The sequence below is a fragment of the Ruegeria sp. SCP11 genome (assembly GCF_040329455.1).
Taxonomy (GTDB): Bacteria; Pseudomonadota; Alphaproteobacteria; order Rhodobacterales; family Rhodobacteraceae; genus Ruegeria; species Ruegeria atlantica_E.
In genome coordinates this window covers 115,343-230,685 of sequence record NZ_JBDZYG010000003.1, presented here as the reverse complement: position 1 = coordinate 230,685, position 115,343 = coordinate 115,343, and the positions used below count along the sequence as shown (strand labels likewise).

The 115,343-nt window shown below is 55.2% G+C and carries 91 protein-coding genes (2 of these 91 running past the window's edge); 46 read left to right on the top strand and 45 right to left on the bottom strand.

Annotation, left to right across the window (positions count from 1 at the left end; all coding sequences use genetic code 11):
• A protein-coding gene (locus tag ABLN94_RS06550; RefSeq protein ID WP_170494538.1) for a TRAP transporter substrate-binding protein crosses the window boundary here: on the bottom strand, nucleotides 1-138 show its start. It extends 912 nt beyond the left edge of the window; 138 of the gene's 1,050 nt are visible here — the first part of the coding sequence; its start codon is at nucleotides 136-138; its stop codon lies off the left edge, out of view.
• Nucleotides 139-474: 336 nt separating this feature from the next.
• Here ABLN94_RS06550 and ABLN94_RS06545 point away from each other — a divergent pair, with 336 nt between their 5' ends.
• Nucleotides 475-1,251, top strand: coding sequence for a FadR/GntR family transcriptional regulator (locus ABLN94_RS06545; RefSeq protein WP_352990637.1), 777 nt, complete (start codon nucleotides 475-477; stop codon nucleotides 1,249-1,251).
• 290 nt (nucleotides 1,252-1,541) lie between these two features.
• Here the strand turns inward: ABLN94_RS06545 and ABLN94_RS06540 are convergent, their stop codons facing one another.
• From ABLN94_RS06540 to ABLN94_RS06515, 6 genes are all read right to left on the bottom strand, one after another.
• Nucleotides 1,542-3,890 (bottom strand): alginate lyase family protein, encoded by a 2,349-nt coding sequence (locus ABLN94_RS06540; RefSeq protein ID WP_352990634.1) that lies wholly within the window; start codon nucleotides 3,888-3,890, stop codon nucleotides 1,542-1,544.
• A gap of 501 nt (nucleotides 3,891-4,391) precedes the next feature.
• A complete protein-coding gene (locus tag ABLN94_RS06535; RefSeq protein WP_352990632.1) occupies nucleotides 4,392-5,264 on the bottom strand; it encodes a glycosyltransferase family 2 protein in 873 nt (290 codons plus the stop codon).
• A 116-nt stretch (nucleotides 5,265-5,380) separates the two neighbouring features.
• Nucleotides 5,381-7,168 carry an ABC transporter ATP-binding protein gene (locus tag ABLN94_RS06530; RefSeq protein ID WP_352990629.1) on the bottom strand — a complete coding sequence of 596 codons (1,788 nt, stop codon included), beginning with the start codon at nucleotides 7,166-7,168 and terminating at the stop codon, nucleotides 5,381-5,383.
• Between the two features lie 424 nt (nucleotides 7,169-7,592).
• On the bottom strand, nucleotides 7,593-8,576 hold the full coding sequence (locus ABLN94_RS06525; protein ID WP_352990626.1) for a glycosyltransferase family A protein: 984 nt from the start codon (nucleotides 8,574-8,576) through the stop codon (nucleotides 7,593-7,595).
• A 509-nt stretch (nucleotides 8,577-9,085) separates the two neighbouring features.
• Nucleotides 9,086-10,171 (bottom strand): ParB/RepB/Spo0J family partition protein, encoded by a 1,086-nt coding sequence (locus ABLN94_RS06520; protein WP_352990623.1) that lies wholly within the window; start codon nucleotides 10,169-10,171, stop codon nucleotides 9,086-9,088.
• The gene (locus ABLN94_RS06515; protein WP_170492609.1) at nucleotides 10,164-11,549 is read right to left on the bottom strand and encodes an AAA family ATPase; all 1,386 of its coding nucleotides are present in this window, start codon (nucleotides 11,547-11,549) and stop codon (nucleotides 10,164-10,166) included. Before ABLN94_RS06515 ends, ABLN94_RS06520 begins: the two co-directional genes overlap by 8 nt.
• Nucleotides 11,550-12,129: 580 nt before the next feature.
• Here ABLN94_RS06515 and ABLN94_RS06510 point away from each other — a divergent pair.
• Complete coding sequence (locus tag ABLN94_RS06510) at nucleotides 12,130-13,389, top strand: replication initiation protein (RefSeq protein WP_352990619.1); 1,260 nt, start codon at nucleotides 12,130-12,132, stop codon at nucleotides 13,387-13,389.
• A 37-nt stretch (nucleotides 13,390-13,426) separates the two neighbouring features.
• Here the strand turns inward: ABLN94_RS06510 and ABLN94_RS06505 are convergent, their stop codons facing one another.
• The 3 genes from ABLN94_RS06505 to ABLN94_RS06495 all read right to left on the bottom strand — a co-directional run bounded on the left by ABLN94_RS06505 (nucleotide 13,427) and on the right by ABLN94_RS06495 (nucleotide 17,850).
• A complete protein-coding gene (locus tag ABLN94_RS06505; protein WP_352990616.1) occupies nucleotides 13,427-15,733 on the bottom strand; it encodes a Tex family protein in 2,307 nt (768 codons plus the stop codon).
• 64 nt (nucleotides 15,734-15,797) lie between these two features.
• Nucleotides 15,798-16,829, bottom strand: coding sequence for an Ldh family oxidoreductase (locus tag ABLN94_RS06500; protein ID WP_352990613.1), 1,032 nt, complete (start codon nucleotides 16,827-16,829; stop codon nucleotides 15,798-15,800).
• A gap of 85 nt (nucleotides 16,830-16,914) precedes the next feature.
• Entirely contained in the window at nucleotides 16,915-17,850 is a 936-nt protein-coding gene (locus tag ABLN94_RS06495; protein WP_352990611.1) for a cytochrome c family protein, read from the bottom strand.
• A gap of 48 nt (nucleotides 17,851-17,898) precedes the next feature.
• On the opposite strand from ABLN94_RS06495, the gene ABLN94_RS06490 reads away from it, so the two are divergent.
• From ABLN94_RS06490 to ABLN94_RS06480, 3 genes are all read left to right on the top strand, one after another.
• Complete coding sequence (locus ABLN94_RS06490; RefSeq protein WP_352990608.1) at nucleotides 17,899-18,471, top strand: RNA polymerase sigma factor; 573 nt, start codon at nucleotides 17,899-17,901, stop codon at nucleotides 18,469-18,471.
• A complete protein-coding gene (locus ABLN94_RS06485) occupies nucleotides 18,468-19,208 on the top strand; it encodes a hypothetical protein (RefSeq protein WP_352990605.1) in 741 nt (246 codons plus the stop codon). The genes ABLN94_RS06490 and ABLN94_RS06485 overlap by 4 nt, the downstream gene beginning before the upstream one ends.
• A 61-nt stretch (nucleotides 19,209-19,269) precedes the next feature.
• Nucleotides 19,270-20,349: a helix-turn-helix domain-containing protein gene (locus tag ABLN94_RS06480; protein WP_352990602.1), complete on the top strand. Its 1,080-nt coding sequence runs from the start codon at nucleotides 19,270-19,272 to the stop codon at nucleotides 20,347-20,349.
• A 52-nt stretch (nucleotides 20,350-20,401) separates the two neighbouring features.
• Here ABLN94_RS06480 and ABLN94_RS06475 read toward each other — a convergent pair whose 3' ends face one another.
• The 7 genes from ABLN94_RS06475 to ABLN94_RS06445 all read right to left on the bottom strand — a co-directional run bounded on the left by ABLN94_RS06475 (nucleotide 20,402) and on the right by ABLN94_RS06445 (nucleotide 29,870).
• On the bottom strand, nucleotides 20,402-21,478 hold the full coding sequence (locus ABLN94_RS06475; RefSeq protein WP_352990599.1) for a DUF2793 domain-containing protein: 1,077 nt from the start codon (nucleotides 21,476-21,478) through the stop codon (nucleotides 20,402-20,404).
• Between the two features lie 199 nt (nucleotides 21,479-21,677).
• Nucleotides 21,678-22,571 carry a UTP--glucose-1-phosphate uridylyltransferase GalU gene (galU, locus tag ABLN94_RS06470; RefSeq protein ID WP_352990596.1) on the bottom strand — a complete coding sequence of 298 codons (894 nt, stop codon included), beginning with the start codon at nucleotides 22,569-22,571 and terminating at the stop codon, nucleotides 21,678-21,680.
• 295 nt (nucleotides 22,572-22,866) lie between these two features.
• Complete coding sequence (locus ABLN94_RS06465) at nucleotides 22,867-24,672, bottom strand: ABC transporter ATP-binding protein (protein ID WP_352990593.1); 1,806 nt, start codon at nucleotides 24,670-24,672, stop codon at nucleotides 22,867-22,869.
• Between the two features lies 1 nt (nucleotide 24,673).
• Complete coding sequence (locus tag ABLN94_RS06460) at nucleotides 24,674-25,603, bottom strand: ABC transporter permease subunit (RefSeq protein ID WP_170492631.1); 930 nt, start codon at nucleotides 25,601-25,603, stop codon at nucleotides 24,674-24,676.
• Nucleotides 25,604-25,613: 10 nt separating this feature from the next.
• A complete protein-coding gene (oppB, locus tag ABLN94_RS06455; protein WP_170492636.1) occupies nucleotides 25,614-26,537 on the bottom strand; it encodes an oligopeptide ABC transporter permease OppB in 924 nt (307 codons plus the stop codon).
• Between the two features lie 66 nt (nucleotides 26,538-26,603).
• Nucleotides 26,604-28,232 carry a peptide ABC transporter substrate-binding protein gene (locus ABLN94_RS06450; RefSeq protein ID WP_352990590.1) on the bottom strand — a complete coding sequence of 543 codons (1,629 nt, stop codon included), beginning with the start codon at nucleotides 28,230-28,232 and terminating at the stop codon, nucleotides 26,604-26,606.
• A 402-nt stretch (nucleotides 28,233-28,634) separates the two neighbouring features.
• Nucleotides 28,635-29,870, bottom strand: coding sequence for a lytic murein transglycosylase (locus tag ABLN94_RS06445; RefSeq protein WP_352990962.1), 1,236 nt, complete (start codon nucleotides 29,868-29,870; stop codon nucleotides 28,635-28,637).
• A gap of 187 nt (nucleotides 29,871-30,057) precedes the next feature.
• Here ABLN94_RS06445 and ABLN94_RS06440 point away from each other — a divergent pair, with 187 nt between their 5' ends.
• From ABLN94_RS06440 to ABLN94_RS06415, 6 genes are read left to right on the top strand one after another with little or no spacing between them, the layout of a single operon-like run.
• Nucleotides 30,058-31,020 (top strand): cytochrome ubiquinol oxidase subunit II, encoded by a 963-nt coding sequence (locus tag ABLN94_RS06440; RefSeq protein ID WP_352990587.1) that lies wholly within the window; start codon nucleotides 30,058-30,060, stop codon nucleotides 31,018-31,020.
• On the top strand, nucleotides 31,017-33,101 hold the full coding sequence (locus ABLN94_RS06435) for a cbb3-type cytochrome c oxidase subunit I (RefSeq protein WP_352990584.1): 2,085 nt from the start codon (nucleotides 31,017-31,019) through the stop codon (nucleotides 33,099-33,101). The genes ABLN94_RS06440 and ABLN94_RS06435 overlap by 4 nt, the downstream gene beginning before the upstream one ends.
• On the top strand, nucleotides 33,098-33,730 hold the full coding sequence (locus ABLN94_RS06430) for a cytochrome c oxidase subunit 3 (protein ID WP_352990581.1): 633 nt from the start codon (nucleotides 33,098-33,100) through the stop codon (nucleotides 33,728-33,730). The genes ABLN94_RS06435 and ABLN94_RS06430 overlap by 4 nt, the downstream gene beginning before the upstream one ends.
• On the top strand, nucleotides 33,723-34,049 hold the full coding sequence (locus tag ABLN94_RS06425) for a cytochrome o ubiquinol oxidase subunit IV (protein ID WP_352990578.1): 327 nt from the start codon (nucleotides 33,723-33,725) through the stop codon (nucleotides 34,047-34,049). Before ABLN94_RS06430 ends, ABLN94_RS06425 begins: the two co-directional genes overlap by 8 nt.
• Nucleotides 34,050-34,071: 22 nt before the next feature.
• On the top strand, nucleotides 34,072-35,055 hold the full coding sequence (locus ABLN94_RS06420; RefSeq protein ID WP_352990575.1) for an HlyD family secretion protein: 984 nt from the start codon (nucleotides 34,072-34,074) through the stop codon (nucleotides 35,053-35,055).
• Entirely contained in the window at nucleotides 35,052-36,575 is a 1,524-nt protein-coding gene (locus tag ABLN94_RS06415; protein ID WP_352990573.1) for a DHA2 family efflux MFS transporter permease subunit, read from the top strand. The genes ABLN94_RS06420 and ABLN94_RS06415 overlap by 4 nt, the downstream gene beginning before the upstream one ends.
• Here the strand turns inward: ABLN94_RS06415 and ABLN94_RS06410 are convergent.
• Nucleotides 36,572-36,934: a fluoride efflux transporter FluC gene (locus tag ABLN94_RS06410; RefSeq protein ID WP_352990571.1), complete on the bottom strand. Its 363-nt coding sequence runs from the start codon at nucleotides 36,932-36,934 to the stop codon at nucleotides 36,572-36,574. The genes ABLN94_RS06415 and ABLN94_RS06410 overlap by 4 nt on opposite strands.
• Nucleotides 36,931-37,326: a FluC/FEX family fluoride channel gene (locus ABLN94_RS06405; RefSeq protein ID WP_352990568.1), complete on the bottom strand. Its 396-nt coding sequence runs from the start codon at nucleotides 37,324-37,326 to the stop codon at nucleotides 36,931-36,933. Before ABLN94_RS06405 ends, ABLN94_RS06410 begins: the two co-directional genes overlap by 4 nt.
• A 218-nt stretch (nucleotides 37,327-37,544) precedes the next feature.
• Between ABLN94_RS06405 and ABLN94_RS06400 the strand changes: the two genes are divergently transcribed.
• The 3 genes from ABLN94_RS06400 to ABLN94_RS06390 are packed head-to-tail and all read left to right on the top strand — an operon-like array spanning nucleotide 37,545 to nucleotide 41,713.
• Nucleotides 37,545-39,125, top strand: coding sequence for an FMN-binding glutamate synthase family protein (locus tag ABLN94_RS06400; protein WP_352990565.1), 1,581 nt, complete (start codon nucleotides 37,545-37,547; stop codon nucleotides 39,123-39,125).
• A gap of 60 nt (nucleotides 39,126-39,185) precedes the next feature.
• A complete protein-coding gene (locus ABLN94_RS06395) occupies nucleotides 39,186-39,725 on the top strand; it encodes an RNA polymerase sigma factor (protein ID WP_352990563.1) in 540 nt (179 codons plus the stop codon).
• Entirely contained in the window at nucleotides 39,722-41,713 is a 1,992-nt protein-coding gene (locus ABLN94_RS06390; RefSeq protein ID WP_352990560.1) for a vWA domain-containing protein, read from the top strand. Before ABLN94_RS06395 ends, ABLN94_RS06390 begins: the two co-directional genes overlap by 4 nt.
• Nucleotides 41,714-41,752: 39 nt before the next feature.
• On the opposite strand, the gene ABLN94_RS06385 is transcribed toward ABLN94_RS06390, so the two are convergent.
• The 4 genes from ABLN94_RS06385 to ABLN94_RS06370 are packed head-to-tail and all read right to left on the bottom strand — an operon-like array spanning nucleotide 41,753 to nucleotide 45,651.
• A complete protein-coding gene (locus ABLN94_RS06385) occupies nucleotides 41,753-42,403 on the bottom strand; it encodes an ABC-type transport auxiliary lipoprotein family protein (protein WP_352990557.1) in 651 nt (216 codons plus the stop codon).
• The gene (locus ABLN94_RS06380; protein WP_352990555.1) at nucleotides 42,400-43,716 is read right to left on the bottom strand and encodes an MlaD family protein; all 1,317 of its coding nucleotides are present in this window, start codon (nucleotides 43,714-43,716) and stop codon (nucleotides 42,400-42,402) included. The genes ABLN94_RS06385 and ABLN94_RS06380 overlap by 4 nt, the downstream gene beginning before the upstream one ends.
• Nucleotides 43,717-43,721: 5 nt before the next feature.
• Nucleotides 43,722-44,537, bottom strand: coding sequence for an ABC transporter ATP-binding protein (locus ABLN94_RS06375; protein ID WP_352990552.1), 816 nt, complete (start codon nucleotides 44,535-44,537; stop codon nucleotides 43,722-43,724).
• Nucleotide 44,538: 1 nt separating this feature from the next.
• Nucleotides 44,539-45,651: an ABC transporter permease gene (locus tag ABLN94_RS06370; RefSeq protein ID WP_352990549.1), complete on the bottom strand. Its 1,113-nt coding sequence runs from the start codon at nucleotides 45,649-45,651 to the stop codon at nucleotides 44,539-44,541.
• A gap of 274 nt (nucleotides 45,652-45,925) precedes the next feature.
• On the opposite strand from ABLN94_RS06370, the gene ABLN94_RS06365 reads away from it, so the two are divergent.
• From ABLN94_RS06365 to ABLN94_RS06350, 4 genes are all read left to right on the top strand, one after another.
• Complete coding sequence (locus tag ABLN94_RS06365; RefSeq protein WP_352990546.1) at nucleotides 45,926-47,458, top strand: sulfatase-like hydrolase/transferase; 1,533 nt, start codon at nucleotides 45,926-45,928, stop codon at nucleotides 47,456-47,458.
• Nucleotides 47,459-47,534: 76 nt separating this feature from the next.
• Nucleotides 47,535-49,430: a hybrid sensor histidine kinase/response regulator gene (locus ABLN94_RS06360; protein WP_352990543.1), complete on the top strand. Its 1,896-nt coding sequence runs from the start codon at nucleotides 47,535-47,537 to the stop codon at nucleotides 49,428-49,430.
• Nucleotides 49,430-50,131 (top strand): response regulator transcription factor, encoded by a 702-nt coding sequence (locus tag ABLN94_RS06355; protein WP_352990540.1) that lies wholly within the window; start codon nucleotides 49,430-49,432, stop codon nucleotides 50,129-50,131. Before ABLN94_RS06360 ends, ABLN94_RS06355 begins: the two co-directional genes overlap by 1 nt.
• Nucleotides 50,132-50,324: 193 nt before the next feature.
• Nucleotides 50,325-50,567 carry a hypothetical protein gene (locus ABLN94_RS06350; protein WP_352990538.1) on the top strand — a complete coding sequence of 81 codons (243 nt, stop codon included), beginning with the start codon at nucleotides 50,325-50,327 and terminating at the stop codon, nucleotides 50,565-50,567.
• Nucleotides 50,568-50,905: 338 nt separating this feature from the next.
• Here the strand turns inward: ABLN94_RS06350 and ABLN94_RS06345 are convergent, their stop codons facing one another.
• From ABLN94_RS06345 to ABLN94_RS06325, 5 genes are all read right to left on the bottom strand, one after another.
• Nucleotides 50,906-52,216: an HlyD family type I secretion periplasmic adaptor subunit gene (locus tag ABLN94_RS06345; RefSeq protein ID WP_352990536.1), complete on the bottom strand. Its 1,311-nt coding sequence runs from the start codon at nucleotides 52,214-52,216 to the stop codon at nucleotides 50,906-50,908.
• Entirely contained in the window at nucleotides 52,200-54,347 is a 2,148-nt protein-coding gene (locus ABLN94_RS06340) for a type I secretion system permease/ATPase (RefSeq protein ID WP_352990532.1), read from the bottom strand. The genes ABLN94_RS06345 and ABLN94_RS06340 overlap by 17 nt, the downstream gene beginning before the upstream one ends.
• Complete coding sequence (locus tag ABLN94_RS06335; RefSeq protein ID WP_352990530.1) at nucleotides 54,344-55,588, bottom strand: TolC family protein; 1,245 nt, start codon at nucleotides 55,586-55,588, stop codon at nucleotides 54,344-54,346. The genes ABLN94_RS06340 and ABLN94_RS06335 overlap by 4 nt, the downstream gene beginning before the upstream one ends.
• 106 nt (nucleotides 55,589-55,694) lie before the next feature.
• Complete coding sequence (locus tag ABLN94_RS06330; protein ID WP_352990527.1) at nucleotides 55,695-56,513, bottom strand: SapC family protein; 819 nt, start codon at nucleotides 56,511-56,513, stop codon at nucleotides 55,695-55,697.
• Nucleotides 56,514-56,573: 60 nt separating this feature from the next.
• Entirely contained in the window at nucleotides 56,574-60,437 is a 3,864-nt protein-coding gene (locus ABLN94_RS06325) for an Ig-like domain-containing protein (RefSeq protein ID WP_352990525.1), read from the bottom strand.
• A gap of 156 nt (nucleotides 60,438-60,593) precedes the next feature.
• Here ABLN94_RS06325 and ABLN94_RS06320 point away from each other — a divergent pair, with 156 nt between their 5' ends.
• Nucleotides 60,594-62,633, top strand: coding sequence for a hcalcium-binding protein (locus ABLN94_RS06320; protein WP_352990522.1), 2,040 nt, complete (start codon nucleotides 60,594-60,596; stop codon nucleotides 62,631-62,633).
• A gap of 14 nt (nucleotides 62,634-62,647) precedes the next feature.
• Here ABLN94_RS06320 and ABLN94_RS06315 read toward each other — a convergent pair whose 3' ends face one another.
• The 3 genes from ABLN94_RS06315 to ABLN94_RS06305 form a co-directional block, all read right to left on the bottom strand.
• Nucleotides 62,648-63,964, bottom strand: a complete 1,317-nt coding sequence (locus tag ABLN94_RS06315) for an HlyD family type I secretion periplasmic adaptor subunit (RefSeq protein ID WP_352990519.1) — start codon at nucleotides 63,962-63,964, stop codon at nucleotides 62,648-62,650.
• Nucleotides 63,954-65,681 carry a type I secretion system permease/ATPase gene (locus ABLN94_RS06310; RefSeq protein WP_417750507.1) on the bottom strand — a complete coding sequence of 576 codons (1,728 nt, stop codon included), beginning with the start codon at nucleotides 65,679-65,681 and terminating at the stop codon, nucleotides 63,954-63,956. Before ABLN94_RS06310 ends, ABLN94_RS06315 begins: the two co-directional genes overlap by 11 nt.
• Nucleotides 65,682-66,609: 928 nt before the next feature.
• Nucleotides 66,610-67,377: a helix-turn-helix domain-containing protein gene (locus tag ABLN94_RS06305; RefSeq protein WP_352990516.1), complete on the bottom strand. Its 768-nt coding sequence runs from the start codon at nucleotides 67,375-67,377 to the stop codon at nucleotides 66,610-66,612.
• Between the two features lie 121 nt (nucleotides 67,378-67,498).
• Here ABLN94_RS06305 and ABLN94_RS06300 point away from each other — a divergent pair, with 121 nt between their 5' ends.
• Together ABLN94_RS06300 and ABLN94_RS06295 are read left to right on the top strand one after the other, a co-directional pair.
• Nucleotides 67,499-69,100: an ABC transporter substrate-binding protein gene (locus ABLN94_RS06300; RefSeq protein ID WP_352990513.1), complete on the top strand. Its 1,602-nt coding sequence runs from the start codon at nucleotides 67,499-67,501 to the stop codon at nucleotides 69,098-69,100.
• A gap of 81 nt (nucleotides 69,101-69,181) precedes the next feature.
• The gene (locus tag ABLN94_RS06295; protein WP_352990510.1) at nucleotides 69,182-70,657 is read left to right on the top strand and encodes a M81 family metallopeptidase; all 1,476 of its coding nucleotides are present in this window, start codon (nucleotides 69,182-69,184) and stop codon (nucleotides 70,655-70,657) included.
• A 5-nt stretch (nucleotides 70,658-70,662) separates the two neighbouring features.
• On the opposite strand, the gene ABLN94_RS06290 is transcribed toward ABLN94_RS06295, so the two are convergent.
• A complete protein-coding gene (locus tag ABLN94_RS06290) occupies nucleotides 70,663-71,571 on the bottom strand; it encodes a LysR substrate-binding domain-containing protein (RefSeq protein WP_352990507.1) in 909 nt (302 codons plus the stop codon).
• Between the two features lie 91 nt (nucleotides 71,572-71,662).
• On the opposite strand from ABLN94_RS06290, the gene ABLN94_RS06285 reads away from it, so the two are divergent.
• The 3 genes from ABLN94_RS06285 to ABLN94_RS06275 are packed head-to-tail and all read left to right on the top strand — an operon-like array spanning nucleotide 71,663 to nucleotide 76,826.
• A complete protein-coding gene (locus tag ABLN94_RS06285) occupies nucleotides 71,663-73,183 on the top strand; it encodes a trimethylamine methyltransferase family protein (protein WP_352990504.1) in 1,521 nt (506 codons plus the stop codon).
• On the top strand, nucleotides 73,170-74,345 hold the full coding sequence (locus ABLN94_RS06280; protein WP_352990501.1) for a mandelate racemase/muconate lactonizing enzyme family protein: 1,176 nt from the start codon (nucleotides 73,170-73,172) through the stop codon (nucleotides 74,343-74,345). The genes ABLN94_RS06285 and ABLN94_RS06280 overlap by 14 nt, the downstream gene beginning before the upstream one ends.
• 12 nt (nucleotides 74,346-74,357) lie before the next feature.
• Nucleotides 74,358-76,826 (top strand): GcvT family protein, encoded by a 2,469-nt coding sequence (locus ABLN94_RS06275; protein WP_352990498.1) that lies wholly within the window; start codon nucleotides 74,358-74,360, stop codon nucleotides 76,824-76,826.
• Between the two features lie 292 nt (nucleotides 76,827-77,118).
• Here the strand turns inward: ABLN94_RS06275 and ABLN94_RS06270 are convergent, their stop codons facing one another.
• Nucleotides 77,119-77,337, bottom strand: a complete 219-nt coding sequence (locus tag ABLN94_RS06270; RefSeq protein WP_417750506.1) for a DDE-type integrase/transposase/recombinase — start codon at nucleotides 77,335-77,337, stop codon at nucleotides 77,119-77,121.
• A 599-nt stretch (nucleotides 77,338-77,936) separates the two neighbouring features.
• Between ABLN94_RS06270 and ABLN94_RS06265 the strand changes: the two genes are divergently transcribed.
• Nucleotides 77,937-78,377, top strand: coding sequence for a hypothetical protein (locus ABLN94_RS06265; RefSeq protein WP_352990495.1), 441 nt, complete (start codon nucleotides 77,937-77,939; stop codon nucleotides 78,375-78,377).
• Between the two features lie 92 nt (nucleotides 78,378-78,469).
• Here ABLN94_RS06265 and ABLN94_RS06260 read toward each other — a convergent pair whose 3' ends face one another.
• Both ABLN94_RS06260 and ABLN94_RS06255 read right to left on the bottom strand, forming a co-directional pair.
• The gene (locus ABLN94_RS06260; protein ID WP_352990492.1) at nucleotides 78,470-80,842 is read right to left on the bottom strand and encodes a 1-deoxy-D-xylulose-5-phosphate synthase N-terminal domain-containing protein; all 2,373 of its coding nucleotides are present in this window, start codon (nucleotides 80,840-80,842) and stop codon (nucleotides 78,470-78,472) included.
• 14 nt (nucleotides 80,843-80,856) lie between these two features.
• Complete coding sequence (locus tag ABLN94_RS06255) at nucleotides 80,857-82,056, bottom strand: methionine gamma-lyase (RefSeq protein WP_352990489.1); 1,200 nt, start codon at nucleotides 82,054-82,056, stop codon at nucleotides 80,857-80,859.
• 115 nt (nucleotides 82,057-82,171) lie between these two features.
• On the opposite strand from ABLN94_RS06255, the gene ABLN94_RS06250 reads away from it, so the two are divergent.
• Both ABLN94_RS06250 and ABLN94_RS06245 read left to right on the top strand, forming a co-directional pair.
• Complete coding sequence (locus ABLN94_RS06250; protein ID WP_352990487.1) at nucleotides 82,172-82,627, top strand: Lrp/AsnC family transcriptional regulator; 456 nt, start codon at nucleotides 82,172-82,174, stop codon at nucleotides 82,625-82,627.
• 140 nt (nucleotides 82,628-82,767) lie between these two features.
• Nucleotides 82,768-83,169 (top strand): helix-turn-helix domain-containing protein, encoded by a 402-nt coding sequence (locus ABLN94_RS06245; protein WP_352990484.1) that lies wholly within the window; start codon nucleotides 82,768-82,770, stop codon nucleotides 83,167-83,169.
• 948 nt (nucleotides 83,170-84,117) lie between these two features.
• Here the strand turns inward: ABLN94_RS06245 and ABLN94_RS06240 are convergent.
• The 8 genes from ABLN94_RS06240 to ABLN94_RS06205 all read right to left on the bottom strand — a co-directional run bounded on the left by ABLN94_RS06240 (nucleotide 84,118) and on the right by ABLN94_RS06205 (nucleotide 91,296).
• Nucleotides 84,118-84,315 carry a hypothetical protein gene (locus ABLN94_RS06240; protein WP_352990481.1) on the bottom strand — a complete coding sequence of 66 codons (198 nt, stop codon included), beginning with the start codon at nucleotides 84,313-84,315 and terminating at the stop codon, nucleotides 84,118-84,120.
• A 974-nt stretch (nucleotides 84,316-85,289) separates the two neighbouring features.
• Nucleotides 85,290-85,634: a RidA family protein gene (locus tag ABLN94_RS06235; protein ID WP_352990478.1), complete on the bottom strand. Its 345-nt coding sequence runs from the start codon at nucleotides 85,632-85,634 to the stop codon at nucleotides 85,290-85,292.
• A gap of 13 nt (nucleotides 85,635-85,647) precedes the next feature.
• A complete protein-coding gene (locus ABLN94_RS06230) occupies nucleotides 85,648-87,042 on the bottom strand; it encodes an NAD(P)/FAD-dependent oxidoreductase (RefSeq protein ID WP_352990475.1) in 1,395 nt (464 codons plus the stop codon).
• Nucleotides 87,029-87,343 carry a (2Fe-2S)-binding protein gene (locus tag ABLN94_RS06225; protein ID WP_170496442.1) on the bottom strand — a complete coding sequence of 105 codons (315 nt, stop codon included), beginning with the start codon at nucleotides 87,341-87,343 and terminating at the stop codon, nucleotides 87,029-87,031. Before ABLN94_RS06225 ends, ABLN94_RS06230 begins: the two co-directional genes overlap by 14 nt.
• Entirely contained in the window at nucleotides 87,318-88,418 is a 1,101-nt protein-coding gene (locus tag ABLN94_RS06220) for an NAD(P)/FAD-dependent oxidoreductase (RefSeq protein ID WP_170496444.1), read from the bottom strand. Before ABLN94_RS06220 ends, ABLN94_RS06225 begins: the two co-directional genes overlap by 26 nt.
• Nucleotides 88,419-88,500: 82 nt before the next feature.
• On the bottom strand, nucleotides 88,501-89,490 hold the full coding sequence (gene dctP, locus ABLN94_RS06215; RefSeq protein ID WP_352990472.1) for a TRAP transporter substrate-binding protein DctP: 990 nt from the start codon (nucleotides 89,488-89,490) through the stop codon (nucleotides 88,501-88,503).
• Between the two features lie 35 nt (nucleotides 89,491-89,525).
• Nucleotides 89,526-90,824 (bottom strand): TRAP transporter large permease, encoded by a 1,299-nt coding sequence (locus ABLN94_RS06210; RefSeq protein ID WP_170496448.1) that lies wholly within the window; start codon nucleotides 90,822-90,824, stop codon nucleotides 89,526-89,528.
• Entirely contained in the window at nucleotides 90,817-91,296 is a 480-nt protein-coding gene (locus tag ABLN94_RS06205; protein WP_352990470.1) for a TRAP transporter small permease, read from the bottom strand. The genes ABLN94_RS06210 and ABLN94_RS06205 overlap by 8 nt, the downstream gene beginning before the upstream one ends.
• Nucleotides 91,297-91,419: 123 nt before the next feature.
• On the opposite strand from ABLN94_RS06205, the gene ABLN94_RS06200 reads away from it, so the two are divergent.
• The 16 genes from ABLN94_RS06200 (at nucleotide 91,420) to ABLN94_RS06125 (ending at nucleotide 109,907) form a co-directional block, all read left to right on the top strand.
• Complete coding sequence (locus ABLN94_RS06200; protein ID WP_352990468.1) at nucleotides 91,420-92,340, top strand: LysR substrate-binding domain-containing protein; 921 nt, start codon at nucleotides 91,420-91,422, stop codon at nucleotides 92,338-92,340.
• Nucleotides 92,341-92,786: 446 nt separating this feature from the next.
• Nucleotides 92,787-94,259, top strand: a complete 1,473-nt coding sequence (gene nhaC, locus ABLN94_RS06195) for a Na+/H+ antiporter NhaC (RefSeq protein ID WP_352990466.1) — start codon at nucleotides 92,787-92,789, stop codon at nucleotides 94,257-94,259.
• Between the two features lie 72 nt (nucleotides 94,260-94,331).
• Nucleotides 94,332-95,348 carry a GlxA family transcriptional regulator gene (locus ABLN94_RS06190; protein ID WP_352990463.1) on the top strand — a complete coding sequence of 339 codons (1,017 nt, stop codon included), beginning with the start codon at nucleotides 94,332-94,334 and terminating at the stop codon, nucleotides 95,346-95,348.
• Nucleotides 95,349-95,731: 383 nt separating this feature from the next.
• Nucleotides 95,732-96,319 (top strand): LysE family translocator, encoded by a 588-nt coding sequence (locus ABLN94_RS06185; protein ID WP_352990460.1) that lies wholly within the window; start codon nucleotides 95,732-95,734, stop codon nucleotides 96,317-96,319.
• Between the two features lie 347 nt (nucleotides 96,320-96,666).
• Nucleotides 96,667-98,448 carry an adenylate/guanylate cyclase domain-containing protein gene (locus ABLN94_RS06180; RefSeq protein WP_352990457.1) on the top strand — a complete coding sequence of 594 codons (1,782 nt, stop codon included), beginning with the start codon at nucleotides 96,667-96,669 and terminating at the stop codon, nucleotides 98,446-98,448.
• A gap of 767 nt (nucleotides 98,449-99,215) precedes the next feature.
• Nucleotides 99,216-99,413: a hypothetical protein gene (locus ABLN94_RS06175; RefSeq protein ID WP_352990454.1), complete on the top strand. Its 198-nt coding sequence runs from the start codon at nucleotides 99,216-99,218 to the stop codon at nucleotides 99,411-99,413.
• Between the two features lie 56 nt (nucleotides 99,414-99,469).
• Nucleotides 99,470-99,673, top strand: coding sequence for a hypothetical protein (locus ABLN94_RS06170; RefSeq protein WP_352990451.1), 204 nt, complete (start codon nucleotides 99,470-99,472; stop codon nucleotides 99,671-99,673).
• Nucleotides 99,674-99,697: 24 nt separating this feature from the next.
• Nucleotides 99,698-100,579 carry a thiopeptide-type bacteriocin biosynthesis protein gene (locus tag ABLN94_RS06165; protein WP_352990448.1) on the top strand — a complete coding sequence of 294 codons (882 nt, stop codon included), beginning with the start codon at nucleotides 99,698-99,700 and terminating at the stop codon, nucleotides 100,577-100,579.
• Entirely contained in the window at nucleotides 100,572-101,876 is a 1,305-nt protein-coding gene (locus ABLN94_RS06160; RefSeq protein WP_352990445.1) for a YcaO-like family protein, read from the top strand. The genes ABLN94_RS06165 and ABLN94_RS06160 overlap by 8 nt, the downstream gene beginning before the upstream one ends.
• A complete protein-coding gene (locus ABLN94_RS06155; RefSeq protein ID WP_352990443.1) occupies nucleotides 101,873-102,511 on the top strand; it encodes a TOMM precursor leader peptide-binding protein in 639 nt (212 codons plus the stop codon). The genes ABLN94_RS06160 and ABLN94_RS06155 overlap by 4 nt, the downstream gene beginning before the upstream one ends.
• Complete coding sequence (locus tag ABLN94_RS06150) at nucleotides 102,457-104,871, top strand: nitroreductase family protein (RefSeq protein ID WP_352990440.1); 2,415 nt, start codon at nucleotides 102,457-102,459, stop codon at nucleotides 104,869-104,871. Before ABLN94_RS06155 ends, ABLN94_RS06150 begins: the two co-directional genes overlap by 55 nt.
• Nucleotides 104,872-105,227: 356 nt before the next feature.
• A complete protein-coding gene (locus tag ABLN94_RS06145; protein WP_352990437.1) occupies nucleotides 105,228-107,237 on the top strand; it encodes a hypothetical protein in 2,010 nt (669 codons plus the stop codon).
• A gap of 62 nt (nucleotides 107,238-107,299) precedes the next feature.
• The gene (locus tag ABLN94_RS06140; protein WP_352990435.1) at nucleotides 107,300-107,863 is read left to right on the top strand and encodes a hypothetical protein; all 564 of its coding nucleotides are present in this window, start codon (nucleotides 107,300-107,302) and stop codon (nucleotides 107,861-107,863) included.
• Nucleotides 107,860-109,107: a phospholipase D-like domain-containing protein gene (locus tag ABLN94_RS06135; protein ID WP_352990432.1), complete on the top strand. Its 1,248-nt coding sequence runs from the start codon at nucleotides 107,860-107,862 to the stop codon at nucleotides 109,105-109,107. Before ABLN94_RS06140 ends, ABLN94_RS06135 begins: the two co-directional genes overlap by 4 nt.
• A 256-nt stretch (nucleotides 109,108-109,363) precedes the next feature.
• On the top strand, nucleotides 109,364-109,663 hold the full coding sequence (locus tag ABLN94_RS06130; protein WP_352990429.1) for a hypothetical protein: 300 nt from the start codon (nucleotides 109,364-109,366) through the stop codon (nucleotides 109,661-109,663).
• A gap of 61 nt (nucleotides 109,664-109,724) precedes the next feature.
• Nucleotides 109,725-109,907, top strand: coding sequence for a type II toxin-antitoxin system RelE/ParE family toxin (locus ABLN94_RS06125; RefSeq protein WP_352990426.1), 183 nt, complete (start codon nucleotides 109,725-109,727; stop codon nucleotides 109,905-109,907).
• 158 nt (nucleotides 109,908-110,065) lie between these two features.
• Here the strand turns inward: ABLN94_RS06125 and ABLN94_RS06120 are convergent, their stop codons facing one another.
• Nucleotides 110,066-111,232 (bottom strand): 4Fe-4S double cluster binding domain-containing protein, encoded by a 1,167-nt coding sequence (locus ABLN94_RS06120; RefSeq protein WP_352990423.1) that lies wholly within the window; start codon nucleotides 111,230-111,232, stop codon nucleotides 110,066-110,068.
• Nucleotides 111,233-111,506: 274 nt separating this feature from the next.
• A complete protein-coding gene (locus ABLN94_RS06115) occupies nucleotides 111,507-112,175 on the bottom strand; it encodes a hypothetical protein (protein WP_352990420.1) in 669 nt (222 codons plus the stop codon).
• A gap of 576 nt (nucleotides 112,176-112,751) precedes the next feature.
• Between ABLN94_RS06115 and ABLN94_RS06110 the strand changes: the two genes are divergently transcribed.
• The 3 genes from ABLN94_RS06110 to ABLN94_RS06100 all read left to right on the top strand — a co-directional run.
• Nucleotides 112,752-113,699 (top strand): response regulator, encoded by a 948-nt coding sequence (locus tag ABLN94_RS06110; protein WP_352990417.1) that lies wholly within the window; start codon nucleotides 112,752-112,754, stop codon nucleotides 113,697-113,699.
• A 27-nt stretch (nucleotides 113,700-113,726) separates the two neighbouring features.
• Complete coding sequence (locus tag ABLN94_RS06105) at nucleotides 113,727-114,065, top strand: Hpt domain-containing protein (protein ID WP_352990415.1); 339 nt, start codon at nucleotides 113,727-113,729, stop codon at nucleotides 114,063-114,065.
• A 204-nt stretch (nucleotides 114,066-114,269) separates the two neighbouring features.
• Nucleotides 114,270-115,343, top strand: partial view of an ATP-binding protein gene (locus tag ABLN94_RS06100; protein WP_352990412.1) — the 5' portion only. Its footprint extends 882 nt past the window's final position; only the first 1,074 of its 1,956 coding nucleotides appear in the window; its start codon is at nucleotides 114,270-114,272; its stop codon lies off the right edge, out of view.

Genomic DNA, 115,343 nt, shown 5'->3' with positions numbered 1-115,343 from the left:
GCGCGGGATCGGCGAGCCGAGGCCCGGCAGTTCGGTCGAGAACGCAATCGGGGTTTTCAGCAACAGCTTGTCAGCGGCAACCGCAGGTGCGGCCATCAGGCTGGCGGCCACGGCGAGGCTCGTCAGGGTCTTTTTCATGAATTCTCCTCCAGGGTTGGTCAGGGCATCTACCCCAATCAGCGGCGCAGGCTCTTCCAGCACCTCTCCGGTGGTAAATTAACTTTACCAATGCAAACCAGTCAACAATTTTATTTACCACTGGTCAGGACGACTGGTCCCACCGCTACGGGAAGCCAGAGCTTCAGTAAGATAAGGCAAAAGCCCATGACTCATGCTGCCTGCCTGTTTTTCTTGAAAAATCATTAGGCTGCGCTTCAAACACCCGCCCGACACGCTCGCTTGAATTTTTCACGAAAATGGTTATGTTTATTTACCAGTAATCCCAGGTCCCGCAGCTAGCAGAGGCAAGGCAACATGAGCCCCACGGCGATTTTTGAACCGGTTGGACACGAATCGCTGGCCGATGCCGTGGTGGCCCAGATTGAGGATCTGATCGCGTCGGGCATTCTGAAACAGGGTCGCAAACTCCCCTCCGAACGCGATCTGGCCGAGATGCTACGCGTGTCACGACCGAAACTGCGAGAAGCCCTCGCGGTTCTGGAAGAACGCGGGCTGGTGACCACCCAACATGGCGAAGGCACCTTCGTTGCCGCGCTAACCGGACAGGCAATGATGCCCGCGCTGCTGGCGCTGTATGAACGACACGAACCCGCCTTTTTTGACTATCTGGAGTACCGGCGCGAGCAGGAACGTTTTGCCGCCCGCCTCGCTGCACGGCGGGCGACCAAGGCCGACAAAGAGCGGATCGCCGAAATTCTGGCCGAAAATGAGCGCGCCTGGCGTGACAACGATACCAAGGCCTCGCAGGAGGCCGATTTTGCTCTGCATTCCGCAATCGTGGATGCAAGTCAAAATGCGACCCTGATACATATCATGGCCTCAATTTACGAACTCACCCGAAAGGGCGTGTTCTACAACCGCGATTTCCTGAAAACGATAGACGGAACGGGGCGGCAGCTGTTGGCTCAGCACTTGGAGCTGGGCCAAGCGGTAATCGAAGGAGATGAGGAACGCGCCGCCAAAGCCGCCGTTGACCATATCGACTTTGTCGAGGAGTCCTTCAGATTGGGAATCGAACGCAACCGCCGCGAAGCCATGGCAGAAAAACGCAGGCTGCTGTCTGAACGGTAGTTGGGAGAACCGGGGACGCCTTATAAGTGAGACCCCTACCACAATCTCAACTTACCAAAGCTCGGTATCTATTACGATTTGCTTTTGTTCTTCTTCTCGCCCAAATATGCACGCTCGGCATGATTAGGCCCGCCATAGGCGCTTCGTTCCGCCAAAATCTGGGTCACTCGTGAAGTAAGATCATAGGTCTAAATCAATAAGTCCGAGGCCTAAGACCAGCAAATCCTGCGACAGAGCTTGCAGGAATACCAGACACTTTCAGCATCCAATTGGCCGTCCTCCGCAAGAATTTATTGGGCAATCCTGTATCCGCTGGCTTGGCGCCAGAAAGGCGCAACCCCATCATGAGGGTAATAACAACAGGGTGCATCCTCTGTTTTCCATATTCCTGTTCCGGTCCGCTCACGCAATGCACAGTCAATCGGAACCAGGCGCGCCATATTGAACGGCTCAATCTGTGGGTGACTCCACCCTTCGCCGGACTCTGAAAGAAGATGTTTCATTGCTGATATCAATCTCTCTCCGGCGGCGCTGCTCCAAGGACGAAGCCCCACACTTTCCAGCAAATTAAACAGGTTTATCCAGGATTGCACATTGAACGTACAGTAGTGCTGAGTCAGCGTGCGTTCCATCTCATGCGGTTGCTCGCCACTCGGTGTGATAGTGCCGAGTATCCGTGCTTGGGCTCTCAAATTGATTTCTTGCAGCGTCTGGACGTCATTCAGAAAGGCTGCGATGGACGCCGTCTGCAGATCAAAACAGGTACCGTGGTTGTTCACGGCTCGGCATTCATCGGCACCTTGCTCACTGGTTGTCAGCCACCCCAAAAATTCCGAACACCAGGTTTTCAGTCCCTCAATAAGCACTTCATTTTCCAAAAATTGAGCCGCGTCGAGGAAGAAGTAGAAGTCCTTTGTTTCGATCACGCCGTGGTGTAGCCCCTTGTCATCCTGATGCCCCCTGCGCACCTGAGCGAAATTCAGATTGGGGTTCATCCTCGTTTCTGCGTTGATGAACCATGTTTGAATCAGGCTTTCGGCCTTGTCCGAGTATTTTTTTTCTCCGGTCGCGCGCGCCGCGAGGACAAGCACAGTTGTATCGTCGAAAAGCCTTTGCAATCGGGTTCTATCATATCGGTCGCTATCGGCCTCATAGAGCCGTGTTCCTGGTACCCGCTTGCCGTCCTGACGAATATAGGGCAGCCCATCTTTTTTCTTGGGATTGGGCCACCAGTAGGGCGCAGGGTGAAAATAATCGTTCAAGTCACCACTTGGCGCTGGCTCTGGCTTATCTGTCACAGAATACAGCCCACGGGTCAGTGCCTCATCCGCGGCAGAAAGGAGCGCGATGTAATCTGGGTCACTGAAATTGGCCGAAAGTACGTCAAGTCGATCGGGGTCGTAGAAGAAATGGCCATGACCCCGCAATTTCTCTGTCACCTTGCTCGCTTCCAGCATGTCCAGAGTCGCGCGGATAGCTTCATTTCTTGCCAACCCCCGATTCTTTAAGCTTTTTGTACCTTCTTTTTCCAAGCCCGATTGGCCGGAAAACAGTCGAGCTACCCAGCCCGCCTGTGCAACTCTGTGGCCTTCCGGACTGACTTTTCGCGGCGGGCTGTCAAAGAAATCCACTAGCCAATACTGCCACGGGCCCTCTATACCCAAATGAACAAACAGTTCGACCTTTGGTCTACGACCGTAGGGGTGGGTCTCATCAAACCGCAGGGGGGCGTCGCACCGGAACGCCATCTGTGGCTCTTCAGTCGCATTAAACGTGGCGTCGTCATCAAGAAGGTCCGCATTGTCCTGCATCCGAGCCATTGGGACTGTGAAATAACGTTTGTCCCTATTGGCCACAACGTCATCGCGAAATGAGCCCCAGGCATTTTTGGTAAAATAGCAATTGCCATCAAACGGCAGCGCCCATTTTGCATGATGCAAGCACAGTTTAAGTGCTGCATTTCGCGCGCCGTTATTGTTCATGACATAGTTGTTCTTAGCTCGGTAGGCCTGAGTTACCATTCTGGCTCGAGTTTCCGCTTCCACCGAATCGAGCGTGCCATCAGAAAAGACCAACGGGTTTTCGAATGTTTCAAAGTCATAGCCCGTCGTTTGCAATTCATCGGCATCGAAGGGGATTCTTTCATACGTCTGTTGATGCTCATCCAGTAGTGAAAGCAATTTTGCTTCGTTATCAGGATCAAAAATCCGGTTGAGAATCCAAAGCTTGGTGCAGTTTTCAAGTTCAGGTTCGTTTTCCAGAATGAACTTTAAGTTCGCCAAAGACTGACCAGCGGCATGCCGGGGGATCAGATCGTTCCCAATGATGCGGCAAAGTGCAAACGTATCGGGCAAAGAATTGACTCGTTCTTCTTCCCCTTCGTCCCTCACCGCAGGCGCAACGGACGCAAGCGATCCGGCGATTTCACCCATGCGGCCTTTGGGGCGCTGTAATCCCGCCACGCGCATTTTTCTCTTTCGATTGCGCATCACCAGGTAGATTGGCAACAACACGGGAGATAACAGAACAAGTACAGGCGACAGTAGGATGAGTATGAGATTGCGCCGTTTCTTACGGCGAATTCGTTCCTCCAGAGAGCGGGTGGGTTTTCTCGCCTCTGTTCCCAACTTCATGATCATTGATTCAACCTGTTCTTGCGTAAAGTGAAGCGGTGCAAGTGCTTCAGAATTCACTGACGCTGAAAATACTTATTCTCAATCTCACTAACGCTCACGAAGTGCAAGCTCGGGCTTCTACCACGTTGTCGCCACCCATGAGCCTCCTCAACCGAACTGGTTCACCACCATGTTTAGGAGACAAAGGGCCAAGAATGACGAACAAGCGATTAAAGCCCGAAGGGTATTTCGAAGTTACGACAGGTCGAGACGCTGAAGTGGCAAGGTATGTCGAGTTTCAATGCGATCAGGCGGATTAGTCTTTGCAAACCTATTACCGTTGGATAAAGGACAGTGCGAGAGCTTCAACGGGCGAAAGCTCATCGGGGAGGGCTTTTTCGGCCTCCGCGAGGCTCAAATTCTGCCCCAGAAACCATCATACCCATGGAACAGAGGCTGCTCAGTAACCACTGCCAAATGATAACACTCTAAACAAAGCCGTGGCGCACAACTATTGACCTAATGCTATTTTCGAATATCCGACTGTCGAAACCAAAGAAGCCGAAATGTTTCTGAGATCATAACTAGACGCAGGACGTATTGTACCCTCCAAATAGCCAAAACCTGCCGTAAATTGAGGTCCGGCTTTTTCCGCAGGGTTTTGAACGTTCGGAATGAGGGGATCAGTTTTTGGATCGGTGGGACATAGTTTAAGGCACCGCGTCCGGCGTTTCGGCGCAACCTCGCCCCTTCGATACGACGTACTTTTGTTGCGAATTCGCGCAAAGTGGACCGGGCGGGATGGCGGACGATTGCGTCGGCGGCAAAAAAAATCGGCTCACCTGCCGCAGTCGCCCGATCATTCCACTCCATATCGCCCCCTGATAACACCTCGCTGTTGAACAAACCGACGCGGTCAAACATGTCGCGGCGCACGATGAGGTTGGCCGTGACGGCGCGGCCGCGTTCCACCCATTTCCTTTGCTCAAGACCGAGGTGGTAATCGTACAACTCAACAGCTGTCCATTCGGAGCCATTGGGAACAAGCACTACATCACCCCCAAAACGGCCAAATTCTGGGTGCTCCTGTGCGATACGTAGTCCGCTTTCGACATATTCGGGCACCGGCAAACAATCAGAGTCGGTGAAAAACAGCAGATCGGTGCTCGCGGCGGCAATCCCCCTGTTTCGGGCAGCGTAAGACCCCGGTTTGCCTTCCGTGAGTATCTGCGCATTTGTCGGAAGCCGGAAGTCTTCAGGAGTGGAATCCAAGGGGTCATTGTTTACCACAATGATCTCGAATTTTTGTGGCTCAACAGTCTGAGACGCAAGGCAATCCAGGCACGACTGCAGCTTGTCCCAGCTATGGTAAGTCGGAATTATAACTGATGCATCCATGTCATTTCTTACCGTATTAGGCCATCGCGGATTTCTATTGACGTCAGAAGTTTGCGAATGGGTGGCGTCGCCGGCGAGAAATTACACTGGACTGGCAACGCTTTGTCTAGATTCACCTATAATTGGTCAGCATGAACAACATTCGCATATTGATGATCATACAAAGCCCGAAATGGGCCGTTATTTTTAAGCAGCTCTTTGGCGTTTCCTTTTTCAACAACTTGACCGGCCTCAATCACCACGATTTGGTCAGCATGAAGAATAGTGGAAAGACGGTGGGCGACGATAATGGTTGTGCGCCCGGAAGTCAGCCGCTGCAAGGCCTCCTGCACTAGGTGTTCGGACTTCGAGTCGAGTGCGCTTGTCGGCTCGTCAAGCAGCAAAATTGGGCTGTCCCGCAACAAGGCGCGGGCGATCGCCAACCGCTGCTTTTGACCACCAGACAGGAAAGCGCCATTTTCGCCTACAAGAGTGTCGAAACCGTCTTCGAGGTCTGTGATAAAATCGTAGGCGTTTGCGGCTTTTGCGGCTTCGATCACATCCTGCCGCGACGCCCCTTCTCGGCCCAGCCGAATATTGTCGGCAATAGATGCCGAGAACAAAAAGGTTTCCTGTCCGACAAACGACATGTTCGCTCGTAGGCTTGCAAACGAAGCATGCTTAACGTCCTGCCCATCAATCGCGACCACGCCAGATTGCGGGTCGTAAAGGCGGAGCGCGAGGTTAAGGATCGTCGATTTTCCTCCGCCGGACAAACCAACAAGCGCGGTGGTTTTTCCAGCGTCAAAAGTTAGGGAAAAGTCTTTGAGTATTGGTTCGATGGTGCGATAGCCGAAGGTGACATCCTCAAACTTTATCTCTCTGGGGCCGGAAGGCAGGGCTTGGGGATCCTTTCCCTCAGCCAAGGTTTCAGGTTGATCCAGTAGATTAAACAGCATTTTTACACGCCGCAAACCGATCTCAAGCTTGACGCGAACGCGTGACAGCCTTTTGGCTGGTTCGTATGCCATCATCAATGCAGTCACGAATGACATCAACTCTCCGGGCGTGGATTTCCCAGACCCGAATATGTTGGCCGCACTCAAACCAATGACTGACGCAATGGCAAAGCCCGCAAGGACATCCATCAAAGGGCTAGTAGCAGCTTGTAGACGTGCTAGTTTATTTCGGCGTTTCTCGACACTTTTGACGGACTCGTACATGCGATCGGCCATCCGCTTTTCCAGCCCGAACGACTTTATGACCCGGATACCACCAGACGTTTCCTGGATCACTTGCATGATCCCCCCAAGAGATTGCATTTCCATATCTGCGATCTCTCGCACTCTTCGCAAAAGAGTTCTGACGCCCCAGATCGCAAGAGGACCAATTACCAAAGTGAAAAGCGACAACAGAGGTTGCTGGTAGAACATAACCGCCAACAATCCAATCAAGCTCAGCGTGTCGCGAACGGCCGTGGTAACGATCGTCTCGATGACTTGGCGCGCTGCCTGAGCAGATTGGGTAACCCTCATCAGCAGATTAGAGCTTTCCGTAAGATTGAAGAAAGACACGCCCTGACGCAGCAACTTATCATAGAGTTTTATCTGCTGAAGCGAAACAATTCGGTTACCAGCACGCGTCAAGGCTACAACCTGTACGTAGGTTGCAACCCCTTTGACCAGAAAAATTACAAATACTGCGATGGAGACACTCAAGACCTGCGAGGCATTATCTGCCTCGAACAGCGAGTCCACGACATCTCTCATAATGAAAGCGATGGCAGCGGTGGTAGCTGCAACAAACACCATTGCAAGTATGGCAATAATGTATGGGACCCTCTGAGATTTCAGGTTTTCCCGTAACAAGCGCCATAAGATCGAATTGTTCAGCGTTTCTGCAATATTCAGTTTTGTTTTCTGCAATGCAAAATTCCAACGTATCCGAGTTGCATTTGTTCCTGATCGAATTCGGGCCGTTATGCAACCCCACCTACTTGGTCATGAATTCGTCAGGTCGCAATAGTAGACACCGATCGTACGTAGGAGGAGACCACGCTCAAACCTGCATCCTTGGGAAAATAGCAGCCTTTCAAGGGCTCGCTTTAAAGCCGTCAGAGAACCAGTTGTTTTGAACATACGTTTGGAATTGGTATGCCCGTCAATCCAAACCTAAAGTTTATGGTACACCCAAAGCATCAAATTCGTAACGCCACGACCTCGGGCTTTCTGGTACATACTGAGATCGCAGGAGAAATGTGACGGGCATGTTGTCGTCTCTGATCGTTTTAAGAGGATTCAACATAACCCCAAATCCGGCCTTCGGTTGAAGCGGCTGGTTCGAAGTTTGTCAGTGACCGGTGACTTTCTTGTAAAGTGCAGATTTATAGCCGAATGGGATGCTCAGAACGCCGACGAGCCAACCTGCGGTGCGCGCGATATCGATAAGTCTTTTTTTTGGTTGGAATGGCAGCAACACGATCAACCCCGCCAATGCGACTATTCGAAATGGCGCGGTGGCAATCTGCATCACCGCGTTGACTGGTCTACGTTCTAGCCTTCTTCGCATATAAGCGTTGGATTGATCGCGACCGCGTGCAGCCTGATACCAAAAAGACAGACGTTCGGGAGGTATCCTTTCATAAACAAACGCATTGTCGACCCAACCGACAGGCAAACCTGCAGCAACAGTTTCAGCGTAAAACTTGGCGTCAGTACCGCCTGTCATCCGCATGGTTTCGTCGAACCAGATATTGTGGTCGGTAAATAGCCGGGTCTCCCCCAGCCAGTTATTGGTCACGATTGTCACTCCACCGGTATCTTCAAGCGTGGCCCGCTTGGAGGCTTTCCTTTCCTTTGTCAGATACCGATTTTCAATATTGCTTAGCATGAGCCGCTGTATTGCGGTCTCGGCTCCTGAGGGTGGTGCAGCCCGCAGAGGGGCTCCTAACAGAACGGCCGAACTGGTTCTGTATCCGGTCACCAAACGGTCTAACCAATCTTGGGCAACGGTTTCGTCGTCATCCATAAAACACAGCAAATCAGATCCATGCGCGATCGCATGGCGGGCGGCGCAATTGCGACCGAATGGTATGCCCGGTTCCGTCTCAAGTGCATAAAGAAGAGGCATGCCATTTGGCAGGGTTTCGCCATATGCTCGAACCACTGCTTCACTGTGGGGAACCGTGTCATTTTCGACCACGAGGCACTGGACTGAACAGTTTTCTGGAACAGTCATCCCTCCCCAGCTTTCGAGCAATGCCGACAGCATTTCCGGGCGCTGCCTGGTCAGGGCTGAGACGGTGATCTTTAAATGTGTTAAATGACGATCCATAGAAATTCCATAAAGCTAACATTTGGATTTGGTAAGCCTGTTTTTAGTCCCGAAAAACAGCCTTTAGACAGATATCTTCTAGCTTGGTCAGCGCTCAAGCCGGTAACCACCCAGTGCGGGCGCATGCGGTGATCAACAGCCGCACGCTCACTCACGATGGAATCGAAGTTATGAATTTGATCCGCAAGGACAGGCTCACAATTGGATTCAACGCATTTCTTCAATTCTTGAAACTGGGTGCATTGCCCGCGGGTCCCGGACGTTCTCTTCAGTCAGTCAGAAACTTTGCCACAAATCCCGTTGCGATCCCCATTTTTTCGCGCAGTGGTCACTTACCAATTCTTTGTATTTTGCATCTTCGGTATTGTAGTGCGCAAAATGATAATCTTTTGCGCACTAGGTAAGCACCAGAATTTTATAACCTACGGACCCAGTCACACAATGCTCGGGCAAGTTTCAATCTTTGAAACAGCCAAGCCCCTAAAAGCCAACTGATAGATTATTGCAGTTCAGTTTTTGGCGCGAAGCTCACCCAGATAAGAGGCGAGTTGCTCAACAATATCCAGCGCGCCTTCGTCCGTGACGCTCTGGCCACGTATACGGATGCGCAATTCTCCTGCGGACACCTCGGCCAAGATCTCCCCTCCATCCGAAAGTGAAACAGGAGCCAATCGCTGTACCTGCTGCGGGCGCCCACCCCGCGCTTTGTCTTTTGCGGAAGCAGGTGCCCCTTTCAGAGCTGCTTCGATGAGTGCCCATTCAGACTTGGGGTCCAACTCTCCCGCCTCAGCCAATGCCTGACGCAACCTGACCTGTGCACCGTCTCTTAGAGCGGACGCCAACCTCAGCCCGGACTTCTCGGTCAGAGAAACGGGGTGCTGCAACAGATCTCCAAGTGATTCATGGACCATGGCAAAACTACGGACCTTTGATCTTTTGGCCTTGGAAGACGCAGCAAACAGCACGTCAACAGCAGCTTCAGTCGAGGGAAAGACCCCCTGCCCCGCTGCCAATACCGCGATACGCCCTCGTTCATAGGGGCTGAGATTGGCCCGGAGTTCGTTTTCTTCGACCATGGACACATAGGCGCCCTGCCCCGATCCGGCTTCTCGGATGAACGCAGGGATTTCGCGAAAACGTGGTTCAGTTTCCGCGAGATGTAGAAAGGCTTTCAGTCGCCGAAAACCCGAGATCAGTCCAAAGCCATCACCATCGCGCGTTACTTCAATTGGGGTACGCAAACCGTGAACGCGCAGAGATTCCAAGAGTTCGGCCATCGCTTCTTCGTCCTCGACCATGCGGTCCCGGCGAATGAAATCGGCGTTGATCTGATCCAGCGGCAGCATCTCTGCAACCAACCCGGCGCCCTGAGCATCCCGCCATTTGGTCGCGTCACCCTGGTCCTGTGCCAAGGCGACTCGATCCGTGACTGCCGTCAGACTATTCAACGCAGCCGCTTCCGCTGCGACCTGAGCTATAGGAGGCGTTGACGACTTCGACTCGAATGGACTGATCGAGGGTTTCGCCACGAAACCTGCCTCAAGCTGCTCAAGCTCTGCAGTATCCGGAGCACTCAATCTTCTGCGTTTAGCCATTTGCTTCTTCTCCCATCTGCGCGTCGCGCCACCAGCAACCAATCAACACCTGCTTGAATTCAGCATAGGTACGATCAAAGGTCTCTCGCCCGCGAACATAGGTATCCCGGTTGAAGTCCCTGTAGTCTGCCTCGTAAATACCGTTGACCTGTTCGCCCGCCTGCCCGACTAAAGCGGTGTAGTCCTGCCGGTAAGCGTTCATGAAATCGCCAAAATAGGCCTGAATGACATTTGCCATATCGGTCTGTTGACTAGCATCAAATCGGGTGATGATTGCCCTCACCACATCCCATTCGAACTTAAGCTCGGGCAAACCAGCCGCCCTTTGAGCGGCGTTTTCTCCATCTTCGATACTGGCGAAAGTGGTGTAGAGCATGTCAAAGAACCGACCGGTCGAGTCAAATTCCAGAAAAGAAGCCCCCAGCGGAACCAATAGAATATCCGCAGCAGCCAGCGCATTAATCGTTAGGTACCCAAGTGCAGGAGGCGTATCCAAGAAAACGATGTCGTAATCATTCAAAACACCTTCATCATGCAGGAAGTTGGTTAAGCCATCCCAAAGCGGCCAACTCCTCAGCCCCATACGCCAAACTGGAATTTGGAATTCCGCCCAGTACAAGTTCAGCTGCGCTCCAATCAGATCGATGTTGGGCCAGTGCGTCTTCTGGATCACGTCACGGGGCAGGGTGTTGAGCGCCTCCTGCAAGGTCTCATCCAACGGGATATCAGGGTGCCCGGCTGCGGCGCGAACCCGGTTTTCTTCCTGCACTGCACGCGCGTAGTCTTTGGCAATCAACGGAAAAACAGTTTGCCATTCATCTGCAACGTTTCCACCGAGGATGGAGGTCATCGACCCCTGGCTATCTAGATCGATGACCAGAACCTTATACCCGTCTAATGCCGCTGACATAGCCAGATGCGCAGCTGTTGACGTTTTACCGACACCACCCTTGAAATTAGCAACGGCGACGACTTTTGCAGGAAGTCCATCAGGTCGGTAGGGCAGGTATTCCTTAGTGCTCACACCTTCGGCAGCAAAATGCTTGCGAAGCATGAGTACTTCTTCGAGTGTAAACCACTTAGATCCTGCCTCACCTTCGCCTTGTGGCAAATCCGGGTTGGCCTTGAGGACTCGCCGTAGATGCGCCGGGGCGACTGGGATTAGATACTTTGTTATCTCCCAAATAGAAAAGCGTCTTAGTCTTTTCTCACCATCGGGGGCATATCCACGACGGGCAAGGTCTTCACGTCCTTTGGCGCAAAACGTCGCTGCTTTTGCGAATCGCGATGTGCCAATAGGATCAGGTAGCTTCTTTGCTGCAAGCTCCGGGTCAAGATTCAGATATGGCGGCAAGGGAGGTTGGTTAGGTTTATTCACTGTCGATGCCTCAGATAATGTTCGCCTTAGCGGCGTATATTGCGCAACATAGCGAACATTTTCCTGCGAAGCTATCCTTTGAATGCGGGTTTTCCACAGAATAGGTGCTGAAAGCCTGGTTTCGTGGCGAAACCGAATAAAATAGAAGAACACACGGCTAACAAAAGTTTATTATTTTTATATTGTTTAGAATCTTTAGAACAGAAATAGTTAAATAAAACAATAACTAAGACCTATTTAGGTACCTGTATACGGTTCTAAAGGTGCCTGCATTCAGGATCAAAGGTGCCCGTACACGGGATGAAAGGTTCTGTTTTTCAGTAAGAAGGGTTCCGATTCGCAGGACTTTGAATTTGCAGACAGTTTAGGCCCTAATTAGCGGAGTTTTGTCTTGTCTTCCTCAACAACGGACTCGCGAAGAGGCTGCCAAATTGAGCATTGCTGTGGATAACTCAGGGGTGCGCAACGCTAGGTACCCGGATACGGGATGCGGCGTCTCCTGTATTTGGGTACCTAAATTAAATTGATCCCTAGGTACTTTTCGTGCCAGAAATATAAAAACGAGCAGCCAGGCAGAATCATGCCGGATACACAAATAAATATGGACCAGCTTGCCGGACCTTTGCGCCGGGAAACGGTTAAGAAGAACGTTGCCGCAATCCACATCAGCGGTAAGCTTACGTTGTTGCAGCGTAAGCTTTCGAATGTATTGCTTTTGAATGCATACGATGCGCTGACCTCCGCCCAGACACACACGATCGATGCCCGTACATTGGCGATGATGGTTGGCTATAACTCGAATGATTTCGATACACTCCGAGCCAGTCTGCGCGCTTTGGCCGAAACCGTTGCAGAGTGGGATATGCTGGATGAGCAGGGCCGGCAGGAATGGGGTGTGTCTTCATTGTTAAGCTTTGCCAAACTGAAAAACGGTGTTTGCGAATATGCCTACTCTCCGGCATTGGCGCAGAAACTGTACGATCCAAAAATCTATGCTTTGATCAATGTTCAGATTCAACGCAACTTTAGCTCTGGTCACGGTCTCGCGCTCTATGAAAATTGCTATAGGTTTGTTCGAACTGGCTCGACCGGTTGGTGGTCCTTGGATGTTTTCCGCAAGCTCATGGGGGTGGACGGTAGCGACTATTACAGCAGTTTCAAGCATCTCAATGCGAAGATCATCAAGCCTGCTGTTGCTGAGGTCAACAAAAGCTCTGACATTCTGATTGAACCAGAGTTCCAGAAGAAAGGGCGTTCCGTTACTGATATCCGCTTTTTGATCAAGGGCAATCCTCAGAAAGCGATGTTTGAGATCGATGACAGTGACGGAGTGCGAAATCTGCAGGTGTACAAGACGCTGCGCAATCAGGGTGTCTCGGACCGGTTGGCGCGTCAGTGGATTGCCGAGCATGGTGAAGACTATGTGCAGCAAAAACTGGATTATGTCAGAGGGCAGGGTGATGTGAAGTCGACGGTAGGGTATTTGTCCGCGGCTTTACGGGACGATTACCAACCGGTTGAAGCGGCCTCTCCGAAAGAACCAAGTCCCGAAGCCGTCGAAGCCGCGAGACTTCGAGAGGTTAAAAAGGCCCAAGAAGATCAGGCCTATGCGGCGCGAGCCGCGGACCGTGCCGAGCGGTCTCGCAAGCTGACCATTGTTGAAGATCTGGTTTCGCGGCGAAACCCGACACAACGCGATGCTGACAAGCGTCTGTTTTTGGCCGGGCTCGACAACGATTTAGACCGAGAGCACTTCCGTGCTCATGGCTGGCGTTCCGGATTAAACGCCAATGCAATCTTCGAATTCTGGGAAGAACTGGAGCCTGACGCATTCGCGTAAGGCCCCAAGTTTGGAGCCTTAATAGCTCCCTATCGGTTCAGCGGTTTTTCATAGCAGATTTGAGTGCATCTGCAAAAGCGCTGTTCTGTGCATTATCGCCGGATTTTGCGTGTTGAGGGCCTTTGGGTCCAGAGGAGCTTAGGTTCTTTCTTGGTCCGCGACTCACTCGATCTTCGCGGGCTGAGGCTCCGCCATCCTTTCGCATGGTAAGGCCGATCCGTTTCCGTGACACATCAACCTCCACCACGGTAACCTTGACCACCTGCCCGGCTTTGACCACTTCATGCGGGTCTTTTACGAACCGATCAGCCAACTGGCTGACATGAACCAAGCCGTCCTGGTGAACGCCGATGTCAACGAAAGCACCAAAGGCTGCGACGTTGGTCACTGTTCCCTCAAGCACCATTCCGGGTTTCAAATCGGTAATGTCTTCGACACCATCGGTGAAGGACGCAGTGACAAAGCTGGGTCGCGGGTCGCGGCCTGGTTTTTCCAACTCTGTAAAAATATCCCGCACAGTCGGCAGTCCAAACGTGTCATTGACAAACTGTTCCGCCCGCAATCCCTTGAGTGCCCCGTCGCTCCCCATGATCTGACGGATATCGCGCCCGCAGGCCGAGACGATCTGGCGCGCCACGCCGTATGCCTCGGGGTGGACCGAAGACGCGTCCAATGGTTCTACGCCTTCTCTGATGCGCAAAAAACCTGCGCATTGTTCATACGCACGAGGGCCGAGCCGGGAAACACTCAGCAGTTCCTTGCGTGACGTAAACGCGCCATTCAAGTCGCGATGCATCACGATCGCTTCGGCCAATCCAGGCCCCAAACCCGATACGTGAGAGAGTAGGGGCGCGGACGCCGTGTTCAGGTCTACGCCCACCGCATTCACCACGTCTTCGATCACTGAAGCCAGCGATTGCGATAGCCGGTGCTGGTCGACGTCATGCTGATACTGGCCGACCCCAATGGATTTGGGTTCGATCTTCACCAATTCAGCCAGAGGGTCTTGCAGGCGACGGGCAATCGAAACTGCCCCGCGCAGTGATACATCAAGATCCGGAAACTCGCGCGCGGCCAGTTCCGATGCAGAGTAAACCGAAGCACCGGCTTCCGACACGACGACCTTGGTCGGGGTGGTGACGGTCTTGGGCAGAAGTTTCAGCGTATCGGCCACCATCTTCTCAGTCTCGCGGCTGGCCGTGCCATTGCCGATGGCGATCAGTTCGATTTTGTGAGAGGCGATCAGGTTCAGAATGGTTGCCTGCGCTCCTCGCAGATTATTCTTTGGCTGAAAAGGATAGAGAGTATCGGTCGCAACCACCTTGCCGGTCGCATCTACGACTGCGGCTTTGACGCCCGTGCGAATTCCAGGGTCCAGACCCAGTGTTGCCCGTGCGCCGGCCGGAGCGGCAAATAGCAGGTCTTTCAGGTTTCGAGAAAAAACCTGAATAGCCTCCTCTTGTGCGCGACTGCGCAAATCAGCCATCAGCTCAACCATCATCGACAGGGATAGTTTCACTCGCCAGGTCCACCCCGCCACCTTGCGTAGCCATTTGTCGGCAGGACCGTCGCTGCGCGTGTGCAAATGGGCAGCGACAATTGCCTCGGCTCTTGCCGCACCGGTTTCGGGGTCAGGCGCGACATCCAGGGTTACGATCCCCTCTTTCGAGGCGCGCAGCATCGCAAGTGCACGGTGCGAGGGAGTTTTGGCCCACAGCTCCGAATGGTTGAAATAGTCGCTGAATTTCGCGCCTTCCTGCTCTTTGCCGTCGATTACTTTCGAGGTCAGCAGAGCTTCGCGCTGCATGAAGCTCCGCAACTCACCCAGTAGGGCGGCGTTTTCGGTTAGACGTTCGGTGATGATATCTCGCGCACCGTTTAGGGCGTCTTTGGTGGTCGGCACCGCCTCAGTCATGTAGCCGTGCGCCAGGATCTCGGGGTCGGCCGAGCGGTCGGACAGAATGGCATCCGCCAGCGGTTCCAGCCCGTTTTCGCGCGCGATCTTTGCCTTGGTGCGGCGCTTAGGTTTGTAGGGCAGGTAAATATCTTCCAACTGCGCCTTGGTGTCTGCCTGCGCGATGGATTTGGCCAATTCGTCGGTCAGTTTGCCCTGATCCTTGATCGACCCTAGGATCGTTTCGCGCCGCGCTTCCAACTCGCGTAGATAGGACAGGCGGTCTGACAGGGTGCGTAGCTGAGTGTCGTCCAGCCCACCCGTCACCTCTTTGCGATAGCGGGCGACAAAGGGCACGGTGGCTCCTTCGTCCAGCAGTTTTACCGCGGCGCCGACCTGTTCGGGCCGGGCGTTGATCTCGGTGGCGATGGTGCGGGCGATGCGGTCCAAGGGGGCCTCCTGAATATGTCTGGAGGGACTTCTTAGCCAGCCGCATTACCAAGGGAAAGGGGCTTTACGTTGCCTGCACTTCTTCGGCCAATGTCTGCAGATCGTCATACAGGGTTTTGGCGACTTCAATATATCCTCGCTCGGTGTTCCGCGCCCTAGCAGCGAAGCGCCGTTGAGAGGGCAGGCGGGCACCTTGGTCGGCAATGTCGGTGAACAGGCGCTCGGCACGATCGTCATTCTCAGTAACCCGACCACCGCTGAACTGGGCCGGATCGAAGGCCAGCAGGATTTCTCCGTGATAGGGCGCGCCGCCTGCGCCTTCAGCGAATTCCATGCTTTCCAGGCTGGTCAGGTCGTCGATCAACGGGCCGGCCAGCAATTCGATCATGATCGAGAGGGCCGAGCCTTTGTAGCTGCCAAAGGTCAGCATGGCACCGTCCATAGCGGCCTGGGGATCAGTTGTCGGGTTGCCGTCTTTGTCGATGGCGACACCCTCGGGTAGGGGTTTGCCTGCGCGGCGATAGAGTTCGATCTCACCCCGGGCAAAAGCGCTGGTGGCGAAGTCAAAGGTGAACGGGTCTTTGCCCGGACGCGGCCAGCTAAAGGCCAGCGGGTTGGTGCCAAGGCTGCCTCTTGTGCCACCCGCCGGGGCAACCCAGGCATGGCTGGGTACCATAGCCATCGCAGCCAGACCGACCGAGGACAGGCGTTCTACCTCGGGCCAGAGCGCTGAGAAGTGGAAGCAACGGTTAATCGCCATTGCGGCAATGCCGTGGGTGCGGGTTTTCTCGATCAGCACCGGCAGAGCCTTTTCAAAGGCTAGCAGAGACATGCCACCCTGCGCGTCCACACGGACGACGGCATTGTCCGAAGGTTCAAGTGTCGGCTCCACATGCCCGTCAATTTGCCCGGCCTTTATCGTGTCGGCGCACATGAACAGGCGGAACAGTCCGTGGGACTGGCAATCGTCGATCTGGCAAGTGGTCAGCATGTTGGCGATGGCTGCTGCGTGATCCGGTCCGAAGCCAGATTTGGTGAGGATTGACAGGCTGAGGCTCCGGATCTCATCCAATGTCAGTTTGACCGTTTCGCTCATGATCTGCGCCTCCCTCATATGTGCTGCGACAAGGGATAACGTGGCTGAGCGGCTAAAGGGAACCCGGTTTCAGCCGGGTTCGGGATTAGCCTTGTGTCTCAGCCTGCAGGTAAGCAATCAGGTTGGCGATATCCCCGTCCTTTTTAAGGCCGGGAAACTGCATTTTGTTGCCGGGGATGGTACCGCGCGGGTCGGACAGGAACGCGGTCAGGGTTTCGGTGGTCCAGACGACGCCTGACTTTTGCAACGGCGCGGAGTAGCGGAACCCGTCGGACTGCCCGGCCGTGGCACCGATGATGCCATGCAGGGATGGGCCGACTGTGTGGTGGTCTTCATCCAGCTTGTGGCAGGCGCTGCACTTGCGGAACACTTTCTTACCCGCTTTGACGTCCCCTGTAACGGCGGCCACAGCGATCGGGGCAGGAGCAACCGGGGCCTGTTCCTCATCCCTGTTGAAGATCAGTCGCGCGGTCACCGGCACAGTCCGGGTGATGCCCGGCAGGCTGGCGAGTTCCATCAGCTTGTCGACGCCGGCATTCACGCCTGCATCCTCGGTGCTTAGGAACACCATGTCATTGGTCGACACCTTGACTTGGGTCTCGGTCAGACGCGCCATGAACATCTCAGCGTCAAATGTCACGTCTGTCCCCGACAGAGACAATACGGCTTGGGCATCGACAGTGGTGGTTTCGCCGACGCTCAGGCCTGAAACCTCAGCCATATCAAACTTGGTCGTCAGAGATGCGGTCCCGGCCTTGCTGAACACATGTTCGATCATCCGTTTGTTGCGAATGTCGATATTGGTTTCGACCGAGGACAGGTCGATCTCAACCTCTGCCTTGCCGCCCGGGGTGACATGGCCGCGGAGGCCGGTGAACGAATTGACCTCGCCCACAGTGTCTTTCTTGATTGAACCGTAGGCCAGATGCGAGCCTGCGGGAGCCAAGGTCCAGCTTTCCGCCAGAGCTGGGGCTGCAACAATTGCCGACGCAATCGTGACTGCCTTCAACAGAAGTTTCATTTCATTCCTCCTCGGATTATGTCAGTCCTGACCCCGCGGGCCCGGTCCGTGGAAAGCAAACACACACAGGTCGCGATTTATTCGATGGGCGGTGAGATTAGTTCAGAACAGGCCGTACGCGGTGCGATCCAGACCCATTCGAAACGAGTTTGGCGGTTCGGGCTGGCGTTATCCGGCGCGTCGGACGTGGCCGACGATCTGCTGCAGTCCACATGTTTACGCGCGTTAGAGCGTCACCATCAGGTCACCTCCTATGACAGGCTGGACAGTTGGTTGATGACGATCTGCCGTTCGATCTGGTTGAATGAAGTGCGTGCGCGCTCGGTTCGTAAGGCTCAGGCACTATCCGTCACGCCCGAAGCGGAATTAATTTCGCATGAGGCGGACTCAGAAACGAATATTTTCGCTGCTGAAGTGTTTACACAAGTGATGCAGCTGCCAGAAGCGCAGCGGGAAACGGTAACGCTTGTTTTCGTAGAGGGTTACAGCTACCGCGAAGCCGCTGCGTTGCTGGAGGTGCCGATAGGGACTATCATGAGCCGGTTGTCAAGCGCCCGGCAGAAACTGAAAACCGTGATGCAGCATGAGGCGGCAGACGCCGTTCGACGGAGTGGCAAATGAAGTTTTCCGATGAGACGCTGCTGGCGTATCTGGAAGGCAATCTGGATGAAGCCGAAGCCCGTTCGGTCGAAAGTGCGGTGGAGGAGAATCCCGAACTTGAGCAACGCCTGATGGCGCTGGATCCATTTGCACCTGTGGTTCAGGCTGTGTTCGAGCGTTTACCAGCCGAAGATCCGAAGATTGATCTGCCAGAACCCGAGCCCCATACCCAACCCGCTGTTGGGGGACTTCGATTGCTGGCCGTTGCGGCCTCGGTAGCGGTTGTGGCCGCGTCGGCAACTTTCTGGGCTACACGCCCCCAGCCGATGGGCTGGGCCGAGCAGGCCGCTATTTACCAGTCACTTTACGTGCCGGATACGATTGCGGCGCTGGACACTTCGTCCGAGGCTTTGGCCGCACAATTTGCGCAGGCTGAGGAACAGCTGGGTCGTTCGCTCAACCGAGAGGCGCTAGAGGCGCTGCCGGGGGTGGAGTTGAAACGTGCGCAGGTCCTGTCCTTCAAGGGCAAGCCGCTGATTCAGATCGTCTTTGCCGACGCGCAGGGCCGACCCTTTGCCTTCTGTGTGATCCGGCAGGGGGACGGTGCGCCGAGAAAGGACGTCAAACAGGCAGTGCTGAGTGGGTTGGCTACGGCCACATGGGCGCAGGATGGTTATGGGTACATGCTGATCGGCAGCAGCGAGCAGAGTGATCTGAGCGGGCAGTTGGATTTTCTAACTGAAAATTTTGCCAGTTAAACGCGTAATGCGCAAAAAAAACGTCTTGTGAACTGGGGAAAATCCTCGAAGTATACCGGGCATGACAAGAAAGCCCGTCATGCCTGATCTGGATGAGGACGCCGACGCGGTTGGTCCTTCCAGTATCTATGACGTGGACCCGCCCGAAGACGATGACTTGTGGTTTCTGCCTCCCGAGGATGAAGAGGCTGTAGATGACTTCCTGATCCCGGGTCCAAAAGCTGATCGGCGGTTGCTTTTCGATCCGCGGGACTGGCGCGCGGCTCAAGCTGAGCTTTCTTATGAGTTGGCGGATCTGGCTGCCATCTTCGGCGCTTTGGACGAACGCCTTCGTGCCGGACCAAAAGGCTGGACCCATCGACTGGCCCTGATGGACGTGTCTGATCTGGGGTGGTGGACGGGAGATCGGATCAGTGTCGACCGGCTCGCCCTTTGGACCGGACTGCGGATCGGTGCGACCGGAGACGACGTGCAAGCTCTGTTCCGGGCTGGCTGGGCTGTGCGGCGGTTGACGTCAGGTCCGGGCCCCTCCGAAGGGGGGTGGGAGACAGGTCTAACCGCATTTCTGGACCGTATGGCCCAAGGGTTTGATGAGATCCCAGAGGCCGTGGCCGACTTGGCTGAGGTTATGCGAAATTCCGAAGGCCTGCATCCGGTGACGCAGGCTGCAATTGGGTTTCACGCCTGGCGTGCCTTGTCACCGGGGATCGGGCAGGATACCGAAGCCGCGATTATCGCAGGTCGTCACGCGGCAACGATGGGACGGGGGGGGGCGATGTTCATGCCCTTGGCTCTGTCGGGACCCGGGGCATTGCGCGGGGCTGGGGGCGTGGACGACAAGCTTTCGGCCTGGGTCAACGGGGCAGGGCAGGCGGCTCTGGCGGCGCTGATGCATCTGGACCGGGTCAGCGCGTGGGAACAGCGCGCCCGAGAGGCAACCAGCGGGCTGAGCGGACGGACTCCACCTTTGTTGATCGACGTACTGACTGCTTGGCCGATGGTCTCGGCGCCGTTGGCCGAAGAGATAACAAAGGCATCACGGGCGGCAGTACAGCGTAACATCGACCGTTTTACAAGACGTGGGCTGATCCGCGAAGTGACAGGGCAGGGGCGTTACCGGGTCTGGACTGCAGCGCTTTAGCCCAGCAAGCAGCCACAGAACGCCCGAGCCGAAGCTCGGGCAACCTGACGACTTAGAACCAGCGGCCAACCGCAATGGCCGTTGGGATCAACATCGTCGTATCGTTTGCCGTGGCCAGCACCTTGAACCCCACCTCAGTCTCTGTTGGTGCGTCGAACGCGATGAACCGATTGCTTGCACCCCCGCTGCCGCTAACGGCGACTGTTACTCCGGTGGCAAAGGCCACCGGGAAATCCCAGACCGCCACATTGCTTGCGAACAAGGCACCGTCATCGCTGGTACAGCCTGTGGCGGGTAGTGAAACGAAGCAAATTTGTGTACCGTCTGCATGGCGCACGAATTCGCCATTGGACGTGGAGCCACGTTCGATCACAGCTCCGGTCGGCGTACCGCCACTTTCCGACACGATCCCCAATAGGTTGCCCGGACCATAGCCGAAATCCGCTCGCATCAGCCGGCCGGTGGTCGTATCGTCAGCGCTTGCCTGAACCGCCGCGCCACTGGCTGTGCCTGTCGATGGGTTTAAGCTCAGGGCGTCAGTCCAACTGCCGCCGTCTGGAGATAGTTTGATAGCAAACCCGTTATTTCCCGACAGACCCATCTCGGCGTGCCCTGTCCAGTTGGACTGAAACAGCAATGACGCGGTGTCGCTGGCGCTGGCTTTGTTGATTTTCAACTGATGTCCGGTGCCATCATGGCTGAGCAGTGTTGCCGGTGAGCGCACCGACAGGCGGTTGGTGCTGTCATAGCCCGTGGCAATACCCACACCGTCCAGGTTTTGCGTCGCTATCGGAGGGTCAATCCAGGCGCTGCCGTCCCAGACCAGCATTTGCCCGGCGCTTTCGTCCCATGCGCGCCACCCCGCACGGGGGGATACAAAGTGCCAGGCGTTGTCCAGCCAGACGGCAAGCGAACCAGCCTGCCCCGACCATTCCCCTGTCGGGGCATTGCCCAATGCATGAATTTCTCCCTGATCCGGCGCGGCGGGCGGGATCGTGGCATTGGTCGAAATCACTGTGAGTTGAGTAACTATGTCAAGCTGCCGCAATGCTTCATTGTGGGTTACGTGTTTCTGAGCCTGTGATGGTTGCAAAAAAGGCAGGTTCAAACGGGGTGAATTTTGTGACACGGGCGTCCTCCTGAGGCTGTCGGTTCGACATTTGATTTGCGCACCACATTGCCGTCCCGTGGATGAATCCCTGCTGACCGGGGCGAACGCCGGGAAAATACTTTGCTAACTTTTAAACGCCCGAAATAAAACTGGGCCGAGGCACAGTACGCCTCGGCCCAGAAAAGGTTGTCAAATCGCCAAAGGCTTAAACAGTGCGTTACTGCGCCGCTTGGCCTGTTGCCACGATGTCGTGCAAGTACTGGTTTAGATCTTCACGCAGGTCGTCCCGAGCCAACGCGAACGCCACAGTGGCCTGCAAGAAACCAGACTTAGAGCCGCAGTCAAACCGCTGACCATCGAACTTGTAGCCAAATACCGGCACGCCATTGCCAATATCCTCGGCGATAGCATCGGTTAGCTGAATCTCACCGCCGCTGCCTTTTTTCTTTTGGTTCAGATTGTACAGCACTGACGGACCCAGCACATAGCGTCCGATTACAGCCAGATTGGAAGGTGCCTCTTCGGGTTTTGGTTTCTCCACCATGCCGCGTGCGCGCACGACCGTGCCGATATTGTCGCCTACGTCCAGCACACCGTAGGAGCTGGTCTTGTCAGAAGGTACTTCCATAGCTGCAACCATGTTCCCGCCGGTTTCTTCGTAGGCTTCAACCATCTGCTGTAGACAGGGTTTTTCGGCAGCAATCACGTCATCGGGCAGCATGACCGCAAACGGCTCATCCCCAATCAGGCGGCGGGCGCACCAGACGGCGTGTCCCAGACCAAGCGCTTTATGCTGGCGGATATAGGCGATCGCTCCGCTTTCCATGTTGGTTGCGTTCAGCGTTTCCAGAAGCTGGTCCTTGCCCTTGGTTTTGAGCTCCTGCTCAAGAACCAAGTTGTGGTCGAAATAATCTTCAAGGGCAGACTTACCGCGCGACGTGACAAAAATGAATTCAGTAATTCCAGCGGCACGCGCCTCGTCGATGGCGTACTGCACCAACGGGCGATCAACCAGTGTCATGATCTCTTTTGGTACTGACTTTGTGGCTGGCAAAAACCGGGTGCCGAGCCCTGCAACGGGGAAGATCGCCTTCGTGACCTTGCGTGCCATATAACCTCTCAAGTTACTAAAACAATGACTGTTAGATTTGAACTACGAGGACCTATTAGGCCCTGTGGCTCTAACAATCAACGCCAACAAACAGTCTGTATGTCTTTTTCAAAGATGGTGCCATCTGAGGGTTAATAAGTCAAAACGATCAGCTTAATTTTGCTTAGTCACAGCGGTTCATTGCCCTGATGTGCGACAATATCGGGCAGTGATTTTGCCAGAGTACAGGCAGCAGAAACGCGCCTGTAAACGCGAACAGGCCCCGAAGCCGATTACCGACTTCGGGGCAGGTAGGTTAGGTCCCATTCATTATGGCATCCAGTGGGTCATGTTCGGCCACAAAGTGGTTGGGCTTCACCTCACTCAGTTGCGGTACATAGTCAGCCTGTCCTGCGGCTAACCGGCTGGGTAGAAACCGCAATGCCGCTTTTGGGTCCATCGGCGAAGGCAGTTCACCGGGCAGCTTCAATCTCTGACGGCTGCGTTCGACATCCGGGTCTGGAATCGGTACGGCAGAAATCAGGGATTTGGTGTAGGGGTGGATTGGGTCTGAGCAGATCACCTCGCCATCCCCCAGTTCTACAATCCGGCCCAGATACAGCACCATGATCCGGTTCGAGACCGCCCGCACGACCGACAAGTCGTGGCTGATGAAGATCATTGAAAGGCCAAACTCTTGTTGCAGTTCCCGCAACAATTCGACGATTTGGGCCTGAATGGACACGTCCAGAGCGGAAACGGCCTCATCGCAGATGATCAGCTTGGGTTTATTGATCATTGCCCGCGCAATGCCGACTCGCTGGTTTTGCCCACCGGACAATTCATGCGGATAGCGGTTGATCATGTTGGCGTTCAAGCCAACGCGCTCCATCATCTCAGAGACCATCGTCTTGCGCTCGCGTTCGGTCAGATCCGGGCGATAGGTCTTCAGCGGTTCGGCAATCGAGGCCGAAATCGTCATCCGTGGATCAAGGCTGGCCAGCGGATCCTGGAATACGATCTGAAGGTCCTTGCGGTACTTGTTCAACTCGGCCCGTCTGAGACCGACAATTGGATGACCCAGCCAACTGACACTGCCACCGCTGGGTTCGATGAGTTGAAGAACAGCGCGGGCCAGCGTGGACTTGCCGCAGCCCGATTCACCCACAACACCCAGCGTTTCCCCCTTGCGGATATCAAAGCTGACACCGTCGACTGCTTTCAAAGGCACTTTGCGTCCGAACAACCCACCTGAAACATGGATTGGGAAATGTACCTTGACGTCGTCGACCTTGAGCAGCGGCTCGTCGACCTTGTCCAGCGCTTTGGGCGCGTCCCCGGCATCAATACGCGGCATCGCATCCAGCAATGAGCGGGTGTATTCGTGCTGCGGCGCACGAAAGATTTCGCGCGTGTCTCCGGCTTCGACGAATTGACCCAGGCGCATGACCTGGATGCGGTCGCACATGCGGGCGACAACACCCATATCGTGGGTGATCAGGGCAATTGCGGTGCCTTCGTCCTTTTGCAGGCGCACCATCAGGTCCAGAATGTCCGCCTGAACGGTGACGTCCAGGGCAGTGGTCGGCTCGTCTGCGATCAGCAGTTTGGGGTTGCACAGCATAGACATGGCGATCATCACGCGCTGGCGCATTCCGCCCGACAACTCGTGCGGGTATTGATCCAGCCGTCGCTTTGCCTCGGGGATACGCACGCGGTCCAGCCATTCCAGGCATCGGGCCCGTGCAACCGAACCTTGCAACCCTTCGTGCACCTGCAAAACTTCGCGCATCTGTTGGCCGATCCGAAGGTGCGGGGTCAGGGCGGTCAGCGGGTCCTGAAAAATCATGCCGACATCGTCGCCACGGATCTTGTTCAGCTTGTTGATGGGCAGGTTCAGGATTTCCTTGCCATTCAGCGTGGCAGACCCCAAGGCCCGTCCGGCCGGCGGCAGCAGCCCCATCGCGGCCATGAAGGTCTGACTTTTGCCTGACCCGCTTTCGCCCACAATGCCCAGGCATTCACCGGGATTGATGTCAAAGCTGATGCCTTTGACAGCCTCGACAACGCCATCAGGAGTGTCGAACTGGACGCTCAGGTCTTTTATGGAAAACAGGCTCATATCAGCGATCCTTTGGGTCCAGAGCGTCGCGCAAACCATCGCCGATGAAGAACATCGAGATGATGATGGCGACATAGATTGTCAGAGGGAACATCAACTGCCACAGCGTGCCGTAAGCCATCGTTCCTGCGCCTTCGGCAATCAAACGACCCAGGGACGTGTAGGGCTCTGAAATGCCCAGCCCAAGGAACGAAATGAAGCTTTCCATCAGGATCATTTCCGGCACCAACAGCGAGGCATAGACAATCACCACACCCAGCAGGTTGGGCAGAATATGGCGATACATAATAGTGAATTCGCTGACACCGGCGGCCCGTGCGGCTTCGATGAACTCGCGGTTCTTCAAGGTCAGGGTTTGCCCACGCACGATCCGCGCCATAGTCAGCCAACCCACCGCGCCAAGCGCGATGAACAACATGAAGAACGACCGCCCTGCGACGACCAGCAGCAAGATGACGATCAACGTTGCCGGGATCGCCAGCAAGATGTCGACGAAACGCATCATGACGCTGTCGGTGCGCCCGCCGATATATCCGGCGGCGATACCGTAGCAAGTACCAACGATCAGCGCGGTCGCCGCCCCGATCAGCCCCACCAGCAGCGAGGTCGTCGTTGCCTGAATGACGCGGCTGTAAAGGTCACGCCCGAGATCGTCGACGCCGAAAAAGTGCCCCGTTTCGATCGAGGGCATCCCCATACCGCGCACGTCACCCATGACGTTCCAGTCGATTTCTTCGTTGTTCCAGACGGCGAAATATGGACCGATGATTGTGAACAGAACGATGAGGCCCAGAATGAACACGCTGGCCATAGCAGCCTTGTTGCGAACAAACCGCATCCGCGCATCTTGCCAGAGCGACCGCCCCTGAATGACCGTGTAGTCGGTGACGTCTTCGGCCAGCTGGGCGGCTTTTTGTGATTTACCAAGCATTGCCAGCCCCTCAGTAACGGATTTTCGGATCGAACCAGGCGTAGGCCAGGTCGGTCAGCAGGTTCACGACAACGGTCAGTGCGCCATAGAGGATCGTGACCCCCAGCAGCACGGCATAGTCCCGCGACAGGGCTGAACCCACATAGGCCTGTCCCAGACCGCCGGTCGAGAAGTAGATGTCGACGAACACCGAACCGGTCAGCACGTAGACAAAGACCGGTCCCAAATACGAAACGACAGGCAAAAGCGTCGGCTTCAGCGCATGACGCCAGATCACGGTTCTGGTCGGCAGGCCTTTGGCGCGGGCGGTGCGAATGAAGTTCGAGTTCAGAACTTCCAGCATCGACGATCGCGTTATCCGCGCGATTGATCCCATGTACGAAGTCGCAAGCGCAATTACCGGCATGACCAGATATTGCCATTGCCCGCCGTTCCAGCCACCGCCAGGCAGCCATCCCAGCCACAAGGTGAATGTCAGGATCAGGATCGGGCCCATGATGAAGTTCGGCAGCGCCTGCGCTGCGATGCCCAGACCCACGGCGAAATAGTCGATCCAGCTGTTATGCTTGATCGCCGCAGCAATCCCGAGACCGACACCGATGGTCGTCGCGACCAGGAACGACAGCGAGCCATAGGTCAACGAGATCGGGAAGCCCTGTGCGATGATGTCATTCACGTCCCGGTCCTTGAACTTGAAGGACGGTCCGAAATCAAAATGCACGACGATGTTGTAGAGATAGTCCCAAAGCTGTTTCCAAAGCGGTTGGTCCAACCCGTACCGTGCCTCGATGTTGGCCAGAACTGCCGGCGGCAAAGGCCGCTCTGACGTGAAAGGCCCGCCGGGCGCGAAGTGCATCAGAAAGAAACAGGCGACGATCAGCAACAGGATCGTCGGAATGGCGACCAGCAGTCGCCGAAGACTATAGGCAAGCATTTCATGCCCCCATGTTTATTGGCCCTGCCCCGGGCGGTCCCGGGACAGGGCGCGGTTCAAAGACGATTATTCGGCGACCTTGTAGAGGTTTTTCGAGTACCAGTTCTGCTCGACGTTATTGATCGGCCAGTTCCCGACATCGGTGTCCATCATGTAGACACCCGCATAGTGATAGATCGGGATCACAGGGGTTTCCTGTGCGATGATACGCTCAACCTCGGTATATAAGGGGGCAGGGTCGTCGGCAGTTTTGGCTTGTGCCAGCAACTCGTCCACGCGGGCGTTGGCATATTTGCCGTCGTTGTAGCCCGACTGCGATTGCAGCAGGTCGAGGAAGGTGGACGCTTCGTTATAGTCGCCACACCACGCGCCACGGGCCAGATCAAAGTTCTGGTTGCCGCGCTCTTCCAGGAACACTTTCCATTCCATGTTGGCCAGTTCGACATTCACGCCCAGCTTTTGCTTCCACATCTGGCTCAGCGCCACGGCGACCTTCTTGTGGTCTTCGTTGGTGTTGTAGACCATCTCAAAGCTCAGCGGATTGTCGGGGCCATACCCGGCACCGGCCAGCAGTTCCTTGGCCAACTCGTCGCGCTCGGGCTGAGTCATCGAGGCCATTTCAACCTCGGGGACGGTGAAGCCTGCAGTGGCTTCGGGTGCGAAGGTGTAGGCCTGCGGCTGTCCACCAGCCATGACTTTTTCAGTGATGATTGCCCGATCCACTGCCAGCGACAGCGCCTGACGCACGTTGGGGTCCTTGAACGCTTCGGGGCCGTCTTCGGTCAGGTTGAAGGTGTAGTAATAGTTGCACAGGCGCGGGAAGCTGATCGCTTCGTCCGGGTGTTCCTGGCTGAGGCGGGGGAACTGGCCTGCGGGCACTTCGGTGCGGTCCAGTTCACCAGCCAGATAGCGGGTCAGGGCAACGTTCTCGTCATTGATGATTAGGGCGACCACCTTGTCGAGAATGGTGTTCTCGTTGTCCCAATACATTTCGTTGCGTTCACGAACCGAACGTTCCTGCGGCACGTGCTCGGTCAGGATATAGGCGCCGTTCGAAACGATATTTTCGGGGCGTGTCCAAGCGTCGCCATGTTCCTCGATTACCTTTTGCGGTGCCGGAAATGTGGTCGAATGCGTGGTCATCTGCGGGAAATACGGCAGAGGTGCGCTGAGGGTGACTTCCAGAGTGTGATCGTCGATGGCTTTGACGCCCAGTTCGTCAATCGGCTTTTCGCCTGCAATAATCTCGGCGGCGTTCTCGATCGACATCAACTCCATGAACCAAGCATAGGGCGAGGACAGGGCGGGATCGACGGCACGTTTCCATGCGTAGACAAAGTCGCCTGCGGTCACCGGGTCGCCGTTCGACCACTTGGCGTTGTCGCGCAGAGTAAAAGTGTAGACGTCCTTGGTTTCGTTGGTGGTGTAGTCAGTGGCGACACCCGGAACCAGATTTCCGTCTTCGTCTTGGTTCATCAGCCCTTCGAACAGGTCGCGGGTGATTTCGGCGCCATAGGTATCTTCGACAACCTGCGGGTCGACCGAGCTGTGTTCATCTCCGAGGCGATAGATAAAGGTCTGGTCGTCAGCTAGCGCTTCACCGGTTGTCGGATGGGTGCCAGCAGCGAAGGCTGCACCGGTGATCATGGTCGAGGTCAATAACCCCGCCAGAGATGTCCGAATGTACTTGTTCATGTTGTTCTACTCCCATTTTTTTAGGGGCATGGCACCCGCATCCTTTCAGGATGGCTGCCAACCATCATGTTTGTCCGACCCTGAGAGACCGGGACTGGTTCAATTTTTGCTTTTTCAGATCGCAATGAACACCGCGTCGCAGTCTTTCGGTTTGCAGTCGGGAACGTTTTTGCAAAAGTCGCCTTTCACTGGCGCTGAAGGTGACACTATTTCTAAAAAGGATAAAGATGCTGCCTTAAAAATAAGCAACTGGAGGTGGATCGTGAATGAAACAGGCGTAGGCTCGGAAATTAAATAATGAAACCTCATCCGTTCTTGACATTTTTGTGAAGGGTACCACTCGCGCTTGACCCTTGGGCAACAAGGAGAGGCGCCAATCGGCGAGGTTCCACGCGCGAATCGCTACCGCACGAGAGCGCCCTTCATGGCGGTTTCTGGGAAGCAAGTGGGCGTCCTGCCCGTCGCCTTTTGCCAGCGCCCGATTGAGCGGCGCGTTTTAAAACCGGGCAATCCGTCCGCGCCACCCACATCGTGACCTTGCTGTTCCAATGCCCGTTGCATAGCCGCGATATCCGACCGGTAGAGTTGTCCTAATTTGCCCCAGCGCCCCTTAAAGTCGCCTACGCCGTATTGAATGCGATCCCCCACATGGCCCACGAACAAGGCATACAGGTCGCTTTTGTTGTAGTCCTTCAGCACATAGAAATTCGGTGTCACGATAAAAGCAGGGCCATTACGTCCAGCGGGCATCATAAGAAAGCCTTCGCCTTGCAACTCATGCTCTGGGAACGGTCTGCCCGACACCCGGGTGACGCCCATTGCTACCCAGTCCTGAATGGGCTTGCCCTGATCCGGCCCCTCTAAAGCACAAGAAACTGAGGCCGGAACGTTCACTTCAAAGCCCCAATCGCGGCCGGTGACCCAACCATGTTGGGACAAAAAACTCCCGATTGATGCGATTGTATCGTCTGGTGAACCCCAGATATCTGATCGACCGTCACCGTTGCCATCGGCCGCATAGATTAGAAAGTTTGACGGCATGAATTGTGGTTGACCCAACGCCCCAGCCCAGCTGCTTTTCAAGGTGCCCGGTGGCGCGTGACCGGCCTCCGCTATCTGCAGCGCGGCAATCAGCTCTTTGGTGAAATAGTCAGAACGGGTGCTCATGAAGCCTTTCGTACTTAGAACCTGAAAGGCGTTGTGTCGGATTGGCACTTGGCCATACCCGCTCTCGCGGCCCCAAATAGCCAGGATGATGCGTCCGGGCACGCCTGTTTCCGCCTCAACGCGTGCCAAAGTCGTTGAATGGCGACGCGCCATTTGTCGCCCTGTGGCTGTGGCCCCCTGAACAGAGCCATTGTTGAAGTAGCGTCCTGGTGATCCGAATTCGGCCTGTTTTTGTCGCTTGGGCACTTGCGCTTGGCTGCCCGGCGGCACCAAATCCGGTAGCTTCCAGTTGAGTGTGACTCCCTCGAAAGCCTGGCGCATTGTGCGGCGCGAGACGCCGCTGGTCTTGGCCTGTGGCCATACGGTATCTTGCAGCCATGCTTGAAACTGACGTTCAACCGCCGCGCGATCCTGCGCGTATGCGCTGGTTGCAAGACACCAAAGACAAAGGGCGAGAATAATTGGACGCATCACCAAAATGTCTCGCGCGCCTCCGATGTTAAGTCAACCGCGGCATTGGCGGTGATTTGCGCAATCGTAATGCTACGGTTGTTCAGGCGGTGTGTCGGGTAATCGATGATTATGGAAAATTCCTTGAGAAAATTCCTGACTCTGCCGATAGTTGGCCGAAAGCGACGACGTAAGAGGAAGATCAGGCGTGGCCTTTCCCAGACCCTTACCTGTGTCACGGGCAATGCCGTTGGCGGCAATTGTAGTCGCCGCGACAGCGCAGATGGCAGGGGCGAGCGACAGTTTCATGGACCCTCAGGGCCCAATTGCGGCGGTCCAGAAGGTTCATCTGCTGCGGGCAACGGTTCTGATCCTCATTGCCGTGGTCCCCGTTCTGGTTCTGGTGCCGCTGATTGCGTTGCGATACCGGCGTCGTAAGGACAGCGCTGCTACGTACCGGCCGAAATGGGATTTCTCCCCGCCGCTGGAATTCGCCATGTGGGGCGTGCCTGTTGTCATTGTTGCTCTGTTGTCCTTTTACCTGTGGAAAGCAACGCACCGGCTTGACCCTTACGCAGCCAGGTTCGGTGAAACCCCCGCACTTAATGTTCAGGTCGTTGGGCTGGATTGGAAATGGCTGTTCATTTACCCCGATCTGGGTATTGCCAGTGTCGGAGAGCTGGGCATCCCGGTTAAGCAACAAGTTGCAATGACGCTGACCACTGACACGGTCATGCAATCTTTTATGATCCCGGCTTTGGCCGGGCAGATTTACGCCATGCCCGGAATGACGACGCAACTGCATTTGGTGGCCGATACGCCCAAGACGATGCAGGGCGAGAACACGCAATACAACGGCCGCGGCTTTACCAAGCAGAAATTCAAAACGCTCGCTATGCAATCAGAGGATTTCAGTTCTTGGGTCGAGGCTGTTCGCGCCAATGGCATTCCACTGGACCCTCAGACCTACCGCACTTTGGCCATGCGCACTGACCGGGATGAGGTTCAGGCCGCGCTGGGAACCGCCCAGATGCCAGATGACGCTCTGTATTTCACGCTGGTAGAGGGTGATTTGTTCCAGTCTATTCTGCATCGCTATCACGGTGGGAAACCGCTGCCTGTGGATCAGCAGCCGGGAAGCTTTGAATACGGGCAGGAGGGCACGCAATGACCGACACCGGTTTCTTTGGCCGCCTAAGCTGGGATTCCTTCCCGATTGCCGGTCTGATCCAGACACCCAACGCGAATGAAATCGTAGCTAATGCAGCCGCCGCTGTTGTGGTCGTCGGTGTTGTCGTTGTCGTTGGATTGCTGACATGGTTCCGCCTGTGGGGGCCGCTGTGGCGCGACTGGCTGACCAGCGCCGATCATAAAAAGATCGGTATCATGTATATCGTCTTTGCCATCGTCATGTTGGCAAGAGGCGTGTTGGAGGGCGTGGTCATGCGCGCCCAGCAGGCGGCTGGGCCGGGCGATGGGTTTCTAGAAGCCGAGCATTTCGCCGAGCTGTTCAGCACCCATGGCACAATCATGGTGTTCTTTGTCGCTGTGCCATTTGTGTTCGGATTGGCAAACTTTTTGATCCCACTGATGATCGGTGCGCGGGATGTGGCCTTTCCGGTGATGAACCAGATCAGCCTGGGTCTGACCGTTTCGGCCGGCATGATGTTGATGGTGTCACTGGTTGTCGGTAACTTCTCTACCGGCGGTTGGACGGCCTATCCGCCGTATACGGGGGCCGCCTTCAACCCCGGCGTAGGACCAGATTACTGGATATGGGCCATCGTCGTTTCGGGCATCGGTACCACATTGACGGGCATCAACTTTGCGGTGACGATCTACAAGCTGCGGGCGCCGGGAATGAAGTTCATGCGGTTGCCGATGTATTGCTGGACCATCATCAGCAGCTCAATCCTGATTATCTTTGCAATGCCGCCACTCGGGGTGGCGGCGCTGATGTTGGCGGCGGACCGCTATCTGGGCTTTCACTTTTTTACCAATGACCTTGGCGGCAACATGATGAACTACGCCAACCTGTTTTGGCTGTTCGGCCACCCAGAGGTCTATCTGTTGGTCCTGCCTGCCTATGGCATCTATTCCGAGATCTTTGCGACGTTCTCGGCCAAACGCCTTTATGGTTACAACTCACTGGTGATCGCCACGATGTGTATCGCGGTGCTGTCTTTCACCGTTTGGCTGCACCATTTCTTCACAATGGGCCAAAGTGCTCTGATCAATGCGGTGTTCGGGATCGCCACCATGCTGATCGCGATCCCGACAGGTGTGAAAGTCTATGACTGGATGGCAACCCTTTATCGCGGCCGCATCCGGTTTTCTGTGCCGATGCTCTACGGCTTGGCGTTTCTGATGCTGTTTGTGATTGGCGGGTTGTCTGGCGTGATCCTCGCCAATCCCACGGTCGACTATCAAGTGCATAACACCCTGTTTCTGGTCGCGCATTTCCACAACGTCCTGCTGCCGGGCGTATTGTTCGGTCTGCTGGCCGGGTACAACTACTGGTTCCCCAAAGCCTTTGGTTTCCGCTTGAACGAATACTGGGGCCGGATCACAGTCGTACTTTGGACGGTCGGATTCATGTTGACCTTCTTACCGCTCTATTTCGTTGGCCTCATGGGAATGCCGCGCCGGTCGTTCAGCTGGGAAGACCCCAGCTTTCACCCCTATATGATCATCGCTGTTATGGGCGCGTTGGTGATCCTCTCAGCCTTGCTGTCGGTGGTTTTTCAACTGTGGGTCAGCATCCGCGACCGGGAAAAAACCCGTGTGCCAGTCGGTGATCCTTGGGACGCACGGACGCTGGAATGGTCAATCCCGGCACCGCCGCCGCCTTACAACTTTGCAATCATCCCACAGGTCACAGACAGGGACAATTTCGCGGCCGCCAAGGAACGAGGTAACGCCTATCCGACACCTGACGCCTATGAAGACATAACAATGCCGCGCAACACCGCCATCGGGTTCATCCTGTGCGTGCTTAGTGGTGTCTGGATGTTCGCATTGGTCTGGTGGATCTGGTGGCTGGCTGCATTGATGACGGGCTTGATGTTGCTGTCCTTCATTCTCTGGACCTTCAGACTGAATATCGAAGAGGTCATCCCCGCCGAAGAAGTGCGCAAACAACATGAGGCTTGGCTGGATCTGGTCCATAGTTCAATGGCCGTGGACCGTGACCATGAAACCGCTCCGGAAAACCGCGGTCTTGCCCGCCCTGATCTGGAGGCGGTGACATGAAGCGCGCACCGACCCACAGCTATCCAGGTCTAAATCTCGGGCGAAGGCACGCTAGCGCCGACAAGGCCAGCGAGGTCGTAACCTTTGGCTTTTGGGTCTTCCTGATGAGCGATCTGGTCTATTTCGGCCTGATGTTCGCCATTTACATCACAATGATTGACGCCCAGGCCGGAGGGCCAGGTCCGCATGAGCTTTTCGACCTGAGAAGCATCTTTGCCCAAACCATGATCCTGCTCACCAGTAGCCTGACCGTCGGGCTGGCGATGTTGGCCTTGAAATACAATCTGCCCCGGTCACGGATCGTTTTCTGGTTTTGTGTGACACTTGTTTTGGGGCTCTGCTTTTTGGTTCTGGAGGTCCGCGATTTCATCTCAATGGCCGAAAAAGGCGGCATTCCCCAACGCAGCGGGTTCTTGTCGGCGTTTTACGGATTGGTTCCGCTGCACGGGCTGCATGTGGCGGCGGGGTGTCTGTGGTTGGTTGTTCTGGGCATCCAGTTACGGTTGTTTGGCCTGACCGATCTGTTGATGTCGCGTGTGGTGCGGTTGGCCTTGTTCTGGCACTTCCTCGACCTAATCTGGATCGGCATCATCACCATCGTATATTTCGGAGGGCTGGCCTATGGATAAGCGCAGCGAAATGCACCGGCGCGAGCGCCGTAGGTATGTGATTGGCTATGGCGGTTCGTTGTTGCTGACATTCGCCGTGTTCACAATCGCCTACACATACGGCATTGAAACTAAGGGGGTCTACCTGTCGATTGCGTTGCTAGGGTTAGCGCAGTTGATCGTGCAGCTGGTTTACTTCCTCCATATCGACCGCCGTCGCAGCAGCCGTGAAGATCTGGACTTAGTTCTTTTTTCAACACTTGTTTTGCTGATTATCATCCTCGGAACTGTCTGGATTATGGGCAATCTAGCGGTGCGGATGCACACCTATCCAATGTAACGCCTTGTAAGAGAACGGATTTATGAAGCTTTTTAAAGCCGTAGCCGCAGCAGTCATGCTGATCGCAATTGCCGCCGGCCTGTTTCTCTATTGGCGCCATGAAGAACGCTACCCCTCGACCAAGGATGCGTACGTTGGTGCAAATATTATCAAAGTTGCTGCAAGAGTAACCGGTCAAGTTGCAGAGGTACCAATCACGGACAATCAGCCGGTAAAGGCAGGCGATCTTCTGTTCACGATTGATGAAACGCAGTTCAAAGCTTCTGTCGACCAGGCTCAGGCCAATCTGGATAGCGCCATGCAGCAGGCGCAATCGTACTCTACCCAGATCACGGCGGCTGAAGCGGCTGTCGAGTCCACGCAATCAGCCTATGACACAGCCAAGAACAATTTCGAACGCGCCAAGGCTCTGTTCTCGGACGGCGATCTGGCGCAGGCCTCACTGGACCAAGCGACAACAACCTTTGCCGAGGCCTCGGCCCGGTTGACCGCGAGCCAGTCCACCCTTTTGGCACTCCAAAGTGGACTGTCTGCAAAGCAGGACGATGTTCTGTCGTCGCGTGCGCAGCTTGAGATTGCACAGGCCGACTTGAACTGGACCAGGGTCTACGCCACGTCGGATGGGTGGATTGCCAACCTGACTCTGCGACCAGGTTCGGCGGTGTCAGCCAATGCACCGCAGTTTTCGATTGTTGAATCGTCGGATTGGTGGGTCGACGCGAATTTCAAGGAAACTTCGCTACCGCGCATACGTCCGGGTCAGCCGGTCACGGTAAAGGTCGACATGCTGCCGGGCGTGACTTTGAAGGGCAAAGTTGCCTCAATTGGGCGGGGATCAGGGGATACGTTTTCGTTGTTGCCGTCTGAGAATTCCAGCGGCAATTGGGTTAAGGTCACCCGGCGGTTTCCAGTACGTGTCGAATTAAATCCGACTGATGCGCCGCTGCGCGTCGGTGGCAGCAGTAAGGTGATCGTAGATACCACAGTGGATCAGGTCGAAAAATGACGGGTTCGGCGGCCGGCCGCGTCAATCCGGTAATCGTCATCGCCGTTGTACTCAGCGCCATTCTCGAGGTGTTGGACAGCACGATCGTCAATGTCGCTCTCCCTCACATTCAGGCGGCGTTTGGCGCTACAACTGATCAAGCGACGTGGATTCTAACCAGTTATATCGTCTCTGCGGTTGTGGTGATGCCGCTAACCGGTTTTGTCGCGCGCCGGGTTGGACGGCGCAGGCTGATCCTGACCGCCATTGCTGGCTTTACCACCATGTCCGTCATGTGTGGCCTGTCTTGGAGTCTTGAGACTATTGTCTTTTTTCGCTTGGCGCAGGGGATGTTCGGCGCGTTTTTGATTCCACTGTCACAATCTATCCTGTTTGATGCCTTTCCTCGCGCAAAACGCGGACAGGCGATGGCGCTATTTGGGTTGGGTGTCGTGGTGGCCCCGGTCCTCGGGCCGACAGTTGGAGCGATCCTGACGGAATATTTCTCGTGGCGGATGGTGTTCTTCGTTAATTTGCCGGTTGCCGCCCTGGCATTGTTGCTGCTGACAGGAGAATTGCCCGAAGACAAGACCGAAGAGGTTCGGATCGACTGGACCGGTCTTGCCATGCTGGCCATCGGCATCGGCTGTCTGCAGTTCATCCTGGACCAGGGCGAGAGCAAGGATTGGCTGTCGTCCCGCGTTATTCAGGTGGCGGTGATCGCCTCGGTCTTGGGTGCGCTAGGGTTCATTATTCACGCGCTTACCACCAGGCGCCCGGTCGTCGATCTGCGCCTGTTTGCGGATCGTAACTTTGCCCTGTGCAATCTGGTTATTGCCGGATTTGCGGTTTCTTTGTTCGGAGGTATCGCGATCCTGCCAACTTTTGTGCAGAACTTGCTGGACTACCCGGTAATTGCCTCAGGCCACCTCTTCATTCCGCGCGGTATAACGGCGGGCTTGTCCATGGTTGTGACGGGCGCAGTTTTGGTGTCACGCTTCGATCCACGGTTGCTGGCCGGCATTGGGATGATGCTGACTGCCGTGAGTAATTTCATGATGGGCGCGCTCAACATGAATGCGGGGTTCTGGGAATTGGCTTGGCCGGGAGCTGTCAGTGGGTTAGGCATGGGGCTGGTCTTTGTACCGATGTCGATTTTGGCGTTCGAAAGCATCTCGAAGGATCGACAGGACGAAGCCTCGGGCCTGTTCAACGTGACCCGACAGTTGGGTTCATCGGTTGGAATCTCGCTTGTGGGCACTTGGGTGGTACGCGGTTTGCAGACGAATACGGCGGTGCTCAGCCAGAACGTGACGCCCTATAACCCGGCGGCACAGGCTTATCTGGAACCACTTGGGCTGACGCCAGACAGTGCCGAAGGCGCCGCTATTCTGGGGCAGGAAATCTATAGCCAAGCCGAGATGATTTCCTACCTGACCGTTTTCAACAACCTAGGCTTGCTAGCCTTGGCGACGATCCCATTGCTGTTTTTCTGTAAAGCGCCGAGTCCTGGCACGCAGGCGGTGGCGCCAGCCCATTAACGTATCAGGAAAAGGCCTAGCCACAGGGCGAACCAGCACAAGGCCAGGCTCAGCAGTATATTTCCTGCAGCCAGAGCAATCGTGCGTTCGCGTCGCAACTCTAGCGACTGATAGGCAAAGCTGGAAAAGGTTGTGAAGCCGCCACAAAACCCGAAGACCAGCCTTCTTTCTTCTTCGCCCATTTCGACAGGGCCACCCAGATACCCAATCCACAGGCCCAGCAGCAGGCTACCCAGAACGTTCACGATCAGGGTCGCAAAGGGAAGGTCGTGCTGGACCCGCAGTGCGATCCAATGGCGCAACACTGCCCCCAGACCACCACCAAGTCCGAACATGGCGTGCAGGTAGAGCTCGCTCATCCCGCCGACCCCGGCCTGTGAAATCGCCGTCCGATGGCCTCACCCAAAATGGCGGCCGCGATGCCGATAGCGATTTCCAACCCCGCAGCTGAGATTGCACCCCATATATTCAATGTGGCCATGCGCTCTAGCTCAGCAACAAACGACGAGAAGGTCGATAACCCGCCGCAGAACCCAACTGCGCCAAGGTGCAGAACATGCGCGTGTACACGGTGCCTCACCGCATAGAGCCAGCCGAGTATGAAACAGGCGAAAATGTTAATGCCAAACGTCGCCGTCAAAATAGGAGCGCCGGGGATTTGGACTGCGAACACCTCTCGCAGCAGCGACCCGGCAGCACCACCCACAAAAACGGCGATGAACATCAGGGCTGCGGGTCGGGTCTGTGTCACGGCCAATCTTTCTGCCCAATTTCACCTTTGTTTTGGCATACATATTGCCGTCGCAAGGATCAACTGTGCGCCGACCGCGAGTTCATTTCACAAGCCGTAATTGTCCTGTTAGGGCTGGCATAAACGCTTGCAACCAAAAGCCGATTTGTTCCACGGTTAGCCTTATGATCGCCACGCGCGAACAGACTGGATCAGGCATCAAGCTGGGAGAGCACGAAATGATTGTACGCAGACTCTATTACTTCCTGAGCTATGTGTGCCTGCCTTTGACTTTGCTATTGGGGTTTTTCTGGCCTCCGGTCCATTGGTTGTTGGTCATCCTAATTCCCTATGCGGTTGTCGGGCTGTATGACCTACTGACTACCAAGCATAACGTGCTGAACAATTACCCGGTTCTGGGGCATTTCCGATACATGCTGGAGTTCGTCAGCCCGGAAATCCGCCAGTATTTTGTGGAAACCAACGAAAGCGGCCGCCCGTACAACCGGATCATTCGCAGCCTGGTCTATTCCCGCGCTAAGGGGCAGGTGGATACGCAAGCTTTTGGCACCCAATTCGACATTCAGACTGTGGGGTACCACAGGGCCAATCACTCTCTTGCGCCCAAGCACGTGGACGAAAGCGAAGAGCGGGTGATGCTGGGAGGGCCGCAATGCAGCAAGCCATACCTCGCCTCACGCCTCAACGTTTCTGCCATGAGTTTCGGGGCCCTCAGTGCCAATGCGATCCGGGCGTTGAACGGTGGGGCCAAAGATGGTGATTTTGCCCATAACACGGGTGAAGGCGGTCTCTCTCCTCACCATTTGGCCGAGGGCGGAGATATCATTTGGCAGATCGGTACCGGGTATTTTGGCTGCCGCACGCCGGACGGTGGGTTCGATAAGGATTTGTTCGCTGAAAAGGCTAAGAAGGACGTCGTCAAAGCGATCGAAATCAAGTTGTCACAAGGTGCAAAACCCTCCCACGGTGGGGTTTTACCTGCGGCCAAGGTGGACAAGGAAATTGCCGAAATTCGGGGTGTACCAGAGCATCAGGATGTTATTTCTCCTCCCATCCACTCGGCTTTCGAAGGTCCGACGGGGTTGATGCACTTTGTACAGCACCTGCGCGAAATGTCGGATGGCAAGCCCATCGGCTTCAAGCTGTGTATTGGGCGACCGTCCGAGTTCATGGCGATCTGCAAAGCGATGCTTGAAACCGGAATTCTGCCGGACTTTATCACCATTGATGGTGCAGAAGGGGGCACCGGAGCAGCTCCGGTGGAATTCACCAACCGTTTGGGCATGCCGCTGAATGAGGCGCTGATCTTCGTCAACAACTGTTTGCGCGGGGTGGGGTTGCGTGACAAGATCCGGATCATTTGCTCGGGTAAGGTGGCCACGGGTTATGATATGGTCGAGAAATTCGCGCTTGGCGCCGATATGTGTAACGCCGCGAGGGCCATGATGTTTGCGGTCGGTTGTATTCAGGCGTTGCATTGCAATACGAACCGTTGCCCTTCAGGAGTGGCAACACAGGATCCGATCCGGGGGCAAGCAGTGCACGTGCCTCGAAAACGCAAGCGGGTGCATCGCTTTCACGATGCTACGTTGGAAAGTTTCCGCGAACTTTTGGGGGCAATGGGCAAGGAAAAGGTTTCGGATCTGCGCCCAAGCGATATTCGTCGGCGTCTGGCGGATGAGCGGGAAAGGTCATATGCGGACCTCTATACCTTTCTCGATGAGGGTGTTTTGCTGACGGACGCGGTGCCGGACGAATTTGCTGCGGACTGGAAATTGGCCACTGCGGAAAACTTCTAATTTTTTTCAACACCCACCAAGGATTGACCTCACTGATCCGTCATACCCATCGTTATGCGCATGACAACATCGGATGAGAATCTGGCCAAGGCTGCCGCGAAAGGGGATGCAGACGCGTTCGCGACCCTTTTGGCACGGCACTACGATCGGATGTTTCGTCTGGCTTTCCGCCTGACGGGGCGGGCGGATCAGGCCGAAGACCTAGCGCAGGATATCTGCGCGGCGTTGCCCGCTAAAATTGCTGGATTTCGGGCTGAGGCAAAGTTCACGACGTGGCTGTACCGGGTTGTGGTTAACGCAGCCGAAGATGCACGCCGCCGTCAGGCCAGCCACAGCCGCGCCGCAGCAGGATGGGGAGACGTGGAACAAATGCGTCGTGCCGAAGCGGTGGAAACTGCTGAAGCGGTTGATTGGTTGCAGCGGGCCATGCGGTCCTTGCCGCAAGAGTTGCAGGACACACTGGCCCTGACGTTGGAAGATGAGATGACTCATGCCCAGGCGGCCGAGGTTCTGGGCGTGTCCGAGGGCACCGTGTCTTGGCGCATGTCGGACATTCGCAAGCGCCTGCGTGCTCTGCGGCAAGAGGAGTTGGCAGAATGACAGACGATCTTGAAGACCTCAAAACGCTGATGGATGCCGCAACCCCCGCTCCGGATGTGCGGCGTCGGGCCGAGAATCTGGAACAGGCTCAGAAAAATTTTCTACGCGCCCAAGGATTGCTCGGTGCCATGCGTCCGACTGTCAAGCGAGGCCTGATGCCCCGCCTGACAGAAGGAGCGAAATCGATGCTGAACGTCCTCTCTCATCGCGGTGCACTGACCGCGACAACCGCAATCGCTGCCGTGGCCATGGTGATGATCCTACCGCAGACTTGGGAATTTGCGAAAAGCCCGACTACTCTGCCGACCAATAAACGTGTCGAACCACAGGTCCAAACGGCTGAAGTTGATCAGGAAGACGAACTTGCTCACGGAGTTCCCCAGAACTCTTTGCCTGAACCCGTTATTGAAGCGCCGGTGATCGTCGAAGAACTCGCCGCTGAGTCGTCAGTGGTTTCGCAGCCGAAAATGCGCTCATTTAGTTCGGAGGCAGATAGCAGCACTGGGTTAGGAATAGCCTCTGGTGCGCTACTTGGCACGCCACCATCAACCGCCCCAGCCCCGGTTCAATCGGACCTAAGCATTGCTCCAGAAACAGATACCGAAGCTTTTGCCAACGCTGATACCAATCCTTTGAAGGTCACGACCGAAGACCCGGCGTCGACCTTCTCGATTGACGTCGATACGGCCTCTTATTCGATTATCCGATCCTCACTGATGCGTGGGCAATTACCACCGAAAGACGCGGTGCGGGTCGAAGAAATGGTAAATTACTTCCCTTACAGCTATCCCGCACCCGAGGGAGCCACGCCATTCCGCCCTACGATTAAGGTGACTCCGACGCCGTGGAACGATGGCACACAACTGGTCCATATCGGTATTCAGGGCGCTCTGCCTGAGATCGAAGACCGCCCGCCGCTGAACCTTGTCTTTCTGATCGATACATCTGGGTCGATGCAGAATGCGAATAAGCTGCCGCTGCTCAAGCAATCCTTCCGCCTGTTATTATCTGAACTGCGGCCCGAGGATCAGGTCTCAATCGTCACTTATGCGGGTAGCGCCGGGCAGGTGCTGGAACCGACCGCTACGTCAGAGCGGACCAAAATCCTGGCCGCGTTGGATCAGTTGGAGGCTGGTGGCTCTACCGCTGGGCAGGCCGGGTTGCAGCAAGCCTACCAGGTTGCAGAAAGCATGGCTTCGGAGGGCGAAGTCACCCGCGTGATCCTTGCCACTGACGGCGATTTCAATGTTGGCCTGTCAGACCCTGACGCCCTGAAGGATTTCATCGCCAAGAAACGCGACAGTGGCACGTTCCTGAGCGTTCTGGGCTTTGGCCGGGGCAATCTGGATGATGCCACAATGCAGGCGCTGGCGCAGAATGGAAACGGGCAGGCGGCCTATATCGACACGCTGGGCGAAGCGCGCAAGGTTCTGGTCGATCAACTGACCGGGGCGCTGTTCCCGATTGCCAACGACGTCAAGATACAAGTTGAATTCAACCCGGCCCAGATCGCCGAATACCGTCTGATTGGGTATGAAACCCGTTCTCTTCGACGCGAGGATTTCGCAAATGACAAGGTGGATGCAGGAGATATCGGAGCGGGTCACACAGTGACGGCGATCTACGAAGTCACTCCGGTCGGTTCGGACTCAATCCGCAATGGCCCGCTGCGCTACGCCGAACACGTAGAGGCAGAAGACACGGACGAGATCGGTTATTTCAAGTTGCGCTACAAACAGCCGGGCGCGACTGAGAGCCGGCTGATCGAGGAACCAATCTTTCTCGGTCAGGGGACGGCGTCCGAGGATGTTCAATTCTCCTACGCGATCGCCGGGTTCGGGCAGTTACTGCGCGGCGGGGACTACCTGGGGTCATGGTCCTATGATGACGCCATTGCGCTGGCCAATTCAGCGAAAGGGCAGGACACGTTCGGGTATCGTGCCGAAGCCGTCACACTGATGCGATTGGCTGAAACACTAGCTCAGTGAGGTGGGGCGCTGTCGCGCGACAGCGCCCGTTTTCTGAGCTTAATACTGTCTGGGATTGTTGGCGGCGTGGGTGTTGATCTTTCGAACACTCCATTCCACCGCATCCCGCATGGTTTTCCCCAAGGCGTCATCGAACGCCTTGACCAGATCAGGAGTCTGGTCGCTGGCAGCGACCACGTATTCGCGGAAGGAATCCGAGGCGATGATTTTGTCCTCGAACTCATCGATGATCTTGATGTTTATGCGTACTTCAACCCGGATGGTCTGAGACCCATCCGGATTGGTGATCGCCAGTCCTTGAAATTCCCGCAAATCGGGCACTATGACATAGTCTGCCCGCAAGCCTACCGTTGAGCGACCAACGGCTGCGACTTTGCCGCTGTTTTCATAACTTTCAACCAGCAGCGCCTGTACGATCAGAGGTGCGCGATCCACCCAACGTGCGCGAGGCAGATACTGGACCTGCAATGGTGTGGGCTGGATCGCGATCTGATCGGTGTTGACCGTCGCCGTAGCTGTGGGTTCCTGCACCACGATCTGTTTTTGTACGCGTGGAAGTGATGCCGAAAACGTGCTTTTTGGGGTCAGCAGGTACAAGTCATTCGGCTTAGATGCCTGTCGCAGTGTTCCCAAGCCCGTGCAGCCACCAAGCGACACGAGTGTAAGCGCCAAAAGAAAAAACCGGATCATTGGCGAAACTCCGATGCTTGGGTTCCAAGTAGGAAGCGTGCGGGGTCACGTTCGACTTTGTCCACCAATCGGTCAAGACTGACGACCAACCGTTGAGATTCTTCGACAAAGCGTGTGAATTGAGGCAGGCCGACCCGCAGGAAATCCGAAAGCTGGCGCCGGTTTTGCTGCACGATACCGTCGATCGTACTCAACAGTTCCGAGGCGGACTGCGACGCGCTGAGGATATCGGCCGAGATTTTGTCTAACCGTTCAGTGACGTTCTTCACCGTGGACGCGACCTCGTTCGCGGCGGTGCTGATGTCTTCCATCACTGCGCCGACATCATTGTTTATAACCTCATTTGCGGAATCAAAGGCACGCTCTGCTGAAGTCAGAGCGCCTTTTGCCGTTTCCATCGTTCCGGTGATCGACCCAAGCGTTTCATTCGCGTTCACGAACGTTTCTGAAATCGTCGCCAGAGAGATTTCGGCTTCATCCGTCAGCCCGTTCAGATTCTCGGCCAGGGTGGAGGCGCGGTCGATGAACGGTTTCACATCGTCCTGAATTACGCGGTCCGCGTTTTCAATGGCAGTTTTTGCACTGTCCAGCGTGGCGGTTGCGGACTCCGAAGCCGTCTTCACGCTCTTCAACGTATCTGTTCCGGTCGTAAGAGTTGTTTCGGCCGTATCGACCAGCGTGTCCAGATCATCAGTGAAATCGGCGATTTTCTTGGCCGCACCGCCCAGATCAGAGGACAGGGTTTCGAAATCCGATAGTGTCTTCTCAAGTTTGCCCGATGCGGATGCAAGGTTGTCGAGAATGTCGCTGACGTATTCGCGGTTTTTATCGTCGACCACTGCGTTGAGGTTTTCCAGAAGAGTGACCGCCTCATCCAGCACTTTTGGGGCACCTTCAAATAGCGATTGGATCGCACTGCGCTTGCTTTTGATCACGCTGTTTTGTGGTAGCTTTCTGCCGCTGGCTGATCCGCCCGTGAGTTCTACGTAGCTCACACCCGTTACGCCAAGGGACTGCAATTGCGCAATCGTATCCTCTGTTACGGGAATCTCTGCATCGACCTCTAGCTTAACGCGCACCTTCGACGGATCGTCATCGTCCAGCTTCAGCGAAATCACTTGCCCGACGGGCAAACCGTTAAAGCTGACACCTCCAGCCGCTGAAAGACCCGAAACATTGTCGAACAGTACGTCATAATACGCGTATTGCCGGGACACCTCGAATTTCGCCAGCCACAAGAAAAAGCCGAACGCGCCAAGTATACCAGCAAGGGTGAACGCGCCGATCAGGATATAGTTCGCTCGGGTTTCCATGGCCTCTACCTGTCCTGCCCCTTCTCTTGCGCCGCGCGCGCCCGGGGGCCGGTGAAGTATTCCTGCACCCAAGGATGATCGACTTTGGTCATTTCTTCAATCGGTCCTTCAACCAGTACGCGTTTTTCTGCAAGCACTGCGACGCGGTCGCAAATGGCATAGAGGCTGTCCAGGTCATGCGTGACCATGAAAACAGTTAATCCGAGGGCATGCTGCAACTCACCGATCAATTCGTCATAGGCGGCTGCACCGATAGGGTCCAAACCAGCAGTCGGTTCGTCCAGAAACACGATTTCGGGGTCCAGCGCCAGGGCGCGGGCTAGCGCGGCCCTTTTCCGCATACCTCCGGAGAGTTCGGCCGGGAATTTACCACAGCTCAACTGTGGCAGACCTACGAGACTGATTTTCAAGCTGCCGAGCGCCTGCATCAGTTTTTCACTGATCCCCGTGTGTTCGCGCAGTGGAGCCATCACGTTCTGCAAAACGGTCAGCGAGGAGAACAGTGCGCCGTCCTGAAACGCAACTCCCCAGCGCTTTTCGATGCGTCTGCGTTCCTGTTCGGGGCCGTTCAATACGTCGACGCCCAAAACCTCGATACTGCCCGAAGCGGGTTTGTTTAGTCCGACAATCGTGCGCAAAAGCACAGACTTACCTGTACCCGAACCGCCTACTATGCCCAGCACCTCACCACGCCAGACATCAAGGTTAAGATTCTGATGGACCACCTGCGGCCCGAACTGGTTGGTCAGGTTGCGCACACGGATTACCGCTTCGCGCTGCGCGCCGGTGTCTGCTGTCTGTTCAAGCACGGTCCCGTCCATGTCAGATATCCAACACCGAGAAAAAGATCGAGAACAGCGCGTCCAATGCGATCACCATAAAGATCGACTGTACTACCGAAGCCGTTGTCCTTTGGCCGACGCTCTGAGCCGAGCCTTTGACCTGCATCGCCTGCCAACATGCGATTACCCCGATGACGACAGCGAAGAAAGGCGCTTTGATCATACCAATGACAAAGTGCCAAATTCCCGTGCCTTCCTTCAAACGGGTCACGAACATGCCGGGGCTGATGTCAAGGTCGATCCAGCTCATCAACCCGCCGCCGAATAGGGCGGCCATATCGGCGATGAATCCAAGAATCGGCAGCATGATCAGCAAGGCCACAACGCGCGGGATCACCAGCACCTCGGTTGGGTCCAGACCCAGCGTGCGCATGGCGTCGATCTCTTCCTGCACTTTCATTGACCCGATTGACGCGGTAAAGGCCGAACCGGATCGGCCTGCAACAATGATAGCCGTCAGCAAAATCCCCAACTCGCGCAGAACCGAGATCGAGATCAGCTCGACCACGAAAATCTCTGCCCCGAACTGTTTCAGCTGCGTGGCGCCTTGGAAGGCCAGCACAACGCCGATCAGAAAACCCATCAAAGCAACGATTGGGATGGCCTTAAAACCCACTTCCTCCATTTGGGATACCAGGGCCGCCTTGCGCAATCGCCACGGCATCACGATGGTACGGGCGAGGCGATGCAGCGTTAATCCCAGAAATCCCAGCATCGAAAGCGTGTCTTTCCAGGCTCCGACAGTGCGTGCGCCGACCTTTGCGACCCAATCGACAAAACTGCGCTGTTCGGTTGCCGTGCCCGGCTCGTCCGGTATGTTTTGCGCAACTGTGTTGAGCAACGCAGAATGGGCCGGGCTTAGCCCTTCATACGTGACTTGAGCTCCCACGGCGCGGGCTCGCCGTGCCATATCAGCAATCATCCAGGCTCCGCCGGTATCCAAAGCTTCGATCCCGGAGAGATCAAAGGTGATATTGTCACCTTGCGGCTTGATCGCGCTAAAGGCCTGTTCCACGGAGTCCAGAGATTGGGTCAGCATTTCGCCCGAAATCCGTAGGCAGACGCCGTCGGCGTCATGGTCCGAATGTATCATGGGCTGCGTCATGGCCGTATGTGATGTGAAACCGTATTGACCTGCAACGGAATTTTGCACGCGCAAGACAATTGCCGCTGCATCATAGCAAGCGTGTGACAATTTCAAGGTGGTGGACAGTCGCTGTGCCCATAATTGGTTAACAAGCTCATTTATTATTTGGATTTAACCATTAAGCCTGAACAAGCATCCGCGTAAGGAAGCGCTTGCCGGGAACACGGAACCGCTACAGAGTTCGCTTTTGATACGCCTCGGTGGAATCAAGGTAAGTAAAATGAAGCGTGCCGGAAATATTCTGTTCATCATCATTGACCAATTGCGAGCGGATTGCCTGAGTGGCGCCCTTGCTGCCCATGTCGATCTACCGAACTTGCGGGCTTTCAGGGATGATGCAGTCAGTTTTGATAGGCATTTCTCGGTCACCAATCCATGTGGCCCATCGCGCGCTTCGATCCTGACAGGGCAATATGCGATGAACCACAGGTCGGTGCGCAACGGCACACCGCTGCGGCATGACGTTCCGAATTTAGCGACCGAGATGCGTAAGGCCGGTTATCTACCTATGCTGTTTGGATATACCGACACTGCCGCCGATCCTCGTGTACACGATCCAGGCGATCCGCTTCTGAAATCCTATGAGAATCCAATGGTCGGGTTTCACGAAGTCATCGAGATGCGGCTTGAGGAATCCTATCCCTGGCGCGCGCACCTGATGCAGAAAGGGTATGTGTTCGACGAGTATTGGGATTTGTACAAACCGGTTTCCGAAACCGGCGGTGAACCGCGCCTCAACGATCCGGCGCGGTACCGTGCCGAGCACAGTGATACCGCATTTCTGACAGATGCGTTCCTGTCCAATATTGCGCCTTTCACGGGTCAGAACTGGTTCGCCCACCTGACCTATATCCGACCACATCCGCCGTTGGTGGCCCCAGCGCCATATAACGACATGTACGACCCATCCACGCTGCCCCTGCCAGCTGGGTTTGACGAGGCATCGGTAGAGCGGGCGCTGCATCCGTTCTTTGGCCCTACATTGGACAGTCAGTCAGTCGCGGATTTTGTCGAGGGTTTTGGCACTGTCGAGTCAACACCTGAGAACATTCAGGCCCTGCGCGCAGTTTATCTGGGGTTGGCCACCGAAGTGGATCACCACATTGGCCGTGTCATCCAGTTCCTCAAGGATAGTAATCAGTATGAAGATACCCTTCTGGTGATTACAGCTGATCACGGAGAGATGCTGGGTGATCGTCACAGCTGGGGCAAGATGACAGTCTATGATGCCGCGTATCACACGCCGCTGATGATCCGGTTGCCGGGCAATCAGGCTCGGGCTGGAAAGGTGGTATCTGCACCGACCGAGTCCATCGACATCACTCCGACGATCTTGGAATGGGCCGGGCAAGCGGTTCCGAACGCGATGGACGGGCGGTCCCTGATGCCCTTGTTGCAGGGGCAGGAGCCAGAGGATTGGCGCTGCTATTCGTTCAGCGAACTGGATTTCTCTGAGCCCGAGAACCCGACGCCGTGGCAACGGCAACTGGGCACTGGCAATAGTGACTCGTGCCTGTGTATTCTGCGGGAGGAACGATTTACTCTGGTAGAGTTTGCTGCCGACTTGCCACCGATCCTGTTCGACCATCACGGTAGAGGAGAGTTGGAAAACGTCGCTAAAAATACCGAAAATACGGCTGATTTGGCGCGTTTGGGGCGACAGATGTTGCGACATCGGATGCGCAACACAGATCACACTTTATCCCTGTATTCGCTTACGCCCGAGGGTGCCAAATCCAAACCTCGCTACTAAGCCCAATCTGTCGCGTTCATGCCCCCTACACCTGTGAGTTATCCGGTGTTACGCATGGATCACGGGGAGGGTGAATTTGGACATTACTGAACAGCAGATAAAGGCGATGACAACAGCGGGTCTGAACCTGATAGGTCAGGCTCTGTCAATCTACGACAGTCAGTTGCGGCTGGTGGTCAGCAATCGCCGCTTTCAGGATATGTTCGATCTGCCGGAAGAATTGGTACAGCCCGGAGCATTGTTTAGCGATACGATCCGCTATCTTGCCAATCATGGCGAATATGGCGATGACGTCGATGTTGAGGATGCCGTCAACCAGCGGGTTCAGCAGGCGCTGACATTTGAACCACACTACATTGAGCGCGTTCGCGCCGACGGGAGTGTGATTTCGGTCGAAGGTGCTCCCCTGCCAAAAGGGGGCTGGGTCTCGGTCTATACGGATATCACCAATACCAAACAGGCCGAAGCTCTGCTGCGCGCTCGGTCCAAGGAGTTGTCCGGCCAATTGCTGGACCGTGCCGAGGAGCTGTCTGGAGCCAATCGCAAACTTGCCGCCACCAACACTGCCTTGGAAGAGGCCAAGCGTCAGTTGACCGAGATAGAAGCCCGCACGCGCATGACCACCGAGATGATGCCGGCTCATATCGCCCATCTGGATCGTGATAAGAGGTACGATTATTCGAACCACAGACTTAGTTCTGTAATGCCCGGCCGCCCATCCGAAATTCTGGGAATGCATATTTCCGAAGCACTAGGTGCCACGGCCTTCACACGCGTCGAGCCTCATTTGCAGAAAGCCTATGACGGTGAAACCTCGGTATTCGAGTTCACCGAGGATCAGGATTCTCGCCGTATTCGTGTCTCGTTTTCACCGGATGGAGAAGGTGGCGTTTACGTAATGTCGGTGGATATCACCGAGGAAACTCAGGCGCGTGTTGCGCTGCAACAAACACGACGCCGTGAGATGGCAGCGCAGATGACCAGTGGGCTAGCGCATGATTTCTCGAACCTGCTGACGATTATTTTGGGTATGCAGTCCCGGTTGGAAAAAATGGACTTGCCCGAGGACGCACGTGAGCTTGTGGCAGCGACCCAGCAAACCGCGCGCCGGGGTGGGCAATTGCTGAACCGGATCGCGGATATGACGGGTAACCGGACGCTTCAGCCTAAAGCAACTGATATGCGTGGTCTGTTGGAGGACTTGCGCGTTCTGGCTTCGCCATCTCTGCCACGCGGCGTCGGACTATCCGTCGTGAATACGCTGCCGGACGACGCGCTGATGTTGGATCCGGGTATGATTCAAGATGCCTTGTTGAACCTGGTTCTGAACGCACGCGACGCCAGCGGTGGGTTCGGACAGATCACGATCAGCGCACACAAAATCGGTGACATTTGGATTGAGATAGCAGTTTCTGACACTGGTCCAGGTTTTTCCAAGGAAGGGTTGGAGAACGCATTGAACCCATTCTTTACCACCAAGGGCAGCAAAGGATCGGGGTTGGGGCTGCCAATGGTCTATGACACCGTGAAGCTTGCTGGCGGGGATCTGAATTTGCGCAACACTCCTTCGGGTGCGACGGTGGCCATGCGGCTGCCTTACCGACCTGCGCCACCCGTACAAGAAGGGTTGGTGCTGCTGGTCGAAGACAATGACGACCTGCGCGGACAGTTTCGTGACATGCTCGTGGAACTCGGGTGTTCGGTGATCGAGGCAACTTCGGTCGATGAGGCCTTGGCCCTGACTGAGGAAATTGACGAAATCGCGTTTGTTTTGTCGGACATTCGTCTCGAAGGGCAGGGCACGGGGCTTGACCTTCTGGCAAAACTCAAGCTGGGGTTGCCTTGTGCGTTAATGACCTCTCTGCCCTATTCAGACCCTTTGCACCGGCAAGCGCTGACTCTTGCACCGGTGCTAAGCAAACCATTTACGAGAGCGCAACTGTCTGCCCTAATCCGAAACGAGGCCACCTGATGACTCTACCGTTGGTCACAATTGTCGACGACGAGCCCGAAATCCGACGTGTTTTGACTGATGCGCTTGAAGAAGCTGGGTTCCGCACCCAAAGTTTTGCGCGAGCTCGGGAATTTGAAGCCGCGCTGAAAAGGGTTACTCCGGATGTGTGTCTGGTCGACTTGTCATTGCCAGACACTGACGGGTTGGCTCTCGTCCACCGGTTGGCGCTGGAACAGGGTGCAGCGGTGATCATCATTTCCGGTCGCGCGCAGGTGCAGGATCGCGTTACGGGGCTAGAACTTGGGGCGGATGACTATATCACCAAGCCGTTTGATCCGGCCGAAGTGGTGGCCCGTATTCGTGCCAGGCTACGGCCGCCACGGGCGCAGGTCGCACAGTCAGAAGTGGCGCGGTTCAACGGTTGGACCGCATATTTTGATCGCTATGTTCTCGTGGACGACAGCGGTGCGGAACTCCCGTTCAGTCACGCGGAAGGTGAGGTTCTGCGTCTGTTCCTCGAGAGCCCAAAGCGCCTGATCAGCCGCGCTCAGATGCAAGAAACCCTAGGCGGTGCAGCTGGAGACAGTTTCGATCGTGCCATGGACGTGCGTATCTCGCGCTTGCGGACGAAATTGGGGGAAGATCCTAAAAACCCGCGCCTGATCAAAACCATTTATGGCGCCGGATACATTTTTCTCGGGGATGTTGAGTGGCAGTAAACGCAGGTCAATATCGGAAAAGAGGAAGCTGAACTCTGCCGGATCTGCAAAACAGTCATATATTACAGTATATTATAATCGTAGTTGATGTGATTTTTGATTTTAATGTCGGCTGGGACACATGGTTTCCAATATTGGCACTCAGCCTGCGGATTGTTGGTGAAGCCGCGCAAAACTAACAGCATCCCACCTGATGATGCGTGTGACGCAAAGTACCAGGCAGGTGGTCGGTGTAATCGTCACCAGCTTCGTTTGCGATCTGTCGACACTGATCAGTCTTTCAATTGATGTGATTAATCAGGAGCAGTTTGGTACCATCCTGTCCCTCGTTGTTGGGTTGATTGCGTTGAAAAGCATACGCTTTTTCTCAAAGCACTTGCAGTCGAACATGCGGCCTGAGTTGAAATCAAAGCCCGAAATTATCAAGTGTCTGTAGGAAAGGTCCGGCGGCATCAGAGCATCAAAGTTTGTGCTTTTGATTGTTGCATGAATTGTACGATCAGATCCGTTGAGAGACGCGTAAACTCGATTTCCTAATCGAGTTGATAACTAGTCCTCTGATAGATTGCCCGGCCGGTCTGGCCCTTTCGTGCAATTTGCTGATCAACACAATGGGATCGCCGGTTAAGAGCCGACTTCGGCAGGACAACTGATATCTTGATGTGCCGCTCAGTTGAAGGCCTATGAACCGGAAAGGCGAAGTCATCTAGGTAGGCATACGTGAAACCTAGGTTAACAAGAGTCTGCCCCAGCGTGGAGCCAATGAGCACAAGCCTATTCGCGCAGTGCCCTTTCTTTGATTTTCACAACCGGTTGCAGGAGGTATTCTAGTACCGTCTTGTGCCCGGATAGAATGTCGACTTCAGCTAACATGCCCGGTATGATTTCGACGGCGATGCCGTTGGCATCCAGCATTGAATTGCTGGTTTCGATTTCAACAACGAATACCTCTTCGTCATTGCGTTCGGACCGTGTGATCGTGTCTGCGCCAATCCGCGTAATCTGACCGTTCAACGATCCGTAGCGAGCGAAATCATAAGCTGTGATTTTGACCTTTACAGGTTGACCAGCATGTAAGAACGCAATGTCCTCCGGACGCACATAGGCTTCGACAAGCAGTGTGTCGTTTAATGGAACGATCTCTATCAGTTCCTCACCGCTGCGTGCTAGCCCTCCGATCGTACTGCGATGCAATCGATTCACGATACCCCGAACCGGGGATCGCACCTGCGCTCGCTCCGCCCGGTCGCGCAGGGCTGGTAACACCGGTCGCAGTGCTGCAAGTTCAGTAGTTGCCAGAGCCAGATCATTCAGCGCGGCGGTACGGAAGCGGCTGCGTGTCGCGCGAATACGATCGTCTATTTCATCTAATCCGGTCTTTAATCGGTTGGTCGCGGCGATTGCCCGGGTTCGGTAACCCTCCCATTCGGCTTCTCCTCGCCGCAGCGTCAATAGCGTCGTAGCCGGTTCCATCCGTTTTGTCACAAGAGGCTCCATCATAGCACGCTCTTCGGCTAACAGTCTGAGTGTTTGATCGGCAGTCACGCGATCGACCAACCCTTCTTCATATTCTTGCTGTTTTTGTTGTCGCTGCCTTTCAAGGATCGTAATTTCCGCTCGTAATTCAGACCGCCGCCCTTGGTATAGCGCAGTTTCCGACCGCACGACTTCGGGCGCTCCTTCGATCAAATCCGGTGAAAAAAATAGTTCTGTATCGTCAATTTCCGCCTGCAAACGCCGGGCGCGCGCCATCAGGCCGAAGGCACGTTGTTGTTCTTGACTCAATTGACTATCGATTTGTGTCGTCTCGAACTCCATTAACAGTGTACCTTTTTCGACGACCTGCCCTTCACGGATTAGCAGTGATTGCAGGACGCCGGGTTCGGTGGCCTCAATCACCTGAATGTCGCCAGATGGCACGATCCGCCCGTCAACGCGTGTCACATCGTCCAATTCGGTAAGATGTGCCCACAATCCCAATGCGATCAGGCAAGAGGCAATTGCGAACAACAGCAATGATCCCCGTATTGGCGAGCGCCCGCGCATTTCTCGGGCGAGGGTGGCGAGATCAGGATGCCGCGACATTCAGATGCCTCCTTGCTTTGCGCGCGTGTTGGGTGAGCAAGCTCTTGGGCCCGTCTGCGGCCACTCGCCCGTTTTCAATGACGATGACGCGGTCCACCAATTCCAACAGGCTGGTTCGATGTGTGACGATAACCACTGTGGTGTCTTGTGTAGCCTGTTTTAGGCGGCGGATAACCTCGGCCTCGGTTTTCACATCCATCGCGCTTGTCGGCTCATCCAAAAGCAACACAGGAGGCCGTCCGATCAGTGCTCGTGCCAAAGCAATGGCCTGACGCTGACCGCCAGACAACCCTTCTCCCCGCTCGGCAAGTTTCAAATCATATCCGTTAGGTGTCCGGGCCACAAAATCTTCGACGCCAGCCACCTGTCCAGCATCGATCAGATCCTGATCCCGCGGTCTGACAGCTCCACTTATTATGTTTTCGCGAACCGTCCCCGAAAACAACCAGATGTCCTGCAGTACAGATCCGACATTGCGGCGCAAGTCACCAGGGTCAATCTGGCGGATGTCGACTCCATCCAATGTGACCGAGCCAGAGCGCGGTTCATAAAGCCCAAGTAGCAAGCGTGTAATTGTACTTTTCCCAGACCCGATCGGCCCCAAGATCGCTACTTTTTCGCCGAGTTCAATTGAGAAGGATACCCCTGCCAAAGTTTCGTCAGTCTGATCGGGGTATGCAAAATGCACGTCCTTGAAATTAATGCAGCCAGCAAAGTCGCGCCGACTGATCCAGCCTCTTCCCAGCGGCCGTTCGCTATCAGCTTGCATCAATGTGTTCAGACTACGGTAGGCACTGCGCGCTTGATTTACGCGAGTCAGTGTCTGTGCAAGTTGGCTCAATGGCGCCAAAGCCCGACCGGTCAGCATCACCGAAGCAACAAGTGCGCCCATACTGGCCTGACCATCAGTGATCAGGAAGACGCCGTAGAAAACAATAAGAACTTGCGCTGCTTGTTGCGTGAATCCGGTTATATTCAAGGCGAACTGCGTCACTGCCCGACTACTCGCGCCGTGTGAGGATTGTCGTTCTAATGCGGCCTCCCAGCGGGCGCGCATTTGCCTGGCGGCAGCGGTGGTCTTAATGGTCTCAAGTCCTGAAACTGTCTCGATCAGAACAGATTGCTTGGACTGACCATCTGCAAAGTTCCTTTCTGCCAGACGAGACAGCACCGGCTGAACGGCGCCCCCAGCCAATAAAACTATTGGAACCGCTAGGGCAGGGATAAGCGCCAAAGGTCCACCCACCAGATGGATGACAAAGATGAAGAGTGCGATAAATGGCAGATCAACCAGCGCGACTAGTGTTGCCGAAGTAAAGAATTCGCGCAGGGTTTCGAACTCACGAATTGTACTTGCCATGGCGCCGGTGGAGCCGGTGCGCGCCTTCATGCGTATGTTAAGCACCTGATCGAAGATGCGGCGCCCCATTAGCATGTCAGCTTGTTTCCCGGCGCGATCAATGAAGCCTGCGCGCAGTAATTTCAAAATGAAATCAAACCCTAGGGCGATACCGACACCCGCCGTCAGAGCAATGAGGGATTCGGTCGCCTCGTTCGGAAGTACCCGGTCGTAAACGACCATAATGAAGATGGAAGTAGACAGCCCTAATAGATTGGCGAGTGCCGCAGCAAGGATTACCTGGGTATACGACCATCGGTTTGCTGCTAATGCCGACCAGAACCAGTGTCCAGCGACAGGTGTCACACCTGCTGAAATCTCTTCCTCGTGGTTGCGGCGAAACAGAATGGCGTATCCAGTATAAACCCGGTGCAGTTTGTCTTCTGAAACTTCACCAATCCCGTGTCCGAGATCTGGGTCAAAAATCAAAAGTTGCCCATTGCGCGTACGACCATGGAAAACAACCGCTTTGTCATTGTCCAAAAGCAATAGGGCGGGTGTTAGGTTTGCGTCGAAGTCGCAAAGTCGATGTTTGCCGTATCCCGTTTGCAATCCGGCCTTTTGCGAAGCTTCGAGGGCGTCGCGAACGGTCAAATCACCCGTTGGCCCCGATTGAGCGGCATACAAGGCCGCCAAAGTCATCGGGCGATTTAATTGGGCGGCGACATGCAAAATGCAGGCCTCAAGGGATGACAGAGTAGATTCCCGAGAAACTGGTAAGGGCTGCGTCACAAGCTATCCTCCCATTTGGTTGTTGAAATCCCCAAAAGATCAAGAATGTCCCCGGTGAGGCTCAACGCGGCGTAGTTTGTCAAAAAGAAGTTCCGTTCCGCCAGGATCAGCCTTTCCTGTGCATTCACGTAGTCTCGCTGCGAATCCAGAATTTCGATCAAGCTGCGTCTACCGATAGTGAACTGTTCTCGGGCCGCAGCGACACTGTCGGCATTCGCGTCAACTGCGGTTCGGGCTGCTTGCAGTCTGACAGCACCTGCTTGCTGGTCTGATCTGACAAACCCCAACTCTCGACGGATATCCCGGATGACAGCATAGCGCGTGAATTCGGCTTCTTCGACTTGTGCCTCCGCTGCAGCGATAGCAGCCCGGCGTTGCCCTGTGCTGTCGATTTCGTAGTTGAATGAAAGATCAACGCCAAAATTAGCGTCGTTGCTGTCGTCCCGATCAGCAAATGCAGCAATTTGGACCCCGGGTTGGCGCCTTGCAAGGGCTGCTGCGTATTCGGCTTTTGCGGCCAGCAACACGGCATCAGATCGTCTGACCTGTGGGCTATCCATCACGATTTTCTCATCGGTTCGCGAGAGTTTAGGCGCCGCGATTGGGGAAGGCAGGACTCCGGGTGCCACGCCAAAGAATTCGCGGAATTGCGCATTGGCGCGATCCAGTTGTGCCCTGGCATCGGCCAGCCGCGTCCGCGCATCCGCTATGCGAGAGCGCGCCGTCAGGACATCCGCATTCGACCCAACGCCCTGATCGGTGCGCTCAGTGATCTGGTACACCAACTCTTCATGAACGGTTACATTTTGGGCCGCTATTTCCAGAAGCTTCCTTCTGTCCAGTACCACAACGTAGGCTTCAATCGTGGAGAGAGCGATAGCCGACGCTGTTTGTAGTTGGTCGCCCCGACCTTGCAGTACGCGTGCTCTCGCAGCCGCCAGATCGTTTGATGCGGCACCGCCGTCATAAACCAACTGCGAAATACGAAGATACGGAGTGACATCGGCAATGTCAGAATCAACGCGTTCGGATCGAGCATTAATACCGACAGAGAGTTGTGGTAAAAAAGCTCCCTTTGCAGCGACTTCATTGGCTGTGGCGATTTCAAGCCGAGTTGCGCTTTGCGCCAGATCCGGGCTGGCTTCGACAGCGGATCGGATTCGCTGACCAAAAGAACTTTGGGCAAGTTGCGGCGCAGGCATGCTGGCACCAACTCCAATCGAGCCGCGGGACAGTGACACGTTAACCCCTGTAAGATCGGGTGGAGCCGTGCAGGCCGAAGTCAGCGCGGCAAGAAAGAGTAAACATACAATTTTGAGTCTACGACTGCTTATTGGCATAGGTGTTTCACACCCCACTTATTCCGAGAATTTCATCATTCCGCGCATTGGCCATTGCACAGAGAAAACCGGAAACATCTGAATTTTTGGTGTATTTCTCCAGGTAATTGGCTTGAACAATCTGTTGCTGCACTCGATTCAGCCATTCGCAATGTGAAAGCGAGATGTGATGCGCGTGAACCAAAAAAAAACTACCGGACTCGAGCAGTTTTAGTTTCTCGGATACGGGCAAGTTTTTTGTTCGAAGCGTGGAAACGCCAAGCGTTCCCTGCGGCAGAGCGATCCCATTATGAGAACTCATTGGTTCAAACAGGCCCAATGCTTCGATTTGTCGACAAAGTTCCAGCGTTGCTTGCTTGGACGCTTCGCGGGCTTGCAAAAAGCTCCTCACGTCATCCAGTGCAGATGAAAGCGTTCCATTGTGGCTAAAAAACGCCTCGTCCCTGGGATTGTTGCTTATTAACCCAGATGCTTCATCCACACTCAGCCGAAAAAGTGGGGTCTGATCTGCGGTTTCATTGCTGATGAATTCAGCTTGAAAAGGGTAACATCGCAGATCCGAAGGTACATAAGATGCCAACCACAGGCCGTCTGGCGAGACGAAAGGAGTGCTCGAACTGTCCGAAAGGGATAGAATTGCCCGTGGTTCAATGCCCTGGTTTGTATTCTTGAATACGATCGGAAAAGCTGCAGCGGCTTGTGGGAGTTCTTGTAGAACAACTGCACAGTCAGTGCGAGTGGCTGCGAAACTATAAGAGGTGAAACGTTTCCAAAACCTGTGCCCATGCCGAGCAACAGTAACTGGAACAAGGCCGTTCTGCGCCATTGGTGCCCCAATAAATTGTAGTGGGCTGTCGACTCCTGAGGCCGACAGCCAATTTGGTTATCAGGCTGATGCCCCGGTGGGATCGGTATGCAAGAAGTTGTCTGCGCTCAGATTACTCAGGTCATCCAATCCGTTGAATCGAGCAATTGTTTCGACGGCAGCAGAACTAGGAGCTGAATACCCGACTTTGACCAGAACGCTGTCTGACCCATCCGTTGCCATTACATAGATCTCGTCGCCGGTCTGAAGTCCGGTAAAGCTTTCGACGGCGGTTTCGATCGTGTTTTCGTTCAGATCGTTCAAAACCGTTGTCAGACCAACGACACCAATGTCTGCTCCAGCCGTTTCGCCAACCTCCAGAGTTTCGAAATCCGTTCCATCTCCGCGCAGGGTTCCAATACTCAGACCGCTGAACATCAGAGCATCGGCAATATCGACCGAAGATCCGAGAGTGAAACCCGTCACCGTATCTACACCATTCGCGGCTGGGTCGGCCTCAAAAACGATGATGTCGCGCCCAGCATTCGAAACATCAATCGCGTCATCGCCGTCTTGGCCGCGAATGACATTATCCACCTCGGTTGCAACAAGTGTATCGTCACCGTTGGTACCGATCTGGAAGACCGATGGCCCGCCGTCAGAAGTCGTGATCGACAACTCAATGGGTTTACTTGGGTCGATGACGGTCATGTCGAACGTCAACATTGGTTGGCTTGCATCAGCGAGAGGCGGTCCGAAACTTCCTATGCGGACCAACGAAGCGCTGATTGGGTTGGCTAGCAGAGTAGAGATTCCGCTTTGGGCAGTGTCGAAAGACACAACGGACGGGTTAAATCCCAGATCCATTTGCACAGAAACTCCGCCCGAGAAATCCCGGTCCGCGTTAGCGTAGACTTCAAAGGTTACGGTGTTCCCACTGATGCCAGCTTGCGTGATGACATAGGCAGCAGGTTCGTGCGCTGTGTTGTCGTCAACTGCGTTCAGGGGGTCCGGCCCGCCCGAAACTGTCGCACCTGCCGAAAAATTCAGATCATCGCCGGCATCAAAACCCGAGAAGTCCGAAGCAGGAACGGTGAGCGACCAGGAGCCATCGGCGCCGACCGATGCTGAGCCGACCGACACACTGTTCAATGTAACATCTACAGACTGACCAGCACTCAGCCCGACTGATGATCCAGAAACGGTCACTCCGGAGTTTTGCGCGTCGGTCAGCGAAACTGCGCCATTGGAACCAACCGGGTCAATGGTCAGAATAGGTCGCAAATCCGTGGTCAAGGTAGTCGTTGACGGAGTGGCGGCGTTTCCTGCCTGATCCGCTACGCTTGCAGTGATGGGGTAGCCTGTGCTGTCCGAGAGGGCCGCCAAGTCGGCCGTGGGAACCGTTGCGGACCAAATACCGCTGGAAACCATGCCGTTGTATGTTTGACCGTTCAGCGTAACAGAGACGCTCTGACCATCTTCGGCGCTGCTGGTCCCCGATATGATAAGGTCGCTGCCCTGTTCAGTCACGTCCAGTTCATTCCCAACCGGAAGGGGATCAAGTGTAACAGTCGGAGCGGTGAAGTCCGTTGCAAAGTTTTTGGTATCGCCCGAGGTGTTGCCTGCTGCATCGGCGACGGATGCGTCCACATCATACGAGATGCCGTCCTGCAAAGAGCTCAAATCTGAGGCTGAGGCCGTATAGCTCCAACTGCCGCTGTTTACTGTTGCGGTGCCGCTGACATCGACCGTCCCGTCTGGACGGGAGACTACAACCGTGACAATTGCGCCGTCGGCAGCGTCGGAGGTACCTGTTACCGTCAAGTCTGTACCTTGTTCCATGGCGTTCATAATCGCGCCATCCGAGAGGCTGCTTATGTTTACAGTAGGTGCCGTGAAATCCGTGGCGAAACTAGCGTTGGCTTGAATGGCCGGGTTGCCAGCTGCGTCGAGCACATCCGCGGTGACTGGTACGGTGGTGCCATCGAAAAGAGCCGCTAGGTCTGCCGCAGGAACGGTAACAGACCATGTACCGCCTGAGGCTGCCCCGGTATAATTCAGACCATTCAATGTAACATTCACCATCTGCCCGTCTTCGGCGGAAGTCGCGCCGGTGATTGTCAGATTTGTTCCCCTTTCGGCTGCGTTCAGAATTGACCCATCCGAGAATGAGTCGATTGACAAAGTTGGCGCGGTTGCATCTTTAGCTAAAGCCACGCTTGCCTGCGGTGCGACCAACCCATTGAGGTCCGTAACATCTGCGGTGATCGTAAAACTCCCGCCATCGGCAAGGGTCCCCAGGTCGACCGCAGGAACTGTCACGCTCCAACCACCGCCGGAGACTGTGCCCGTATAGGTTTGGCCGTTCAAGGAAATCGTGACCTGCTGGCCATCCTCGACATTGCTGGTCGTGCCAGAGATCGTCAGATCCGATCCTGCTTCTGCAGCATTCAATACTGCACCTACGGATAACGGAGAGATGGCAACGGAGGGGCCGGTCAAGTCGACAGACACTGATGCCGAGGCAGGAACTGAGACGTTGCCCGCTGCATCGCTGACCGTGGCAGTGACGGCGATGGGAACTCCTGTTGACAGTCCACCAAGATCGGCGACTGGAACTGTCACGCTCCAAACCCCACCAGACGCCGTGCCCGCATAGGTTTGACCGGCAAAAGTAACTGTAATCGGCTGACCATCTGCTGCTGAAGTTGACCCTGTAAGAGTGAGGTCAGTGGCCACGTCGATCAATTCAATAGAGCCACCGGCGACCGGGGCCAGCGAGATTGTTGGGGCGGTAAAATCCGTTTCAAAGCTGGAATCCGCTTGCGATGCCGGGTTGCCTGCCCGATCGGTGACGTCAGCAGTGACTGCTATAGTCGTGCCATCCGGCAAGGCGGCTAGGTCCTCGGCAGGGACCGAGACACTCCATTGTCCGCCTGCAACGGTCCCAGTATAGTTTTGCCCGTTGAGTGCGACGGTGACCGTTTGGCCGTTTTCTGCATTGGTTGTCCCGGTAACGGTCAGATCGGTCGCCTGTTCGGACACGTTCATAACCGCACCGTCCGAGAACCCAGATATCGCTAGGGTAGGCGGGATCGTGTCCACATCAAATGTGACTGTCTCGGTCGACAATTCCATCCCATCACTGTCGAGGTTTTGGAACGTTACTCTCTGAACTCCTTGCGGAATCGCCGCGGCCTCGGCTGGGGTAAGCGATACGACCCAACTCCCGTCGGCTGCGGGCGTCACGGTTTTGGTGAGTGAGCCGATGGAAACTTCGACCGTGTCCGTACCGTCTGGTGCGGTCAGGTTCAGGCGGTTGCTGCCAAGTGCGTCGGACTGTGTACCTGCCAGATTGAGTACGGTGTGGCTGGGCGTGAGCGCGGGTGCTGGTTCGTCATCCCCACCACCACCACCACCGCCGCCGCCTGCCGCTGCTGCAGCCCCAGCCAGACCAAGCCCCCCCAAAGCGGCCGTGGTTCCACTGAGGCCTCCAGCGACGGCGGCACCGCCTACTTCAGCTAGGCTGAACTGAGCGATTTCGGAAACGACTCCTTCGGCGATCATGATGGCGCCGCTATCCAGCACTTGCACATTTTCAGCTGCGACAATCATTTTGCGGCCGTCAGCCAGTTTCAAAAGAACATCGCCATTGTCCAACAGTTTGACAGATCGGACGCCGGGGATCGTTTCCGCAAACTGAAACGCATAGAGTTCTTCAATGGTGGCCTGCGCCAAAGCTGGCAAAGCTAGAATAGTTGACCCGAGCCCACCGGCGAGGCCGCGTCCGACCCAGCGGCGCATTTTGCTGTCAATCCACTGGCGGATGTTTTGCTTACGTTCGAAATCAAGCTGGTTATCAACAGGATTGATTTTGGATTCTTTGGTCATCTTGCCCTCACATGTGGTTTCCGCATCAGCCTGAAGGATCCAGTTTGGGTTCATCTTTCTTTCCCTTCGGTGGCTCCTGCGGTCGGACCAGAAAAATTTGAGTTAAACTGGAGCCGAACTCCTCGGTTTCTTCACATTCCCGCTTTGGTTTCAGACTGGGCATCGGATCATCCTTTAGTCGGTGCCAGATGTGGCGTGGGGTGATTGGATATGGTGCTTCAGTTCGAAGGTGTGGTTGCAACGGGGAGCGCAGCGCTCGATTCAGGTATCGGCGATACGGCTTTAAAAACGTTTAATGGCGTCACGTATCTGTACAGCGTGACCGGTCCTGCTGGTGGAATTGCGGTTTGGGAGTTGGTCGATGGTGCTCTGCCGCAGTTGCAGGACACCGAGTATTTTGGCGGAACGATCACGCATCAGGTCGGTCGCAGCGGTACGCCGGTCTCGCTGGCCGGGGAAGATTTGCTTGTTCTCGACGTTCGTTTGGCAACGGAGCTGGTTGGGTACGCCTTGAATCCAAACGGAACCTTGGGCCCTCTGCAGGAAACCGGAACTCTGGTTGGCGGAGGTGATATCTCTGCTCTTGTTCAAATCGGTGATGTGCTCACTATCGCGCATGAAGGTACCGGGCAAATCATCAGCTATACCTTGAATGGCGACGGAACATTAAGCGCGTCGACCTCGGTCACAGCAGAGGCTGATTCGATGCAGGTGGTTCAATCCGGGTCGCATCACTATGTTATCGCCGTGAATGCAGCGAGTGGGGTTATAAACACTTACACTGTCAATGAATCTACTGGTGCGCTGGGTGTCGTGGATAACTCCGAGGCGCTTGCAACCCTGGGGATCGCGACGCCTTCTGCGGTTGAAGCCGTTCAAGCCTATGGACAGTCATGGTTTATTGTGGCCGGGGCCGGTAGCAACTCGTTAAGCGTGATGGAGCTGGTGGCTGACGGGCGTTTGATACCGACCGACCACGTTTTGGATTCTCTGCATACTCGGTTTGAAACGGTGCAGGATCTTTCCGTGGTCGAGGCCGACGGGCATGTGTTTGTCGTGGCCGGGGGCGGGGATGACGGTGTAACCCTGTTCAAGTTGACCCCAGGTGGTCAGCTTGTGCATTTGGACAGTTTCGAAGACACACTACCGAGCGGACTGCGGAATGTCGAAACGCTGAGCGTGGCGCGTATTGCTGATGAATTGCAGATTCTGGTCGCCTCGCAACAGGACGCGGGGCTGACCCAACTGACGGTTTCGATTGAAAACTTGGGCGTTGTGCGAGACGGATTCGGTACAGTCAATGGAACTGCAGAGGATGATATCCTCAGCGGAAATGTGCTGGAATCTACGCTTGTGGGCGGTGCCGGTGACGACATTCTGATCGCCGGTATTGGTGCAACTACGATGCACGGCGGGGCCGGAGCGGATATCTTTGTCATGAAGTACGGCGGTGACACGACGACAATAAATGGGTTTGTCGCCGGGACTGACAGGTTGGACTTGTTCGACTATCCACTGTTGCGTTGGCCGGAACAACTGACATTTATCGGCACGTCGCAAGGGGCACAGATTGAATACCGTGATGAGGTAATTGTCATCAATTCCGAGAACGGTGGGCCGTTGACCAGTGAAGATGTGTTCGGAGCAGGTTTCGGCGGACCCGATCACATCCCCGTCGACTTTGAGGATTTCGGAGTGCTGGAGCCAACCAGTTCAGACGGGGTTCAGGGCGACATCATGGTCAACTCAGAGACTGCCAATCCCGGATTGTCCGACGCAGAAATTCGGTTCACGCCGGATGGAGGTGGCACCATCAGTGCGCGCGCAGATGATGAAGGGCGGTTCGATCTGGGCTTGCCGTCGGGGTCGTTTACGGGCGAATTGGACATCGTCAAAACATATTCCACGGCCAGCTCGGAAATCACTGCGCTGGATGCGTTGCAGGTTCTTCGTATCTCGGTCGGATTGGACCCAACCTGGGGACCAGCGGCACCCGAAAATCTGATTGCGGCAGATATTACACAGGACGGAACCGTCACTGCGTTTGACGCGTTGGTGATTCTACAAGTGGCCGTCGGGTTGCCCTCGGCGCATGATGCGGAATGGGTTTTCCTGGACGATGACGCCGACCTGTCAGGCATCACCAGTGCAAACGTCAATTATGAGACTGGCGTTGACGTCACGGCGCTGGACAACGTCATCACCACTGACATGACGTCGATCCTGCTTGGCAATTTGGAGCCGGTCTAGAACGGGCGCTCTGGCTATTCGCGGAAGGCCCTGTTGAAGTAATCGGTCAACGGCTTCACCAGATAAGACAACGGAGTTCTTTCGTCAGTCTTGATCATGGTTTCCACGGGCATGCCCGGCAAAAGGGGCTGTCCGTTCAGCCGTTCGATCTGGTTTTCTTCAGGTATAACCTCGGCACGATAGAATGTTTGCCCGCTGGCCTCGTCAGTGAAGGTATCCGCCGAGACAGTGATGACCCGGCCTTCAATTTCGGGCGTTTCCCGTTGGTTGAAAGCGGGGAAGCGCAAGGAAACGGGCTGTCCGATATGCAACTGATCCACGTGGATCGCGTCCACGCGTGCCGCTACCAACAGGGGTGTGTCCTGAGGCACGATATACATCATCGGTTCTGCTGGCTGAATTACTGATTGCAGCGCGAAGACCTGACTGCCGTAAATCGTTCCGGCTACGGGCGCGCGAATATCCAGTCGCGAAAGCCGTACATCCAGCGACAAGCGACGTTCGGCCAGTTCTGAAATTTGTGTCTGCACATCCCGCAATTCGGTGATTGCCTGCTCGCGCCGTGTGGCGGCAAGCTCGACAATTTCGATTTCAGTGGCGGCAATCTGGCCGGTTAGGCGCGCAACAGTGGACTCTAACTGTCCGATCTGGCCGGTCAAGTCGGCCTCTTCCCGTTGCAGGGCAGAAACGCGGCTGGCCGCGGCGAGGCCTCGGTCAAACAGGCTTTGCTGATCTTTCAACTCATCCTGAATCAGATCGACCTGACGGCGATAAGATACCAGCTGGGCATCGGTGCCTTTAATTTCGCTCTCAATCTGGTTGCGTTGTTTTCCCAACTGTTCAATTTTCTGGTTCAAGGTCTCCAGGCGTGCTTCAAACAGGCGTTGTTGGCCCGCGATCAGCTCGGGATCGACGTTTTCCTGCTCTCGAAGCGCGGCCAATTGGGGTGCCAACGTTTCCACATCAGCGCCGTCACGCTCGGCCTCAAGTCGGATCTTGCGGGCCATCAATTCAAAAAGCTGAGATTCAACGATGGTCTTTTCCGACGACAGGAAGGTATCGTCCAGACGCACGAGCAAGTCCCCATCAGATACGGCATCGCCGTCGCGGACGAAAATCTCACCAACGACACCACCATCGGGGTGTTCGATCACTTGCCGATTGCTTTGGACCTCGATGTTACCTTGCGAGATTATGGCTCCGGCCAATCGCGTCTGAACTGCCCAAACACCCAGCCCGCCGACCAGTATTGCCAGCGCCAGAAAGCCTACGAATGCCGGTATCGTGATGTGCCATACCGGGCGTGTGTTTTTATCCGCTTTATCCTGCATCTTTTTTCACCTGACTGAGGCCACGTTTGATTGCACTGGCGTTCTGAACCATTGCGCCCAACACCTCATCTCGGCTTCCGGTTTTCACCACCTGTCCTTTTTCGACCACGGCCAGATCGTCACATTCCGAGATCGCTTGCGGGCGATGCGTCATGATGATGGCCGCTTTGCCAGCCATCTTCAGCCCGCGAACAGCCGCGTTCAGCGCTTCGGTCCCCTCGGCATCCAGAGCCGAGTTTGGTTCGTCAAGAATCAGCAGAACCGGGTCGCCATAAAGCGCGCGAGCCAAGGCAATACGTTGCTTTTGGCCGCCAGACAGCTGGCTGTCATTGCCTTCCAGAAACGTGTCGTAGCCTTTGCTCAGTGATAGGATCAACTCATGCGCATTGGCTTTTTTTGCCGCCGCTACAACGGCCGCAGGGTCGGGATGTTCTGACATACGGGCAATGTTTTCAGCCACTGTCCCATTGAACAGGGTGACCTCTTGCGGCAGGTAGCCGATATGTTGGCCCAAGTCGGTCGGATCATATTGATCCAGTGTTGCGCCGGCCAGCCGGATTTCTCCGGCTGCTGGTTGCCACAAACCCAACAGCGCTTTGGCCAGTGTCGATTTTCCCGATCCACTCTTACCGATGACACCAAGGGCCTTGCCCGGCTCAAGGCGCAATGTCACGTTGCGCAGCGTTGGTTTGTCTGCGCCCGGCGGAATAACGGTCAGCCCCTTGGCCGTCAGCTGCGCTTTGGGCACAGGCAGTTTAGTGCGCGGGTTTTCGGGTGGCGTAGCGTCCAGAAATTGGTTCAGCGATGTCCACGCCGTTCGGGCGCGTTGGACCATTCCCCATTGGCCAACAGCCTGTTCAACCGGCGCAAGCGCCCGACCCAGCAAGATTGACCCGGCAATCATCGCCCCAGGGGTCAACTCGTTACGAAGCACCAGCCATGCGCCGAGAGCCAGCATCGCCGATTGCAGGAACAACCGCAGCGACTTGGTCAATGAAGTAAAGCTGCCGGTCCAATCACTGGCGGCAATTGTCTCGCTCAGAGCATTAGTCCGTTGCTTTTGCCAGCGATGGGTGATGTCTTCTTGCATTCCTTGGGAACGCACAACTTCCGCAGCTTGTCTGGCGTGTTCAGAAAAAGCATTGGCTTGGGCTGATGCCCGTTGCGCTGATGCGACCTTGCGATGCGTCAAGCTTTGGTTCAGCAGAGCGATCAGGATCAGCAGGGCTCCACCCGCGACTGCCAGCCAGCCAAGCATGGGGTGGAACAGAAAAATCGCTGCCAGAAACACCGGTGTCCACGGAATGTCCATGACGGCCAGTAAGACCGGTGAGGAACACAAATTTTGTATTGCTTCCAAGTCGCGCAAACCAGTTGCTGGTGCGGACCGAGCCTGCGGGAACAGGGACCGCCGCAGTGTTGCGTCAAACACGCGCTCGTCCAATTGCGACTGGAAACGGGCACCAAACCGAGCCACGATGCGCCCACGGGCATAGTCCAGCATCGCCATCAATGCGTAAAGTAGCGTGACCAGCAAAAACAGGGCGGTCAGGGTTTCAACTGCCCGCGAACTCAGCACTCGGTCATAGACTTGCAGCATGAATAATGGCCCGGTCAGCATCAACAAGTTGACGAAGACACTGAACAGGAACGCAAGGGCCAGAAATGTCATTCCTTGATTGCGCACCTTACGCAGTTCATGGCGGGGCGGCATCATGCGGTTTACAGTGTTCACGAGCAGGGCCTTTGGTAACTGTTGATAGCGAGGCTACTTTGCTCTTTCCGGGCGATCGTTCTCAGTCTATGCCGCAATGCCAAAAAAAGCGAGAACTGGTGGATTAAAGAAATGTATTGGGTCGTCAATCAACGACCCAAAAGCTGAAGGGTATGCGCCGATTCATGCCGAACTCGAACTGAAATCCGCCGAAAAGCTCGAAAATGAACGTGCCAATTCGGAATTCAAGCGGTCGTGTAGGCATGGCAGATGGTTCCTCGTCTGCCTGCTGGAACCGGTGAATGGAGCTTTGTGCAAATTTGAACAGGTGATTGGTTTGAGACTGGTTGAGGAGGTCGGCGCTTCGGCCCGTTTGATCTGGTCCACGTGCTGCCTGCGACTGTTTGAACGCGTGTTGTCGGCCTTAAGGCCTACCAAACAGTCGAAGCATCGCTTGGGATTTTGCACCTGATGTCGAATTCAGTATTCGTGCGGAACGATACATAGGCTTACGGCTCTGTCGCAGACATTCGCCCCCTCTGTCTGAGGTGAAGTCCTCATACTAGTGCCGTAATAAATATCAACAGTGGCAGATTTTGACACTACCAAACACGGGAGTGCACCGCCGGTTGTCGACAAGGCGCATCACCTGAAGTGAAGTTGCGATCGAGTTCTTTGCGCGTGCATTTGAGCTAAACCGGCTGCCCGGTTTCCACAGATATCGTCAGGCGAATATTCCCAACAAGTTTCCGTGAGCAAGATCATCGTTTAAACAAACGGAGAATCCGATTGATGCTGGGTTGCAAATCTATTGCATCCGCATCCGTAACATAGGACGGGCTTGAAGTTGCACAGATGATCCGAAAGGGTCACATCGGGGCGACAGAGCCATTTTAGTGCGATTTTGCATTCCACCCGACGTTAAACGCGCTCATTCGAGCGCTCGTAGGAGGTGCTGGCGGATCTTCTGATCTACTCTGGTACCTTGCAGATCGACGATACCGCTTTTCGAGAATAGCTCTCGAACAGAGCGGTAATTCTCAGCTCTTTTCCAAACGACAGGAGAAGAGGTTGGTGCTCGCCCAGACAATGAAGCCAGATAAGACATAGTGCCGAACAATAGCTTGGATTTGTCGCGATGAGGCTTGTTTAAAATGTACAGGCTTAGGGGCGCGTCAGGGCCGCGCTCGGAATCGACGACAAAGACCTGCCCTGCGCGGAATGCGGCTTTGCCATCACATCTTGTCCAACGGCGTGCCGATGACTTCCCTTCGCTCAGCGCTTCGACGACCCTACTGTAGACCGTCCCGTTCCGCTCATCCAAAAAGGCGACGTTGATGATGGCTTTGGTCGGATCGTTCGGGGCGCGAAAGAACACCTGATAAGATCCCAGAAAAGGTCGCAGCCGTTGCAGATCCCCTGGGAACACATCGATCAGGGGGTCACGCCGTCGGTCCGCCTCGGTTTTCGCTAACTGAGTGGTGTGGCGACGCAACTCTGCGGGGTCTCCCAGCAAGATATGCTCGGCCACATCGAAGAACCGGCTGATACGACGCAAGTTGTTGGGCGAGGGCATGTTGCGGCCGTTGAGGTATTTGGCGAATTGCTGGTGGTTGATGCCAATCTCTCTGCAAACGGCGGCCACCGACGGGTAATCGGCACAAAGGTGGCGCAGGTTTGCAGCTAAATCCTGGTGCATAAGCGGTTAAGCCTTTGGTCGCATAAACTCGCTAAAGAAAGCATAATGTGGCGTTATTGTTAAGCCTGAAATGGTGCGTGATCTTGCGGGCAACAGAAGGACACCCAGGGGAGGTCAGACAATGGACAAGTTTCAATACGTGCGGCGGATGGAACAGCGCCTGCAATTGCGTCAGGTGGATCGCCGTCAATTCATGCGTGGTGTTCTGGCCACCGGCATGACCGTCAGTGCAGCGACGCTTTTGGCGGACCGGGCGACCGCGGCGACGCCCAAAAAGGGCGGCAGCATGATTGCCGGGATCGGTCATGGCGGAACAACCGAGCAACTCAATCCGGGGCAGATTTCAGCGGGTTTCCTGATTCCGCTGAGCCTGGGCATGAACGGTTTCCTGACCGCGATTGACGCGGACAGCAACGTGCAGCCATCGCTTGCGAAGTCCTGGGAAGCGTCGCCGGATGCATCGGTCTGGACCTTCGAGTTGCGCGACGGGGTCGAGTTTCACAATGGCCGCACGGTGACGGCCGAGGACGTGATTGCCTCGATCAATTTTCACCGCGGCGAAGGGTCAACCTCGACCGGGGCGCCTTTGCTGGCCGGCGTAAAAGAACTGCGTGCAGACGGGCCACAAACCATTGTTTTTGAGCTTGAGGGCGGCAATGCGGATTTCCCGGCAATTCTCAGCGATTACCGTTTTGGCATTCTCCCGGCAGAGGGTGACAGCATTGACTGGCAATCCGGTATAGGCTGCGGGGCCTATCAGCTGAAGGATTTCCAGCCGGGCATCTCGGCGGATCTGATACGTCACGTAAATCACTGGAATCCTGATGTCGCGCATGTCGACGAGTGGAAGCTTCTGGTGCTGCTGGATACAACGGCACGTATGGCAGCGCTGTCGGCGGGTTCGGTCGACATTGCGGACAAGGTAGATCCCAAGACGGCCAAATTTGTCTCGCGTGACCCCAACGTCACGCTGCATTCGGTTACAGGTACTCAGCACTATTCCTTCCCGATGCTGACCAATGTCGCGCCGTTTGACGACAACAATATTCGTCAGGCAATCAAATGGGGTATCGATCGACAGGAGCTGGTCGACAAGATTCTGCTGGGCTACGGCGAGGTCGGAAATGACCATCCAATCGGGTCCGGTCAGAAGTATTTCAATGCCGAGTTGGAACAAAAGACTTTCGATCCGGACAAGGCCAGGTACTTCCTGAAACAGGCTGGGTTGGACTCGCTGGATGTCGAACTCTCGTCATCTGACGCCGCCTTCCCCGGCGCAGTGGACGCGGCGACGCTGATATCGAACTCGGCTGCGAAATGTGGAATCAACGTTTCTGTCAAACGTGAGCCAAATGATGGCTATTGGTCCGAGGTCTGGACGAAAAAGCCTTGGTGCGCCAGCTATTGGGCCGGACGACCGGTCGAGGATCTTATGTTCTCACTGGCGTTCCAATCCGGTGTCGCCTGGAACGAATCTCTCTGGTCGCACGAGAAGTTCGATAAGATTCTGGTTGAGGCCCGGGCTGAACTGGATACCGACAAGCGTCGCCAGATGTATGGTGAGATGCAGGATATCGTGGCCAATCAGGGCGGTGTCGCGATCCCGATGTTTGCGTCTTATGTTTTCGCCACGCGCCCAACTGTCGGCACGCCCGAGAAATTCGGCTCGAATCTCGATCTGGATGGAAGCAGCTTTATGGAACGTTGGTGGAAAGCGGAATAGCTGCTTTAATATGTTAGCATCGCAGAAGAAAGGAGGATGGCTCTTGCAGTCATCCTCTAACGTGTCGGGGATGGGACTTCTATGAAACTCTTCATTGCAACTTTGTCGACTGAGACGAATACCTTTTGCACCATGCCGACCGCAATGTCGGGTTTTGAGGAATACTTCCTGCGCCATGGCACAGCGACCCAAGATCCGCCGAACCTCATGACCGAGGCGCTGCACGTCTGGCGCGAAAAAGCCAACGTATTGGGTTGGCAGGTCATCGAAAGCCTAACCGCTATTGCCGAACCCGCAGGGCCAACCACGCGCAGTTGTTACGATGCGCTGAGCGACGAGATTCTTTCTGATCTGGCAGAATGTGGCGGTGCGGATATCATTCTGCTGCAACTTCACGGCGCGATGGTGGCCGAGCAAATCGAGGATTGCGAGGGCGACATTCTGGCCCGCGCGCGCGCCCTGTGCCCGGACGCAACGATTGGCGTTTCGCTGGACCTGCATTCTCACCTGACGGAGAAGATGCTGGAGGCCAGCGATCTGATCGTGCATTTCAGGGAATACCCGCATGACGATGCAACAGCCTGTGCGGTCGAGCTGTTCGAGCTGGCACGGCGTTCACATGCGGGTGAGATCACTCCACAAATGGCATTTTATGACACCCGTATGGTGAACCTCTACCTGACCAAAGCCGGAGTGATGAAGGAGTTTGTGTCCGAGATGGCCGCAGTTCAGAACAGACCGGGCGTGCTGTCGGTTTCATTGAGTCATGGTTTCCCCTGGGCAGATGTCGAAGATGTTGGAGCGCGAATGCTGGTTATTACGGATGACCAACCACAACTGGCCGTACAACTGGCTGAGGAGTTGGGTCGGCGTTTCTTTGAGTTGCGTGAAAAGGTAACCACCCGATATCTCCCTATCCCTGAAGCGCTTGATCATGTCGGCACGCGGTCCGGCCTGTGTGTCCTTGCCGATATGGGTGACAACTCCGGCGGTGGTGCCCCTGGCGACGCCACCCATTTACTACAAGCCATGCTGGCTCACGGAATGACGAACTTTGCCAGCGGCCTGTTCTGGGATCCCGGGGTGGTGCGCATTTGTCAGGATGCGGGCATCGGCAGCAGGTTGGCGCTTCGGCTTGGTGGAAAAACGGGGGTGGTTTCGGGGGACCCAATCGACTTGACCGCACGGGTCATGAATATCGAAACGGGCTTGGGTCAGCATCTCGGTACCGGTCTTGAACCCATGGGTACCGTTGTCTGGTTGCGCCTGGAAGGCGAGATAGACCTTCTGGTCAACGATCTGCGTGTTCAGGTTTACCACCCTGAAGCCTTCGAACAGATCGGTATCCGGCTGGCCGGAAAATCGGTGGTGGCGGTGAAATCCCTGTTCCATTTCTATGGCCCGTTCAGCCAAATCTCGGATCACATTCTTCAGGTTGCCAGCCCCGGCGGAACCCAGCCGGCGTTTGGCGACCTCGCACTGACCAAACGAAAACTACCGTTCTGGCCCGCGGTTGCGCAGCCATTTGCGGATGAGTGCCTTGCGGATGCCGGATAGCAGTTTCACTCGACGATCCGAGCGGAGAGAATCCAATCGCGAACAATCTCGGCCTCTGGTGTCAGAGGGCGAGTTTTAGACCAGACCAGATAGAATCCCTTTCCGGTTCTCCAAGTCCATTCGGGCCGCGCGGCCAGCAAACCCTGCTGAATCAACGGATCGACAATGTGGTGCCAGCCGAAGGCAAAGCCCTCACCCGCCATTGCCGCCTGCAGAACCAAGGCATAATCGTTTAGGCGCAGACCACTGCGGGGCGTGACTTCGGTGATGCCGAACTCGCGGAACCATTGATCCCACGAAGGGCGCTCGCGGATGGGTTCTTCCAGATGAATAAGACGTTGGTTCAGCAGGCCCGGCACACTGCGCAGGTTCACTGCCGCAGCCATGACGCGGGGTGCAGCGACGGGATAAATCACCTCGTCAGAAATCAACTTTGCCTCGCAATCGGACCAGTTACCATCGCCGAGCCGTACCGCAAGGCTGATGGTTTCAACAGTCAGGTCCGGTTCGCGGTCGCTGGACTGCAGGCGCAGGTCAATATCAGGGTGATTTTGCTGAAAAGACGCGATGCGGGGCATCAGCCAGTAATTGTTGAACGCCGAAGAGGCGCTCAGCGTGACGTGATCATTGCTGGCAAACTGCCGGATCGAGGCGGCGGAATGTGACAGCATCTCAAATGCGCGGGTAACGTCGGCAAACAGACGGTTTCCCGCATTTGTCAAAGTGATGCGGCGATGGCTGCGCCGAAAGAGAACCACGCCAAGCGATGTTTCCAGTTGCTTGATCGAAGCACTAACCGCCGGTTGCTGTACGTTGAGCTCCTGTGCCGCTCGCGTAAAGGACTGTAGGCGCGCCGCGGCTTCGAAGACGACCAGATGACGGGGTGAGCCCAGTTGTTTCCAAAGATCTTGCATAACCTGTGTTTATGCTAAGCATTCAATTTTTCAAGCGTCACAACGCTTTTTCATAGGGCTAGTATCACGCGAAATATTGGAGTGACTCAAAATGGCTCGGCGCACACGTCAATCTCGTTCCCGCAGTCCCGAAAAGGGTTCGGTTCCGGCATCCCCTTATATCCAGCGCAGCTTGGCCTATTTTGATGTTCTGAACGAAGAGGATTTGACCCGCCTCGAGGCGCAGGTCGACTGGATTTTCGAGGATGTAGGGATCGCCTTCCGTGACGACCCCGAAGCACTGGACTTGTGGCGCCGTGAAGGCGCTCGAGTTGAAGGCGACATTGTTCGCGCTGATGCTAATTGGATACGCGATTTGTGTTCGAAGGCACCCAAAAGCTTCAAACAGGTCGCGCGCAACCCTGATCGTTCGGTGGTGATCGGGGATGGCAATCAGGTCTTTGCCCCGGTCTACGGCGCGCCTTTTGTGCGCGACCTGGAAGGCGGGCGACGCTATGGCGACATCGAGTCATTCGAGAAACTGGTCAAGCTGACTTATATGCATCCGAACCTGCATCATGGCGGCTTTGTCACCTGCGAACCCTGTGACGTTCCGGTCAGCAAACGCCATCTGGACATGATGTTCGCGCATATGACCCTTAGCGATAAACCGCATCTGGGCGCGATTACCGAGATGAGCCGCGCGCAGGACAGCGTCGAGATGGCCGAGATCGTCTTTGGTGCGGATTTCATGAACGACAATTGCGTGATCATGGGCAACGTGAACACGAACTCGCCACTGCTGGTGGACCGGGTGGTCACCGAGTCGGCACGCGTCTATTCGGCACGCGGGCAGGGCCTGATCGTGGTGCCATTCATCCTGTCCGGTGCCATGGGTCCGGTCAGCACCGCAGCCAGTGTCGCCCAAGCCATGGCCGAGGCGATGATGGTCTGTGCCTACGTTCAACTGCTGCGCCCCGGTGCGCCGTTCGTTCTGGGTAACTTCCTGTCTTCGATGTCGCTGAAATCCGGTGCGCCGACCTTTGGCATGCCCGAACCGGTCATGTCGAACTATGCCATCGGTCAGCTTGCCCGCCGTGCCGGTTTGCCGTTGCGTTGCGGTGGTTCGCTGACCGCGTCCAAGATCGAAGACGCGCAGGCGGCTTATGAATCCGCGGATTCAATGCATTCAACCATGCTTGCGGGGGCGAATTTTGTGCTGCATTCAGCCGGTTGGCTCGAAGGTGGCCTCTGCACCGGCTTTGAAAAGCTGATCATGGATGCCGATCGTCTGGGATCCTACCAAAAGGTTCTGAGCCAGGGTCTAGACACTAGCGAAGAGGCCTTAGCCCGCGACGCCTACGGAGAGGTTGAGGCCGGTGGCCACTTCTTGGGCAGCGCCCACACCATGCGCAATTATCAAACTGCATTCTATGAGCCGAAACTCAGCGACAGCGAGAACGTCGAAAGCTGGGAAGAGGGTGGGTCCAAGGACATGCGCCGCCGTGCTTATGAGCGCTGGAACCAGATGTTGAACGAATATCAACCGCCCGCGATGGATGAAGCCAAGAAGGAAGAGCTGGCCGCCTATGTCGCCCGCCGCAAGGAGGAGATTCCCGATGCCTGGTATTAAGATCACCGGTCTTCGGGCAACCCCGGTCAATATCCCGCTGGAAAAGCCGATGTGGTGGACCGGTGGGCATTACCCGGGCACCTCGAAAACCATTATCGAGATCGAGACCGATCAAGGACTTGTCGGGCTGGGTGAGGCGCCGTCGGTTGATGTTGTGGACTCGATCCGCGCGATGGGTGAGCGTTTAATTGGTGCTGATCCGCTGGATGTTGCGGGCTGTGAGAGCTTGTGCGTCCCGCCGTGGCAGATTGTTCAGAACACCGACGACAGTTCGGTGGTTAAAGCCTTTGGTGCGATCGAGATTGCCCTGTGGGACCTGCGCGGCAAGGTTGCGAATGAACCTCTGTACCGTCTGCTGGGTGGTGCGGTGCGCAAGGAAATCCCATTCACCGAATATTTCGGGTTCCGCGAAGGCGGCGAGATGAGCCCCGAGGCCGTGGCCGAATACTGTATCCGCATGCGCGAAGAGCATGGAAGCACTATGTTCGAAGGCAAGCTGATCCTTGGCAACCCCGAGCTTGAGATCGATACTGTCAAAGCTCTGCGCGAAGGTCTGGGGCGTGAGGCGATGATCCGTCTGGACAGCAACATGCAGTGGAGCTTGCCTACCGCTATGCGCGTCTTCCGCGAGATCGAGCCTTATAACATCCGAAACTACGAAGACCCGGTTGCCACGTACGAAGAGATGGCCGAACTGCGGCGACATTTCACCATCCCGATCTCGACCCATGTGCCGGATATTCGCAAGGCAGTCGCCTTGGGTGCGCCCGATTATATCGTGACCAACTTTGCCGTGCTGGGCGGGATTGCCCGCGCCGTGCGCTTTATTGGCGCGTGTGAGGCGATGGGCGTGGGCTTCTGGTGCTATTCCGGCGATGCCGGGATCGCGACGGCAGGATACCTGCACATGTCTGCGGCCATGCCGTGGATTTCCGAGCCATCGCAATCGCTGTTTCGCTGGCAGATCGGCGACGTCATCGAAGGCGGGCCCTTCCGTCAGAAAAACAACGTGATCTCTGTTCCCGAAGGCCCTGGCCTCGGCGTGACGCTGGATCGCGACGCCCTTGCGTATTGGCACAACCATCTGGTCCAAAACGGACCGTTGGACCATTTCCATGACCCTGCACTGCCCGGCCGCTTCCGCCGGTTGCCCCTGAACTAAGAAGGACACCCCATGCCTGAGATTCAAAAAGACGAAAGCACGTCTGGCAAAAAGCTCCCGTCCCACGCCAAGGTTGTTGTCATCGGTGGCGGCGTTGTTGGCTGTTCGATCCTGTTTCACCTGGCCAAGTTTGGCTGGAAAGACGTTGTGCTGCTTGAGCGTGATGAACTGACTTCGGGTTCAAGCTGGCACGCCGCCGGTCAGATCCACACGATCAGCTCGGACCCCAACATCTCGCGCCTGCAGAGCTATACCATTGATCTGTACAAAGAGATCGAAGAGACCTCGGGTCACTCGGTCGGCCTGCACATCACCGGCGGTTTCTATGCGGCCTCGACCAAAGAATGGTACGATTACCTCAAGCGTGAACGCTCGAAAGCCCGCTACATGGGTCTGCATCAAGAGTTCATCAGCCCCAAGGAACTGGCCGAGCGTCACCCGCTGATCGACCCGAAGCATTATTACGCAGCCCTCTGGGACGAGCAGGACGGCGACCTCGATCCCTCGGGCGCGACCTATGCGTTTGCCAAGTCGGCCCGCGTGCATGGCGCGCAATACTTCACCCATTGCGGCGTGACCGACATGAAGCAGCGCCCTGACGGCAGCTGGGATCTGACCACGCCCAAAGGCGTGATCAACGCCGAGCAGGTGGTGAACTGCGGCGGCCTGTGGGCACGTGAAGTTGGCCACATGTCCGGCATCCACCTGCCGGTACAACCGATGGAGCACCACTATCTGATCACCGAAAAAATCCCGCTGATTGCTGAACGTATGGAGAGCATGGGCGAAGCGGGTCGCCTGCCTGCCGGAATCGACTATGAGGCCAACATTTATTTCCGTCAGGAGCGTCAGGGCATGCTGCTGGGCACCTATGAGCCCAAGTCGACCCCGTGGAAAGTGGACGGCACGCCTTGGGATTTCGGGCATGAGTTGCTGCAACCCGATCTCGACCGCATCGCTGACCGTCTGGAAATGTCGTTCGAGCGTATCCCGACAATTGGTGAGGCAGGGATCAAAGATATGATCAACGGGCCGTTCACCTTTGGCCCCGATGGAAACCCGATGATCGGTCCGGTTCCGGGCATGAAAAACTACTGGGTCGCCGTGGGTGTCATGGCGGGCTTCTGCCAGGGCGGCGGAGTAGGCCTGACCATGGCCGAATGGATGATCGACGGAGAGCCCTCGATCGACGTCTGGGCGATGGACGTGGCGCGGTTTGGAGAGTTCGCGACGCCGGACTGGGGCACTATCAAGTCCTCGGAAAACTACGAGCGTCGCTTCGTAATGACTTTCCCGAACGAAACCCTGCCCAAGGGCCGGATGCAGAAAACCACAGCGCTTTATGATCGTCTGGTCGAAATGGGTGCGCTGATGGGGCAGGGTTTTGGGCTGGAAAACGCTCTATGGTTCGCCGACAACGCCGAAGACGCGCATGAAACGCCGACCTTCGAGCGCAACCGCTCACACGACTACGTGGCCCGAGAGGTCAAGGCCGTGCAAGAGGCGGTCGGTGGCATCGAGATCGCCAACTTTGCCAAGCACGAATTCAAAGGTGCGGGCGCGCGTGAATACCTCAACAAGACGCTGGCCGGATACGTCCCGAAACCTGGCCGTCTGGCGCTGACGCCGATGCTGACCGAAAAGGGCCGCCTCTATGGTGACCTGACCGTTGCGTGCTTAGGCGATGACCACTTCATGCTGTTCGGCTCGGGCGCGATGCAGGATGCGCACCGCCGCTGGTTCGAAAAGGACCTGCCTGCGGATGTGACTTATGCCAACGTCTCAGACGACTGGCATGGCATCGCCCTTTCGGGGCCGAAATCGCGTGAGCTGCTGGCCCGCATCACCCGCGACGATGTCAGCGCCGATGCGCTGAAGTTCCGCGATCTGCGCCAGTCCTTCGTCGGCGGCGTGCCGGTGATCCTAAACCGCATCTCGTTCTCAGGCGAGTTGGGCTTTGAGATTTACTGCCGCCCGCAATACTTGCTGCGTCTGGCCGAGGCGATCGAAGAGGCCGGGGCCGATCTGGGCTATCGCTGGTACGGCGCGCGTGCACTGATGTCACTGCGCCTTGAAAAAGGCTGGGGTGTCTGGACCACCGATTTCCGCCCAGACTTCAATGCAGTCGAATCCGGGATGGATGTCTTCATCAACTGGAAGAAGGACTTTGTGGGCAAGGAAGCCACGCTGAAATTCAAGGAAGAAGGTGTCGCCCGCAAGCTGGTCACCATGACCATCGACGTGGACGGCATTGACGTTTCCAACGACGAGGCGATCCTGAAAGACGGCGAAGCCGTTGGCTACGTCTCCTCGGGCGGCTACGGCCACCGCGTCGGCAAGTCGATGGCGATGGGCTATGTCGCCACCGAATGCGCCGCGCCGGAAACAAAACTACAGGTGGAAATCCTGGGTGAGTTCTACGAGGCCGAAGTGTTGGGTGGTCCTCTTTATGACGCCAATGGAGCGAACATGCGGGGCTAGACGGGGATGTTTGTCTACATCCCTGAGTTGGTCTCGCCCGACCACTTCAATTTGCACGGTTGCGTGACACTATGAAGTTAACCAAGCGACCAGAATCCTGGGCCCGTATTCCATGTACACGTTGCTCTCAGTCGAGCGTTATTGCGTCACGTGTCCATGGCGGCGGTACGGCGCTCACGAAATTATACGGGCGTAATCTCGTGGTCAGGCAGGTGAAACAGGTGTGCAGTCAACGGATGTTTAGCAAACTTCTTGCGGGAGAATCCGTCATCGTTCTTGTGACGAATTCATCTCACGAGGTGCGAGAACTGCTTATCTCGGCCACCTCTGTGCAGGGGAACTGATGCTTCCTGTTCATGTTGGCGACTTCGATGCCATCCTGTGCTGCCGCCGCAGATCGGAACGCCTTGAAGCCGCGCATGTGCGTCACGCGTCGCTTAAAAAACCTGTGATCCTGTTTCGCGAGGTTTTTAGGTATTTTGACCTGACAGTTTGTGCTTTGACAAGACAAGCAAGCAGCTTCAGGATCTTGTATAAAGCCCGAAAGAGGCACATCTATTTGCTGCGAACTCAAACGTATGTTTCGTCCATCCGCCAAGACTTCAGTGTCTGGTGTTTTCTGGCTTGGGCGCGGTCAAAAACAAAAGGCGAATAATTTGTTACCCAACGGTTCAAAGCGGCGTGATCAACCCGCACTCTCGTCTATTCGGAACCAAATGTGTGCAACACATCCCAAGGAGACTCTGGAGAAGATGGAGGCGTAGCAAGTGGATGCCTCTTCTGCCGAGTCAAAGGTTTTTGAAGACGCATGATCTTTCCCCGGCCCTATTTAGTCTGGGAATCACTCAAAATAAGTATCGTCGCAGGAGTTTTGAAAGGCATCCATTCCTGTCTGCTTTCCAAGACAAAACAGCTTCTAATTTTCAAACCGGTCCCGTTCGCCGGAGCCAGCTTGACGGATTGCTCATCTCAAAGGTGCCTGCAGGAAACGTTTTCATTTAGCTGCCGCTCTTCTCGCCCTGCTTTTCTTCTGAGTCGTTCCGGTCGTTAGGGTGAACTATTGCCTAACATTTGACCGTTGAAATGCCGCAGGGCTAACAAACCGCTAGTGTGGTTCAGCGCGAGCGCTATTCCTACTCGCCTATCTCCAGCGATGCTGGCGGTGGCCACTATTGGGATACTACAGGCGAAGCCCTTGTACTTAGTTTGGGAGAGGATCGTTATTTTTTCGAGTTGATCTCAGAGACCATCGCCGTACGTAATACCTATGACACCGGCCGATTGGCGAACTGGCGCAACAGTATATTCGGATTCTTCCACGCCTTTCTGGGTTTGAAGGTTTTCAAAAAGGGAGGTGTGCCAATAGGCAAAATATCTCTGCGTTTGATACTTGATTTTATTCGTCGGAGTGAGAGGATTCGAACCTCCGACCCCTGCCTCCCGAAGACCGGTGCAGAGAGCCAAGTCATTGATTTTTCGTCAAAGGAGCCCTGTTTCTTTGGCGTCATCTCCAATCAAACCAGCCAAGTTCAGGTTCGGCAGGTTCATTGAACCTCAGAGCACTGTCTACATGGTCCGCTAGTTATCGTGGTCTATGTTCAGTGCTAGTTTGTTCTCTACATTATTGCCCAGATCCAACCCACTTATGCACGGTGAAGAGCTTTGCCATGAGTCAGGCCATTCACTTTCTCTAGGATAGCGTCTGCGTCAATGCTGTGGTGGCGATATAGATCGCCGATTGTTCCGGTCTGACCAAAATGCTCGACACCCATTGGGATAGTCTGATGTCCAAGCACTGCCCCGAGCCAGGATAGAGTTGCAGGATGACCATCGATAACGGTGACGAGCTTGCAGTGTGACGGAAGGTCGGACATCAGGGTTTCGATGTGAGAGCGTGCCGCTCGATTGCCGCGCGAACGCGCTCGTTGAGCGGCGGTCCATCCAGCATTCAGGCGATCTGCGGATGTCACGGCCAATACACCTATGTCGCGACGGCCTTCACCAATCATACCGGCAGCCTTGATTGCCTCCGGCGCTACTGCTCCTTGATAGGCAATTACAACTTCGCAATTGGGCCCGGGTTTTCGTAGCCAATAGGCCCCATCGATGGCGCCTTGGCGGAACTCATCGTCGACACGCATTCCAGGCTGTTCAATCGGGTTGGTGGTCAGGCGCAGGTAGACAGACCCTCCGGTTTCATCGCGCAGCCACGTGCGCTCGTCGGGCTGCCCTTCACCATCGCGCTGCAGGTAGTCGAAGACCCATTCCATAATCACGGCCAGCTCGTCGGCAAAGGCGGGTTCAAAAGCGGCCAGCCCGTCTTGGCTCATCCCGATGAGCGGTGTTCCAACGGATTGGTGTGCTCCACCTTCGGGTGCGAGTGTGACGCCCGATGGTGTGCCAACCAGCATGAAGCGCGCGTCCTGATAACAGGCGTAGTTTAGCGCATCGAGACCGCGGCTGACGAATGGATCATAGACGGTGCCAATTGGGATCAGCCGCTTACCGAACAGGGAATGCGACAGACCGGCCGCTCCCAGAAGCAACATGAGATTCATTTCGGCGATACCAAGCTCGATATGCTGCCCTTCCGGCGTGAATTCCCATTTTGCGGTTGATGGGATCCGGTGCTCAATGAAGGCGTCGGATTGTTCGGATCGGGCAAACAGCTTGCGCCTGTTCACCCAAGGACCAAGGCTTGTCGTGCCTGTCACATCTGGGGAGGTCGTTATTATGCGCTCGGCTAATTGGCTATCGCCTTTTGATAGATCGTCAAGGATCTTGCCAAACGCCATCTGGGTCGAGATTTCGCGACTGGTGTCGATCCCGATTGGAGCCACATCCAACTTGTCATCAAAATAGCGGCGCGGACCTTTGGCAAAGAAAGGCGTATTTACAAGAAAATCCCTGAGCTTCTCTGGGTCCTGCACAGTCGCAAATGGCTCCCATTCTTCGCCTTCTGGCACACCCATATGCGACTGCCACGCGGCAAACTGGCTATTGTTCATCAGCCCGCCGTGATTGTCCTTGTGGCCTGCAATGGGGGTGCCCCATCCTTTGACGGTGTAGGCCAGGAAGCACGTTGGGCGATCATGATCGATGGCGGCAAATGTCTGGGCCATGGTCTCGACGCAGTTGCCGCCAAGGTTCTCCATAAGGGCAGCGAGCTCTGCATCCGTGCGCCGTTCGATCAGGGCGGTCACATCCCCCTGATCCCCCAGATCGTCCATGAGACGCTGTCGCCAATTCGCACCACCCATGAAAGTCAAAGCGGAGTAATCCTGGTTGGGGCAAGCGTCGATCCAATCACGCAGGCGGTCTCCGCCGGGCTCGTCGAAGGCAGCGCGTTGCAAGACGCCGTATTTCACACGAACGACATCCCAGCTGAAAGCATCGAAGATTTTCTCGATCCGTTCAAACAGTCCTTCCCGGACGATACCGTCCAGCGACTGTCGGTTGTAATCGATGATCCACCACGTGTTTCGTAGGTCGTTTTTCCAGCCTTCTTGTAATGCCTCATAGACGTTGCCTTCATCCAGTTCGGCATCGCCTACCAAGGCTACCATACGACCCATTGGCGCGTCTGAACCCCAGCTTTTGGCCTTGATGTAGTCCTGAATAATCGAGGCAAACGAGGTGATCGCGACACCTAAACCTACAGACCCGGTCGAGAAATCAACATCGTCAATATCCTTCGTCCGGCTGGGATAACTTTGCACACCCCCAAATCCGCGGAAATTCTCCATCTTCTCGCGGGTCTGATTTCCCATGAGATACTGCAGCGCATGAAACACCGGCGACGCATGCGGTTTTACTGCAACCCGGTCCTCAGGGCGTAAGGCTGAGAAGTAGAGCGCGGTCATGATCGATACCATCGAAGCAGACGAAGCCTGATGGCCACCGATTTTGATCCCATCCACCTTTGGTCGGACATGGTTGGCATGGTGGATCATCCAATGAGACAACCACAACAGGCGCTGTTCGACGATCTTCAGTTGGGTGGGATCGATGTGCATGTTGGTCTCCGGGTTTAGGCGGCGCTGCGAGCAGGGTAGGGCAAAGCTTGCTCTAGGTCTGCAAGGATGTCCTCGACATCCTCCAGCCCGACGGACAGGCGGATCAGGCCATCGCTGATCCCATGCTCGGAACGCTCTTCCGGGGTATACGTCGAATGCGTCATGGATGCGGGGTGCTGGATCAGTGTTTCCGCGTCGCCCAAGGACACTGCGCGTTGAATCATGTTCAGGCGGTTCATGAACTCAATCCCACCTGACAGGCCCGACTTGATCTCAAACGCTATCATGGCACCGGGTTGGGACATCTGGCGCTGAGCGACATAGTGCTGGGCAAAACTCTCAAGTCCGGGGAAATAGACCTCACCGACAGCGGGATGTGCTTCGAGGAAGTCCGCGACGACCTTGGCGGACGCACAGTGGCGATCCAGACGCAGGTTCAGTGTCTTCAGACCACGCAGGATCAGCATCGCGTTGAAAGGGGCCATTACCGCGCCGGTCATGTCCTTCATCCCAACAAGGCGGATCTCAGCAATCTGTTCGGCGGACCCGACAACCAGACCGGCAACCACATCGCCATGCCCACCCAGGTATTTGGTGGCGGAGTGCAGAACGATATCTGCTCCGTGTTCGATCGGGCGAGTCAGATACGGGCTGGCATACGTATTGTCGACGACGACCGTTGCACCGACCGAGTGCGCAATTTCGGCGCTGGCGGCGATGTCCACCAAGCGCATGTTCGGATTAGCCGGAGTTTCGAAATAGACGACGCGGGTTTTGTCAGAAACGGCTGCTTTCAAGTTCTCAGGGTCTGTCATGTCGACATGTGTGATCGTGACACCCCATTTCGCCAAACCATGACGCATAAAGGCGAAGGTGCAGCCATAGAGCGTTTTGTCCACGATGACTTCGTCACCTGGCGACAGCAGGGTCCAAAGCACTGCCGTGATCGCCCCCATGCCGCTTGAGAGAGCTAGCCCAGCCTCGGCCCCCTCAAGCCCGGCAATGCGTTGTTCAAGAAGGTCGCATGTGGGGTTTGAAATACGGCTGTAGATATGACCTTCACGCTCGCCGGCGAACATCTCTCCACCAGCCTCTGCGGTTTCAAAGGTAAACGTGGACGTCAAATGCAGCGGTGGTGTCAGCGCACCGTCATTTTCCAGAGGGTTATAAGCGTGGTGAATGGCGCGCGTGGCAAATCCGGTTGAACGAGTCATTACAAGCTCCTGATTCATGTTATGGCTAGATTGCGCCTTTACTTTGGGTGAATGGTTGCGAAATATACCAACTTGAGTGGAAAAATTGGCATTTTCTGCTAAGAATGGGGGTAAAATGGACGCAAAGGACAGGCAGATCATTCGGGCGCTGCAGCGGGACGGGCGCATGACGAACCAGGATCTTGCCGACGAGGTGAACTTGTCTCCCTCACCGTGTTTGCGCCGGGTCAAAAACCTAGAAGCCAACGGAGTGATAAAGGGATACAGCGCCGACGTTGACGCTGCCGCGTATGGGATGGCCATTACTGTCTTCGTGCGTATCAGATTGGAGCGACACAACGAAACGGACGTTCTGAACTTCGAGAAACGCGTTCGGATGATCGATGAAGTTCTTGAATGCCACGTGCTGACCGGGGCAATGGACTATCAATTGCGGGTTTTGGTATCGGATCTCGAGGCCTATGAGGAATTTATTCGTCACCGAATTCACCCGATCGGCGGGATAGCCTCGATCGATACCAGCTTTGTCTATGGAACAGTAAAAAAGACTTCTGTTTTTCCGCCCGGATAGATGGACTCAGTTAGAATGAGTTGTTGCCTATCGGTTAAACATTTTAGTTGATTGATTTTTTCCCTCCGCAATTTCCCATTCTCACCGTCGCTATATCAAAGACATGCAGCTCGTGCTGCATCACTTCTGAGAGGATAGCGATGACAAATAAACCGTATGGAGACACCCGGATGGCGACGTATGTCGAACGGAGGGTGCTCGAATTGAAACCTACCAAGAGCCAAGCCGAGATCGCGGCGCAGGTGGGATACGTCAACCCGAACATGATCACGATGATCAAGCAGGGTAGTTCAAAGGTGGCATTGGATCGCGTCCCGGCTTTGGCGAAAGCTTTGGAATGCGACGCTGCCTACCTTATGCGCCTCGCAATTGAGCAGTCGATCGGCCTGACTGCAGCCGAGGCAGTTGTCGAGGTGTTCGGAGAACCTGTTACGTCGAATGAAACTGGGTGGCTGAAAGCAATTCGTAAGGCCTCCAACAACACAGATCCTCGGCTGACCAGTCGGTCAGAGACGGCGATCAAGGCCATTTTCGGGAGATAGCTGCCATGTGTGAATGGAAAGACGACCTGACGTTGAATGAGCGCGCCTGGTTGCGGTTCCTCCGCGATGTAAGCAACGGAAGCGATCCTGAGCCTACGTTGCGGCGGGTGCAGCTTCTACGTCACCTCTGCGCAGCTCGCAGAGCTAAGAAGTAGTCGGCATAGGCCCTGCGGTGAGGAATGGCTGGTTCGTCCTACCTCGCCGGATCCCGCGACAACGTCAAAAGGTTGCATAAGGTTGACAAAGGTTTACATCGCGCCGGCCGGGATCGACGGAATGTAAACCTTATACCTCTCAAAAGAACCGATTTCGGGCCAAAAGGTTTACACTAAGTTGACAGATCCGGGCCGAAATCAGGGTTTTTCGACAAAAATGTAAACCTTTGAACCAGCGAAACCCAATAATATATGGCTCTCTGAAGACAACACATCCCAACACAGGCCAGAAAAGCGCACACAGCGACGAAACACAGGTCAGACGACATTTGGCACACAAACAGACAAGGACGTAGCTCAGGCCAGAGCACAGCGCTCCTGAGAGAGAAGCACATAGAGAGCAAACACGCAGGTCCAAGCCAGGCAATGTATTGAGCTACTCTGGAGAGAAGAAACCGACAATTGCTCATAGACAGGAAATAGACGCACGTAGATTACAATCACCAAAGAGAGCACCAACACGCAACAGCGCCCTCGAGAGCGACAACCAAGTTTAAGAGGTGCCGATGCGCAGAGAGGTATGTAGAGACCCGGAGTGCATAGAGAGAACAGGTGATCGTAGGGAGGAGTGCTCAGGGGCGGCACCCGATTTGCGTTTATGCTTACCTGAACGTTTTTATGCTCCATTGCTTCTAAATGCTCATTGGGAAGCCGGCAACTTTCCGCGGAGCGTAAAGAAGGTTGCGCTTCGAATGTGTGTGTCGCAATCCCTTTGGCATTTCAGATGCCGACTTCAAGAGAGCAACTTCATTGAACCCTTGAGGCGCCTTTCCGCATCTTCTGCAATCGCCCTAAGTCTTTCTTGCCGAGTTGGTTCACTAGCAGCGTCGTTAACTGGTTTAGCTCTGTTTTTGGCGGGGCGATCTGAGTTTTCATCGTTTGACCAGCTTGGAACATTTTCCGATGTATGCGGATTCTCAGGTTTTGCCATCGCGCCTTCCTCCTAGCCTCGTCGAAAATAGAGCGCTGATTGTTTTCTGGCAACCGCCCGGAAATCAACACCAGCAACACAGGCGTGTCGCCCCTTCGCACCAGTGACGCAGTCGTATAGCCTCACTCAGTCTATAGGAGCAGCCATAGTTATTGGTTCTGTTGTGGTTGGCCAGAGAGTGAGTCGAAGGGACAGTTCGGGTTTAAAAAAATGGAGACCAGCAACAGCTGGATCTGTTTGATGGGTTTGAATCGCAAACAATGGGCCCGATCACGCAAGTGGGCGAGGAATGGCTCAGCGCCTCGCTCAAGCCCGTTCGCCAGATCCCTAGAATATCGAAGTCCTAGGTTTCCCCACGCATGATAAAGGGGATGCGTTCTGGCGCCGCCGCGTAGCGGTGGTTGGATCCTCCCATAAACGCGCTACGTCAATTTTTTTCTTGGGTTGTCTAGTTTCTCTAGCGCACATCATGAAGATCAAGATACCTCTTTCTGAGTGCCACATTATCAGCGAAATCAGAAATGCTGCCGGAGTACAGATGCGACCGCTTCGGTGGTTTCCTCTTGTCGTCCCCATCGAAGCGCGGATACAACTGCCCATTTCCCGATGAAGTGCACTTTTGAAACGGTCGCCGCCCGGTAACAATATCTCGACCAAAGCCTTCCCGCACCGCAGCAAACACGAAAAGCTTGATCAGAAAGGCGTTTGCGCCGTGTTCAGATCATCGCATTCTGCGCCAGCAACAGGTTGCTTTTTTAACAGAATGGGCGGGAAGCAGTCATTCGCTGCAACCGTGATATTAACCGCACGAATTGAAAGAGTGGACATTCAATCAGTTGGATTGTGATCAGTAGGTCCGCGGTTGGCTTTCCTGCCATTAAAGACGTAGCCAGGTTCAAATTAGGTTCATTCTAGACACGTCAGCTTATTAATCTCGAAGTGAATAGTATGTGCCTATTCCAAGCCGCTTGCCGTCATGCACTACACGCAGCGGTGATGATTATCTCGACTTTCAGATCCGGCCGAGCGAGCTTTGCCTCGCCGCAAGCGCGAGCCGGGGCGAAACCGGCCGGAACCCAGTTATCCCAAACGTCGTTCATCTCGCCAAAATCGGCCATGTCGGACAGCCAAATGATCGCTTGCAACATCTGTTCCCGCGACGAACCTGCTTTGTCTAGAAGCGCATCGACGCGAGACAGGCATTCGCGGGTTTGCTCTGCCACTGTGGCACCTTCGCCGACCTGCCCGCAGAGAAACGCGACGCCGTTATGTTTGACGATCTTGCTCATGCGTTGGCTGGTGTTGATACGTTCGATCATGGGGGCTTCTTTCTTAGTTGGTTGCGCTGTTCACCGAACTGCCCATCGCTGCCAGTTCGCCAAGAGTCACGGGTTTCAACGGTGGCCTGATCCGATAGTATCCGGTTTCATCCATCGTAGCGCTGTTCGCTTCGGCCAGCAGGCTACTTACGGTCAGGCCGCAATATCGGCCTTGGCATGGTCCCATTCCGGCACGACTGAAGGCCTTGGTCTGGTTCGGACCCGAGCAGCCGATATCGGCATGGCGACGAATGTCTCCCGCAGTGATTTCTTCGCAGCGGCAGATGATAGTCGCGTCGACAGGCCTTATGGCTTCGATTGCGGGTGGAAATACCTTGTCAAGGAAAGGGCGCATCGCCAGTTCCTGCGCGATACTACGCCGAATTGGTTTGGCGGCGTTGTCCCTCTCGATCGTCGAAGTCGCACCCAGATCGGCGGCCATTTTCAATGCTGCAAGGCGGCCTGCCAATGCGGCTACTTTCGCGCCACCGATGCCAGCGCCATCGCCGGCGATATGGACCGTTTCGACATTTGTCCCGCCCCAGTCATCGAGGTTAGGCGCGAAGCAGTGCTGCCGTGCGTCCCAGTGATGCGCCACGTCAATGGAACGGGCCGCCTGTGTGTTAGGCACGACACCGTGATGCAGGAGCACTGTGTCGCAGGGAATATGTCGGGTCTTTCCGTCCGCAGTAAAGCGGATGCCGTCGGCGGCAGTTTCTCCTTCAATCAGAATATTCGTCGCGGAAGTGTAGCGGCGTACCCCGGCGCGACGGATTTCCGATAGCATTGTCACCCCTTTGAGCAAATATCGCCAACCGCGAAGGGCTCCACCCAGATGCGGAAGAGCCCGCAGAAGATCTGTCCGTGTTTGCGTTTCTACTAGGGCCAGCGGCGGTGTGCCCGCCCGTATCATCTGCGTGGCGATCAGGTATAGCAGCGGTCCCGATCCGACCAGAACCGCGTTTTTCGACAGGACGCCAGATTGTTTCAACAGAATTTGCGCCGCCCCCGCCGTCATCACGCCAGGCAAGGTCCAGCCCGGTAGCGGCATCGGGCGTTCCAGGGCTCCTGTGGCGATGAGGATGCGTTTCGCTTCGATTGCCCCCCCCCGACCGTCAGCGCTGTAGAGAACCCGAATTCCCTCTTCGATCTCCCAAACCACCGCGCCGCTGATATGGGTGATGTTGCCGTGATCCAGCCCTGCTGTGAGGGACAATCCGTCTGTATAGTCCTTACCAAGCATTTCGCCTCTGACCGGTGCGACCCGATCCACATCGCGGTAGATTTGTCCGCCCGGACGGGGCTGCTCATCCAAAAGGATAACATGCAGGCCAACATTTGCGGCGGTTGCTGCCGCGGCCATTCCGGCAGGGCCGGCCCCGATGATGACAAGATCAGTTATCTGCATCGATCACGTTCCTTCCTTTGCGCGGCATCGACAAACGCAACCCTTCCGTAACTTCAAGCATGCAGGCTTGACGGGTCACACCGTCAACGTCGACGAGGCAGTCGAAACAGGCACCCATCATGCAGAATGGCGCGCGTGGAGCGCCCGAAACCGGTGTGTACCTGAAAGTTCCTACACCGGCGGCCAGCATTGCGGCCGCGAGATTTGAACCTTCAGGCAGCTGCAGTTCCCCGCCTTCGAACCATACTGGAACCAGGCGGCGCCTTTCCTCCAACTCAAGAAATGACGAAGCGGTCTTCACTGAACACCTCCAGATTCGGTGCGACGTTGGTGCCTTCCAGCCAGTCGGGCAGGAAACGAGCGTGGGCCGCCGCAAGGGTGATGCCGCTGTGGCAGGTGACTAGGAAAGCACCGGTCATCTCGGGACTTTCCTGGTAGATTGGCAAGCCATCGGGCGACAGAATTCGCAAAGCCCCCCAACTGCGCACGAGTTGCGCCTTGGCAAGCACCGGGTAGGCCGCGACCGCCTCGGAAGCGAGGCCGGAAAGACCAGGCTGGGTGACGCCGTCATTCAGGCCCACCTCTTCGTTGGTGGCACCTATCTGGACGCCACCTTCATCTACCTGCCGTGCGATCAGCGAGGGGCGGTTGATTATTTTTGGCAGCTTCTCGGTGATCATCACTTGACCGCGCTGTGGCCGGATTGGGGCTTTGAAGCCCAGTTTGGGTCCAAGTTCCATTGCGCCCAAACCAGCGGAAAGGATCACCTTGTCAGCCTGCACGTGGCTTCCGTCCGCGCATGAGATAGTAAAAACATCCGATTTCCTGACGTCTGTGACAGTTTTTTCGTTCAGCACCCGCCCACCAAGCCGCCGGACATCGTCGGCGAGAGACCGCAGCAACTTCAATGGATTCACATGACCGTCTTGATGGTGAAGGATCGCACCAACGACTTTGGGACCGATCTCCGGCTCCTCCGTGAGGAGCGCCTTCCGGTCCAGAACATCATATGGGTAATTGCCGTCCAGCTTCGCCTTCAGCTCCTCGTATTGCGCGACTGTTTTCGTCAGGGTTTCTCCTGAGAAATGCAGGTCGTAGCCGCCCGTCTGCTCAAGCGACATGTCATGTCCGGTCGCGTCAGAAAGCTCATCGGCAAACCCGGCCCATGCGGCGGCGGATTGCTGGCTCCAAGCGGCATAACGTGGTTGTTTGATCCCCTTGGACTGCACCCATACAAGTCCAAAATTTCCCCGACTGGCTCGAAAGCTGCCGTCGCCTCCATCGAGGACCACAACGCGCTTGCCGCGTTTTAATAGTCCCCATGCAACAGACAGGCCGACAACACCACCGCCTATGATTGCAAAGTCGGTTTCCATGATCTCAGTTTCTGAATTTAGGTTTGAGTAGAGCCGGGGCGAAAAAAGGTGTCGCCCCGGATTGTATCAGACGAGAGGCTGCTTACTCGGAAACTTTATCCAAGATCGCCTGACCCCATTCCACTCCCACGTCTTCGAGAACGACCGGCCAGACTTCCGCTTGAACCTTGGCCGACATCGCGGCCAGTTCCGCGTCGCTTAGCGAGACGATGGTGGCTCCCAGATCGGCCAGTTTCTGTTCGTTGGCTTTCTGGTCGGCTTCCGCCACGGTCCAACGGGTCGCTTCAAATTCTGCCGCGGCCGCTTTCAGCGCGTCCTGATCCTCGGCGTCTAGGTTGGCAAGGGATTCATTCGAGATGATCATGTACCAGACTTCGAAATGGGTATTGGCCGGGATGTAGGTTTTGGTCACGTCGCGGAACGAGGCATAATAGCCTTCGGCACCCGAGCCGATCACACCGTCAACAACGCCGGTCTGCACCGCCGTGAAGGCTTCGGAAAACGGGATAGGCGCGGGGATGTAGCCCAATGCATCGCCAGTCAACTGGAAGCTCTTGATGCCAGGCACCCGCACTTTGATGCCGTTATCGACCGACGGATCGCCCGGCGACACTGCGTCGGTGTTGAGCGCGATGCCACCAAAGTAAACCGGATAGGCGGCCAGCATGGTGATGTCCTGATTGGCGTAAAGCCCATCCATGGTTTCACGCACCACGCCGCCAGGACCGTAGATCGCACGGGCCTGATCCCAGTTCCCGGCGAGATAGGGGAACGAGCTGATCTGCATCTTGCGGTCTGCGGCGGCGGCGGCCGGCTGGGTCGCCATGTCGACCGCGCCGACCGAGATACGTTCCTGCACTGTTGTATAGTCGCCTAACGCTGAGGCGGCATAAATTTTGACTTTGACGTCACCGCCGGTTGCTTCATCCACGGCGGCGGCAAAGGCGTTCAGCTCGACGTCGATTGTCGTACCTTGCGGGCGCACATGGCTCATCTTCAGATCAGCCGCCATCGCGGTGGTCGACAGAGCCATCAGCGCACCGGTCGCGGCAGTTATCATCATGCGTTTCATTGGGTTTCCTCCGTTAGGGTTTAGTTTGTTCAGGATCAGTAGCCAAAGAGTCTGGGCAGGAAGAGCGACAGGTCTGGCCAGAGCGATGTCAGGAACACTACGGGCACATAACCAGTCACGATCAGGATCATCGCGGGCGGGATCACCTTGGTGACCTTCACGTTGCCGATCCGCGCCCCGAGATAGAGGATCGAAGCATAGGGTGGCGTCACGCCCCCCATCGCGGTGTTGACCCCCATGATCGCGGCGAACTGCACCGGGCTGACACCAATGGCATTCATAAGAGGCAAGAGCAGCGGCGCTATCAGGATGATCGCGGTCACGTCGTTCACGACCATTCCGACCAGAAACAGCATAATGTTGATCAGGATAAGCAGCAGGACCTTATTGTCGGTGATTTCGAAAATCGAGGCGACCAGCGCCTGCGGGATACCTTCCATCACATACATCTGGCTCAGGATCATCGAAAACAGGATCATCAGCAGGATCGCACCGACGGCGGTTGCAGACTCCTTACCCGCCATCAGGAAGTTCTCCCACCTTAGCCCCTTGTAGATCAGAAAGCCGACGGGCAGTGCATAGATCACCGCTACCGCGGCAGCTTCGGTCGGGGTCATGATGCCGCCGTAGATGCCGCCCAGGATAATTACCGGCATCAACAGTGCGGGGAAGGCGTGAGCGCCGCGTTTGGCAACTTCGCTGCTGAGTTCGCTGAACGTGGGTTTTTCATCCAGTATCAGGTTGAACTTGCGCGACATCCATAGGTTCACCATTGAAAAGTTGAACATGATGAACAGACCCGGCCCAAGCGTCGCGAGAAAACAGGCGAGGATCGAGGTGTCGGTGACCCAACCGTAGATGATCATGGTGACCGAGGGTGGGATCAGCAAACCAAGGATCGAGGAATTGGCAATCAATGCGGTCGCGTATTCGCGGGGATAGCCGCGCTTTTCCATTTCTGGGATCAACAGCGGTCCGATCGCCGCAATGCCGGTCAGGCCGGACCCCGAGATCGCCCCGATCACTGCGCAGCTAACCGCCGCCACGACACCCAGACCGCCACGCACGTGACCGATAAAGGCACTGACGAAACGTAACAGAGAGGCAGCAATACCGCTTTCGCTCATGATGGATCCGGCCAGAACAAATAGCGGAATGGCCAGCAAAATCGGGTTTCCAAGTTGCTGGAAACCCCAGAGCATATTGCCCTTCATAGTGGCGCCGCCGATGAAATACATCACCATCAACGCTCCGCCGAAGCAATAAGGCAGCGGAACCCCGAGGGTCAGCAGAATCACCAAGACAGCGACGGCAAGTAGGGCGACTTCAACCAAGGTGAACCTCCTCGTCAGTATCATATCCAAGAATGTGGCGGACCAGATGGATCGCTGTGTAGATCATCATCAGCGCCAGACCGATTGTCAGAGCGACTTCGGCATAGAATGTGGGAATGTAGAGCGTCGGACTCTCTTTCCAGACGCGCCATGAATAGCGGGTGAATTCCCAAGACCAACTCAGCAGCCAGAGCCCGACAATCAGGCTGATCACTTCGCCGATAATCGCCAGAATGACATGCTGGCGCGGCGTCTTCAGGAAGATCTCAAGCACATTTGCGCGGATATGAGTGTTTTCCCGCGAGGCATTTACCGCCCCAAGGACGTAGAGCCACAGCGCCGGGTAGGCCATAGTTTCCTCAAGCCCCATCACCGGTATTTGCAGTACATATCGGGTGATGACCTGAACAAATTGGCCCAAGGCCACGATGCAAATGATGCTGGTCAGCAGGTATTTTACGAAGCGTTCCATTCCCCCCCTCGCGACGTGATTGTCCGTCGCCGCAGTACCTACTTTCTCCTCTTCCATAGAAGCAAATTGAAAATTACGTTGTATCCATAGTTTGTTTCTATGGCCAAAGGGGGTTGCAACCACATGAACCTGACAATCCGTCAACTCACTACATTTCGCGAAGTGCTCCGCACTGGGTCCATTTCCGAAGCCGGGCGCACGCTCGGGCGCACGCAACCGTCGGTCAGTGCGATGATTGCAGGCCTGGAGAATGAGATCGGATTTCGGCTGTTCGAACGAGAGCATGGCCGGCTGACGCCAACGCCCGAAGCGCACTATTTTTTGGAAGAGGCCGAGGCCGTCCTGTCGCGGCTTACACAATCCACGCATACTTTGCAGGAAATATCGAACCTGAAGCGTGGCCGCCTACGCGTCGCTTGCCACCCAGCCGCATCAGGGTTCTTCATGCCGGGCGTTCTCGGCCAGTTTTTGCAAGACAAACCCGCTATCAAGGCGTCGTTGATGATGCGTTCGTCCAAAGTCATCGAGGAACTGATCGCCTCGCAGCAATACGATCTCGGTTTTACCGAAACACCTGAGCCACGAAAGTCGATTCATCAGCAGGATTTCGATCTGGAATGCCTGTGTGCCATGCCCGCTTCGGACCCGTTGGCTGCAAAATCCCTGATTTCAACAGAAGATCTGGATGGCGCAAATCTGGCAACGCTTTTCTCAGAGCATCCGACTTTCCTGCAGACCTCTGCGGCCTTCAAGAACACTGGAAAGAGTTTTGAGCGCAGGTTCGAGCTGCGGACGTTCTTACCTGGGTTACAGTTTGTCAAAGCGGGCCTGTGCTATTTGATTTGTGATTTGATTACAGCTTTTAGCTGCAACGATCCCCTGCACGGCACCGGTGGCATAGTATTTCGCCGCTTTAGCCCCAGAATCAGCAGCAGCGTTTCAATTCTCACCCCCGCACATCGCCCGGCGTCTTTGATAACTCAGAGCTTTAGCCAGAAACTGGCTGAGGACATAAACGCTATGAAAGAAAACGTTTTTCCCTAATCTCGCTTCAACACCAGTGCAATGGCCGGTTCCACAACCGGGCGTAGGTGCAGCTATAGCGGAAGTCTGCTTTGTTGCGCTTTCTGCGAGTTCGCCGACCGTTAAGCTTTGCCTGTGCGGCGAATGCCTGAAAAGCGGGCTTCGACCGAAGCATGCCAACACAATTTCGAGTGTTCGCAAAGGGCCGTGACCAACAGAACCACTTCAATTCGAGCAAAATTTGTAAGGTGCTCCAATAAAGGAGGTGAGATGGCCTAAACGCAGGTATTTTGTTTGGCGTGATCGCAATGGTCGATCTTCAGTTCATTCGAAGACGACAAAATGCGACGCCGCAATGTCGCAAATTCTAACAAGATGTGCGCTCTGACCGACAGTCTCACTCCGCCAAACTTGGTTTCTTCCGCAGATCATCACGGTTCTGGATCATTCCAAAGGAGGAGACCCACATGTCTGCGAATGAAGACAACATACGGCAGCCCGGCTTAGTGCTGGCCCTTGTGCCAATAGTACTTACCCTGTGTGTGCTTGGACTGCAGCTTTTCTATTTCGGGGACTTTACCCCGCACATACCACTGGCATTTGGGATCGCAATCACTGGCATCGTTGGCCTCATGTTGGGTCACAAATGGCCGAGCATCGAAGAAGGCGTGTTCCACGTCATCAATATCTCCCTGCCGTCAGTGTCGATACTGATCACAGTGGGAATGATCATTGGTGTGTGGATCGCAAGCGGTACTGTCCCGACGCTGATTTACTATGGTCTCAAGATTTTGTCGCCTGAGCTTTTCCTTGCCGCAGGAATGGTCCTTTGCTCTATTGTCTCTGTTTCATTGGGCACCTCGTGGGGAACGACTGGCACGGTCGGCCTGGCTTTGATGGGGATCGGTGCCGGGTTCGGTATTCCCATGTACTGGACGGCGGGGGCGGTGGTCTCTGGCGCATTCTTTGGAGACAAGATCTCGCCTTTATCAGACACGACAAACCTGGCACCTGCCGTGACGGGGACTAATCTGTTCGATCACATTCGGAATATGCTTCCGACCACGGTGCCTTCGATGCTGATTGCGCTGGTGATTTACTTTGTTGTTGGTTTCACTCTGATCGATACGTCTCAAGTTTCGTTTGACCGCATTCATGCAATCACAACTGCACTGGACGACGCGTTCTGGATCTCGCCGATCATGCTGTTTCCGGCTGTTCTGGTCATCGTGCTGGCAGTCATGAAACAACCTCCGATCCCGTCACTGTTTGCAGGCGCCGTTGCGGGCGGCATCATGGCTATCTTCTGTCAGGGAGCTGGCCTGCATGAGACGTTCACCTTCGCCAATAGCGGTTACTCGATCGATACTGGGGTTCCGGAGATCGATCCTCTGCTGAACCGTGGCGGCATCCAGTCGATGATGTGGACAATCTCACTGGTGTTGCTGGCCCTTGGTTTTGGTGGAGCGCTTGAACGCGTAGGTTGCCTTCAGGCCATCATCAAAGTTGTCATCTCGAAGGTGAAAACGTTTGCCGGAATTCAAACCTCGGCGATCCTAACCTCTGTCGCGACCAACACCGTTGCGGGTGACCCCTATCTGTCAATTGCACTGCCAGGACGGATGTATGCACCAGTCTATCGCGCGATGGGCTATTCCCCACTGAACCTATCCCGGGCAGTCGAGGAAGGCGGAACACTGGTGTCCCCTCTGATCCCGTGGAATGCGGGTGGTGCGTTCGTGATCACTGCGCTTGGCCTGGGAATTGCGGACGGAAATTTCGAAAACCTGCTGTATATTCCGCTTGCATTCGCTTGCTGGCTGTCACCGGTCATCGGTATCTTCTATGCCATGACAGGGCTCTTTTCGCCTAAAGCAAGCGAAGAAGAGGTCCGCTCCTGGGAGGAAAGCGGCGAACCTGTTGCGCAGATGGGTGCCTGACCGTTCTGCACCAACACCAATTCGGGTGTTGGTGCCCTTCATCCGCCTTGGTTGACACTGGGAGGAGAGAAAATGAACCCGAGAAACTTTGTCCCAAAGGGCGCGGCCAGCTATCGCATAGACTATGATGGATCGGCCAAGGAGATCTATTTCCTGCTACTGCCTAAGCTGACTATGCTGGCCTTTAGCGCTGCAGTGGAACCTCTGAGAATCGCTAATCAAGTTACAAACAAAGAACTGTATAAATGGTTTCTGATCACCGAAGATGGAAATCCGGTCTCCTGTTCGAATGGGATTGAAATTACGCCGGATTTTGCGTTGCACAACCTACCGCGATCGTCGCGGCTGTTTGTTTGCTCGGGTATTGAACCGGCGGAAAGTACAAACCCCAAAATCCTGTCGTGGATCAGCCGCCAAAGAACCTTTGGATGTAATCTGGGTGGTATTTGCACGGGAGCTTTCGCCCTTGCTAAGGCTGGAGTTCTGTCAGGTAAAAGATTCACATTGCATTGGGAAAACCACCCTGCTTTCGTCGAACATTTTGATGACTTGGAGCCGTCGTCCAACCTGTATGAGATAGACAATGAGCTTATGACATGTGGCGGCGGAAATGCCGCGACTGACATGATGTTGGACATGATCGAATCCGATTTCGGAAATGATCTGGCGGTCATCGTTTCGGACATGTGCATCCACTTTCGGTCCAACAATAGTAAAACGCTTCAGAAATCAGCCTTTTCGGTGGCGTTGGGTAGTCGTAATCAGTACCTGATCAATGCGATGCAGATCATGCAAGAAAACTTGGAAGAGCCGTTAGATATCTCTGAAATAGCAGAAGCCGTGCAGATATCTCGTCGCCAGTTGGAGCGCCTTTTCCAAAAGTATGTCGAAACTTCGCCTGTACAGTTTTATATAGAATTGCGCGTTTCGAGGGCTTTCGCATTGCTTAGCGAAACCGAGATGGCGGTTGCGGAAATCGCGGCAGCCACAGGCTTTAGCAGCGCTACACAACTTACGGTACGATTCAAGAAACGCTACGGCGAAGCGCCAACTTCATTCAGAAGGGGGTGGTCAGAAAGACGTGAATAATTTGCGTCTGAACAGTCATAATTTGAGACCTCTGAACGTACCCCAGTACTTTCTCTGCAGTCAACCAAGGTCCGTTTGGGAACGCTGCTATGCGGCACATCCAGTACGGTAAATGTCCGCAATGGGCCGCCCTTGTTTGTGCGGATAGCTTTCCACGGGTCAGATACTGCGGTGCATCCGAGGTCTGGAATGAGCCCTTACCAGACCTTGATCACACTTCGGTCTTTCGCTCATGCAGCAGGTCGCGAACCACGTTAAATCGGACATTCTCTGTGTGGTGTGCAGATGGCGGAGGCGCGGACTTTTACTGACATTCCGCCGATGTCAGCTTATGATAGTCCTTACAGGAGTTTCCCATGGATCTAAGCCTTGCATTCGCGCTTGTGAGCGCGACCGCCCTTCTCGTCGCCATACCTGGCCCCAATGTCGCTCTTATCGTCGCAAACACGCTAGCTTTCGGGTTCTGCTTCGGCGCTGTGACGGTGTTGGGAACGACTATCGGTGTAGCATTGCAACTCGCGGTCGTAGTTCTTGGGCTGGCAGTACTTTTGGAATTTGCGGCGTCTGCCTTTCTTTGGCTGAAATGGGTCGGCGTGGCTTACCTGCTCTATCTAGGCATCATTGCATGGCGGCAGGGCGTCGCAGATCTTGAAGAGCGTAAAGCGAGTGGAAAACCGCTCAAAACCCTTTTCTGGCAGGGTCTTTTTCTGGCAACCATCAATCCGAAGACGTTGATATTCAACGCTACCTTTCTTCCGCAGTTCGTCGCGCCCGGATCAGGTTCGGGCGCACTACTGGTTACAGCGGCAATTTACCTTGCCGTGATATTTTTTGGTGATCTCATATGGGCGGCTTCTGCCCAGACTGCGCGCCCGCTATTAGCCAAGCTGGGGCGGCTTCGCCACAAACTGACAGGCGTTCTGTTGTTTGGATCAGGTGTCGGCCTTGCTTTAGCAAGAGTTGATCGGTAGCCCATTAATTACTCGAAACCAATCGTTCGCTGATATCTGACGAATGAACAGTTTGGATTCTTAACGCTCGTTCTCTGCGGCAAGCATAGACTGGCAGGATGAGCCCTTACCTGCCTTTCTCGGTCTATTTGACAACTGCATTTGCATTCGTCAGGCTTAGGTTGGATTGCAGACCATCAAGGTTTGAATGGTGAACTCACAGGACGCGCAACTAAGCGGTCATCTAGCTTAATATCTGAGACAACCGGTCGAGCAACTTCATGGCATACCAGCGGAAGTCTTGATCGGGATTACCCATAAACGGCGATTTGGTATACTATACGCGGCGAATTTTGCTAGAGTTCAACATGGCTATTGAGCGCATGCAGCGCCGCCTTGCGGCGATCCTGACAGCCGACATTGTCGGTTACAGCCGCTTGATGGAAGCTGATGAGGTTGTCGCTCTAGCAACATTGAAGGACTACCGAAATTCAGTAATTGATCCTTTGTTAGGGGCATATGACGGTCGGGTCGTAAAGCTCATGGGCGACGGGACGCTGGCTGAGTTCGCTAGCGTTGTGGATGCAGTTGAGTGTGCCGTCGAGATGCAGCGGCTTATGTCTGACAAGAATGCTGCGGCCCCTTCTGGCCGGAGTTTAGAGCTCCGAATTGGCATTAATCTCGGCGACGTAATCCCTGACGGGGACGACATTTACGGCGAGGGTATCAATCTAGCGGCCAGGCTGGAGAGCCTTGCGGAGCCGGGTGGGATCTGCATTTCGGGCACCGTGCACGACGCCATCGGGCGCGACCTGGCGGCCCGCTTCGAGTTTGTCGGCGAACAGGTGGTCAAGAACATCGAGAAACCGGTGCGGACTTACCGTCATGTCGAATGCGCAGAACCTTCCTTCGCCGCTTGCTCCAAGTCTGCCGAACAAGTGCCGACACATCAGCAGTCCATTCCGTCTCTGGCATTGAAACCGTTTGAAAACTTGTCCAACGACCCGGAACAAGGACGGTTTGTCGACGCATTGTCGAACGGAATCCTCGTCGCCCTGACCCGCTTGCCCGGTCTCATCCTCGTCCAAGACGAGTCACCGCAATTGGCACAGTCAAAAGCCATGACAGAGCAAGAGATCGCCGGTCAGTTCAGCGTGAAATACCTTCTCAAGGGTGATCTGCGGAAACTAGGCGACAGGGCCCGCGTAAGTATCCAACTAATGGATGTGTCGACAGGTCAGTATCTCTGGGCTGAGAAATTTGACTGGAGTTTCTCAGGTTCGAAGGACCTCTTTTCCCTTCAGGACGAAATTATCGAACAGGTGGTAACTTCACTGGACGTGAAGCTGCTCAGCAGCGAGGCCGCACGGTTGGTACGCGGATCTCTAACCAACCCGGTTGCGCGAGATACCTATGCACGCGGCGAATATGAGTTCTGGAGCGCACAGTCGAACCTAGAGCTTCACAATGCGCAGGATCTGCTTGAGCAAACAATCCGGCTTGAGCCCACGGCATCTGTTGGATACGCGACGGTCGCGCTGGCCTATTGGGTCGAGGCGCTCTCAGCCGACGGTGAACGTCTCGCGGAAGTGCAGGCTTTGGCCGAGCGGCGCTCTCGGGAGGCCATCGAACTCGACGACGTGACGGGTTACCCTCGTCTGGTTCTCGCGCATCTGCATTTGATTCGCAGAGAATTCGATGATGCTCACCGCGAGGCGGGGTGCGCCATTTCCGCTCGACCGAGTTGCCCCGCCGCGTATGCTCTCAAGGCGAGCGTCCTGAACTACCTTGGCGAGTTCAACGAGGCGCTCGAGCACGCGGAATTTGCGATGCGTCTGACACCCGTACATCCTCCGATGTACCCGGCGACACTTGCCAGTGCGCTGTACAGTTCCGGTCGATACCACGAGGCGATTGCTGCTGCGACATCAGCGCTCAGCGGGGATCAGAGCAGTGTCCATGTTTACGTTATTCTGGTCGCCTCATATCTGGCGGTCGGCAAGAGTGAAGAAGCGCGGCGCATAGCTGCCAAGCTCCGGCAACTTAAGCCGGACTTCAATTTTTCGAGTTTTGGGGCTTCGCAACCCTATAAGGATCGGAGCCACCTCGAACACTTGCTTGAGCAATTGCGACAGGCAGGGTTTGACTAGGGGATCGCCACGCGATCCGTGGACCATTGCGTGCCTACTTTGGCAGCGACTTGGCAGTTGCATTATTTGTCCGCATTGGGCTCATTGCTGCTTTTATCTGCGGAACACATCGACTAACTAGTTGAAGCCTGAACTGCCATTGATCACACTTGAGCCCTTTGCAAGTGCGGCACGTCGCGAACCGCGCAAACCGGACATTCCCACGCGCTTCTCAGATGGCAGAGAAGCGGACATTGCTGCCATCCGCACTATTGCTCCAAAGGACCGCAGTCAGCCCAAAGCGGACATCGTACTCCTCCAAAGACGGGTGGATAGCGGTCGTTCGCTGCGGGTGCGACTTGATTGCTAGCGCGGCCAAGAAGCGGACCTTCATGTTGAAAGCCTTAGGTCCCCCGGAAGAACCTAGAGGGCTATCCATGTAAATCCGCCAGATTCCAGCGTTTCCTACTTAGCTTCTTCTGCTCCTGAAACGAACGCAGACCCCCAAACGAGCAAACATCTTGACTACAAAACATCACGGCTTGATCGCGCATTTTGTTGAGCGCTTGATCTATTCGGATCGCGGGGCCTTGTTCTGAACGAGGTGTCTGACATCAGCACCTTTGGGCCTGATTTAAGGATTTGCATAACGGAAGGTTGAGAATGGCGCATGCGCTTGAAATTGCCGAAAGTCAGGGCTGCCGGGAACTACAATTGACAGGAGAGTGTGATTTAGCTCCACTATGTATACGCGAATTTTTATATATTTTATTGCTGGGAGGTCGATAATGGAGTCTCACCGTGTAGTTAAGTCATATGCCGATGCGAAAAAGGTTTCGCCTGATGAGATGGTCTTGCTTGAAGTGCCCGGTCAATATGCACGCGCAGTATACTGGCTGGTAAATACTCTATCCAATCCTGAAGAAAACGAAATGGGGCAACTTGTCAAAACGCTGATGGCTGCTTCAAACCCTGCCCCGCAATGAGCACCTCATCCAACCCACCCGTCCCACCGGTTCATGTTCTGCTGAGTGGCTTCGACATGGCTCACCCCTTTGACTTGTCGATCGAAGAAGTCAAAGAAATCGGCGAAGAGATTTTCGCTATTGACGCTCCAGCTTTTCTGGACGGTTCTGTAGAGGCATTGTCGACCGATTGCGGCAACACCCTCTCTACAGTTCTATGTGATTGTGCAGGGACGCTTTCGACGCTTTTTTGTCTGTCTTCCAACGTGGGCAGTGGTTGATTCGTCCTTTGTAGCGAGACAAGCATGCGGAACGTGACAAGCCCCTCGTGGATTTACAGACGGCTCTATACTGGCAGCGTTCGCAATGGCCTTGATCGTTTGATCGTCGATTTAATGCCTAGCGTTCTTGACCTTCCCAATCTTGATGGCTGGTTCTTTATACGGTTCGCAGATTCCTCTGGGCCTCATCTTCGGCTCAGAGTACGCCTGCCGTCGCAGCAAGCCTCGGAATTTGATGCGATCTGTCTTCGCGCCCTGCAAGCCCTGCCTCGTCAGCCTCCATTTCTATACCGGTCAGCTTTGGCCGTAGGTCAGTTCGGATATGTTGTGCCGGATCACGCCGTCATTCGAGTTGCCGAGGATGAGTACCTCCCTGAGACAGATAAATTTGGCAAGACCAGCATGGGTTTTGCGGAGGATCTGTTCGAGTGTTCCAGCCATGTCGCAACGCAGATCTTGGAGCATGAAAACCGCGGCTATTATTCGCGTAAATCGATCGTAATTGCACTCATGGACGAAGCACGGCGGCGCTTTGTACCGGCCATTGAACCAGAGAACTACTGGGAGGATTACGCGCGACTCTGGTTTTCCACTTCTGGCGAGGTGGGTGACGTGATTTGGCGCAAACTAGAGGACAAAGCCGTAAGGTTGGCGGATCAGGGTGATCTTGCAGATGTCTTGTCCCTGCCTGAACGGGCTCGACCGCTTGGCGAGGTATGGGCTCGCGCTCTTGAGAAGTCTGCAAACAATTATCGTGAAACGCCCGAAGAAGCGATTTCGCCGGAAAAGCTTGCCGGTAGCTTTGCCCATTTGATGAACAATCGTCTTGGTCTTTTCCCTCTCGAAGAAGCATATTACGCCCTTCTGCTTCGGCATGCCTGCGCCGGAGTGCGCACAGATGCTTGAGACTGGCCTTTTCAAGAAGTTTCGGCGAGACAATCCAATCGCAAGTTTGGTGCAGCCGAAGACAGGGCTTGTCATGTTTCCGCGCAGAATATCCCATATTTTGCGTGAGCCTGACTTCAATGCAATATCGGCGCCCATTGGCGATCTTTCGATGCTCAAGCCAAATATTCAAACCAAACGTCATAGGTCAGGTATCGGCAGTGGGGGCGACCCAGAACTCGCACTATTGCGCGCTGTCGTGGAAGCAGCGGAGCGTTACGCTTGCCTGATTTATGACGAGACTGATTTCTTAGTGTGCTCGGCCGCATCTTTGAAGGATAAAGCTTTGAACTTTCAGAGCTTTGCAACATGCTCAGATGCTGAGTTAAGCCATCCAAAGTGCCCGTTGAAAGCCTTTTCTGAGGATGAAGAAATTCGTTGGGTTCGGGGGTTTTCACTTGTCGACGACCGTGATGTTTTTGTTCCAGCGATAATGGTGCATCTGTCCATGGTCCCCCGGGCAGGAGAGCTGTTCTGGCTGCAGATTTCCACTGGAGCTGCAGGCCATACCAATCCAGCTTCTGCGCTCGTATCTGGTATTTGCGAGTGCGTCGAGCGAGATGCGATCTCAATGACTTGGTTGGGCAGGCTACCATTGCCAAGACTAACAGACACATTAGTGGCTGAGGCGATGGATGGACTGGATATCGGTCAACTCAGCTACAACTTCTTCGATGCGACGACAGATCTTGGTGTACCAACAGTCATGGGAGTACAGGGCGGCGATTTTGATCAGCCCATATCCATGACTTGCGCCTCCGCACTAACGATGGAGGATGCTGTTCGAAAAGCATTACGCGAGGCAGGGCCCTTGCGCACAGTGCTGTATCAAGATCGGGCGTATCCTGACGATCCCGAAGATTTCTCGGAGGTAATCGATGGCGCAGCCTACTATGCTGACGGAAATCGTCTCGAGGCGTTCGATTTCCTACTTTCTTCCGTCCGTCCTGATATGCTGCATATGCCGGCATGCGCATCATTGTCCGAGGCGCAGACACCAGAAGAACAATTGGTTGCTCTGACCGAGCTTCTTGCTTCAAAGGGACATGAGGCCGTCGCGGTCGACATTACGACCGACGAATTGCGTGATGTGGGCCTCTGGATCATTCGAGCCATATTGCCGAGCTTGATGCCGCTGAGTTTTTCGTATCGGGCGCGCTATCTTGGGACGCCCCGTTTGTATCACTATATGCGGATGGCGACAGGTCGGACGTTTGCTGAAACTCGCGTGAACCCAGACCCGATCCCGTTCGCATGACAGATCGGGTCCTCATATTGACCGCAGGACGCTTCGGTGTCTCGGTGGCCAAGGAGATTGCTGATCATCTGCAAGATACAACCGTTAGGCCGCTTGCCAAGGAGGACGGCGGCGCACCTAAGCGCTATTCCGAATATACGTTTGTCGTTTTAGCCACATGGCGTCGCTATTTTGCCGTAAGTGATGCGTTGGATGAGGCGTTGTGGGAGGTTAGTGTTCCTTGGTGCGACGTTACCCTAGAAGGTTCAGTTGTCCGCGTCGGACCCCATATCCGACCGGGGCTGTCCGCCTGCTATGCTTGCTATCGCACAAGGTTTCTCAGCAACTCGGCGATCGCTGACCGGGAACTGGCGCTTGATGCGTGTTTTGACCGCGGGCCTGAGATTGGAATTGCGGGATTTACGCCAGCACAGGTGCGCATTGGCTCTGCCTTGGTAAGGGCGCAAATTCAAGGAGGGTCGCAAGCAGCTGGGCGACTTCAGTTGCTTGATCCAGCCAGCGGGGCATTGCGCTCAGAAACGGTGACACGGGTTCACGGCTGTGCAAGATGTGGCGTACAGAGCGAACCAGGCACGCGCTATTGGCGCGCTTTGCGTGGTGCACTAGGCCCGGTTTCAAAGGGGCAATCTCCATGAGTTCTCACTTTCATGCGAAGGCTGCCGGACGCGCGTTTGCCCATGATCACGAACTTGAACTGCCCGAGCGACCTCGCTTCATCCCAGAGATTGTGATTGGTCCGATTGGTGAGGATGGCGTTTTGATCGCAGGTGGCGGCACGCCAGATGTCATCGCTGGGCGGAGCGCCCGGATCATCTTGCAGCGTGTTATCCCATTGCTTGACGGAACGCATAGCATTGCAGAGATTGAGGATGCTCTTCCCGAATTCGATGAAGGCAGCGTGTTAGATTGCGTATCACTGCTTTGCTCTCGCGGCTGCCTGGAGGACATGGCCACTGGCTTGTTTGATACAGAGGAACATGAGGATACGGCGGCCTTCCTGGGACGCCATAATGATGATACCCGGTGCAATAGGCATCGTGGCGAAGCCCTTTCCCGGATTAAGGCAACCGCTATCCGTGTTGTCGGACCAAGCAACATTGCGGAGGTTTTCACGCAATTGATACTTGGTCACGGGTTTAAACTGGCCAAGGACGACGATGAGAAAGGGTTGACCATCGCCCTGTCGCTCGACAGAGCTGGACCAATTGATTGGACGCGCGGTGTCGTTCCTATCCGTTTGGGCGCAGACGCTGCAACCATCGGACCAATCTTGCAATCTGGCATCTCCCTCTGTCCGGCATGTCTCGAACGTCAGAAACCTCATCCCGTGGGTGTCCCTGATCAGATTTTGACGGACCTGGCGCTTGGCTTGGCGGCACAACAGCTCCTTACGACAGTGTGTTTAACTTTCTCAACAAACCTCAATAGGAGCGGTTTCCGCTATCTGCGCAAGTCAGATGGAAGTGTGACTGGTCAAGAATTCCGGCCTGTTCGACAGCCTGGTTGTCCCGAGTGTATGGTCGGGGGAACACGTCTTGTTGACGATGATCCGCGGCTGGAAGCATGGCGCTATCATGTTAAAACGGCGCTTCCCCCTCGAAGTATCCTCAGCCGGCGCGACCATCAAAATCACTATAGCGCAAGTAATTTGGCCCTGGCGCGGGAGGTTGGTCTTCTTCTGCCTGGACGCCAGAAAATTTTGCTTCCACAAGCAGTTATCGAAGCTGACGCATCAAGAACCAAGACAGGTGACTTGACGCTGAAAGCTCTGGCTGGTCTTCTTAGCTTTGCTGGGGGACAAAAGGCCGGCTCAGATTCAATGCCGCGACGCATCGCGCCATCTGGCGGCAACCTTGGCTCACCAAGGATCTGGGTTTTCGCGCGATCGGTACCGGGTTTGGATAGGTGTATTTATCTTTACGAACCAAGTGATCATAGTCTTCACCCGTTTGGTCCGTTTCATGACAACGAACTCGCCAAAGCTCTGGACGCGCACGAGGGTCTTCCGCAAGCTGTTCTGATCATAGCTGGTGATCTGGCGCGCGTTCGCCGGAAGTACCGTGACTTTGCCTTGCGCGTTGTCCACATGGATGCGGGTGTCGCTTTGCACTACGCGGCTTTAGCCTCACAGGCCCAGGGAATCGATTGTGTCGAGTACGGAGATTTCGATCTTGATCTCATGGTCCCCTTTGGCATTCCTCTAAAGCCGGAACATCCCTGGCCCATCGTTGCAATTGGGCTGGGCACGCCATCGGCACCTGTACTGCGCTGTGAGGATCGGGCCTTTCGATCTACTGCTCAAAGGAATGACGAGGAACAGGGTGCGATGGATCGTCTGTTTCCCGCTCTGCGTGTGGCTGAATTGACCAGAAACTCGGCGGCGCCAAAGGGCGAGAACAACGCAAATGTGACCATCGACACACACCTGCGCGCCGCTTATCGGCGCCGCGCTGTCCGAAGCTTTATAGAGGTATCACCTTCTGAGGAGATGCTGTCTGCGATCCTAAGAGCAGGATGGGTGGGAGTACACGGACTAAGGTCGCGCGGCGCGCCACCTTGCTATATCACTCTATTTCTTGCTCAGAACAGAGATGCACAAGATCTTGGTACTGGAATCTACCATTCCGAACCCGCTGGAAGCTTGTCCCGCATAGCGGCTTTCGACGCGGAAGCCGCCAAACAATGTTTCTTGCAAGAGAGCCTCGCAAATGCTCCGTCGGCGATAATAGCTGTGGCCGATCTTGATATGGCAGGCGATTGTTTTGGTGCGCGCGGTTACACCACGCAGCTAACAACGGCGGGTGCCGCGCTCGCCTCCGCCTGGTTGGCAGCGACCGATCTCGGGCTCGGTGGATGTTTTTCTGCTGGGATAATTTCTCAAGGTTTAAAGGAGGTTGCGGGCTGGGATGGCTATACCAGCTGCCCTCTTCTGGCTCTTCATTTGGGATATGAACGCCCTCTGGACGACAACCAGCGCAATGGGGGGGCGGGATGAACCAACAAGTGCGTCCCCTGGTCGATACGACCACTGGAGCAACGAACAGCCTGATGCTGATCCGGGTCGCAGCGCTTGCTCTAGCAGATTTGACCGCAACCATACCAGCTGAGACAAGTAGGCGTGTGGCTCGATGCTCTGATGCATTGGTCATGTTGCGTCGACATCGAGAGCCTGCCGCGGCTGCATTATATGCTGCGATACCCTCTCTGAACAAAACTGAGCGCAAAGCGGCACTTGCGCTGAAACGTGCCATCATCGCCGAGGCGCCCCACCGCGCGCTCGCCAATGCGAAGGTGGCTGAGACCATCTCCGATCCAGACCTATCAGTGTGGGTGGACGCGGCGACCCGAATTATGGACGAATTCTCCGATCTAGACGCATGTCTGGACGCTGAGATGATTAGCCATACGCGGCCATTGCTTTGGGACTTGTTTCGGAAAGAGGCCTTCCTGAGACCGCTGACACTCGCTGCACCGGGATTGCGCCGTCGCTTGAACAAGATCGGCGTCTTAGGGCTGACGTTGTCCAAGAAATCTCGACAAGTAGAGCTGTCTTTGTTTTCCTATGCGGGTCGCGCGCATACCAAGACGTCACCTTTCGCAAGCTTCCTCTATCTTGGCCTGGTGCGATCAGGTGAGGCGAAGCTTCGCTTCGACTGGTCCAACGCCTCACGCGAAAGCTGGCTTACACCGGCGGCAGAAACGGCAATCCGAGGCAGCGCTGGGTCGCTTTGCGGTAGACTTGAGCATTCGTCCTTTCACCTTGCGCCAAGCCTTCGATGGATAGCGGATGGGGCAGAATGCTTCCGTACAGTTATCGGCAATTGGCGTGGCCGTATCGTGTCGGGACTTGAGCCGGTTCGTGCCCGTTTGCCACATGATTTTTCGCATCAACTTTGTCAACTAAGGCGCATTTCTAGCTGGGACGATCTGATCAAAGTTCTGGAGGGCCTATCAGGGCAAGAGACTCCGCATGCTTTGGCGGAACGCCTGATACACTACGGTGTAATCGAGGTATTGCCGGGGAGTTTTGGCAGCGCAGTGCTAACAGAACAGGAGAGTTGTTGCCAACTCGCGATCCAGCGGGCTGGACAATTACGACGTATGGAGGAAAAAGCGCGTGCAATCGCTTCTGCCAATTCTGCCAAGCGTGTAAAAATCCTGCGTGATATCCTTGCTGATGGGGGCGAACCTCTCAAGTCGATCCTCCAATCTGGTTCTCCGGTTTTCGAGACGGCCAATTTTCCACAGCCTGTAGAGATACCTGAAGAGGTCCAGACAGCAGCGGTTGCCCATCTACGTCATGCTCTCTCATCTAGAGTATTGGTGTCTCGTGATTTTGCCCGCGCGCTTCACGTGTTCACCCAGCTCTTTGGCGAAGGCGGGACGTGTCTCGATACTGTCGGCTTCTTGCATCGATTGCCAGGGATAATCGCGCAACAGGACAAAAGTTTGGATCAGATTGAGCGCCTCCCTAAGGGACGCATTCCAGTTACTACGTTCTTTCAGTACACTGCTGAGATAGACACCGAGAGCCCTATCGTATTGAATGAAATCTATGGTGGAATCGGGTGGCTTTCCGCCTATCATACTTCCGGTCAAGGTGACTTTGCGCGCGATCTTGCAACAAGATTGCATAGCCTATTGCGACATTGGTCAAATCCATGGACTCTCACTGAGATCATTGCGGGCGGTTCAGCAAGCGATCTGCAGCGCCACCGTCCAATATGCGAACTGAGAATTGAACCGCCAGGTAGTTCAAGGACTTGCGTGAACTCAATCAGTTGGGACGCCCTAACGCTCAGGCACGAGATCGAGACCAACACGATCGGTGTCTATCACGGTGAGCGCCGACTGGCTCCGATTTACCTCGGAGGCACAAAGCCTAACCGGCAATGGGGATCGCCCTATTGGCTGATCGCTTTGACGACCCCGTTCTTTATGTCGCCTGTTTTAGAGCGCGTTCCCGATTTCAATACTCTACAAGGCTGCCATGCCCAGCCACGTGAGCAGATGGGCCGCATTATTACTCGCCGCGCCACTTGGTGGATGACGGCGGAAAGAATGCAGAGACGCTGGTTTACACGTGGTGGTGCAGGACGACTGGTCGATGTCCGTGCAGACTGCAAGGCGAACGGTGTTCCTTTGCGTGTCTTTGCGCGCCGTTGGTCGCGCTTGGCCGGGCCAACACTTGGCATCGAATTGCCCAAGCCATTGTGGGTCGATCTTAGGCACCCGTTATCATTAGACCTCTTGGCACGCGAGATCCGGACAGCCGATGCTATATGCCTGACCGAGGCGCTGCCTGGGGAAGCGGGCAACACAGCACATATTTGTGAGTTTCAATTGGAGACGGTTTTGTGACGCTACCTACGGCACCTCCTCCATCCTCCTTCGGAACTCTTCCGAGCCTTTCGCACCTCTTTATGCAGCTTGCGCTTTTCGGATCTACGCTTCCGCATACTCCTCTTAGTAAAGTAGCTCTCCAAGCGGTATTGCGTGAGTTGCGCCAACTGGTCGTGTTGGATCCTTTCAACCTGTGGCTTGTTGGGTCCGCCGTCGACAATTCAGAGGCTGCCGCAGATATTGATATTCTTCTTTCGCCTCGGCGGCTGGACGCGCTCCCAACACCCAGCCAGATAGATGATGCTCTTCGCGCCGCGCGTGCCTATGGCCTACAAGCTCGCGACAAGCCCATTTCCATCGATCCAACTTATAGGGAGGCTGGGCCAACCAAAGGAATCTGCCCCTTGCATGCGGATACGGTGATTGACAGCGTGCAGCTCGCCTCCCCCGGCCGTGTTCAGCAGGCCCTAAAAGGCAAACTTCCCGGATATCGACTGGTTGGTCGATACTGCATTGGTTTTCCTCGCCGTGCGAAAGACACCAACTATTACAACAAGCTGCCCGTGCGGCAATTCGGTTCCGTTTCATTGCCTTACCTGCGCCCAGCGATTCTGGTGGCTGATGACCATGGTGAAGCGCAGTGAAAGCATACTTCACGTCCCAGGGCCGGACCGCTTATGATGCTATCACTGAGTTTCTCGACCAACTGCTTAAACTTCCGGCTGATCGTGAGATCCGCTTGCTGGTAATGACTTTTTCCTTCACCGATGCTGAGCTTGCGCAAGCTTTTGTCACTTTTTGCCGCGTGAGGCGAGGTGTTCAGCTCTGCGTTCTAGCCGATTGGGGGCAGTTCAAACATGCGCCGTCGATGATACCTGACCCTATCCCGAACGAAATTCCCGGAGCAGAGCTGCGCTATACTTGTGATCAGCCTTACGTATGGGACAGGAAACGCAAGCAATGGCGTTGGTCTTATCATGCCAGTCTTGGTTTTCTACATCATAAGGGGGTCATCGCTTTGGTAGACGATAGGCCTTTCGCACTTGTTTGCGGCAGTGCAAACTGGACTCGAACAGCAAGGAAGTCCTTTGAGAACACCCTTTATTTGTCGGCTGATGTTCCTGGTGAATTGGAGATTATTGCGCGATTTGCATTGGAGTTTCAGGCGATTTGGTGTGACGGACAGCTGTCTCTACCAGCCTCGGCCGCCGAAACTACATATGCAGCTCTCTGTGGTAGGCCTCCGCAACTGAAGCGACCACCCCCGCCCGTTGCAGAAGCTGGTCAAATGCGAGCCCTGAGCTTGGCATCTCTTGAGAATTCCGACCAAACGATGATTGCTTTCAGTGGGCGCATGAATGACGGTGATCAGTGTTTCGGTTATGCGCGCGATAATCATGAGCGGGCTTGCATGTTGGCTGGCCCAAACGGAAAGCCCCGCATGCGACCACTCTCGATCACAACTCTCTCGCTTGCGGTTATCTTTGCGGCTCGTCCCGGTGATCGGCTCTGGCTGGCGATGTTTGGCCTGTCCCCAAGGGTTGCAGAATTTGGTGCGCTTCTAGATGCGGCCAGGTCAGGCGTCTTGGTTCGCGTTATTTTAGATGCGAGTGTCGGAGGGGAAGTGGCAATCAGATTGCGCTCCATTGTTGCTCAGGAAGCTTTGTCGGTCGAAGTCCGTACGTCAGCACGTACGATGCATCAGAAGTACTGCCTCTGCCCAGAGCGTTCTTGTATTGCAACCGGTACTGCCAACATGTCAGTTGATTCATCGAAACGACACTCTGAGCACCGCATGCTTCTTCGCGATTCACCGGATTTAACGGCTGTATTCTGCAAAGATTTCGATGACATTTGGGAAAAAACAACTGGCATAAATGTGCCCTGAATTAGAAAACCCCGGTACGACTGCAGCCGTCCGAGGCTTCTAACAAATGGATAAAGTTATCTTCACCCACAATTATCAGATATATGTTTTTCTCTTTTTAGTCAAGCAATGAGACACCAATGTCACTTGGCACTTAATTGCAAAACTGCGGCGGTTCTCGCCTAGCTGGGCACTTGATTTGAGATTACGAGTGTCGCCAGTCTCAAATTAACTGCATCTGGCAAGGGCCTCGTAGCCCGAACGCCAGGTTGATTAGATGGTCGGTTTCTTCGATGAACCGGTTTCTGTTGTGACCGAAGGTATGCGCCTGGAGCATCTGCAGCATTTCTGGACCGGCGCGCTCCACAATGGCGACGCCTGCCAGAAGGGCTGGACGGATGTGGAGCGGCAGGTTTGGATGCTTGGGCGAGGGCGGGAACGATCACTCCCCGGCGATGACGTCATCGAGGTCTGGGGTAACAGCGCCGAGAACCCTGTAGCGCCACCTTTCTGCGTCGCACGGGAATGGCCAGGGCACCCGGCGCATCAGAAGAAGGCGGGCAAGTTCCAGAGGTGACAGCTAGGTTTGGAAGTCGCGTTCTGCATCATCGTCGAGCAGCTTCTCACAACGAAGTGCGATGGCACTGAAGCTTCTGGCCGAAATCCCGGAGATGGCGCGACGACGGCAGGAATTCAAACCAGCGATACGGATTCATCCCTACTGGAGGCATTTGATCATCTACCTTGCGGAGGATGATTTCATCGATGTCGTAAGGATCGTCCATGCGCAGGCGAACTGGTCGGTGTTGTTCTCGGATTAAAAGGCGATCCATCGCAACGCACGACAGGGCGAAAGCTCGGTGTTTCTCGTAATCTAGGGGCCGTCTTTAACGAACTGACACGGCTGTTGATGAAACCGCTCACGGCTGGGAAAATATCAATGCTTGGATTTATGCCGAGGTCTCAATCATGCTTGAGGTCACGAGCTTTGCCACCAATCAGCGGGCTTGGAGCGTTTGCCGCGGTTACGGTCGAGCCAGAGTGCAACTTTGCGAAAGGGCGACAACGCCAACTTCAACCAAAGACGGTGCCGCCATCGCGTGAAATCCCGGTTGAAAGGGCAAACGCGCATGCAAATAGCACAATCGGAGGACAGTTTGGCCCAAAATCCGAAGCACTTAGCTGCGTCGGAAGTCCACTTGCGCACACCTTTGATGGCCGACGGGTTCTCGGTAGTCTCAGGCGGACCGTAAGGCAGCGCCTTGACTGGGCAGGCATCAGCACATTTAGTGCAGATGCCGCAAAAAGCGCTTATACCCAATGGCTTAGGCGAATCATGGGTCAGCGGAAGGCTCGTGAAAACTTTGGAGAACCGCAAGCGCGGCCCGTATTCAGGTGTTATCACCATCTGGTTGCGTGCATATTCGCCCAAGCCCGCTTTGATCGCGTAGGGGATCACGAGACCAGTGTCATTCATGGAGGCTGTGGCCTCATAGCCCAGATTCCGGATATAGGCTGCCAGCTGCATCACGACGCCGGCCTCGTGGGAATATTCACGTCCAGTGGCGGCCCCAGCAAGAGCGGAAGGATAGGTGGCGACAAGTTCCTCCTCCATCTGATGGCCCAACACAATGACGGACGTCAAACCTACTGGTAGGTCATTTGGCGCGTCAGAGAAGTCACGTGTGTCAACGCGGTTTGCGTAGAGCCAGCGGTCGTCCATGTCAGTGATGCCGCAGAGATTGGCACCAAAGAACTTCGCGATGCGTTTGATTTCCTTGGCCATCGCGGCAGGATCGCCGACCGGTTGCTGTGTCGGGGCGACGGGTGTGTCGTTAGCGATCGGGGCCTGGAAGCCCTCGCGCTTACCGGTTTCGCCAGCTCTTTCCGAGATTAAGTCTGAAATAAGCCAAGAGGCGTTTCTAAGCGCGAAATCGCGTTGGGTGAAACCATCACCACGACGAGGGATGGCCTCCATCCTGTACGAGGCAAAGAACGCGTCTGTCTGTTTGCTGCGAATACGCTCATCCCAGAAGGCGCGAGTGAAAATGTCATTGCGCTGATTGAAACGTTCGAATTCGTCTGTGACATCAATGCCTGCCGCAGTGTCGCCCGCTCGTCTGGGGTGGTTGGAGGGATAGCTCATTGGAAAACGATGCTATGAGGTGAGGCTGTTGTCAAAGGGTAGGGGACTCGATCTCCTGTACTTCCAAATGGGGCGTCGCCACTTTAGCTGTTGTGCGATTGTACGTGCCTGAGATTGGACACTTGTGACAATGTTGAAGTCTTCGCGCTATCTGGGAATTTGGGCGGTACAGTTTTTCCATCGAAGCGAATGGCAGCTATGCGCGCTGCAAACGCAGCATCCAAGTGAGGTGTCGAAAGTCGTTTGGGCCGACATGTTCACTAAGGGTAATATCTTACCACTGGCGCCAACTTAGCCTCATTGTTGCGGCGATAGCTTCAGGAAACCCTGCCTGAACACGGCTGCGATAAGCGCGAACAGACAGCCCGTTTTCCAGCGCGATTACCTCCCATTCATCATCCGGATCATGAGCCATTTCCCGCACACCTTCAGTTGCTGCCCTTTCACCCGACCAGCCTCGTTTGAGCCGTTGTCTGAAAGTTTGGAATGCAATCCCATTTTCTTCTGCAACCGGCCAAGCTGGAAGGCCGTTCTCTAATGTAGCCAAACCATCACGGCGCCGATTTTCGAAGGCTCCACGATCATACGGATATTTGGTATGTTCGCAGGGAACCGTCCATTTCTGAATAGAGGCACGGGTGTCCTCGGAGATCTCGAAGCGCACAGGTTTTTGCGTCTTGCTTTGCAGTACTGAGGCGCGTTCCTTGATCTGACCCGATGATATGACATCGACCACCTTCATCTTCACCAGATCACAGCCGCGAAGCTTGCTGTCGATTGCCATGTTAAAGAGTGCAAGATCGCGGTGGTTGCCGGCAAGCTCGAGGCGAACTCGGATTGCCCAGACATGTTTTGGTTTCAGCGGGCGCTTTTGACCAACGATACGGCCTTTGTTCCAGGCTGGGCGAAGCGCGCGAATGGCAGGTAAGTTTGGTGTTTCCATGACTGATCCTCCGATCCGCCATTCCCACCCACAACGACAACCCGACGTTGACGCGGTCCAATATCACAGGATGCTGCGATTGCTCCGAGGTCCTCTCAGAGCCCAAAGCCGCCTTTGATCACGCTTCGGTCTATCGCGAGTGCAGCAAGTCGCGAACCGCAGATTCCGGACGTTCAAAACCAAGTTTCAGATGGCTGGTGAGCGGACTTTGCGGCCATCCGCATTTTCACTCCAAAGGACCGTAGTCAGCCCGAACCGGACATTCCAAAATAGACTTTGCAGTTCCGGTTTGCGGGACAAAGTTGACTTTCGCTATGGGTGTACGAAGGTCCGCTTTTTACCCATTCTGCTAATTTGGTAGTGGCAAGCTTTGTTATATGACTCAAACGGGGATTGCTGAGCGCACTCCCGCGCAAGATGCACGGCTTAGCGGAAGGACACCACTCTTCAGATTGAGGTTTTCGGATGGAATTGACCTTCTTGCTTTGATAATTCGCTTGACCAAGCGGCTGGATAAGTTTTCTATCTATGCGAGAAAACAGATTTCCCAAATCACCTTTTTGGCATGTGAGCACTATGAAGATTTTGGTTGTTGATGATGAACCAATTTTTTGTGATTTGATTTCGGTCGAACTCGCTGCCTGCGGATTTAAAGAGGTTTGCGCAGTGAACTCGGGGGCCGCCGCGATCTCACTTGTGAGAGAGAACTCCAGCCCTTTCGACTGTATTCTGTTGGACATTGATATGCCCGGAATGGATGGTATTGAGTTGTGTCGCCTTCTGAGGGCTGAGCCAAGCACAACTGGGCTTCCGATTGTTATGGTCACAGCACGGTCCGAAGTCGAAAGCGTGGACAAGGCCTTTGCTGCTGGTGCTACCGATTACCTAACCAAGCCAGTCGACCGGCGAGAGCTGCAGGGACGCATGACAATGGCTTCGGGCATGGCGCGTGAGCGCGCTGCTCGTAAAGCGGTTCTGATGCAAAACACGACAACAAATGCGCTATCCTTCGAGGAGCCGTTTCGGCTCCAGATAGATCATTCCTGCATGGACTACCTCGCCTTGCAGAACTATGTTCTGAAGCTCGGCACCATGAGATTGTTCAGTCATATTGCCATTGCGTTTCAGGTTGTGAATGCGTGGCAGCTATATCAGACACTCGACAACTCGGAATTTCAGGGCACAATGTCGGACGTCGCCGAAGTGATCGCGGAAGTTTTGGTGATCAACGATGCGATTGTCTCCTACGTTGGTTCAGGTTTTTTTGTCGCGTTGGCCAAACGTATTCCTGAAGTTTCGGTCGAAGAAATTTCCAGTCAGATCGAAATGAAGCTGCAAACAATGAATGACTGGTACTCCAATCTGGATCAGATGCCAGTTCTTATGAAGATTGGGACGCCCAACGCCAGAGGAATTGTCAACTTTTTGTCGGCTACTGAGATACTGGACACAGCGTTGCAGAACACAAGGGAGTCCACAGCCGTACTGGGCGGGTATTCAGCTGAAAATTCAATAGTACATTGAAAGAGCGGATGAGCTTGGTGACATACGATGGTCGTTAGTTCTGGAAATACATCCGGTGCCGGACAGATAAACGAGGTTCTCAGGCAACTGCGCGACAAATTTGTCTCATCTTGCCAAGAGCGAATGAAAACACTGTCAACTGCTACAGAGGACTTGAAAGCTGATGCTGAAAACCCTGACGCTTTGGCTCGGGTTCGGCGGGAATGCCACAAGATTGCGGGTCTGGCCGGATCTTTTGGGTTTGCCGCCGTTGGTGATCTAGCCGAGGACATAGACATCAAGCTCAAGCAGAAACAGGTGGGCTGGGCGGGGATTGAACCAAGGGTTCAAGAGTTGATGGCGCGCTTGAGAGACATGGAACGTTAGGCAACGCTCTTTCGAAACACACCTTTTCTGAGTGGATTTTGAAGAGAATTGCACAAAGGAAAGATAAAGAATGCTTTTAAGTGTTGAGAAGTCGGTTTGAACACACGACAAGAAACGCTGAGACAACGAAAACGAAGGCACAAGCGATCCTTGTCGTTGATTTACGCTGCGATCATCCTTCTTGGCGGATTGAGCGTTATGCTCATGGACCAGGCAATTGTTGGGCAGAAACTTGAGGCAGAGCGCGCCGCAGTTCAACGGTCCCTCAATTTGACCAAGTTTCGATTGGAACGGCTTATTGAAAGCTACAGCCACATATCGCGCAGTCTCGCCGCGGCACAGCTGTTTGAAACTGAAGCTGAATTTCAGACGTTGGCCCATATGCTTCGGGATAACAATCCAAGCATCGTCAACATAGCGCGTTCCCAAGATTTCATCATCACCGATGTTCATCCTGTCGAGCCAAACCGCGATCTTCTTGGATACGACTATCGCGCCAATCCCAAGCAAATGGCATCGGTGCAGCGTGCATTGGACAGCCAGGAGACCATAATTGTCGGCCCGATGACACTGCTTCAGGGCGGGCTGGGTCTTTTGCTGCGAAATGCCCAACCCGGGCCGGACAATATCGTCGGAAATATCGTTCTCGATTTTAATCGGATTCTGACTGAGGCCGGAATGGAGGCCGAGCCACTCGTATTCGCATCTTCAGCGCGGATCGGGGATGCAGACACTGGCACTCGGGTGGTATTTGGTGCTGAAGCCGTATGGTCGGATGCTCCGGTTCTGGCTAATTTCGAGCTGGGTGATGTTAGGCTGGAACTGGCCAAAACGCCCGCAGGCGGTTGGAATACAGATACGGCGCATCGTCCGGTCTTGATACTCACAACTGCTATTCTGGTTTTCATTGCACTGTTTGGTGTCAATTACGCGCGGCGGCTAATCGTGGAACGGGCCGAAGCCAGACGACAGCTGATAGAGGCAATCGAGTCGATCCATGACGGGTTCGTCATTTTTGACCAGCAGGATCAATTGGTTCTGTGCAACCAGAAATACCGTGATTTTTTCAAAGCCTCCAACAACCTTATTGTGCCTGGGATGAGCTTCGAAGCCATCCTTCGCGATGAGGTCAAGCAAGGCCAGTACCCAGAGGCAAAAGGGCGCGAAGAGGATTGGATTGCAAAACGTCTTGAGCTTCATGCCAATCCCAATGCCCAATCGGAAATCGAACTTGCGGACGGAAGCTGGCTCAAGGTGTCAGAATCTCAAACCAGCAAC

Excerpts from the sequence above, each read along its gene's own strand:
- ABLN94_RS06260 (WP_352990492.1), bottom strand. The coding sequence starts at position 80,842 with ATGCACATCGATCCCACCCAACTGAAGATCGTCGAACAGCGCCTGTTG.
- ABLN94_RS06240 (WP_352990481.1), bottom strand. The coding sequence starts at position 84,315 with ATGGCAAAACCTGAGAATCCGCATACATCGGAAAATGTTCCAAGCTGG.
- ABLN94_RS06330 (WP_352990527.1), bottom strand. The coding sequence starts at position 56,513 with ATGGCGCAGAACGGCCTTGTTCCAGTTACTGTTGCTCGGCATGGGCAC.
- ABLN94_RS06390 (WP_352990560.1), top strand. The coding sequence starts at position 39,722 with ATGACAGACGATCTTGAAGACCTCAAAACGCTGATGGATGCCGCAACC.
- ABLN94_RS06420 (WP_352990575.1), top strand. The coding sequence starts at position 34,072 with ATGAAGCTTTTTAAAGCCGTAGCCGCAGCAGTCATGCTGATCGCAATT.
- oppB (WP_170492636.1), bottom strand. The coding sequence starts at position 26,537 with ATGCTTGCCTATAGTCTTCGGCGACTGCTGGTCGCCATTCCGACGATC.
- ABLN94_RS06295 (WP_352990510.1), top strand. The coding sequence starts at position 69,182 with ATGAAACTCTTCATTGCAACTTTGTCGACTGAGACGAATACCTTTTGC.
- ABLN94_RS06190 (WP_352990463.1), top strand. The coding sequence starts at position 94,332 with ATGAACCCGAGAAACTTTGTCCCAAAGGGCGCGGCCAGCTATCGCATA.
- ABLN94_RS06545 (WP_352990637.1), top strand. The coding sequence starts at position 475 with ATGAGCCCCACGGCGATTTTTGAACCGGTTGGACACGAATCGCTGGCC.
- ABLN94_RS06180 (WP_352990457.1), top strand. The coding sequence starts at position 96,667 with ATGGCTATTGAGCGCATGCAGCGCCGCCTTGCGGCGATCCTGACAGCC.
- ABLN94_RS06410 (WP_352990571.1), bottom strand. The coding sequence starts at position 36,934 with ATGAGCGAGCTCTACCTGCACGCCATGTTCGGACTTGGTGGTGGTCTG.
- ABLN94_RS06290 (WP_352990507.1), bottom strand. The coding sequence starts at position 71,571 with ATGCAAGATCTTTGGAAACAACTGGGCTCACCCCGTCATCTGGTCGTC.
- ABLN94_RS06230 (WP_352990475.1), bottom strand. The coding sequence starts at position 87,042 with ATGCAGATAACTGATCTTGTCATCATCGGGGCCGGCCCTGCCGGAATG.
- dctP (WP_352990472.1), bottom strand. The coding sequence starts at position 89,490 with ATGAAACGCATGATGATAACTGCCGCGACCGGTGCGCTGATGGCTCTG.
- ABLN94_RS06160 (WP_352990445.1), top strand. The coding sequence starts at position 100,572 with ATGCTTGAGACTGGCCTTTTCAAGAAGTTTCGGCGAGACAATCCAATC.
- ABLN94_RS06140 (WP_352990435.1), top strand. The coding sequence starts at position 107,300 with ATGCAGCTTGCGCTTTTCGGATCTACGCTTCCGCATACTCCTCTTAGT.
- ABLN94_RS06465 (WP_352990593.1), bottom strand. The coding sequence starts at position 24,672 with ATGAGCCTGTTTTCCATAAAAGACCTGAGCGTCCAGTTCGACACTCCT.
- ABLN94_RS06105 (WP_352990415.1), top strand. The coding sequence starts at position 113,727 with ATGGTCGTTAGTTCTGGAAATACATCCGGTGCCGGACAGATAAACGAG.
- ABLN94_RS06170 (WP_352990451.1), top strand. The coding sequence starts at position 99,470 with ATGGCTCACCCCTTTGACTTGTCGATCGAAGAAGTCAAAGAAATCGGC.
- ABLN94_RS06125 (WP_352990426.1), top strand. The coding sequence starts at position 109,725 with ATGGCACTGAAGCTTCTGGCCGAAATCCCGGAGATGGCGCGACGACGG.
- ABLN94_RS06285 (WP_352990504.1), top strand. The coding sequence starts at position 71,663 with ATGGCTCGGCGCACACGTCAATCTCGTTCCCGCAGTCCCGAAAAGGGT.
- ABLN94_RS06510 (WP_352990619.1), top strand. The coding sequence starts at position 12,130 with ATGCCGGATACACAAATAAATATGGACCAGCTTGCCGGACCTTTGCGC.
- ABLN94_RS06155 (WP_352990443.1), top strand. The coding sequence starts at position 101,873 with ATGACAGATCGGGTCCTCATATTGACCGCAGGACGCTTCGGTGTCTCG.
- ABLN94_RS06350 (WP_352990538.1), top strand. The coding sequence starts at position 50,325 with ATGATGCGTGTGACGCAAAGTACCAGGCAGGTGGTCGGTGTAATCGTC.
- ABLN94_RS06380 (WP_352990555.1), bottom strand. The coding sequence starts at position 43,716 with ATGGAAACCCGAGCGAACTATATCCTGATCGGCGCGTTCACCCTTGCT.
- ABLN94_RS06325 (WP_352990525.1), bottom strand. The coding sequence starts at position 60,437 with ATGAACCCAAACTGGATCCTTCAGGCTGATGCGGAAACCACATGTGAG.
- galU (WP_352990596.1), bottom strand. The coding sequence starts at position 22,571 with ATGGCACGCAAGGTCACGAAGGCGATCTTCCCCGTTGCAGGGCTCGGC.
- ABLN94_RS06500 (WP_352990613.1), bottom strand. The coding sequence starts at position 16,829 with ATGAGCGAAACGGTCAAACTGACATTGGATGAGATCCGGAGCCTCAGC.
- ABLN94_RS06495 (WP_352990611.1), bottom strand. The coding sequence starts at position 17,850 with ATGAAACTTCTGTTGAAGGCAGTCACGATTGCGTCGGCAATTGTTGCA.
- ABLN94_RS06525 (WP_352990626.1), bottom strand. The coding sequence starts at position 8,576 with ATGGATCGTCATTTAACACATTTAAAGATCACCGTCTCAGCCCTGACC.
- ABLN94_RS06165 (WP_352990448.1), top strand. The coding sequence starts at position 99,698 with ATGCGGAACGTGACAAGCCCCTCGTGGATTTACAGACGGCTCTATACT.
- ABLN94_RS06205 (WP_352990470.1), bottom strand. The coding sequence starts at position 91,296 with ATGGAACGCTTCGTAAAATACCTGCTGACCAGCATCATTTGCATCGTG.
- ABLN94_RS06430 (WP_352990581.1), top strand. The coding sequence starts at position 33,098 with ATGAAGCGCGCACCGACCCACAGCTATCCAGGTCTAAATCTCGGGCGA.
- ABLN94_RS06300 (WP_352990513.1), top strand. The coding sequence starts at position 67,499 with ATGGACAAGTTTCAATACGTGCGGCGGATGGAACAGCGCCTGCAATTG.
- ABLN94_RS06120 (WP_352990423.1), bottom strand. The coding sequence starts at position 111,232 with ATGAGCTATCCCTCCAACCACCCCAGACGAGCGGGCGACACTGCGGCA.
- ABLN94_RS06425 (WP_352990578.1), top strand. The coding sequence starts at position 33,723 with ATGGATAAGCGCAGCGAAATGCACCGGCGCGAGCGCCGTAGGTATGTG.
- ABLN94_RS06145 (WP_352990437.1), top strand. The coding sequence starts at position 105,228 with ATGGACGAATTCTCCGATCTAGACGCATGTCTGGACGCTGAGATGATT.
- ABLN94_RS06245 (WP_352990484.1), top strand. The coding sequence starts at position 82,768 with ATGACAAATAAACCGTATGGAGACACCCGGATGGCGACGTATGTCGAA.
- ABLN94_RS06385 (WP_352990557.1), bottom strand. The coding sequence starts at position 42,403 with ATGATCCGGTTTTTTCTTTTGGCGCTTACACTCGTGTCGCTTGGTGGC.
- ABLN94_RS06235 (WP_352990478.1), bottom strand. The coding sequence starts at position 85,634 with ATGATCGAACGTATCAACACCAGCCAACGCATGAGCAAGATCGTCAAA.
- ABLN94_RS06355 (WP_352990540.1), top strand. The coding sequence starts at position 49,430 with ATGACTCTACCGTTGGTCACAATTGTCGACGACGAGCCCGAAATCCGA.
- ABLN94_RS06450 (WP_352990590.1), bottom strand. The coding sequence starts at position 28,232 with ATGAACAAGTACATTCGGACATCTCTGGCGGGGTTATTGACCTCGACC.
- ABLN94_RS06175 (WP_352990454.1), top strand. The coding sequence starts at position 99,216 with ATGGAGTCTCACCGTGTAGTTAAGTCATATGCCGATGCGAAAAAGGTT.
- nhaC (WP_352990466.1), top strand. The coding sequence starts at position 92,787 with ATGTCTGCGAATGAAGACAACATACGGCAGCCCGGCTTAGTGCTGGCC.
- ABLN94_RS06485 (WP_352990605.1), top strand. The coding sequence starts at position 18,468 with ATGAAGTTTTCCGATGAGACGCTGCTGGCGTATCTGGAAGGCAATCTG.
- ABLN94_RS06540 (WP_352990634.1), bottom strand. The coding sequence starts at position 3,890 with ATGATCATGAAGTTGGGAACAGAGGCGAGAAAACCCACCCGCTCTCTG.
- ABLN94_RS06115 (WP_352990420.1), bottom strand. The coding sequence starts at position 112,175 with ATGGAAACACCAAACTTACCTGCCATTCGCGCGCTTCGCCCAGCCTGG.
- ABLN94_RS06250 (WP_352990487.1), top strand. The coding sequence starts at position 82,172 with ATGGACGCAAAGGACAGGCAGATCATTCGGGCGCTGCAGCGGGACGGG.
- ABLN94_RS06395 (WP_352990563.1), top strand. The coding sequence starts at position 39,186 with ATGACAACATCGGATGAGAATCTGGCCAAGGCTGCCGCGAAAGGGGAT.
- ABLN94_RS06255 (WP_352990489.1), bottom strand. The coding sequence starts at position 82,056 with ATGACTCGTTCAACCGGATTTGCCACGCGCGCCATTCACCACGCTTAT.
- ABLN94_RS06370 (WP_352990549.1), bottom strand. The coding sequence starts at position 45,651 with ATGATACATTCGGACCATGACGCCGACGGCGTCTGCCTACGGATTTCG.
- ABLN94_RS06220 (WP_170496444.1), bottom strand. The coding sequence starts at position 88,418 with ATGGAAACCGACTTTGCAATCATAGGCGGTGGTGTTGTCGGCCTGTCT.
- ABLN94_RS06200 (WP_352990468.1), top strand. The coding sequence starts at position 91,420 with ATGAACCTGACAATCCGTCAACTCACTACATTTCGCGAAGTGCTCCGC.
- ABLN94_RS06535 (WP_352990632.1), bottom strand. The coding sequence starts at position 5,264 with ATGGATGCATCAGTTATAATTCCGACTTACCATAGCTGGGACAAGCTG.
- ABLN94_RS06110 (WP_352990417.1), top strand. The coding sequence starts at position 112,752 with ATGAAGATTTTGGTTGTTGATGATGAACCAATTTTTTGTGATTTGATT.
- ABLN94_RS06435 (WP_352990584.1), top strand. The coding sequence starts at position 31,017 with ATGACCGACACCGGTTTCTTTGGCCGCCTAAGCTGGGATTCCTTCCCG.
- ABLN94_RS06345 (WP_352990536.1), bottom strand. The coding sequence starts at position 52,216 with ATGTCGCGGCATCCTGATCTCGCCACCCTCGCCCGAGAAATGCGCGGG.
- ABLN94_RS06315 (WP_352990519.1), bottom strand. The coding sequence starts at position 63,964 with ATGCAGGATAAAGCGGATAAAAACACACGCCCGGTATGGCACATCACG.
- ABLN94_RS06310 (WP_417750507.1), bottom strand. The coding sequence starts at position 65,681 with ATGATGCCGCCCCGCCATGAACTGCGTAAGGTGCGCAATCAAGGAATG.
- ABLN94_RS06400 (WP_352990565.1), top strand. The coding sequence starts at position 37,545 with ATGATTGTACGCAGACTCTATTACTTCCTGAGCTATGTGTGCCTGCCT.
- ABLN94_RS06460 (WP_170492631.1), bottom strand. The coding sequence starts at position 25,603 with ATGCTTGGTAAATCACAAAAAGCCGCCCAGCTGGCCGAAGACGTCACC.
- ABLN94_RS06520 (WP_352990623.1), bottom strand. The coding sequence starts at position 10,171 with ATGGCTAAACGCAGAAGATTGAGTGCTCCGGATACTGCAGAGCTTGAG.
- ABLN94_RS06375 (WP_352990552.1), bottom strand. The coding sequence starts at position 44,537 with ATGGACGGGACCGTGCTTGAACAGACAGCAGACACCGGCGCGCAGCGC.
- ABLN94_RS06320 (WP_352990522.1), top strand. The coding sequence starts at position 60,594 with ATGGTGCTTCAGTTCGAAGGTGTGGTTGCAACGGGGAGCGCAGCGCTC.
- ABLN94_RS06275 (WP_352990498.1), top strand. The coding sequence starts at position 74,358 with ATGCCTGAGATTCAAAAAGACGAAAGCACGTCTGGCAAAAAGCTCCCG.
- ABLN94_RS06305 (WP_352990516.1), bottom strand. The coding sequence starts at position 67,377 with ATGCACCAGGATTTAGCTGCAAACCTGCGCCACCTTTGTGCCGATTAC.
- ABLN94_RS06480 (WP_352990602.1), top strand. The coding sequence starts at position 19,270 with ATGACAAGAAAGCCCGTCATGCCTGATCTGGATGAGGACGCCGACGCG.
- ABLN94_RS06280 (WP_352990501.1), top strand. The coding sequence starts at position 73,170 with ATGCCTGGTATTAAGATCACCGGTCTTCGGGCAACCCCGGTCAATATC.
- ABLN94_RS06365 (WP_352990546.1), top strand. The coding sequence starts at position 45,926 with ATGAAGCGTGCCGGAAATATTCTGTTCATCATCATTGACCAATTGCGA.
- ABLN94_RS06415 (WP_352990573.1), top strand. The coding sequence starts at position 35,052 with ATGACGGGTTCGGCGGCCGGCCGCGTCAATCCGGTAATCGTCATCGCC.
- ABLN94_RS06130 (WP_352990429.1), top strand. The coding sequence starts at position 109,364 with ATGGTCGGTTTCTTCGATGAACCGGTTTCTGTTGTGACCGAAGGTATG.
- ABLN94_RS06445 (WP_352990962.1), bottom strand. The coding sequence starts at position 29,870 with ATGCGTCCAATTATTCTCGCCCTTTGTCTTTGGTGTCTTGCAACCAGC.